The 115,343-nt window shown below is 55.4% G+C and carries 101 protein-coding genes, 1 tRNA gene and 2 pseudogenes (1 of these 104 running past the window's edge); 30 read left to right on the top strand and 74 right to left on the bottom strand.

Going from position 1 to position 115,343, the window contains the following annotated elements:
• The 3 genes from flgB to PG879_RS04475 all read right to left on the bottom strand — a co-directional run.
• Positions 1–266, bottom strand: partial view of a flagellar basal body rod protein FlgB gene (flgB, locus tag PG879_RS04485; protein ID WP_053288337.1) — the 5' portion only. It extends 136 nt beyond the left edge of the window; only the first 266 of its 402 coding nucleotides appear in the window; the start codon lies at positions 264–266; its stop codon lies off the left edge, out of view.
• 61 nt (positions 267–327) lie between these two features.
• Complete coding sequence (locus PG879_RS04480) at positions 328–1,152, bottom strand: CheR family methyltransferase (protein WP_052815061.1); 825 nt, start codon at positions 1,150–1,152, stop codon at positions 328–330.
• A gap of 17 nt (positions 1,153–1,169) precedes the next feature.
• Complete coding sequence (locus PG879_RS04475; protein ID WP_053288335.1) at positions 1,170–2,081, bottom strand: chemotaxis protein CheV; 912 nt, start codon at positions 2,079–2,081, stop codon at positions 1,170–1,172.
• Positions 2,082–2,318: 237 nt separating this feature from the next.
• Here PG879_RS04475 and flgA point away from each other — a divergent pair, with 237 nt between their 5' ends.
• The 3 genes from flgA (at position 2,319) to PG879_RS04460 (ending at position 3,752) form a co-directional block, all read left to right on the top strand.
• Positions 2,319–2,924 carry a flagellar basal body P-ring formation chaperone FlgA gene (gene flgA / locus PG879_RS04470; protein WP_069652580.1) on the top strand — a complete coding sequence of 202 codons (606 nt, stop codon included), beginning with the start codon at positions 2,319–2,321 and terminating at the stop codon, positions 2,922–2,924.
• A 94-nt stretch (positions 2,925–3,018) separates the two neighbouring features.
• The gene (gene flgM / locus PG879_RS04465) at positions 3,019–3,339 is read left to right on the top strand and encodes a flagellar biosynthesis anti-sigma factor FlgM (protein ID WP_069652526.1); all 321 of its coding nucleotides are present in this window, start codon (positions 3,019–3,021) and stop codon (positions 3,337–3,339) included.
• Entirely contained in the window at positions 3,336–3,752 is a 417-nt protein-coding gene (locus PG879_RS04460) for a flagella synthesis protein FlgN (RefSeq protein ID WP_052815062.1), read from the top strand. Before flgM ends, PG879_RS04460 begins: the two co-directional genes overlap by 4 nt.
• Before the next feature lie 43 nt (positions 3,753–3,795).
• Here the strand turns inward: PG879_RS04460 and yfcE are convergent, their stop codons facing one another.
• Both yfcE and PG879_RS04450 read right to left on the bottom strand, forming a co-directional pair.
• A complete protein-coding gene (yfcE, locus tag PG879_RS04455; RefSeq protein WP_069652525.1) occupies positions 3,796–4,338 on the bottom strand; it encodes a phosphodiesterase in 543 nt (180 codons plus the stop codon).
• A gap of 10 nt (positions 4,339–4,348) precedes the next feature.
• Positions 4,349–5,986, bottom strand: coding sequence for a peptide ABC transporter substrate-binding protein (locus PG879_RS04450; RefSeq protein WP_052814883.1), 1,638 nt, complete (start codon positions 5,984–5,986; stop codon positions 4,349–4,351).
• A 289-nt stretch (positions 5,987–6,275) separates the two neighbouring features.
• Here PG879_RS04450 and PG879_RS04445 point away from each other — a divergent pair, with 289 nt between their 5' ends.
• Positions 6,276–7,178 carry a DMT family transporter gene (locus PG879_RS04445; protein WP_010675302.1) on the top strand — a complete coding sequence of 301 codons (903 nt, stop codon included), beginning with the start codon at positions 6,276–6,278 and terminating at the stop codon, positions 7,176–7,178.
• A gap of 101 nt (positions 7,179–7,279) precedes the next feature.
• On the opposite strand, the gene rsuA is transcribed toward PG879_RS04445, so the two are convergent.
• Positions 7,280–7,972, bottom strand: coding sequence for a 16S rRNA pseudouridine(516) synthase RsuA (gene rsuA, locus PG879_RS04440; RefSeq protein WP_201985122.1), 693 nt, complete (start codon positions 7,970–7,972; stop codon positions 7,280–7,282).
• A gap of 214 nt (positions 7,973–8,186) precedes the next feature.
• Between rsuA and PG879_RS04435 the strand changes: the two genes are divergently transcribed.
• From PG879_RS04435 to PG879_RS04425, 3 genes are all read left to right on the top strand, one after another.
• Entirely contained in the window at positions 8,187–9,377 is a 1,191-nt protein-coding gene (locus PG879_RS04435) for an HD-GYP domain-containing protein (RefSeq protein WP_201985123.1), read from the top strand.
• Between the two features lie 221 nt (positions 9,378–9,598).
• Entirely contained in the window at positions 9,599–10,492 is an 894-nt protein-coding gene (locus PG879_RS04430; RefSeq protein ID WP_010675306.1) for an EamA family transporter, read from the top strand.
• Between the two features lie 135 nt (positions 10,493–10,627).
• On the top strand, positions 10,628–12,433 hold the full coding sequence (locus PG879_RS04425) for an extracellular solute-binding protein (protein WP_201985165.1): 1,806 nt from the start codon (positions 10,628–10,630) through the stop codon (positions 12,431–12,433).
• 89 nt (positions 12,434–12,522) lie between these two features.
• Here the strand turns inward: PG879_RS04425 and PG879_RS04420 are convergent, their stop codons facing one another.
• Together PG879_RS04420 and PG879_RS04415 are read right to left on the bottom strand one after the other, a co-directional pair.
• Entirely contained in the window at positions 12,523–12,915 is a 393-nt protein-coding gene (locus PG879_RS04420) for a DUF2750 domain-containing protein (protein WP_039040225.1), read from the bottom strand.
• A gap of 94 nt (positions 12,916–13,009) precedes the next feature.
• Entirely contained in the window at positions 13,010–13,558 is a 549-nt protein-coding gene (locus tag PG879_RS04415; RefSeq protein WP_045524136.1) for a hypothetical protein, read from the bottom strand.
• Between the two features lie 246 nt (positions 13,559–13,804).
• Here PG879_RS04415 and PG879_RS04410 point away from each other — a divergent pair, with 246 nt between their 5' ends.
• Complete coding sequence (locus tag PG879_RS04410; protein ID WP_010675310.1) at positions 13,805–14,053, top strand: TIGR02647 family protein; 249 nt, start codon at positions 13,805–13,807, stop codon at positions 14,051–14,053.
• Here PG879_RS04410 and PG879_RS04405 read toward each other — a convergent pair.
• The 7 genes from PG879_RS04405 to PG879_RS04375 form a co-directional block, all read right to left on the bottom strand.
• Positions 14,040–14,351 carry a hypothetical protein gene (locus PG879_RS04405; protein ID WP_201985125.1) on the bottom strand — a complete coding sequence of 104 codons (312 nt, stop codon included), beginning with the start codon at positions 14,349–14,351 and terminating at the stop codon, positions 14,040–14,042. The two genes, PG879_RS04410 and PG879_RS04405, sit on opposite strands and share 14 nt — an antisense overlap.
• Before the next feature lie 77 nt (positions 14,352–14,428).
• Positions 14,429–14,638 carry a cold-shock protein gene (locus PG879_RS04400; protein WP_005302803.1) on the bottom strand — a complete coding sequence of 70 codons (210 nt, stop codon included), beginning with the start codon at positions 14,636–14,638 and terminating at the stop codon, positions 14,429–14,431.
• Positions 14,639–14,844: 206 nt separating this feature from the next.
• Complete coding sequence (locus tag PG879_RS04395; protein ID WP_201985126.1) at positions 14,845–15,945, bottom strand: dihydrolipoamide acetyltransferase family protein; 1,101 nt, start codon at positions 15,943–15,945, stop codon at positions 14,845–14,847.
• A gap of 94 nt (positions 15,946–16,039) precedes the next feature.
• Entirely contained in the window at positions 16,040–17,026 is a 987-nt protein-coding gene (locus PG879_RS04390) for an alpha-ketoacid dehydrogenase subunit beta (protein ID WP_041213174.1), read from the bottom strand.
• Positions 17,023–18,111 (bottom strand): pyruvate dehydrogenase (acetyl-transferring) E1 component subunit alpha, encoded by a 1,089-nt coding sequence (gene pdhA / locus PG879_RS04385; protein WP_041213175.1) that lies wholly within the window; start codon positions 18,109–18,111, stop codon positions 17,023–17,025. The genes PG879_RS04390 and pdhA overlap by 4 nt, the downstream gene beginning before the upstream one ends.
• A 271-nt stretch (positions 18,112–18,382) precedes the next feature.
• Positions 18,383–19,402: a succinylglutamate desuccinylase gene (astE, locus tag PG879_RS04380; RefSeq protein ID WP_225159933.1), complete on the bottom strand. Its 1,020-nt coding sequence runs from the start codon at positions 19,400–19,402 to the stop codon at positions 18,383–18,385.
• A gap of 269 nt (positions 19,403–19,671) precedes the next feature.
• Positions 19,672–19,881: a DUF1127 domain-containing protein gene (locus tag PG879_RS04375; RefSeq protein WP_010675316.1), complete on the bottom strand. Its 210-nt coding sequence runs from the start codon at positions 19,879–19,881 to the stop codon at positions 19,672–19,674.
• A gap of 530 nt (positions 19,882–20,411) precedes the next feature.
• Between PG879_RS04375 and PG879_RS04370 the strand changes: the two genes are divergently transcribed.
• Positions 20,412–21,305: a DNA replication terminus site-binding protein gene (locus PG879_RS04370; protein ID WP_125117320.1), complete on the top strand. Its 894-nt coding sequence runs from the start codon at positions 20,412–20,414 to the stop codon at positions 21,303–21,305.
• 81 nt (positions 21,306–21,386) lie between these two features.
• Here PG879_RS04370 and PG879_RS04365 read toward each other — a convergent pair whose 3' ends face one another.
• From PG879_RS04365 to rfbB, 31 genes are all read right to left on the bottom strand, one after another.
• Complete coding sequence (locus PG879_RS04365) at positions 21,387–25,223, bottom strand: DEAD/DEAH box helicase (protein ID WP_270829836.1); 3,837 nt, start codon at positions 25,221–25,223, stop codon at positions 21,387–21,389.
• A 218-nt stretch (positions 25,224–25,441) separates the two neighbouring features.
• Positions 25,442–26,095 carry a YceH family protein gene (locus PG879_RS04360; protein WP_182957942.1) on the bottom strand — a complete coding sequence of 218 codons (654 nt, stop codon included), beginning with the start codon at positions 26,093–26,095 and terminating at the stop codon, positions 25,442–25,444.
• Positions 26,096–26,358: 263 nt separating this feature from the next.
• A complete protein-coding gene (locus PG879_RS04355; RefSeq protein WP_270829835.1) occupies positions 26,359–28,077 on the bottom strand; it encodes a PglL family O-oligosaccharyltransferase in 1,719 nt (572 codons plus the stop codon).
• Positions 28,078–28,163: 86 nt separating this feature from the next.
• Complete coding sequence (locus PG879_RS04350) at positions 28,164–30,248, bottom strand: YjbH domain-containing protein (RefSeq protein ID WP_270829834.1); 2,085 nt, start codon at positions 30,246–30,248, stop codon at positions 28,164–28,166.
• Positions 30,245–30,949: a capsule biosynthesis GfcC family protein gene (locus tag PG879_RS04345; protein WP_182975886.1), complete on the bottom strand. Its 705-nt coding sequence runs from the start codon at positions 30,947–30,949 to the stop codon at positions 30,245–30,247. Before PG879_RS04345 ends, PG879_RS04350 begins: the two co-directional genes overlap by 4 nt.
• 47 nt (positions 30,950–30,996) lie before the next feature.
• A complete protein-coding gene (locus tag PG879_RS04340) occupies positions 30,997–31,587 on the bottom strand; it encodes a YjbF family lipoprotein (RefSeq protein ID WP_162726176.1) in 591 nt (196 codons plus the stop codon).
• A 151-nt stretch (positions 31,588–31,738) separates the two neighbouring features.
• The gene (locus tag PG879_RS04335) at positions 31,739–32,017 is read right to left on the bottom strand and encodes a hypothetical protein (protein WP_162726175.1); all 279 of its coding nucleotides are present in this window, start codon (positions 32,015–32,017) and stop codon (positions 31,739–31,741) included.
• Positions 32,018–32,167: 150 nt separating this feature from the next.
• Entirely contained in the window at positions 32,168–34,345 is a 2,178-nt protein-coding gene (locus PG879_RS04330) for a polysaccharide biosynthesis tyrosine autokinase (protein WP_270829830.1), read from the bottom strand.
• Between the two features lie 54 nt (positions 34,346–34,399).
• Positions 34,400–34,828, bottom strand: a complete 429-nt coding sequence (locus tag PG879_RS04325; RefSeq protein WP_270829829.1) for an arsenate reductase/protein-tyrosine-phosphatase family protein — start codon at positions 34,826–34,828, stop codon at positions 34,400–34,402.
• 63 nt (positions 34,829–34,891) lie between these two features.
• Entirely contained in the window at positions 34,892–36,007 is a 1,116-nt protein-coding gene (locus PG879_RS04320) for a polysaccharide export protein (RefSeq protein ID WP_270829828.1), read from the bottom strand.
• A gap of 324 nt (positions 36,008–36,331) precedes the next feature.
• A complete protein-coding gene (locus PG879_RS04315) occupies positions 36,332–37,498 on the bottom strand; it encodes a nucleotide sugar dehydrogenase (RefSeq protein WP_270829827.1) in 1,167 nt (388 codons plus the stop codon).
• 185 nt (positions 37,499–37,683) lie between these two features.
• Positions 37,684–38,433, bottom strand: a complete 750-nt coding sequence (locus PG879_RS04310; protein ID WP_270829826.1) for a glycosyltransferase family 2 protein — start codon at positions 38,431–38,433, stop codon at positions 37,684–37,686.
• The gene (locus PG879_RS04305) at positions 38,423–39,823 is read right to left on the bottom strand and encodes a hypothetical protein (RefSeq protein WP_270829825.1); all 1,401 of its coding nucleotides are present in this window, start codon (positions 39,821–39,823) and stop codon (positions 38,423–38,425) included. The genes PG879_RS04310 and PG879_RS04305 overlap by 11 nt, the downstream gene beginning before the upstream one ends.
• Positions 39,790–40,806, bottom strand: a complete 1,017-nt coding sequence (locus PG879_RS04300; RefSeq protein ID WP_270829824.1) for a glycosyltransferase family 4 protein — start codon at positions 40,804–40,806, stop codon at positions 39,790–39,792. Before PG879_RS04300 ends, PG879_RS04305 begins: the two co-directional genes overlap by 34 nt.
• Positions 40,803–41,897, bottom strand: coding sequence for a glycosyltransferase family 4 protein (locus PG879_RS04295; RefSeq protein WP_270829822.1), 1,095 nt, complete (start codon positions 41,895–41,897; stop codon positions 40,803–40,805). The genes PG879_RS04300 and PG879_RS04295 overlap by 4 nt, the downstream gene beginning before the upstream one ends.
• The gene (locus PG879_RS04290; RefSeq protein ID WP_270829821.1) at positions 41,894–42,988 is read right to left on the bottom strand and encodes an EpsG family protein; all 1,095 of its coding nucleotides are present in this window, start codon (positions 42,986–42,988) and stop codon (positions 41,894–41,896) included. Before PG879_RS04290 ends, PG879_RS04295 begins: the two co-directional genes overlap by 4 nt.
• Before the next feature lie 14 nt (positions 42,989–43,002).
• Positions 43,003–44,211, bottom strand: coding sequence for a hypothetical protein (locus PG879_RS04285; RefSeq protein WP_270829820.1), 1,209 nt, complete (start codon positions 44,209–44,211; stop codon positions 43,003–43,005).
• Entirely contained in the window at positions 44,201–44,914 is a 714-nt protein-coding gene (locus tag PG879_RS04280; RefSeq protein ID WP_270829819.1) for a serine acetyltransferase, read from the bottom strand. Before PG879_RS04280 ends, PG879_RS04285 begins: the two co-directional genes overlap by 11 nt.
• Positions 44,915–45,638: 724 nt before the next feature.
• Positions 45,639–46,655, bottom strand: a complete 1,017-nt coding sequence (locus PG879_RS04275) for a sugar transferase (protein ID WP_270829818.1) — start codon at positions 46,653–46,655, stop codon at positions 45,639–45,641.
• Positions 46,656–47,273: 618 nt separating this feature from the next.
• On the bottom strand, positions 47,274–49,259 hold the full coding sequence (locus PG879_RS04270; RefSeq protein ID WP_270829816.1) for a polysaccharide biosynthesis protein: 1,986 nt from the start codon (positions 49,257–49,259) through the stop codon (positions 47,274–47,276).
• Entirely contained in the window at positions 49,256–50,137 is an 882-nt protein-coding gene (locus PG879_RS04265) for an MraY family glycosyltransferase (protein ID WP_270829815.1), read from the bottom strand. Before PG879_RS04265 ends, PG879_RS04270 begins: the two co-directional genes overlap by 4 nt.
• Before the next feature lie 153 nt (positions 50,138–50,290).
• Positions 50,291–51,241: a UDP-glucose 4-epimerase family protein gene (locus tag PG879_RS04260; RefSeq protein ID WP_080770108.1), complete on the bottom strand. Its 951-nt coding sequence runs from the start codon at positions 51,239–51,241 to the stop codon at positions 50,291–50,293.
• Positions 51,241–52,047: a glycosyltransferase family 2 protein gene (locus PG879_RS04255; RefSeq protein WP_270829814.1), complete on the bottom strand. Its 807-nt coding sequence runs from the start codon at positions 52,045–52,047 to the stop codon at positions 51,241–51,243. The genes PG879_RS04260 and PG879_RS04255 overlap by 1 nt, the downstream gene beginning before the upstream one ends.
• Position 52,048: 1 nt before the next feature.
• Entirely contained in the window at positions 52,049–53,110 is a 1,062-nt protein-coding gene (locus PG879_RS04250; RefSeq protein ID WP_270829813.1) for an acyltransferase family protein, read from the bottom strand.
• 4 nt (positions 53,111–53,114) lie between these two features.
• Positions 53,115–56,504 carry a GT99 family glycosyltransferase N-terminal domain-containing protein gene (locus PG879_RS04245; protein WP_270829812.1) on the bottom strand — a complete coding sequence of 1,130 codons (3,390 nt, stop codon included), beginning with the start codon at positions 56,502–56,504 and terminating at the stop codon, positions 53,115–53,117.
• 17 nt (positions 56,505–56,521) lie between these two features.
• Complete coding sequence (locus PG879_RS04240; protein ID WP_113725151.1) at positions 56,522–57,838, bottom strand: ABC transporter ATP-binding protein; 1,317 nt, start codon at positions 57,836–57,838, stop codon at positions 56,522–56,524.
• The gene (locus tag PG879_RS04235; protein ID WP_270829811.1) at positions 57,828–58,646 is read right to left on the bottom strand and encodes an ABC transporter permease; all 819 of its coding nucleotides are present in this window, start codon (positions 58,644–58,646) and stop codon (positions 57,828–57,830) included. Before PG879_RS04235 ends, PG879_RS04240 begins: the two co-directional genes overlap by 11 nt.
• Positions 58,647–58,736: 90 nt before the next feature.
• Positions 58,737–59,282: a dTDP-4-dehydrorhamnose 3,5-epimerase gene (gene rfbC / locus PG879_RS04230; protein ID WP_270829810.1), complete on the bottom strand. Its 546-nt coding sequence runs from the start codon at positions 59,280–59,282 to the stop codon at positions 58,737–58,739.
• Between the two features lie 61 nt (positions 59,283–59,343).
• Positions 59,344–60,222 carry a glucose-1-phosphate thymidylyltransferase RfbA gene (rfbA, locus tag PG879_RS04225; RefSeq protein WP_042877769.1) on the bottom strand — a complete coding sequence of 293 codons (879 nt, stop codon included), beginning with the start codon at positions 60,220–60,222 and terminating at the stop codon, positions 59,344–59,346.
• A 114-nt stretch (positions 60,223–60,336) separates the two neighbouring features.
• A complete protein-coding gene (rfbD, locus tag PG879_RS04220; protein WP_113725155.1) occupies positions 60,337–61,224 on the bottom strand; it encodes a dTDP-4-dehydrorhamnose reductase in 888 nt (295 codons plus the stop codon).
• Positions 61,224–62,309: a dTDP-glucose 4,6-dehydratase gene (gene rfbB / locus PG879_RS04215; protein ID WP_270829808.1), complete on the bottom strand. Its 1,086-nt coding sequence runs from the start codon at positions 62,307–62,309 to the stop codon at positions 61,224–61,226. The genes rfbD and rfbB overlap by 1 nt, the downstream gene beginning before the upstream one ends.
• 937 nt (positions 62,310–63,246) lie before the next feature.
• Here rfbB and PG879_RS04210 point away from each other — a divergent pair.
• The gene (locus PG879_RS04210; protein WP_041207018.1) at positions 63,247–63,921 is read left to right on the top strand and encodes a response regulator; all 675 of its coding nucleotides are present in this window, start codon (positions 63,247–63,249) and stop codon (positions 63,919–63,921) included.
• Positions 63,922–63,932: 11 nt separating this feature from the next.
• Positions 63,933–65,303, top strand: coding sequence for an ATP-binding protein (locus PG879_RS04205; RefSeq protein WP_214005469.1), 1,371 nt, complete (start codon positions 63,933–63,935; stop codon positions 65,301–65,303).
• 19 nt (positions 65,304–65,322) lie between these two features.
• Here PG879_RS04205 and PG879_RS04200 read toward each other — a convergent pair.
• A protein-coding gene (locus PG879_RS04200) for an IS3 family transposase (protein ID WP_111736006.1) occupies positions 65,323–66,473 on the bottom strand; the annotation gives its coding sequence in 2 pieces (ribosomal slippage) (positions 65,323–66,236 and positions 66,236–66,473; 1,152 coding nt in all).
• Between the two features lie 434 nt (positions 66,474–66,907).
• Positions 66,908–67,876 (bottom strand): glucokinase, encoded by a 969-nt coding sequence (gene glk / locus PG879_RS04195; RefSeq protein ID WP_039041241.1) that lies wholly within the window; start codon positions 67,874–67,876, stop codon positions 66,908–66,910.
• Positions 67,877–68,224: 348 nt separating this feature from the next.
• Between glk and PG879_RS04190 the strand changes: the two genes are divergently transcribed.
• A complete protein-coding gene (locus tag PG879_RS04190) occupies positions 68,225–69,079 on the top strand; it encodes a MurR/RpiR family transcriptional regulator (RefSeq protein WP_029314760.1) in 855 nt (284 codons plus the stop codon).
• A 160-nt stretch (positions 69,080–69,239) separates the two neighbouring features.
• On the top strand, positions 69,240–70,679 hold the full coding sequence (gene pyk, locus PG879_RS04185) for a pyruvate kinase (protein WP_041214849.1): 1,440 nt from the start codon (positions 69,240–69,242) through the stop codon (positions 70,677–70,679).
• A gap of 66 nt (positions 70,680–70,745) precedes the next feature.
• On the opposite strand, the gene PG879_RS04180 is transcribed toward pyk, so the two are convergent.
• From PG879_RS04180 to PG879_RS04165, 4 genes are all read right to left on the bottom strand, one after another.
• Positions 70,746–71,789, bottom strand: coding sequence for an efflux RND transporter periplasmic adaptor subunit (locus tag PG879_RS04180; protein ID WP_264818358.1), 1,044 nt, complete (start codon positions 71,787–71,789; stop codon positions 70,746–70,748).
• Positions 71,790–71,804: 15 nt separating this feature from the next.
• The gene (locus tag PG879_RS04175) at positions 71,805–74,867 is read right to left on the bottom strand and encodes an efflux RND transporter permease subunit (protein WP_109422032.1); all 3,063 of its coding nucleotides are present in this window, start codon (positions 74,865–74,867) and stop codon (positions 71,805–71,807) included.
• A 161-nt stretch (positions 74,868–75,028) separates the two neighbouring features.
• Positions 75,029–77,353 (bottom strand): acyl-CoA dehydrogenase, encoded by a 2,325-nt coding sequence (locus tag PG879_RS04170; protein ID WP_041213197.1) that lies wholly within the window; start codon positions 77,351–77,353, stop codon positions 75,029–75,031.
• Positions 77,354–77,400: 47 nt separating this feature from the next.
• Positions 77,401–78,054 (bottom strand): TetR/AcrR family transcriptional regulator, encoded by a 654-nt coding sequence (locus PG879_RS04165; protein ID WP_005324182.1) that lies wholly within the window; start codon positions 78,052–78,054, stop codon positions 77,401–77,403.
• 469 nt (positions 78,055–78,523) lie between these two features.
• Here PG879_RS04165 and PG879_RS04160 point away from each other — a divergent pair, with 469 nt between their 5' ends.
• Together PG879_RS04160 and PG879_RS04155 are read left to right on the top strand one after the other, a co-directional pair.
• Complete coding sequence (locus PG879_RS04160; RefSeq protein WP_005324180.1) at positions 78,524–79,264, top strand: phosphatase; 741 nt, start codon at positions 78,524–78,526, stop codon at positions 79,262–79,264.
• An 87-nt stretch (positions 79,265–79,351) separates the two neighbouring features.
• Positions 79,352–79,427, top strand: a tRNA-Thr gene (locus tag PG879_RS04155).
• Positions 79,428–79,450: 23 nt separating this feature from the next.
• Here the strand turns inward: PG879_RS04155 and PG879_RS04150 are convergent.
• From PG879_RS04150 to PG879_RS04140, 3 genes and pseudogenes are all read right to left on the bottom strand, one after another.
• Positions 79,451–79,756 (bottom strand): DUF4113 domain-containing protein, encoded by a 306-nt coding sequence (locus PG879_RS04150; protein WP_227656713.1) that lies wholly within the window; start codon positions 79,754–79,756, stop codon positions 79,451–79,453.
• 15 nt (positions 79,757–79,771) lie between these two features.
• Positions 79,772–80,005 (bottom strand): annotated as a pseudogene (locus tag PG879_RS04145) (DinB/UmuC family translesion DNA polymerase); the annotation flags it as partial.
• A gap of 976 nt (positions 80,006–80,981) precedes the next feature.
• Positions 80,982–81,329: a LysR substrate-binding domain-containing protein gene (locus PG879_RS04140; protein WP_270829804.1), complete on the bottom strand. Its 348-nt coding sequence runs from the start codon at positions 81,327–81,329 to the stop codon at positions 80,982–80,984.
• 82 nt (positions 81,330–81,411) lie between these two features.
• Between PG879_RS04140 and PG879_RS04135 the strand changes: the two genes are divergently transcribed.
• The 3 genes from PG879_RS04135 (at position 81,412) to PG879_RS04125 (ending at position 84,255) form a co-directional block, all read left to right on the top strand.
• Positions 81,412–82,580, top strand: a protein-coding gene (locus PG879_RS04135) for an IS3-like element ISAeme20 family transposase (RefSeq protein ID WP_085943968.1) whose coding sequence is annotated in 2 segments (ribosomal slippage) — positions 81,412–81,667 and positions 81,667–82,580 — 1,170 coding nt in all. Because the reading frame shifts where the segments join, the coding sequence is not laid out codon by codon here.
• A gap of 17 nt (positions 82,581–82,597) precedes the next feature.
• The gene (locus PG879_RS04130; RefSeq protein ID WP_270829802.1) at positions 82,598–83,197 is read left to right on the top strand and encodes a putative oxygenase MesX; all 600 of its coding nucleotides are present in this window, start codon (positions 82,598–82,600) and stop codon (positions 83,195–83,197) included.
• A gap of 32 nt (positions 83,198–83,229) precedes the next feature.
• Positions 83,230–84,255: a methionine synthase gene (locus PG879_RS04125; protein ID WP_182975915.1), complete on the top strand. Its 1,026-nt coding sequence runs from the start codon at positions 83,230–83,232 to the stop codon at positions 84,253–84,255.
• Between the two features lie 215 nt (positions 84,256–84,470).
• Here PG879_RS04125 and PG879_RS04120 read toward each other — a convergent pair whose 3' ends face one another.
• The 8 genes from PG879_RS04120 to PG879_RS04085 form a co-directional block, all read right to left on the bottom strand.
• Complete coding sequence (locus PG879_RS04120; RefSeq protein WP_053288302.1) at positions 84,471–85,013, bottom strand: hypothetical protein; 543 nt, start codon at positions 85,011–85,013, stop codon at positions 84,471–84,473.
• 467 nt (positions 85,014–85,480) lie between these two features.
• The gene (locus PG879_RS04115) at positions 85,481–85,843 is read right to left on the bottom strand and encodes a hypothetical protein (protein ID WP_053288301.1); all 363 of its coding nucleotides are present in this window, start codon (positions 85,841–85,843) and stop codon (positions 85,481–85,483) included.
• 58 nt (positions 85,844–85,901) lie between these two features.
• Positions 85,902–86,399 (bottom strand): RadC family protein, encoded by a 498-nt coding sequence (gene radC / locus PG879_RS04110; protein ID WP_010673722.1) that lies wholly within the window; start codon positions 86,397–86,399, stop codon positions 85,902–85,904.
• A gap of 315 nt (positions 86,400–86,714) precedes the next feature.
• Positions 86,715–87,125: a hypothetical protein gene (locus tag PG879_RS04105; protein ID WP_236758718.1), complete on the bottom strand. Its 411-nt coding sequence runs from the start codon at positions 87,123–87,125 to the stop codon at positions 86,715–86,717.
• A 10-nt stretch (positions 87,126–87,135) separates the two neighbouring features.
• The gene (locus PG879_RS04100) at positions 87,136–87,561 is read right to left on the bottom strand and encodes a DUF2787 family protein (protein ID WP_010673719.1); all 426 of its coding nucleotides are present in this window, start codon (positions 87,559–87,561) and stop codon (positions 87,136–87,138) included.
• A gap of 36 nt (positions 87,562–87,597) precedes the next feature.
• A complete protein-coding gene (locus PG879_RS04095; RefSeq protein WP_216987186.1) occupies positions 87,598–88,161 on the bottom strand; it encodes a lecithin retinol acyltransferase family protein in 564 nt (187 codons plus the stop codon).
• Positions 88,162–88,291: 130 nt separating this feature from the next.
• Positions 88,292–88,483 (bottom strand): hypothetical protein, encoded by a 192-nt coding sequence (locus PG879_RS04090; protein ID WP_010673717.1) that lies wholly within the window; start codon positions 88,481–88,483, stop codon positions 88,292–88,294.
• A gap of 59 nt (positions 88,484–88,542) precedes the next feature.
• The gene (locus PG879_RS04085) at positions 88,543–88,698 is read right to left on the bottom strand and encodes a hypothetical protein (protein WP_010673716.1); all 156 of its coding nucleotides are present in this window, start codon (positions 88,696–88,698) and stop codon (positions 88,543–88,545) included.
• A 271-nt stretch (positions 88,699–88,969) separates the two neighbouring features.
• Between PG879_RS04085 and PG879_RS04080 the strand changes: the two genes are divergently transcribed.
• Positions 88,970–89,314, top strand: a complete 345-nt coding sequence (locus PG879_RS04080) for a helix-turn-helix domain-containing protein (RefSeq protein ID WP_010673715.1) — start codon at positions 88,970–88,972, stop codon at positions 89,312–89,314.
• A gap of 126 nt (positions 89,315–89,440) precedes the next feature.
• On the opposite strand, the gene PG879_RS04075 is transcribed toward PG879_RS04080, so the two are convergent.
• The gene (locus tag PG879_RS04075; RefSeq protein ID WP_236758717.1) at positions 89,441–90,418 is read right to left on the bottom strand and encodes a YagK/YfjJ domain-containing protein; all 978 of its coding nucleotides are present in this window, start codon (positions 90,416–90,418) and stop codon (positions 89,441–89,443) included.
• Positions 90,419–91,140: 722 nt separating this feature from the next.
• Between PG879_RS04075 and PG879_RS04070 the strand changes: the two genes are divergently transcribed.
• On the top strand, positions 91,141–92,367 hold the full coding sequence (locus PG879_RS04070) for a hypothetical protein (protein WP_127904524.1): 1,227 nt from the start codon (positions 91,141–91,143) through the stop codon (positions 92,365–92,367).
• A gap of 140 nt (positions 92,368–92,507) precedes the next feature.
• Here the strand turns inward: PG879_RS04070 and PG879_RS04065 are convergent.
• The 4 genes and pseudogenes from PG879_RS04065 to PG879_RS04050 form a co-directional block, all read right to left on the bottom strand.
• A pseudogene (locus PG879_RS04065) lies at positions 92,508–93,504 on the bottom strand (IS481 family transposase).
• Between the two features lie 205 nt (positions 93,505–93,709).
• A complete protein-coding gene (locus PG879_RS04060; RefSeq protein ID WP_043155092.1) occupies positions 93,710–95,125 on the bottom strand; it encodes an efflux transporter outer membrane subunit in 1,416 nt (471 codons plus the stop codon).
• Positions 95,118–98,267: an efflux RND transporter permease subunit gene (locus PG879_RS04055; protein ID WP_143237809.1), complete on the bottom strand. Its 3,150-nt coding sequence runs from the start codon at positions 98,265–98,267 to the stop codon at positions 95,118–95,120. Before PG879_RS04055 ends, PG879_RS04060 begins: the two co-directional genes overlap by 8 nt.
• A 17-nt stretch (positions 98,268–98,284) precedes the next feature.
• Positions 98,285–99,466: an efflux RND transporter periplasmic adaptor subunit gene (locus PG879_RS04050; protein WP_010673710.1), complete on the bottom strand. Its 1,182-nt coding sequence runs from the start codon at positions 99,464–99,466 to the stop codon at positions 98,285–98,287.
• Between the two features lie 154 nt (positions 99,467–99,620).
• Between PG879_RS04050 and PG879_RS04045 the strand changes: the two genes are divergently transcribed.
• The 3 genes from PG879_RS04045 to PG879_RS04035 all read left to right on the top strand — a co-directional run bounded on the left by PG879_RS04045 (position 99,621) and on the right by PG879_RS04035 (position 102,256).
• Complete coding sequence (locus tag PG879_RS04045; RefSeq protein WP_180898796.1) at positions 99,621–100,256, top strand: TetR family transcriptional regulator; 636 nt, start codon at positions 99,621–99,623, stop codon at positions 100,254–100,256.
• 92 nt (positions 100,257–100,348) lie between these two features.
• Positions 100,349–100,912, top strand: a complete 564-nt coding sequence (locus tag PG879_RS04040) for a class I SAM-dependent methyltransferase (RefSeq protein WP_235672012.1) — start codon at positions 100,349–100,351, stop codon at positions 100,910–100,912.
• A 168-nt stretch (positions 100,913–101,080) separates the two neighbouring features.
• Entirely contained in the window at positions 101,081–102,256 is a 1,176-nt protein-coding gene (locus PG879_RS04035; protein WP_042014198.1) for a dicarboxylate/amino acid:cation symporter, read from the top strand.
• A gap of 63 nt (positions 102,257–102,319) precedes the next feature.
• Here PG879_RS04035 and tesB read toward each other — a convergent pair whose 3' ends face one another.
• The 6 genes from tesB to rnm all read right to left on the bottom strand — a co-directional run bounded on the left by tesB (position 102,320) and on the right by rnm (position 107,585).
• Positions 102,320–103,183: an acyl-CoA thioesterase II gene (gene tesB / locus PG879_RS04030; RefSeq protein WP_041214836.1), complete on the bottom strand. Its 864-nt coding sequence runs from the start codon at positions 103,181–103,183 to the stop codon at positions 102,320–102,322.
• Between the two features lie 249 nt (positions 103,184–103,432).
• On the bottom strand, positions 103,433–104,356 hold the full coding sequence (gene rluB, locus PG879_RS04025) for a 23S rRNA pseudouridine(2605) synthase RluB (RefSeq protein WP_039039190.1): 924 nt from the start codon (positions 104,354–104,356) through the stop codon (positions 103,433–103,435).
• The gene (gene scpB / locus PG879_RS04020; RefSeq protein WP_042014199.1) at positions 104,349–105,041 is read right to left on the bottom strand and encodes an SMC-Scp complex subunit ScpB; all 693 of its coding nucleotides are present in this window, start codon (positions 105,039–105,041) and stop codon (positions 104,349–104,351) included. Before scpB ends, rluB begins: the two co-directional genes overlap by 8 nt.
• Before the next feature lie 41 nt (positions 105,042–105,082).
• Positions 105,083–105,964, bottom strand: coding sequence for a segregation and condensation protein A (locus tag PG879_RS04015; RefSeq protein WP_010673703.1), 882 nt, complete (start codon positions 105,962–105,964; stop codon positions 105,083–105,085).
• On the bottom strand, positions 105,957–106,577 hold the full coding sequence (locus PG879_RS04010) for an L-threonylcarbamoyladenylate synthase (protein WP_010673702.1): 621 nt from the start codon (positions 106,575–106,577) through the stop codon (positions 105,957–105,959). Before PG879_RS04010 ends, PG879_RS04015 begins: the two co-directional genes overlap by 8 nt.
• A 126-nt stretch (positions 106,578–106,703) precedes the next feature.
• Positions 106,704–107,585, bottom strand: coding sequence for an RNase RNM (gene rnm, locus PG879_RS04005; protein WP_270829800.1), 882 nt, complete (start codon positions 107,583–107,585; stop codon positions 106,704–106,706).
• A gap of 424 nt (positions 107,586–108,009) precedes the next feature.
• On the opposite strand from rnm, the gene PG879_RS04000 reads away from it, so the two are divergent.
• From PG879_RS04000 to PG879_RS03970, 7 genes are all read left to right on the top strand, one after another.
• Complete coding sequence (locus tag PG879_RS04000) at positions 108,010–109,644, top strand: anthranilate synthase component 1 (protein WP_041213211.1); 1,635 nt, start codon at positions 108,010–108,012, stop codon at positions 109,642–109,644.
• On the top strand, positions 109,637–110,236 hold the full coding sequence (locus tag PG879_RS03995; RefSeq protein WP_039039194.1) for an aminodeoxychorismate/anthranilate synthase component II: 600 nt from the start codon (positions 109,637–109,639) through the stop codon (positions 110,234–110,236). Before PG879_RS04000 ends, PG879_RS03995 begins: the two co-directional genes overlap by 8 nt.
• 10 nt (positions 110,237–110,246) lie before the next feature.
• Positions 110,247–111,260 (top strand): anthranilate phosphoribosyltransferase, encoded by a 1,014-nt coding sequence (trpD, locus tag PG879_RS03990; RefSeq protein ID WP_128273735.1) that lies wholly within the window; start codon positions 110,247–110,249, stop codon positions 111,258–111,260.
• The gene (gene trpCF, locus PG879_RS03985) at positions 111,260–112,765 is read left to right on the top strand and encodes a bifunctional indole-3-glycerol-phosphate synthase TrpC/phosphoribosylanthranilate isomerase TrpF (RefSeq protein ID WP_225159816.1); all 1,506 of its coding nucleotides are present in this window, start codon (positions 111,260–111,262) and stop codon (positions 112,763–112,765) included. The genes trpD and trpCF overlap by 1 nt, the downstream gene beginning before the upstream one ends.
• Positions 112,766–112,830: 65 nt before the next feature.
• Positions 112,831–114,024 (top strand): tryptophan synthase subunit beta, encoded by a 1,194-nt coding sequence (gene trpB, locus PG879_RS03980; RefSeq protein ID WP_041213214.1) that lies wholly within the window; start codon positions 112,831–112,833, stop codon positions 114,022–114,024.
• Complete coding sequence (trpA, locus tag PG879_RS03975) at positions 114,021–114,827, top strand: tryptophan synthase subunit alpha (RefSeq protein WP_041213215.1); 807 nt, start codon at positions 114,021–114,023, stop codon at positions 114,825–114,827. The genes trpB and trpA overlap by 4 nt, the downstream gene beginning before the upstream one ends.
• A 290-nt stretch (positions 114,828–115,117) precedes the next feature.
• Positions 115,118–115,343: transposase (locus PG879_RS03970; RefSeq protein WP_148102785.1), on the top strand; the 226-nt coding region annotated here is incomplete at its 3' end.

Raw genomic sequence — 115,343 nt, 5'->3', positions numbered from 1 at the left:
CCGGTATCCGGTTGCAGGGGATTGCGGTACTGGGTCGTGCCCGGGGAATCCATCTGCAAGGCGAAGTGCTTCTCGCTGGTAGTGCTGAGCCCGAACCCTTGCTGGCCCTGGGCATCCTGCAACGCTTGTGAGAAGTTGATGTCACGGGCCTTGAAACCCGGCGTATCCGCATTGGCGATGTTGCTGGACAACACCTCGGCACGCTTGGCGCGCACGCTCAGCGTGTACTGATGAACACCAAATGCCTTGTCGAATGAAATTGCCATAGCACACCTCCTGCTTCATGGATATTTAGCAAGAGGTGTGCCAAGAGGGTATTGAGCGGGGTTATTTGACCTTGTAGACGATGCCGGGGTTGCAGCGGATCATCTCGAACTTATCGGTGAGGCCAGCCAGAGACTCGGAGGCCCCCAGCATCAGGTAGCCGCCAGGATTGAGGCTGCTGGCGAACTGGTTGAGGATCTTGGATTTCACTTCGGGCGCAAAGTAGATGAGCACGTTGCGACAGAAGATGATGTCAAACTTGCCGAGCAGGCTGTAGCTCTCCAGCAGGTTGAGGGGACGGAAGCTGGTCAATTTTCTGACACGTTCCACCACCCGCATCTTGTTGTCGCCATAGGGTTCGAAAAAGAGTCGCTTGCGCTCGGGGGAAAGCCCGCGAGCCAGTGCAAGGCTATCGTAGATCCCTTCCTTACACTGGTTCAGCATGGTGCTGGATATATCGGTCCCTACTATTTGCACCCCGCCCGGCATGCTACCCGGCCGTTTAACTTGCTGCTCCAGCGCCGTCATGGCGATGGAGTAGGGCTCCTGTCCGGACGAAGAGGCGGCAGACCATATCTTGATGGTGCGACCGCTCTTACCAAGCTCCGGGAAAATCTTGTCACTCAATAACTGGAACGGATAGGTATCGCGAAACCACAAAGTCTCGTTGGTGGTCATGGCATCGATCACTGCCATCTTGAGTTCCCGCTCGCGCACGCTCATCGCCCGGGTGACCAGATCAGACAGACTCTCGATACCAAACTGAGTCATCAAGGGCGACAGGCGGCTTTTAACCAGATACTGTTTGTTGTCACCCAGTACTATGCCGCTCTGTTGTGCCAGAAAATTGCTGAATTGCCTGTATAAGTCGTCCGAAAGTGTCTTCATGCAGTTGTTCTTCTTGATTAGAGAGCGCCTTGTACGGCCTTGGCCAATTCATCCGGCTGGAATTTGGCAATGAAATTGTTCGCTCCGACTTTCTGCACCATGGCCTGATTGAACACCCCACTGAGGGAAGTGTGCAGGATAACATGCAAATCCTTGAGGTTGGGATTGTTGCGGATCTCGGCGGTGAAGGTATAACCATCCATCTCCGGCATTTCAATATCTGAAATAACCAATGCAATCTGATCATGTATGGGGCCATTTTTGGACATCTCCAACAACATGTTGAGCGCTTCCCGTCCATCCTTGGCCAGCACGCACTGCACCCCGATAGCCTCCAGTGCACGTTGTACCTGCTTGCGCGCAACCGAAGAGTCGTCCGCAACCAGCACGGGACGCCCGTGAGGATTGCGCTCCACGCTTGCTTCCACCAACTCGGTGGACACCTCAGTGGAGACCGGCGAAATCTCGTTGAGAATGCGCTCCACGTCCAAGATCTCCACCAGCTCGCCATCTACCTCGGTCACTGCCGTCATGTAGTTGATGCGACCAGCCCCTTTGGGTGGCGGCAGAATGGACTCCCAGTTCATGTTGATGATGCGCTCGACCGAGTGGACCAGGAACCCCTGAATGGAGCGGTTGTACTCGGAGATGATGATGAAGCACTTGGAGAGATCCTGGATGGGGCGCTTGCCCATCGCCATGCTGAGATCGATCACCGAGATGGTCTGGCCACGGATATGTGCCACGCCGCGAATGCAGGAGTTGAGCTTGGGCATGACGGTCAGAGGGGGACACTGCAGCACCTCGCGTACCTTGAATACGTTGATGCCAAATCTTTGACGTCCATTGAGACGAAACAGCAGCAGCTCCAGCCTATTTTGTCCCACTAATTGGGTTCGCTGGTTAACCGAGTCCAGAACACTCGCCATAAACACTCCCTAAAAATGCTTGGCACTGATCGTGCATATCATTATGCATGCACATTGGCTTGCATCAGACCATCGTTGTTTCAACAACAGAATAATTCTGGAGCAAGCATAGTTAACTACGGTGGTATACGTGAATAACTTATCGACCGGTAAGCAAAAATGATTAGTAGACTTTTCCTTATCTTACTGCCGTTTTGCAGTCTGTCTCACGCCATGGCGTCCGAGGTCACCGACTATCTGCAAGAACAGGCACAGGCGTTCGTGCTCGACCAGCTCGATATTCCCCTCGATGCACAGGCCGACGTCAAGGCCGGCACCATTGACGAGCGCCTCCCCCTCACGCGCTGCGAAGATGCCCTCACCATTTCCCTCCCCGCCCGGATGGAGATCCGTCGCAACACCACCGTCTACCTCAAGTGCGAGGGAGATAAATCCTGGGATCTCTATCTCCCTGTCCGGGTCAGCATCCAGAAACCCTATGTCACCGTCGCCGTCCCGGTTGCCAAGGGAGACATCCTGAGCGAACCGATGCTGACCTTGGCATACCAGGACCAAACCCTGATCCGTGGCGACTACCTTACCGATCCGACCGCACTCATCGGGGTACGCAGCAAACGTGAGCTCAAACCGGGCCAGCCAATCAGACTGACCCAGGTCTGCGTGGTCTGCAAGGGGGACCAGGTCACCCTGAGTGCTGAAAACAGCAGCATGCAGATCAAAACCATGGCCCGCGCCTTGCAAGATGGCAGCTTCGGAGACATGATCCGGCTTGTCAACACGCGCTCGGGCAGAACGGTGCAAGGCCAGGTCAGTGCAGTGGGCTCCGTGATTGTGACATTCTGACACATGAATGCACTGCGCAATTTTTTTCTAAAGTTCTGACCGCCGTCACCGATACACAGGTAAGCGAACAGTAAAGCAGACGAAGGTAAACCTTATGGCTATCAACAATATCAACAACTTGGCTAACAACCGCCTGCAAAACAGCGGCAGCAGTCAAGGTGTAGCCACCAAGCCGGCGACCTCCAGCGAGGGCAGCCGTGCGACCACCGTCAAGAGCGACTCTGTCTCCTTGACCAGTGAGGCGCAGCAATTGCAGCAGATGCAGAAGACCCTCAACACCGCCTCCACCGGTAACGAGAGCCGCGTCGAGAGCCTGAAGAAGGCCGTGGCCAGTGGGGAGTACAAGGTCAACAGCGAAACCGTGGCCAGAAAGATGTTCAGCTTTGAAGCCGATCTGGATAAACGGTTGGGATGATGGACCTCCCTTCGCTGCTGCGCGCTCAGGACGACAACCTCTCCCAGATGCAAGGCTTGCTGGCAGAGGAGTTCGACCTCCTCAAGGCTCACCGGGCCCTTGCCTTGCCGGCACTCGCCGATCGCAAGCAGCAACTGCTGGTGGCCATCGAAACGCTGGACAAGACTCTGGCGGAGCTACCCGACCTGAAGCAACAGCTGAGCGCCTTCCCGACCCAATTGCAGGCCCTTCAAGCCAAGCTGGAAGCCTGCCAGGAGCAGAACAATCTCAACGGACGTCTGCTCGAACTCAGTATTGTCTCCAATCGCCGTCTCGCCAGCTTCCTCAGCAAGCTCAGAGACAGCAGCTCCCTGACCTATGACGCCAAAGGCAATACCCGCTCAGGCACCCGCTCTTTCGGGATCAAGGCCTGATCTCCTCTCCCCCTTCGGGCTTCCTCTCCTTTTGGGCCCCTAGTCAGAGCACCAGCTGCATCAGGGTTTCTCCATCCTTGCAGGCATGAATGCTCATGCGGCCCTCGTGATATCGCCCATAACTGGCCACCCACTCGCCCCTTGGAAAACAGATAGACCCCGGGTTCATCAGGATCATCTCTCCTTCCTGACATAGCACAGGCACATGGGTATGACCGCTGATGAACAGGCTCCCTGCAGGCAGGGGCACGTTGCTGGGCTCATAGAGATGACCGTGGCTGACAAACCAACGCCGCCCATCCACCAGTAGCTGGTTGTAGGGCGCCGTGATGGGGAAGTGGAGCAGCATCTGGTCCACCTCCGAATCGCAATTGCCACGCACCGCCATGATGCGGGGGGCCAGCTGGTTGAGCCTTGCAGCCACGGCAGCAGGATCATACCCCGCCGGCACCGGATTGCGCGGCCCGTGATTGAGCAGATCCCCGAGCAGCAGATAGTGATCAGGCTGCCAGGGAGCGAGTTGCGCCAGCACCTGCTCGAGGGCAGTCAGACTGCCGTGCAGATCCGAGATAATAGCAATCTTCATTCCACACTCCTCATGGCTGGCTGAAATAGAGATCCTTGGTGGCGATGGCGCCCTTGAGGTTGCGGCTCGGCAAGCCGCGCAGTGCCGGGTCCACCAGTCTCATCTGGTTGTAGTGATAGACGGGGATGACGGGCACCTCCTCCATCAGCAGTTGCTCGGCCTGATGATAGATCCCGGACCTAACGTTGGCATCCAGGGTCTCGGAGGCCTGCTGCAGCAGACCATCGAAGACGGGGTTGCAGTAGCCGCTCTCGTTCTGGGGATCCTGGCAGCGGAAACTGCCAAGCATGGACGACGGCTCGACATAATCACCAAACAAAAATGAACGAGCCAGCATGAAATCACCACTGTTCTTGGCCACCTGATAAGCATTCCACTCCATGTTGTTGAGGGAGACTTCTACCCCCAGCGGTTTCCACATGGCCGCCACCGCCAGAGCCAGCTTCTTGTGGTTCTCCGACGTGTTGTAGGTCAGTGTCAACCTGAGAGGATGGGCGCTGTTGTAGCCTGCCTGGGCCAACAGCGCGGCTGCGCGGGCCAACCGAGTTGACTGGTCTTCCCGGGAGAGGGGGATATCCAGTTCGTCATAACCTGGCATGGCGGGCAGCAATGACCAGGCAGGACGTTCTCCCTGGCCGCTCACCTTCTCGGTCAGCAGGTAGCGATCAATGGCCATGGAGAGCGCTTGGCGCACCCGCACATCCTGCAATTCAGGGAGATTGAGATTGAAGGTATAAAGATAGGTGCCAAGCAGCGGCAAACCCCAGATCCGCTCCGGTGCCTCCTGCATGGTCTTCTGGTAGTACTCCAGCGCCACCTTGTTGGTGAGCTGGATCTCCCCCGCTTCGTAACGCAGCCGCTCCCCATGCTGGGAAGCGAGCGGCAGGTAGGTCACCCGCTGGATCCGGGTATGGGCGTCATCCCAGTACTGGGGGTTGCGCTCGGCTTCGATGCGCTCGTTCACCACCCAGCTCGCCAGCTTGTAAGGGCCATTGCTCACCATCTTGCCTGGCTGGGTCCACTGCTTGCCAAACTGGGTGATGACCCGTTCGTTGACCGGCACGAAGGGACGCTGGCTGACCAGTTGCAGGAAATAGGGAACGGGACGCTCCAGGGTCACTTTCAGGATCTGGTCGCTTTCGGCCTCCACCCCCAGGGCATCGAGATCGAGCGCACCGGCATAAATGGACTGGGCATTGTTGATGCCGGTCGCCAGCAACAGGCCAGCGGAGGGGGAAGCCTGCGCCGGATTCAGCAGCCGCCGCCAGGCGTAGACGAAATCCCGGGCTGTGAGGGGCTCGCCGTTGGACCATTTGAGCTGGGGACGCAGAAAGAAACGCCACACCAGTCCATCCTCGCTGGTCTCCCAGCGCTGGGCCTGGGCGGGCACTATCATGCCCTGTCCATCCTCGCTCACCAGCCCCTCGAACAGGTCCACCAGCACCACCTCCCCTGGGAAGCCGGAGCGGATCAGGGCCGGATCGAGGGACTCGGGTTCGGCGCCATTGCCTTTGACCAGGGTTTGTCTATCTGAAATGTAAGTCTGCTCAACCACGCTACTAGCCAGTGACGGCGGCACCGCCATCAACCCAAGCAGTAAGGGAGATAGCCAGCGACGGGCTGGCCTGACGGCGAAACGGTAAAACATACATTAACCTCGTTCAATTCTTTTGACTGCAATAGGGAGAAGGCCGGCGGCGCGCCTGGAAACGAATGCATGATGCCGCGCTTGTTATCCCCGAAGACGGCCCGTATTGTATCGGGCCTGCCCGATAGAGGGAGTCTTCCGGGCTATTTTTTTCATGGTTTTATGACGACACGGCCGCCACGGGTGCGTGCGACAGCAAGAAGGCACGCTCCCCTGCCCCGTAAGCAATCGGCCCGGGGTGATATGTCGCCTGTAGGTCCGGTTGTCGTCTACCGTTTCAGGGGTCTTTATGGGTTACGAATGGTTGGCGCTGGCTGCCGCCAGTTTATGGGCGATCGCCGCCCTCATCTCCGTCAAACCGGCTCGCCATCTGGGGGCCTTTGCCTACAGCCGCTGGCGGATGTTCCTGGTCAGCCTGATGCTGGCCAGCGCAAGTCTGGTGACGGGAGGCTGGCAGACCCTCACCGAGAGCGCCCTTCCCCTGCTGGCCCTCTCCGGCCTCATCGGCATCTTCGTCGGCGATACTGCCCTCTTTGCCTGCATGAACCGGCTCGGTCCCAGGCGCAGTGGCCTGCTCTTCTCCTGCCACGCCCTCTTCTCCGCCCTGCTCGGGCTCTGGCTCTTTGGCGAGCGGCTCGATGGCTGGCGCCTGCCGGGCGCCTTGCTGGTCCTGGCCGGGGTCATGCTCGCCATCCTGTTTGGTCGTCGTGGCGACAACCAGCAGAACGAATGGGAGCAGGTGCGTGGCCGCCTCGTGGTCGGCATAGCCCTTGGCCTTACCGCAGCCCTCTGCCAGAGCCTCGGAGCGATCATCGCCAAGCCGGTGATGATGAGCGGCACCGTGGACGCAGTGAGCGCTTCTGGCGTGCGCATGGGCAGCGCCCTCTTGGCACACTGCGTCTTGCGGGCGCTGCGCCTGCCGCTCGCCATGCCGCACAACCCCATCAACCGGCAGGTGCTCGGCATGATAGGTATCAACGGATTTCTGGCGATGACGCTGGGAATGACCCTGATCCTGGTGGCCCTGCGTCAGGGAGATGTGGGCATGGTGGCCATCTTGTCTTCCACCACACCGGTCATTCTGCTGCCCTTGCTGTGGTGGCACTCGGGGATGCGTCCCTCGCTCCCCGCCTGGGCCGGAGCCCTGCTGGCCACCCTGGGCACGGCCCTGGTGCTGGGAATGGGGAACTGAGCCCCGTCTCTCCTGCAAGAAGGAAGGACCAACACGCCCATCGGCGGCTCTGAGCCGCCGATGCTCCCCCGCGCCGGACAGGGAGAGAGGCGATCGCGCCCCTAGAACAGAGCCACTTCCTCTTCGGTCAGCTCCCGGTATTCCCCCGGTGCCAGCTCATCGTCCAGAGTCAGATCGCCGATGCGTTCCCGATGCAACCCGACCACCTTGTTGCCGATGGCGGCGAACATCCGCTTCACCTGGTGATACTTGCCCTCGTGGATGGTCAGGCGTGCTTCTCGCTCGTCCAGGATCTCCAGCTCCGCAGGGCGGGTCTTGTCGTTCTCGTTGCGCAGATAGATACCGTCAGCAAAGAGCGAGATGGCCTCTTCACTCACGGGGTCAGCCAGCCAAACATGGTAGGTCTTGGCACACTCGTGACGGGGCGACGTGATGCGATGGGACCACTGGCCATCATCGGTGATCAGCACCAGCCCGGTGGTATCGAGATCGAGGCGCCCCACCACATGCAGTTTGCCCATGGCCGGCTCGTCGAGCAGGTGGAACACGGTGGCGTGATCCGGATCCTCGTTGGAGCAGACATATCCTTCCGGCTTGTGCAGCATGAAGTAGCGATTCTGCAGGTTCAGGGTCAAGGTCACACCGTCAAACTCGATCTGGTGTTGCTCATTGATGTGAAAGGCGGGCTGCTTGACCAGCACGCCGTCTACCAGCACTTCCCCCTGACGGATCAGCTTGCCCGCCTGGGAACGGGTCAAATCGGAGCAATCGCAAAGAAATTTGTCGAGCCGCATGCAAAAACCTCGGAATCCATCATGATTGGGGGCGACATTATATCGGTCAGACCCGACAACACCAGTACTAAGCGACAGGGACTCAAGATGGCGCCTGACGCCATGATGTGCCAGTGATAGACTGCCGTCAGCAGACCGACATCACACATAATAAAGTGATAGACTGCCGTCAGCAGACCGACATCACACATAATAATAAGCCCAGGATGTACCCATGAAGCCGACGAAGTCTCACCCCGTCATCCCCGTCAGCCAGTTGAAACCTGGCATGTATGTCATTGCCATTGCCAGCCAGACCGGCGCCATGGAAATTGCCCAGACGGGCATGGTGACCAACCCTCAACAGGTGGAGGCACTGAACCAGCGCGGCGTGCTGACGGTGCGGGTCGATCTTGCCCGCAGCAAGCTGCCGGGAGGTGGCATGGCAAGCCCGGCGGATGTGGTAACAAACGGGGCGGGCTCCTCTCGTCAGATCGGCAGTGGTGAAGGGCGCGAGCTCAAGATCCGTCGGCTCTATCAGGAAGCGCGCGAACTCCAGGGCAAGTTCATTCGCCATCTCAAGGCCGGTGAGCCCATCGACATCACGCCCCTTGCCGCCGTGGCCGAAGAGATGGTCGATACCATGTTCACCCACGGCGATGCCATGCTCTGTTTGGCGCGGATCCGTGCCAAGGATGCCTACCTGATGGAGCACTCCATGAATGTCGCCATCCTCCTGGCGAACTTCGGCCGCTATCTGGGGCTGGATCGCAGCGTGCTCAAGGAGCTGACCCTGGGTGGCCTGCTCCACGACGTGGGCAAGATCATGACCCCGGACGAGGTGCTCAACAAACCGGGCAAGCTCACCGATGAGGAGCTGGAGGTGATGCGCGAGCACGTCATCCACAGCCACGACATCCTGGCCGCCACCGCCGGCATCACCCCCATCATGCTGGAAGTCGCTTCCAATCATCACGAACGGATCGATGGCACCGGCTACCCGCGGCGCCTCAAGGGGGATCAGCTCTCCCTCTACACCCGCATGAGTGGCATCGTCGATGTCTACGATGCGGTGACGGCAGACAGGGTCTACAAACAAGGCATGCAGCCTACCCAGGCGTTTCGCATTTTGCTCAAGGGGGTTGATCTGCATTTTGATGCCGACCTGGTGACCAAATTCATCAAGTGCATGGGGGTCTATCCGGTGGGCACCCTGGTGCAGCTCTCCAACCAACGTTTGGCTGTCGTAATGCAACGCAATGAACAACAACCGCTCAAGCCCGTGGTCAAGGTGATCTATCACGCCGGTCGTCGACACTATCTCGATGTGCAGTGGCTGGATCTCGCTAAGAAAGGGGTTCAAGAGACCATAGAGAGCACGGTGGACCCCAAGGAGTTTGGCATCAACCTGGCCAACTTCGTCTAACCTGTCCGGCTTGTTGACGGCTGCTCGCGGCAATGGAATACCTCCGGTTAGCCATCGACGCCAACCCGTCAATCGGGGCGCTCACTTTTTAGCTTAGCCCGCCCGCGCTCGCCCGGTGTGCAGGTAGACACCTGCGCCCTTGACGGTGCCCACCCTGTAGCAGGTATGCTCGACCCCTTCGGCGCCCTGCCGTGCGGGCGCCGCTCAAACAAGGATGCCGCATGCAAACCAAGGACAAGTGTCTGGCCGCCCTGGTCATTCTCTGCTGGGGACTCAACTTCGTCGCCATCAAGTGGGGGCTGGAAGGCATCCCCCCACTGCTGCTGGGAGCACTGCGTTTCGTCGGAGTCGTCTTCCCGGCCATTCTGCTGGTCCCCAGGCCTGCCATGCCCTGGCGCTGGCTGCTGGCTTATGGCGGTGCGATCAGCCTGGGCCAGTTTGCCTTCCTGTTCTGCGCCATGAAATTCGGCATGCCCGCCGGCATGGCCTCCCTGGTGCTGCAATCCCAGGTGGTCTTCACCCTGCTGTTCGCCATGATCTGGCTCGGAGAGCGCTGGCAGCCCCACCACTGGGTGGCACTGCCGCTGGCGGGAGCAGGTCTTTATCTCATTGCCACCCATGGCGAGGGCAACCTCACCCTCATCGGGTTTGTGCTGACGCTGTGCGCAGCCGCCTGCTGGGGCCTTGGCAACGTCATCAATCGCCAGATAGGTCTGCGCTATCGCACCTCTCTGCCGAGCCTGGTCGCCTGGGGCGGGCTGGTGCCCATCCTGCCCTTCTTCGCGCTCTCCTGGCTGTTCGAGGGGCCCGAACTCATCGCAAGCAGCCTGCTCAACATCCGTTGGCAGGGCGTCTTGTGCGTGCTCTATCTCTCGTTTATCGCCACCTGGCTCGGTTATGGCCTGTGGGGGAGGCTGCTGATGCGCTATCCGGTGGCCCAGGTTGCCCCCCTCTCCCTGCTGGTGCCCTGTGTCGGCATGGTGGCCGCCGCCCTGCTGCTCGATGAACACCCCACTCCCCTGCAATGGCTGGGCTCGGGTCTGGTGCTGCTCGGCTTCGTGGTGCATCTGCTGGGGGGCAAGATGCGCTTCTTGAAGACCCAAACCGAGGATTGACCTCGCCCGGGAAACTTCCCATCATGGGTCAGGCCCTCTTGGGCCCACCCCGTTATTTCGGCAGGATGCCATCATCAGGAGAGCAAGGACATGCGTCATCCGTCACTTTCGATCATTCCCTCTTTACCAGGCATCATGCGGGTCACGGCCATGCTGCTCCCCTTCTGCTGGAGCCCGTTCGGCTGGAGTGCCACCCTGCCGGCAGATCTCAAATGGGAGAGCAACGACACCGACCCCGTCTATGCAGACCCCGAGGCCAAGCGAGGCGGCACCTTCCGGGATTTCATGTCGAGCTTTCCGCTCACCTTGCGCAAATACGGGCCGGATTCCAACGGCGGTTTTGCAGCCTACGTGCGCGAGACCAACCTGCCGCTCCTGAGCACCCATCCCGTGACGCGTAATCCCATCCCCATGCTGGCCAACCAGTGGGCTTTTGGCACGGATAACAAGACGCTCTATTTTCGCATCAACCCCAAGGCCCGCTGGTCGGACGGCCAGCCCGTCACTGCGGATGACTGGGTCTTCACCCTCAAGATGATGCGCAGCAAGGAGATCAACGACCCCTGGTACAACAACTACTACAGCACCCAGATAAGCGAAGTGACCAAGTTTGACGATCACACCCTCGCCATCACCAGCGGCACCGAGAAGAGCCGGGAAGATCTGCTCGAAGCTCTCCCCTTCACCCCGGAGCCCAGCCACGCCATCAAGCTGACCGCCAACTGGGTCAAGGAGTACAACTGGAAGGTGCTGCCGGTCACCGGCCCCTACCAGATTGGCGAGCTCAAGAAGGGCAAGTCGGTTACCTTCGACCGGGTCAAGGATTGGTGGGGGAACGACGAGCGCTACTTCCAGCACCGCTTCAATCCGGATCGCATCGAGATCAAGGTGCTCAGGGATCAGAACATCGCCTGGCAGCACTTCCTGCGCGGTGAGCTCGATACCTTCCCCCTCGTGATGCCCAACTGGTGGCACGACAAGAGCAAGACCGCCGAATTCGAGAAGGGCTATATCGAGCGGCTCTGGTTCTACAACCAGACGCCTCAGCCCCCCATGGGGCTCTATCTCAACACCGCCGATCCCTTGCTGAGCAATCTCGACGTCAGACTCGGCATCCAGCACGCCCTCGCCCTGGACAAGATGATCGCGACTTTGCTGCGGGGGGACTACCAGCGTCTCAACACCTATGGCTCGGGCCAGGGAGAGTTCACCAATACCGACCTCAAGGCGCGCCCCTTCGATCCCGCCCTTGCTCGCGAATTCTTTGCCAAGGCGGGCTTTACCAAGACCGGACCGGATGGCATCTTGCGAAACGACAAGGACCAGCCCCTCTCCCTCAGCATCACCTACACCACGGCGGAACATGCCCAGCGTCTCACCCTGCTGCGGGAAGAGGCGAAAAAGGCGGGGCTCAACCTCGAGCTCAATCTGATGGATGCGTCTGCCGGCTTCAAATCCATGCTGGAGAAAAAACACCAGAGTGCCTGGATGGCCTGGAGCGGTGGTCGTTATCCCGCCTATTGGGAACACTTCCACAGGGTCAATGCCAACAAGCCCCAGACCAACAACATCATGAACATCGATGACGACAGGATCTCGGCCCTGGTGGAGCAATACGACAAGGCGTTCGATTTCGGCAAGAAGGCCGACCTCTCCCGCCAGATCCAGGAGCGACTCTATGAGCTCGCCAGCTTCGTCCCCGCCTATCAGGTGCCCTATACCCGGGCCGGCGCCTGGCGCTGGATACGCCTGCCCAAGGTGCCGGCAACCCCCCAGAGCGACTTGCTCTACTGGCCCCTCGACGGCTCCAACTCGGGTTACAGCTTTGGCGGCCTGCTCTGGATTGACGAAGCGGCAAAGGCGCAGACCCGGGCCGCCATCAAAGGGGGGCAGACCTTCCCGCCAGTGACCATCACGGATACCACCTACCAGCAAAAATAGGGCAGCTGGCACCGTCAGCCCTAAAACAAAAGACCCCGCACATTGGCGGGGTCTTTGTTACAACCGGGATGGCACCAGGCAGAGGGCATTCAGCTGCGTTTGGCCTGCTTTTGCGCAATGGCGTCGGCGACGTCGGCCGGGTCCAGCACAATGCCTTCCTGATCCGGCGTCGGGAACACGGCCACGCAGAGATCATCCTGCTCCATGCCGTCCACCCAGCGATCCAGCCACACCTTGAGGGTGATGGACTGCGGCTTGCACTCGGCCCACTCCCCTTCGGCCCAGGCCTTGGCGTAGTCGGGATGCGGCCATACCGGGATGCAATCTTCCTCTTCGGTCGTCAGCATCATGACGCCGTGTTCGTCGGTCAGGACAAACAGCTCTTCGTGCTCAACCAGCTTGCTGATGAAGTGATCAAAGCGGTAATCGGCGTTCAGTTGCAGCGCGGCATTGCGCTCGGTGTCGCTAAGTTCATAGCTCATCGGTCAAGTCTCTCGTTCAATAAAGGGCGACATGTTCACATCTTGCCGACCCCTTGTCCAGCAGGAGTAATAGGTCATCCGTCTTTCCATCGCCTCACCCCAGCTCGGGGGTCAACAGCCGGAGTCCCGCGGTCTCACCCAGTCGCTCCCTCAGCCAATAGGCGGACTCCACCTCCACAAAGCAGAGCTGATCCCGCCCCGCAGCGACCCCCACCATGATCTGCTCAAGCCGTGCTTGCTGGGCGGCACTCCAGGCAGCAACCAGCTTGCCGCCATGGGCCTCGTCCACCACCTCGCGGCGCAGCTCGAACAGGTTATCGGTGATCGGGCTGTTTATCTTGCTCGGGTGGCGCCAGTACATCTGCAGGTTGTCCAGCATCTCCTCATCGTAACTTGCCAGCGCATCGAGCTCCGGCGTCTCTTTGCTCTGGGCCGCGAATTCACACCAGCCTGCCGACAAGGTAGCCAGACTCTGGGCATCCTTGCCATGCTGACGCAGGGTTGTCACGTCTTCCCCACGAATGGCCGGCAGCCAGAGATCTCCTTGATGTTGCGCTAGGAGAGGGAGCAGCAAGGAGGGAGCATAAACAGGAAAACGGGGACCCAGAGAGTGCAGCAGAGAGACCAGAGTGACAGTGATCATGAGACGCGCCTTGAACAAGATGACCTGGCATCACGCCTGGTCATGAGGGTGAACGAGGGTGCCATTCTAGCATGTTTGCCTTGCTGGGGGCGTTTGCGTCCAGCCGGACCGGTGATAGATAGCGTCCAAAAAAGCAGCGTTTGAACCAGAGCGGCCCCGATAAAGGCCAATTGTTTGAGCCAGCGCCCACTAAAGAGGCACCGGGGATGCTAGGTTGCATACATCTTTAGCGTAAGGAGTGCATCCATGAGTGGGATCAACCAGGTTTCTGACGATTTTGTGAATGAGCTGAAAATACTGGCGTGTTTTGATCCGGCCAACATGAGCCTGGGGATCAAGCTGCGCAGCGACATGTCGGAAGCGCTTTGCCAGGCGGCAGCGCGCCTGCACAGCCAGGGCCTGATCACCGCGGCAGATGGCGGCTATCTGACCCCTTTCGGCATGACCATGCTGGAGCATCTCCAACACCTGCTGGTCGCACTCAAGCCGAATTGAGCGGTTGTGGTGCCCAGAGCGAGAAGTTGAGCAACTCCCAGCGCTCTCCTTGTCGCAGCAGACAAGCAAACAGCAAAGGACCTTCGGGTCCTTTTATCTTGCCATCGACCAGCCACTCTCCCGCCCGTTTTGGCACCGGCTGTACCCTGATCTCATCGGGTTTCACTGCGTTTCCCAGGCGAACATGTACAAACTGTTGACACACGGACACGGCATCATTCACCGCAGGATCCGGCGCTGGCGGGCTGGCCTGACCGGTCAACGCCACGGTCAGCAAGAGGGATGCGAGCAGGGTCATGACGCGTATTGATGAAGCCATGAAAACAAAAAGCCGTGGCACCAGAGGTACCACGGCTTTCTTAAATTCTGCAAGAATTACAGAGCAGTTACGTTCTCAGCCTGCGGGCCTTTTTGACCTTGGGTCACAGAGAACTGTACGCGCTGACCTTCAGCCAGGGTACGGAAGCCGTTACCTTGGATGGCGCTGAAGTGAACGAAAACGTCCGGGCCGTTTTCTTGCTGGATGAAGCCAAAACCTTTGGTTTCGTTGAAAAACTTAACGGTACCGGTGATCATGTTAGACATATCTTTAAACCTGTATTCAAAATAATTACTTATGCTTTTCAGCGGGTAAAGCTCAAAAAACGGGATTACTTATGAACAACAGGAAAAGATGTAAAACATCATATTCATTGACATAACTATCGCCCTTTCAAGCTGGTTGAGATTATACGTGCCTTTGTCGATTACGCAAACAAATTTGTACCCCGCCAGCGGCGGGGTACAGCGGTTTAGACCTGTGTCGACTCCAGTGCCTGAACCAAGGCTTTGAGGAAGCGAGCCGCCTCTCCACCGGTGCAGGCTCTGTGGTCAAACGTCATCGACAGGGGAAGTGCACGCACCGGGCGCGCCTCGCCGTGGATGAACACCACCTTCTCGAACAACTTGCCCGCTCCTATGATGGCCACCTGGGGTGGTGTGACGATGGGGCTGGCGTAACGGCCAGCGATGGCGCCAAAGTTGGTGAGGGTGATGGTTGCCCCCTGCAGCATTTCCCGCGGCACGGCACGGGCCTTCACATCGGCGATCATCCGATCCAGTCCCTGCCGTATGTCAGCCGAGTCCCGTTCAGCCACGTTCTCCATCACGGGCACATAGAGCCCATGCTTGGAGTCAACCGCGATGGCCACATTGACCTCCCTGAACAGACGCCGCGACAGGGTCTCTCCGTCAAACCACGCATTCATGGAGGGTTCGGCCCGACACGCCACGCCGATCGCCTTGATAAGGCGCACAGTCACATCTTCATCCGGGCGCCAGTGGCGCAAGTCCACTTCGTCGGTGATGCTCACCGGCACCACAGTCCGGTGCGAGAGCTCCATCGCCTTCGCCATGGCCCGGCGCGAGCCTTTCAGGAATGCGTTGCCGCTCTCCTGCTGGGCCTCGAACGCCTGTTGCACATCCTGCTCGGTCACCATGCCAGCGCTGCCGGTTCCCTTGACCTTGTCGATGTCCAGCCCCAGTTTTTGCGCCAGCAGACGGACCGCTGGCATGGCTTGCACCAACGTACCGCCGGGCGCCATGGCCCCCACCACGAAATGATCCTCGATATGCTGCTGATGGGCGCTGACCTTGCCAACGACGGTGCCGTCATCCTCGCCCCCTTCAAACTCCACCAACGGTGCCCCGATGTGGAGGATGTCCCCCTCCTGCCCGCACAATCTGGCGATGACCCCGGCCACCGGCGAGGGCACATCTACCAACGCCTTAGCCGTCTCCACCGACAGCAGTACCTGATCTACCTGCACCGTATCACCGGCGCTCACCTTCCACTCGACGATCTCGGCCTCGGCCAGTCCTTCGCCCAGATCCGGCAATTTGAAAAATTTCATGACCTGCTCTCCCTCTGCTGGGACATCACCAAACATTGACAGACACCATGGAGCCCTGTGGCCCAGGCACTTGCGCATCCGTACCTGTCGCGCGTCATAGCCACTGGTTCTCCATCAGTTGCCGAGCTGCCTGCGCGATCTCCTGCTCGGTGATGAGGTAATACTCCTCGCTGCGATAGTAGGGGACGGCGGCATCCACGCCGGTGAGGCGTCTTGGCGGCGCCTTGAGGGCAGTCATCGCCTCTTCGGTCACCTGGGACACGATTTCGGCACCCACCCCGAAACTGCCACAGGCTTCGTGTACTACCAGCAACCTCCCGGTCTTGCGTACCGAGGTCAGGATGCTCTCCATGTCCAGGGGTTTGATGGTGGCAAGATCCAGCACCTCGCACTGGATGTCCTGCTCCGCCAGCAGGTTCGCCGCCCGCATGACTTCCTGGATGCAGGCTCCCCAGGCCACCACAGTGATGTCCCGGCCGGGACGCAGGGTAAAGCAGACATCCAGCGGCAGGCCGATGCCGTCATCCACCACATCCGACTTCATGGAGCGATAGATGCGATCCGGCTCGAAGAACATCACGGGATCCGGATCCCGAATAGCCGACAGCAGCAGGCCGTAAGCTCGCTTCGGGCTCGAAGGGATAACGACCCGCAGCCCGGGGATATGGGCAAACAGGGCCTCGACGCTCTCGCTGTGGTGCTCGGGCGAATGGATGCCGGCGCCGTAGGGGGAGCGGTAGACGATGGGACAGGTGACACGGCCACGGGTCCGGTTTCGCATCCGTGCCGCCTGGCAGATGATCTGCTCCATGCCCGGGAAGATGAAGCCCTGGAACTGGAACTCGGCCACGGGTTTGAGCCCCTGGGTCGCCATGCCCACCGCCACTCCGGCGATGAGCCCTTCGGCCAGCGGCGTATCGATGACCCGCTTGAACCCGAATTTATCGCGAAGCCCCACTGTGGCGCGAAACACACCGCCGTTGACCCCCACATCCTCCCCCAGTACCACCACATCAGGATCGCGTGCCATCTCGTGGTGCAACGCCAGATTGATCGCTTCGAGCAGCGTGATATCGCTCATAGTCCCTCCCCGCTCTGCTGCATGCCCTTGGCGATGATGCGTTGGCGCTGGGCAAGATAGGCCTTCGGCAGCTCGGCAAACTGGTAATCGAGCAGGGTCTCCGGCGCCTGGGGCGTGATGGCCTCGTAGGCGGCAACGGCGCGTTCCACTTCCCGGCCCGCCTCTGCCAGCAGTGCCTGTTCCTGCTGCTCATCCCACCAGTCCCGTTCAAACATGAACTGGCGCAGCCGCTTGACCGGTTCCCTGGCCCAGGCCGCTTCCACCTCGGCGCCGTCACGATAGCGAGTCGCATCATCGGCGGTGGTGTGATCCCCGAGCCGGTAGCTGACGGCTTCGATGAGCGTCGGCCCCTTGCCGCTGCGAGCCCGCTCGACGGCGGCGCGGGTCGCCTCATAGACCGCCACCACGTCATTGCCGTCCACCTGGAGGCTGCGCACCCCGGCCCCTATGCCCTTCTGGGCCAGGGTGGGCGCGCTCGACTGCAACTTGCGCGGCACCGAGATGGCCCACTGGTTGTTGTTGATGATCATCACCATGGGGAGATGCCAGACACCGGCACAGTTGAGCCCCTCGAGGAAGTCTCCCTTGGACGTGCCGCCATCGCCGATGGTCACCACGGCGACCCTGGGCTGGTTGCGCAGCTTGAAGGCGGCCGCGATGCCGGCAGCATGGGTGATCTGGGTGGCGATGGGAACGCAGATGGGCAAGTCTTCCGACAACTCGCCATCGGCCTTGTAGAAGACGCTGCCACGCTCGTCCCCGCCCCAATACTGCAGGTTCTGCTCCATGGGCACGCCCCTCACGTAGAGAGTGGGCATGTCCCGGTAGTAGGGTACATAGACATCCTCTGGCTGCATGGCGAGCCCGACCCCGATCCCCACCGCTTCCGCCCCGAGATGGGAGGGAAAGGTGCCGAGTTTGCCGGTTCGCTGCAGTGCTATCGCTTTCTTGTCGTAACTGCGCACCATCACCATGTTGCGGTAGAAGGTGTGCAGCATCGCCTTGTCCAGCCAAGTCGGCAGTGTCGCGACCGGGCGCCCCTCCTCATCGAGGTAACGAAGGAAGGGAATGTCGACATGGGTCATAACTGGCTCCTTGCCGTTGTCAGCGTCACCACCATGAGGTGACATTTAAAATGTAAACAACATGTTAACTAAAGGGCAACGAGATTCATCCAGGTAAGACCAGTAGAAACTTCTTTTATTTTCGAAGGTAATCGGAATTTTCGGCGAGCAGAAACAAAGAAGGGAGCCTGTTCAGGCTCCCTGTCATATCGAGTTCGGGATCACGTCCATCACCGTTATGCTGCTTGCCACCGCCCGTGGCGCAGGATCAGCATGACAAAAAGGCGTCAATTCACTCCCACAAACGGGTGGGTACCACCAGCAGCATGGTGCGCTGTCCGATGGCCACGTTGGCGTTGGGGAAGACCACCGCCTCCCGCGGTTTCTCTACCCTGTATTGCTGATCCCCATCTTCTGCCAGCACAAAACCCTGGGGAAATTCGGTGAAATTGTCCACATCGCTGGCAAACAGGAAGCGGAACTGCTCCGACTGCTTGTTGATCACCCGATCTATGGCAAAAAGGGTGAAGTCATCGGCTCGCCATGGCTCGAGGGCCACCTCATCCCGGGTCACCAGCTCCTGCAATGTCTGGCGCACCTCGATGAAGCGAGTCATGTCGTTTTCACCGAAAGGCCGCACCTTGCCCAGCTCCACCGTAAAGGCATGGGCGCCGTGCTGGTGCGAGCTGTAATAGCTGAAGGTGGTAGTCGGGCCGCTCGAGAGCAGTATGGTGCGCACGCCGCAGGCACCGAGGAAACGTACCTGCTCCTTGCAGTGGGGGCGTTCGTGGGGGAAGGGATAGACGGCAAACTTCTCGTGGCGCGAGCCGCGAATGGCGGTATGGAGATCGTAGTGGTAACGGGGCCTGGCCGAGTCGGCAAAGAAGCGGCTCACATACTGCTCCAGACGCATGGCGCGGATGCGCTCCCGGTTGCACAGCCCCTCCCCCTTGCTGTGGGCGCCCGAGAAGAGGCGGTTCATGTTCTCTTCCACCTCCCTCACCCCCTGGTTCATGGCGGCGGGGTTGCCAAAGAGGAAGAGCACCCGGTGACGAACCTTGAGCTCCTCTGCGAGCAACCGGGTCAGCAACTGGTTGCAGATCTCTATGGGGGCTGTCTCGTTGCCGTGGATGCCGCAGGAAAGGACGATGTCCTTGTGGCCGGGTTGCCCCGCCTCGGAAGCGGGTTCCAGGCAGATCACGCCGGTATCCCACACGCTCACCCGGGTACCGTCGGTCAGATTGAAGGCGAAAGGCTCGAGCTGCCACTCATGGCGGCGCGTCAGGGCCAAAAAGTCATGCTGGGGAATCATCCGTCTCACCCTTTAGTCTGGAATGCCATGGCCGGATTATACGCAAGGCAACCGGGCTTAAAATCAGTTTTTAAACAAATTCAAACAGTAAGGATACAAAAGTGGCGAGAATGAGTGACAACTCATGCAACAGGGTCAAGCGGGGGGAAACACGGGAGAGGGAAAGCGGTGAACGGGTATCGGCAGGTGAAGACAGCATGCCTTCGGCAGACGGGTGGGCAGCATGCCCCTGGGATCAGCAGAAAAACAAGGCATCCATGCCCGGCTGATCAACCACGCCAGAACGGCTTGGTGGTCTCTTGATAGCGGTCGGCTTCGTTCAGACCGATGTCCTTGAGCAGGTAGGCGGGCAGCTCGGAGAGCTGGCGACGGCTGCGGCTGCGTTCCAGCCAGGTCAGGACGGTCATCTTGACGCGAGCAACCAGATTCGATTCGCTGGAATGCTGGTAACCGGCTTCGGTATAAGTCATGTTGGCCATGATATGGCTCCTCTCTCTCGTTCTGCGCAAGGCTCGGATTTGATGCGCAAAGCTTAGTCAGGGCGGGGAGGTGCCTCAATTGACGAATTTTGATACATGACATTAGTAAAAGTAATGGTTGATATCGCCAGGGCAATAACCATAACCATATGATTTTAAAATGAAATAATGCTGAAATTTTCCCCCTGGCAGCATGACAGCATTTTCTCCTGCGCCACCCACTTCTAACTATGCACTTTCCCACGCTAGCTATGCACGGCACGACGGCGAGTCAGCAGGGTGCAAACTCTCGGCCACCAGGTTTTGTTAACAAATAGATCGCAACAAGATCGTTGTTTAACAAAAAGATACGAACAGGCAACCTGAACCGGATGCCCCCATGTCGCCCCCATCGTCAGGGTGGCACCGGACACTTGGCACCCTGCCATCATACTGGTATGGTTATTTATACAGTGGTTTATCATGCTGCCTCCCCACGTTGTCCCAATATCATGCTGAACAAGGGAGCGGCACACACACAGGATCTGCCGATGGACACCTTTACCCCCACCGCCGCCCTGCGTCAACAGATGGCCCTGCTGGAGGCGTCGCTGGCACGCCTTGCCCGGCAACTGGGCCAGCTCGACCTGCTGGAGGCTCATGTCTATCCCCTCCCGGCCGTGGCCCAGGGGGAAGAGCATGAGCCCATCGAGGCCATCGAGGTGGGCTATCTCTCGGGCGAGGCGGCCCTGGCCGCCACCCTCGCCGCCTTTCAGGACCACAGCGCCCGCCCAGGCTGCTCCACCAAGGCGACCCATCGTCTGCCCGGCTGGCTGCGCTTTCCTGCCGCCTGCGCCAGGGAGCTGGCCCCCGTCATCGAGGAGATCAACGCGCACAAGCTCGCCTTCAAGGCCATGGTGCAGGCGGCGGGCGGGCGGGACGAGAAGTTCGAGCTGGTGCACAGCGCCCTGCCCGGTGTCATCACCCTGCAGGTCTATCGCAAGCTGACCTGGCTTCAGGGGGATCTCCATTCGCTGGGCTTCACCTGGGCCGACAAGCAGAGCATCAGCCGCCTCAGCCGGGAGCAGGTACTGGAGATGCTGGAGCGAAGCCGCCGGTATGTACCGGCGCTCTTTGACAACGAAGAGTGGAGCAAGATGGTGGATCAGGAGGTATACGACATTCGCCGCCTGCCAGCGGATGCCGCCCTGCGGATCCGCAGGCCGGTCAAGACCCACCCCATGATCAACCTGCTCTGGCAGGACCGGGAGCCCCGCAAGCAGCAGATCAAGGCGAGCCTTCCCCTGCTGCTCTGCTCCGATACCCAGCCGGCCGTCACCCATCTGGGCCACTACCCGCCCAAGCTGCGCCAGGCACGCCGGGATCGCAAGATTGGCGGTGACCCCATTATAGAGCGGCTGCACCTCTACCTCTATCAGGGGTAGTGCAGGCTCGGCACCGCCACAAACGACAAGGGGAGCATCCGTGATGCTCCCCTTGTCACATCGGGCGACAGCCCATCGCCGTCAGCTCATCAGCAGTGCCCGCAGGCTCTCCACATCCAGCCCCTTCACCTCGGACTGGCCGCTCAGGAGGCCGTCGGCCAGTGCCCGCTTCTCGTCGTGCAGCGCCACTATCTTCTCCTCCACCGTCTGCTCGCACACCAGGCGATAGACGGTCACCGGCTGGGTCTGGCCCATGCGGTGCGCCCGATCGCTCGCCTGATCTTCCACCGCTGGGTTCCACCAGGGATCGAGGTGCAGCACGGTATCGGCCTGGGTCAGGTTGAGGCCCGTCCCCCCCGCCTTGAGGCTGATGAGGAAGAGTGGCACCGTTTCGTGGCGAAAACGCAGGATGGACTCCTGACGGGACTTGGCCGAGCAGCCCCCATCCAGATAGCAGTAGTCCCACTGCCGCTGTTCGATACGGCTGCGCAGCAGGCTCAGCAGATCGACAAACTGGCTGAACACCAGCACCCGGTGGCCACCATCGATGGCTTCGTCCAGCAGCGCCATCGCCTCGTCCAGCTTGCTGCTGGTCTGCGACCACTCCGGCATCACCAGCTGGGGGGAGCAGCAGAGTCGGCGCAGCCGGGTCAGGCCGCTCAGCACATGCATCAGGGCACGGCCATCGGCGCTTTGCACCTGCTGCACCACCTCGCGCCGGGTCGCCTCGTAGAGCTGACGCTCCTCGGGGGATAGGCTGATGTGATGGATGATCTCGGTCTTGTCCGGCAGCTCCGTCAGCACCTGCTGCTTGAGGCGGCGCAGGATGAAGGGGCTGATCACCGCCCGCAGCATCGCCATGTGCTGGGGATCCTTGACCGCCTTGCCAAAGCGGCGCTTGAACTCCCCGAGGCTCCCGAGCAGGCCGGGGTTGATGAAGCTGAACAGGCTCCACAGCTCCCCCAGATGGTTTTCGATGGGAGTGCCGGAGAGGGCGAGGCGAAAATCCCCGTCGAGCTGGAACAGCAGCTTGGCGCGCTGGGTACCGGCATTCTTGATCTGCTGTGCCTCGTCCAGCACCATGCTCGACCAGCGGCGGGACTTGAGCGCCTGGGAGAGACTGCCGAGCATGCCGTAGTTGACCAGGACGATCTGTCCGGCCCTGGCCCCCTGGATCAGGGTCTCCCGCTCGGCGGGATGGTCGAACACCACCACCTCGAGCTCGGGGGCAAAGCGGGCCACCTCCTCCTGCCAGTTGGTGACCACCGACTTGGGCACCACCACCAACGCCGGGCCCAGGTGCTGGCGCATGCGCAGCACGATGAGGGCCTGCAAGGTCTTGCCAAGGCCCATGTCATCGGCCAGACAGGCACCGAAGCCGTGATGAGCCAGGGTCGCCATCCAGCGTACCCCCTCCTTCTGATAGTCACGCAGCGCCGTCAGCAGCTCGGGGGGACAGCTCACCTCCTGCCGCCACTCCTGCTGAAGGTTCTGCCAGGCGGCATCCCCCTCGGTGGTGATGACGGAGAGCAGGCGGGCCAGCGGATAGGCCAGCTTGTTGTTGATACGCTGCTCGTCGTCCAGCATGGCGCCGAGCACGGTGAGGCGTTCCACCAGCTTGTCGCTCAACATCAGGCTGGTCTTATCGTCGAGCTGCACCGTGCGCTGGCCCGGGGTCAGCTGTCGCAGGATGAGGCGAAGATCGAGGATCTGATGCTCGTCCAGCGAGAGCTCTCCTTCCACCTGGAACCAGTCCTGACGCCGCTCGATACGCAGGCTCAGGGCCTCTTCATCGAGGCTCTTGAGGCGGGTGCTGTCCTGGTGCCAATGTACCACCACACCGGCGTCAACCAGCTCTGGCAGGGCGTTGACCAGGGTGAGTGCCTGCTCGCCGTCCAGCTTCCACTCGTTGCCGGGCAGGCCGATGGGCAACTGGTTGCGAAGGCGCTGGGCCTCGTCCTTCTCGGCAGCCAGATCCCGCTGCCAGTAGTGATACTCCAGGATACCCTGGCGCACAATGGCCTCCCCCTTGCCCAGAGGCAAGGGAGGCAGGTCCCCCTCCCGGGTCACCAGCTGGACCACGAGCTGCCCCTCCTGCCAGTCGAGCAGGACGGAGGGAACGCCGGGCCAGGGGGCCAGCTCGGCATTGCCCCTGAGGCCCGCCACCTGGCTGTGCCAGGGGAGATCGGGGATCGCATCCAGCGTGCGTTGCAGCTCCTCGAGCCCGGCCGGCGGCAATGCCGGAATGGCCTCCAGGGCCGGTAGTCTGTCCAGCAGCGCCTGCGGTGTCAGAATAAGCTGCCACAAATCCTGAGCAAGAGGGACGATGTGCGCACCACGGGCGGCGGGAGCAGGGTTTAGTCTGGCACTCATGCCCTTCCCGCTCTGTACCAGTTGCAGCAGAGGGGCACTGATGGCCAGTTGCAGCTTCTGCCCCTTGGCATTGAAGAGCCGAGGATGGTTTGCCAGGGGCACCCAGGCATCTCGGGGCAGCTTGTCCATGTTGCGCGGCAGGGTACGCACCAGTGCCCAGTCCGCCTCATCCAGCAGGCTGGCGTACTGGGTGGAAAGCAGGGCAGGATCGACCCTTCGCCCGGCGGTCCACTCCCCCTTGGTACTCTGCTTCTGGATCTTGCACTCAAGCTCTGGCCCCTCCGCGTGGAGCAGCCAGACCAGCCGCTCCCGAGGCTTGCGCACCCCACTCGAGCGTCCCAATCCCTGCAGCCAGTTGAGCCAGCTTGCCGAGGCGGGGGCCTTGCCTTCCCCCTCGGTGGTATCCTCTTCCTCTCCTTGAGCAGGACGCAACGCGCGCAGGGGCCAATGGGCGGCCTCCCGGCCCAGCAGGAGTCGCAGCAGATCCTGGCAGAAGGCCATCAGTCGATGCCGGGGCTCGGCGTCCAGCACGTGGGAGAGGTCCCACTTGTGCAAGATGGTCACCTGGGGGCTCTGCTCGCCGTGGCGCGCCAGGGCGCAGAGATCGAGCCAGAGGTAACCCCAGTGGAGCTCCTCCAGCGGCAGTTGCAGGGTATCGAACAGGCCGACCGCCTGGCCGTGGCGATCTCCGGCCCACTGCCCCAGCAGATCGGCCAGCAGGGGGGAGTGATGGCCCAGACTGCGCTGCCACTTCTTGCGCTGCTCGCTCCCCTGCACCGGATCTGCCTGTTGCAACCAGCCGAGCCAGAGCAGGGCGCTGAACATCCGGGGCCAGGGCGACGCCTCTTGCCCCTGCCACTGGCCAAGCGCGCCCAGCAGCCGCTCGGCCAAGGGTTGCTCATCCCCTTTCTGCGCCAGTTGTTGCAGCGCAGGCCAGTGAGTGGTTACCTCGCCGCCAAAGGGGCCGCAGAGCCACTCCCATTCTTGGGCGCGAGCCTGGATCAGGCCAGAGAGCGCCGGGGAGCAGGAAGCGACCAGCGTAGCCAGCGGCCAGCCCTCGTCAGGCTCTGCGTCAAGCAGGGCCTGCAGGGCGAAGTGCTCGAGCAGCAGGGCCTGCCAGGCGGGGCTGGAGCCTGCCAGCAGGCGGGGAGCATCGGGGAGATCCAGGAGGCTCAGGAGTTCGGCACTCTGGTAATAGGCCGGGATCTGCCCCGCCTCCCCCAGACAGAGCTCGCGCACCACCTCCTGTGCCCGCTCCAGGCCCGTGACCGAGGGGATGCGGGACCACTGCGGCATGGGGCACTCCCCCGCACGCACCGCCAGGATCAGGGTCAGGGTTCCCTCTGCCGTCAGACTCCACTGCTGCTCCGTTCGTTGACGGACAAGCCCCCACTGCTGCAACTGATCAAGGGTATCGAGCAGCGCACACCCGGGTGCGCCCGGGGCATAGAGGGTGTCTTGCAGGTAACGAGTGCTGGCGGCACGCTGCAATTGCAGCTCGCACAGCAGGGCATGGCAATCTGAAGAGAGGGTGAAGGCTGACATCAGAACTCACGGGCAAGTGCAAAGGCGGAATTTTAACGGGAAAGCGGCGGCGGCTCGACCCTTAAGCGCGAAATAGTGCAAAAAAGCTAGCTCCTTTGATGGGTACGCGAGCGACAGGGCTGACAGGGCACTCGCCCCTGCCACCGGGCAACGGGCCGCAGGAGGGGCGCGGTCATCAAAAAAGGCGCCGCAGCGCCTTCTGGAAACAGATTGTTGGCTCAGCCTTCCAGCCGGGCCAGACGGGCTTCCAGCCCCTGCAACTGCCCCTTGAGGTACTCGACCTCTTCTTCGAGCGCCGCCAGTCTGTCTGCCGCCGGTGACACAAGGTTGCCAGCGGGCGCCGCGTCGGCCAGCGCCTGCAGATCTACCTCGCCACTGAACAGGTGCGCGTAGCGGGATTCCCGCTTGCCCGGCTCACGGGGCAGCTTGACCACATAGGGCCCCCGTTCGATGAGGGTGGCCAGCACGGCATCCACTTCGGTCACATCGTCAAAGCTGCACAGCCGGTTGGTGCGCGAGCGCAGCTCACCCGGGGTCTGCGGGCCACGCAGCAAGAGTTCGCAGATAATGCCGAGCTCCTGGGCCGAGAACTTCAGCTCACCGAACTCAGTATTGCAGAAACGATGCTGATAACGGGGCACCCTGGCGTTGAAACCGGCGGTATTGACCACCAGACGGCGGCGGATCAGCTCGTCGATCACGGCGCGAATATCCAGCTCGGCGAGCTCCAGCACGGGTTCCCGGTTGCTCTTCTGGTTGCAGGCATTGACCAGTGCATTGAGCGAGAGAGGGTACTGATCCGGCGTGCAGATCTCTTTCTCAATCAGGCAGCCGATCACGCGGGCCTCTAATGGGCCTAGTACTATCTCCATGTCATACTCCCTTGCCAAACAAGACGTTAAGACGGTTATCTTAACCAAGGCGCTTGCGCCGTCCAGCAGATAACCCCATTTTTGCGAGCCGATGAAACCCTTGCTGCAACCTTGTACAGCAAAACGGCCGCGGTGCGCAGGCGAGGTGAAGGGATGGCCGGGAACCTCTTTGGCAACCAGCCCCCTCCCCCTTCAACGAGGCGGGCACAAAAACCATCACGGCCGCAAAGGCGGCCGTGATGGTAGACAGATTGAAACGGCCCTCACGAAGAGGGCTTGCGCTCCAGGGTCGCGGCCACCTTTCTTGCGGCCGACACGGTGAGCAAAGGCTCACCCGGATAGAGCATCAGGGCGCTTGCACGCAGGTTGTCCGCCTCCGCCGTGCGCCCCAGGGCATTGAGGGCGATCACCATGTTGGCGTAGATGTTGGCCCTCGGGGTATGGCGCACGAAGGCCTGCCCCCAGTCGAGGTAGGCTTCAAGCTCCGCCTTGTTGTTGGCCTGCAGACCGACCATGAGGCGCACCGCGTTCACGTCGAACTCCACCCGGGTCAGCCAGGCCATGGGGTTGACGATGTCGAGCAGGAGCGCAGGCTGCTTGTAACCGCCCCGCTCATACTTGGTCACCACCCAGGCGGTATGCAGGGCGGTCAGCATGAAGGGGATGACGATCAGGGGAATGGCGATGGCCATGAAGCGCAGCAACAACCAGGGACGGCACAGATGGTCGCGCCAGTTGCCGTGGCCTTGCTCCTCCACCTCCGCATCCATCGCATACAGGAGCAGCAGCAGCGCCCACCACAGGGCGATGGCGTGGTAGAAGGGGTACTCGGTCTGGGTGTGCAGCAAGATGGGGGTCACCAGCGCAAGCAAGGCGGCGCCCTTGACCCAGCCCGCCCGGCTCAGACGCCACAGCAGGGCCCCGCCCATCAGCACCATGCCCAGCATGGGGGCCAGACCCCCTTCCACCGCCCAGTAGAGAAACTCGTTGTGGGGGTGATCCAGGTTGTACTCGATCTGCACCATGGCCGGGTTCAGCGCCTTGTCGGCCATGTAGTGATGGAGAAACACCGACTCGAAGCTGCCATAGCCCCAACCGGTCCAGGGCATCTGGGCAATCAGCTTGGCGGCATAGGGCCAGTAGATGGAGCGCATGCCGCCTGATTGGTAGATCTCCAGCCCTCGTCTTGCTCCAGCCATCAGGTATTGCGAAGCCAGCCCGATCAAGATGCCCAGCGCTACCAGCGCGAGCATCCTGCCCAGCAGCCGCTCACGACCCAACTGGGCAGACAGCAACAAGAGAGCCATCATGCCGCCCAGTTGCCCGACCCGCGATTGCAAGATGACCAGCAGCAGGGAAGTGGTCAGGATCACCCCATAGCGCAGCCCCTTGAGCCAGGGGTTGGCATCACCGCGCAGCTCCAGCCAGATGGCCAGTGACAGGCCGGTCGCCATGAAGCTCGCCATCACGTTGGGTTGCTGGAAGATGCCATAGGGGCGGTTGGCCTGGGTGTCATACCCAATCCAGTTGCCCGGCACCAGCAGGTAATACTGCACCAGGCCGAGCAGCGCCTCAATGGCGACGGCCCCCAGCAGCATATAGAGCAGCCGGTCTCGCGCCTCGCGGCCGAATCGCCACTGATAGAGGCTTGCCAGAAACAGCAGACCGGCAAACAGCCCCAGCAGGCGGGGGATGGCATAGTCCTTGAGCTCGAAGCCCGGATAAGCCATGGGCAACAGCAGCAGCAAGGCCCCCAGCCACAGGACCGTCAGCAGCGGCGAAACCACCAGCCGCTGGTTGAGGGTGACCTGCCACAGTCCCAGCGCCATCACCAGGCTCGCGAAAATCCAGCCCCAGGCGTTGAAGGGCAGATAGAGCCCGGCACCGCCCGGGTTGTGCATGAAAAAGTGCATGCCCAGCAGCCAAAACAAGACCGATGCTCCCCAAAAAATCTTATGAACCAAACTGCACTCTCTTCCCATTTATGCCTCATCATGCATAAAAAAGCCGTGACAGTGAAAACACTATCACGGCTTATCAGACTAACGAATCAATACCGAGAAGAGCCTTACAGCGGCAGGCGTTCGGTCATGTGATACAAAGAGTTACTGCGGCTAAGCATTTGCCCCCCATCCCTTGTCAAAGGAACCCACCCAATCGTTCCCTTGGCAGTTGTGGGGCGGATCATCATAAGATCAAATGGAATCGTGATGTAAATGCCTTTGGTGAAACTGCCTTCCCCATACTCTTCGGCCGACACATCCGTCAAAGTTGCGTATGCTCCCATCACAATCCCGGAGTCAAAGCGCTTGGAGAAATCAAACGTGGCACCCAGGTCACCAGCCAGATAACGCCCTACTGCCACCTTGGCGGTGACATTGTCCATGAAAGGCAACTCCCAATAGCCAGTCAGGTGACCGGTTGCAACGTCGTAATCAGCCATCTTCAGGGTGTTGTTCCAATCACGCTGCTTGACCCAGTTGATATCCAGCCCCAGAGCCCATGGCTGACCAAAAGGACGATAAAGCATCTCTCCCCCAACACCGGCGTACATCATTTCCAGATATCCACCGTATGCCTGGCCATACCACTCCTGACCAAATTGCTCCATATGTGTTAACTGGAGATTGTTCAAAAGGATATCAGATGAGTCCACATACGATCTCACCCAGGTTCGCACTCTAGGCAACGCATCCGTATCGGCTGGTGGTGTTTTGTAATTAAATTTGTCGTAGTTATTCACAATATTGAAGAACAACGTCCCCTGCAACCAGTCCTTATCGGTAAGACGTAGCTCACTGTTGGCATTAATACCTAGCTGATACATATAAAATGATTCAGGGCCGCCAAAAGATTGAGTCAATACCGGGTCAAATGAATAAGAGAACCATTCAGGTTCAGATTGGTAACGGAGCGTTCCCTGAACAGGATCTGGTACTTTTTGATGATCTACTGCCACCGTCTCCTGCCCAAGGATTTGAGGCTGGTTAGCCTTTCGCACAGAGTCAAGATCAATCACGGTCTCTTGCAACTGTAAATCACGCTGAAGCTCAATGACTCTCAACTCGTCGACAGTCTCAGGCAGGTGATTAATCGCAACCAGCGCAGTACGATCAATGGCTTCTTGCTGATCTCTGTATTTTTGCTGTTGGCCCAACAGGGTTACCGTGGCCTTATCACTATAAAGCGATGCTTTATTCCAACCAGCATTGCTTTCAAACTGTCCCGCCATAACAGGCCAGTCAACTTGTGATGAATCTACCGGGGCCTTTCCAGCGGTATACACCGGATGGGGCTCATCTAAATGATTCTGACGTAAATCATTAAAGTTCGTGCGAAGAGTGACACCCCACATCAGAGTGTTTCCCCTCTGATAACTAAGATGAGTGTCCATGTAATCAAACAGACGATAAACAGCACCTACATTGATGGGTGACGAATGGTCTATTTTCCCGGCAACTTCATTACTATAATCATTGCCATCATATTCCAGTTTTAACCGGAGTGGCTGCCAAGGTGTTTGGTATTCAACCCCACCAAACAATGCAGCATTGCCATGAAACATATTCTTGGCTTCAAATCTGCCACCACCACTTGAATAACTACTATCGCGGGAACACCAATCATCCTTCCACTCGCAAAAAGGGTTAGTGATATTCCCGCTTTCTCCCATATTCCCCCAGCCCATGCCAAGGGTGAAGTCAAACGGGCCAACACGTTTGCTGCCGACAATGTACTCACTGTCAAACAACCCCGTTCCCATCAGGTCACGGAATCCCAGAGAAATATTCGGGATCCAGGTAGACTCTTCCAGCAACCTGACTTTGACATCCATGCCCTTGTCTTTGTAAGTCTGGTCGCCACTGAATTCGGAGTTGGCACTATAGAGGCGGGTTCTTACATCGGTATAACGCAAAGTGGCTTCAAGCCAGTTGAACGGCTGCACTGACATGGACCAGCGACGGTACTGATCATCATCAACATAATTGACACTGAATTCACCCGTCTTAGCCATTCTGGCAGTTGGCATTTGCAGCAAGCCAACGCCGCCAAAGTCACTTTGTGATGGCCCTAACGGCTCAAAAATGTCGGCATCGGCGTGGGTTGCAAAGGAGACCATCAGGGCAATCAGTGAGAGTCTTGGGTAGGTCATTTGGGTATCCGATTCGCTAACAACGTCAATATGCGTGTATTCAAGTCTTGATACTGCTCAGGCAGCACACTCGGCGCAAAACCGACAAACAGGGTCGCTCCTGGCATGGCTTCGACATGGCGCTCATTCCAGATAGCAACGGGGATCCACTCAGATTTTCCACTGGGTGAAATCAGATAAGCACCGGTGTCATCACTCCCGGACAAGAGATCCAGCTTCTTCCAGTACTCTCGCAGTCCTGCTGCAGGCAAAACAGGGCCTTCGCCGGGGTGACCAATCAACCCGGCCAGATATATTTGTGAGCGGCGAGGGGCAAGATACAGCTGATAATCCCCCTGCAATACGGGATTGATACCGGAAGGTGCCAGGCTGATATCCGGGTCCACCGGCATTTCGAAACGCCCCGTCAATTGCAACTGCTGTAGCTGTTGATGCAACTGTAAAGCGGCATGGGCGAGTTCAGCTTCATCATGCTGTTGCCAGTACGTTGCCAGCAAGGTGAGATCCTTCAATACGGCTTGCTGTTGATACTCAATGTCCTTTTGGCGCGCAGGGGTAGAAATATGCGCAACAGGCCAATAATTATCGTACTGGGAGACCGTCGAGTTTAACAACGCGTCACTCAACAGCATGGACTGGGGGTGGGTCAGTGTTGCTGTCGGTTGGCCTTGCCACCAAATAGACACGGACACATCTGCCATAACGGGGGCAGATCCCAATGTAGCAAGCAATAAGCTATATATTATTTTCATGATGAGTAGGGCTTAAGGAATGTCATTTCGATCATTGGCAACGAAGGGCCTAATTGCTGCTGGAATTTACGAACTTGACCTGTCTGCTCATCAATCCAGAAAAGATTCAGCCATCGCTCTTCATCCGGAGCGGTAACGACGTGCTCTTCTACAATCGTCGTTTTATAGGAGTGGTCCATAATATTCAGAACCTCATTGCCCGCCTGCGTGTAATGCATGCTTAAGGGATACCCACTGGTGTATTTTTTCGACCACTCAGCGACGCTATACCACACCATAGATGGCGTCTTGTCTACACGAGAGGTTTTCAATGGATCCTTATCCAAACTCCCCAGATAGCGCAAATCATTTGGTAACCCCACCGTTTTAATCAAGCGCCCATATTGGGTCACAAACATCACACCATCGGCACTCACCCATGACATGCGTGGGCCATCGACATAAGCCAAAATAACCAATGCCTGCGGCACATCTCCCACCTTGATATAGGCACTCGCATAGGGCAATGCTCTTAGCTCAGATGAGGTCAGTACAATATCATCAGGCTTGTTAAACACATAACCAAAGGTTTCAATTGTCTTCTGCATTGAGGTACTGCATCCCGCCAACAAAAGAGTGGCCGACAATGCCAATAATCGAGTGGGGAAATAAGATGAATACTGAGCCACGTGCAATAAACCATCCATGAGGGATAAGAAGAAAAACAAGGCTGCTTGAACCAAGCAGCCTTGCTGAATATTATCGGGTTGACGTGGTAGTGCTGGTGTTGTTGTTGTCGTCATTTGATGCGACAGCGACAGCTACTGCTACACCGACAGCGGCAGCAACACCAACGGCGACCAGAGCTGTCGTTCCAACAGCCGCACCAACACCAGCAGCCCCGGCAGCAGTACCAGCACCAGCACCGACACTGGTACTAGTACCCGTTGTGCCAGCAGCGGCTACCCCCTCTTCTGCAGCCATGGTATTAGTGGAAACAGCCAGCAGCGCGGCCAAAACAAACGCACTCTTCTTCATCTTATCTTCCTTTTTGTTGACACAGCTAAAACATAACACTGAGAGGATCCCCCCAGCCATATCTAGTATTACTCAAAGAAGGCATCGATTGAACCTTCAATTTCGCCTCCCTGAATATTACTAATCCCTTATCTATCATCTGCAGCCGGATCAGGCTTTGGTTTTATCACCATAGCTATATTGATAATACCCGTAATTACCGTAATAACTGCTGGCTTTCTTTTCTACCGCGTTGAGCAGAATACCCTTGATAGCCACACCATTTTGCTCGAAGCGACGAATCGCCACTTCCACCTCTTTCACAGCCGTCTTGGCAAAACGAGCCACCAACAAAGACGCCCCGACATGCTGGCCAACGATGGCCGCATCGGTGACCGCCAGGATCGGCGGGGAGTCGACGATGACAAAGTCGTAATGTTCTGCGGCCCAATCCAGCAGCGCTTTGAAGCGAGGGTGCATCAGCAATTCTGAGGGGTTAGGTGGCACTGCGCCACGACAGACAAAATCGAGCCCGTCAAAGCCAGTCTTGCTGATCACCTGCATCATCTCACTTTGACCCGCCAGATAGGCGCTCAAACCAGCCCCCATCTCTTGCCCCATGACTTTCTGCATATAGCCCTTGCGCAAGTCCGCATCGATGACCAGCACCTTCTTGCCACCCATGGCCAAGGTGGCAGCAAAGTTGGTCGACACGAAGGTTTTACCGAGGCCAGGGCCAGGACCCGAGATCATGACGATGTTGTTTTTGGCCTCCATCATGGCGAAATGCAGGCTTGTACGCAGACTGCGCAGCGACTCCATCGCCAGGTCGGCCGGATTACGGGCGGCCAGCAAGGCTTCATTGAGAGCCATCGCTTTTCGACCTTTCTTCTTCTGCTGCTGCTCTATCTTGGCCTGATCTTCGGAATAGGGAATAGTGGCGTAGACGGACAGCCCCATCTCTTCCAACTGTTCGGGGCTCTCGACACCCCGGTGGAATGCAGCGCGCACCAGGATAAGGCCCACTGACAACATGCCTCCAAGCAGCGTCGCCAGCACCACGATCAGCGGCTTCTTCGGCTTGACAGCACGGGTTTCGACTGCCGCATCATCGATGATACGCACATTACCGATGGTCCCCGCCTTCATGATATTGAGCTCTTGCTGCTTGTTGAGCAGCTGGACGAAGATCTCCTGGCCCACTTGCACATCACGGGTCAATCGCAAGATATCCTGCTGAGTTTTCGGCAGGCGCTTGATCGACTTGTTGATGTTGTTCTTGGTGTTGATCAGAGTCTGGCGCTTCTCCATCAAGGCGATATAGGCCGGATGCTGACGGGTATAGAGCTGTTGCAGCTCGGCTTCACGGAAGGTCAACTCATTGAGCTGTTTCTCAATCCCGACCATGGTGTCCAGTGCCGCTTTCGCTTCGAGCGACAGATCAACCGACTCGTTCTGTTGACGATACGTATTGAGCAGCTCTTCCGAACGGTTCAAGTCATCTTTGACCTGGGGAAGATGGGTCTGCAGGAAATCCAGGCTCTTCTGGGCTTCTTCAGTCTTGCGCAGCACGTTCTGCTGGAGATAGTTCTGGCTGATGTTATCGAGCACAGCACGAATGCGCCCCTTGTCTTCGCCTTCCAAGGCCAGGGAGATGATCCCGGTATTCTTGCCCTTCTCGCTGACCTGAAGATCCCGCTGCAGCTCGCCAATCACATCCAGCAACGGCTGCTTGACCAGGGTAAATTCCTGGCCATCTTGTGCGGCGACGTCTGCGACAAGCAGGGTCACATCCTCTTTTTCCAGCAGTTTGCCCACCTGTCCTTCGAGTACCCGGCCTTCCACCTCCAGGGTAAAACGGTTTTCTCCGGTCAAGGTCAAGGTGAAGGGAGTACCAATCAGCTCGGGTGCCACCTCAAAACGACTAATCGCCATCTTGGGATAGGGCTGACCCATCAGGCGAGACACACCACGGCCAACCAGCGGGAAGAAATCGGGGGTCACCACGGTATCAAGATGGAGCTCTTGCACTGTGCGGCCAAGCACCATGCGCGAGGTCAAGAGTTCTATCTCGGCGGCAGCATCAGCCTGTTCGCCACCCAGCACATCGGCCATGTCACCGAGAAGAGCGGTGCCGCTGGCCTTTTTTTCCACTTGCAGCAGGGCATTGGCCTTGAAGACTGGTGTCGCCAGCAAGGCGTAAGCAACACCCATCATCATAAAGAAGCCGGTGATACACACAATCCACCAACGGCCATCGATCAGGTAGCCCAGCAGGCGCCCCAGATCGATCTCATCGTTTTCCACCGCAGCACTATTTTGCCGGGACGAAACAGAAGAAGTCGTCATTACACAGAGTCCATTTTTATTGTCAGATAACCCGAACACAGGCACAGGCTGTGGTTACAGTTTTTTTACCCAGGCATCGGCCCCACGCACCAGCAGTTGGTAAACGTGCTCGTAGGCTTCCCGGCTGAGGCGATAGGGATCTGGCACCTCGCACTCACCCACCCAATGGCCAAAGAGCATGGTCTTGCCGCGGGCGCCAGGATCAATGGCGGTCACGGCGGAAATATGTCCTTTCTCCATGACAAGGATGAGATCGGCCTCCTGACACAACGCGCGGTTAAGCTGACGCGCAACATGCCCCTCCAGAGAAACCCCATGTTGCAGGGCTACTTCGCTAGCGACCTGATCGGCAGGCTTGTCGACCAGGGCGCTCACTCCGGCAGAACGGATATCACGGCCGGGCAAACGCTCCCGCAGCAGACGCTCACCTGTCGGGGAACGACATATATTGCCCACACACACGACGAGAATTTTCTCAAACATATTACTGTCACTCTTTCATCTTCAACCCGATGCCAAGGGCCCCGAGTCAATATCCATTGAGCGTTACCAGTTGCGAACCCGCAACATGCCTTCCGTCAACTCGTTAAAGCCAGTGATGGAGGGAACCAGTTGACTCAACACGCGGTTCCAGCGCGTCACAGGTGCGGTAGTCACATACACAACGTCATAGGGTTGCAACGCAAACTCCGTCCCCATCACCAGCGCAGTGGCGTCACTCAAATCAAGTTGATAGATGGCGGCTTTCTGCTGTGACTTGCCTGCCGGGCGCAATACGAAAATCCCTGAGGCATTGGCAGCATTCTGGTTCAAGCCCTCGGCACTGCTCAGGGCTTCCGTCAGGCTCATTCCTTCACGACCAATGGTCAAGGTTGAAGCCTTGTTGACTTCCCCCATGACAAACACTTTCTGGGCATCATTGCGCGGCACATAGAGCATGTCGCCATCGCGCATCAGCTGGTTGTGAGAGAGGTCGCCATACTGCAAAAGATCCTGCAGCGACAGCGGGTATTCCTTGCCCTGGCGAGTCAGGACCACATGATGCCAATCCGCCGTCGGGCTCAAGCCCCCGGCCAGATTGAAGGCATCGAGCAGCGTCATCGGCACATTGGTGATGGGCTGCGCGCCAGGTTTGGCGACTTCGCCTGAGATGTAGACCTTCTGGGAGCGGAAAGCGGCAATGCTGACATCGACCTGCGGGCTTTCAATAAACTGAGCCAACCGCTTGGCAATATCCACACGGATTTCAGATACCGTTTTTCCCACCACGGCGACCTTGCCGATATAGGGGTAGAAGATGGAGCCATCCGCATGTACCCAGTTACCCGCCTCGCTCGCGCTGCGGTAGGAGCCAGCAGGAATGGTCAACTCCGGGTGATCCCACACCGTCACATTGAGGATGTCGCCAACCCCGATACGGTACTCATAACTGCTGATCTGGCGATTGAGCTCAGGGTTGGCCTTGCCCACCACAGGCGCCTTGCGTAACTCGCTGACCAGTGCTGGCGTCACCGGGTAGACATCGGCCAGTTGATCAACATCAACCGTTCCGGTAGCCACCTCGGTCTTGCCGCTGGTTGAAAGATTGGTACCCGGCACCACAGTACATGCACTGAGCAGAGCCACGGCCGACAACAGAGGGATGAGCTGAATCCTTTTCACTTCCACACCTTATTTAGCTTGCCATCAAAAACTGACTGGAAAAAATCGCCATATGATAGCGGAGTTCAGGGAAAATCATGAGGAATATTTACCAAGAAAAACGGATAGATCGTCTGAAGACACAAGGCATCAAGCACGAAGTAACCACATGCATAACATGCCCATCAACAACCCCCAACCCAATCGCTTCCTATATCGGGGTCATGACCCTGCCTGGTCCAGTGGCAGGGTGCCATGATGAAAACATGATGGACGATCCGATATGAGCGACCTTGATAAACGCGCCATGACAGACTGCCCGCAAAGGGCAGCCTGTGTCAGGGATTAATCACTACCAAACAGATCACGGGTATATACCTTGTCCATGACATCACTCAGCTCGTCGACCATGCGGTTTGTCAGAATCACATCACAGCTTGCTTTAAATTCGGCTAGATCAGTCATTACCCGAGAATGGAAGAATTCGGATTCTGTCAGACTAGGCTCATAAACTACCATTTCAATACCTTTAGCCTTGATCCGCTTCATAACCCCTTGAATAGCGGACGCACGGAAATTATCGGACCCCGCTTTCATCACCAGTCGATAGACACCCACTCGTTTTGGATTCTTGCGGATCACCGAGTCGGCGACAAAATCCTTACGCGTGGTGTTGGAATCAACAATCGCCCGGATCAGGTTATTCGGTACCTGGTTGTAGTTGGCCAGCAGCTGCTTGGTATCTTTCGGCAAGCAGTAACCGCCATAACCAAATGAGGGATTGTTATAATGGCTGCCAATACGAGAGTCCAGGCAAATACCATCGATAACCTGACGGCTATCGAGGCCATGGTGCTGGGCATAGGTATCGAGCTCATTAAAAAAGGCAACTCGCATCGCCAGATAGGTATTAGCAAACAGCTTGATCGCCTCGGCCTCTGTGCTGTCGGTAAACAGCATGGGCACATCTTTCTTGATCGCTCCTTCCAATAGCAAATTGGCGAACACGTGAGCCCTCTCGGAACGCTCACCCACAACAATGCGAGACGGGTGCAGGTTGTCGTAAAGGGCGCGCCCTTCACGCAAAAACTCCGGCGAGAAAATAAGATTGTCACATCCCAACTCTTCACGCAGCCGAGCGGTAAAGCCGACCGGAATGGTGGATTTGATCACCATCACCGCATCGGGATTAATGGCCATCACATCCTTAACTACCGACTCTACCGTGCTGGTATTGAAGTAGTTGGTTTCAGGATCGTAATCGGTAGGCGTCGCAATAATAACGAAATCAGCCCCGTGATAAGCCTCTTCTTTATTAAGTGTGGCTCGCAGATTCAGATCACGGCTGTCCAGATAGCTTTCTATCTCTTTATCCACGATAGGAGAGCGGCCCTGATTGATCATCTCGACTTTGCTGGCAATCACATCAACTGCAACCACTTCATGGTGTTGTGACAGTAATACTGCGTTGGAAAGGCCGACATAGCCCGTGCCTACAATAGCAAGTTTCATTTAGAATAAGCCTTATCACCATTTAATAATCGAGTTTAATATCATTAAAACAAAACCATCTTTAAATATATGGACAGCTTAAATCGCAATAATATTTTTTATAAAAGCTTATTTACTCCAATCGATGAAATATCTCTATGCGAGTAGAATAAATTTCGAATTAAATTCATTACCAACTAATAATTTCACATTGATTTAAATTTATTGAATGCATTAACGAAAACATATAACAACGACGTTAAGAATGAAATATTTTGATGCTTGTAAAACAACTCAAAATTATATTTTAAAAGGTGAATTTTATTACTTGACACAGACTCTTTTCTTATTCTGTATACAGCTAGCACGCCTGGGCAACGATATGCTTTAGGGACTAACTTAAGAATATTTAACCAAAGACCATAGTCTTGTCTTTTTCTAATTAAAGGCATAAATACTTTCCCTATGGCATGTGTGTCATAGATAGCTGTAAGACACCCTATTTTATTTTCCCTTAATAACTCCTTGTAGTTTAATGTATTTGGTACCCGTCTAACTCTTTCTATAAGGACGTCATTTTCGTCAATAAAAGAATAATCTGAATATGAAAGAGGCACCTTATTTACCAACATAAAATTAATTTGAGTTTTTAATTTTTCAGGAGCCCAAAGGTCATCAGAATCAAGAAAAGCGATATACCTACCATTTGCTTTTTCTATAGAATTATTTCGACTAACTGCAGGACCAAAGTTATTTAGATTTCTAAAAACTTTCACTCGAGAGTCTTTACTTTCCAAATTTAAAAGATACTCATATGTGCCGTCAGTTGAAAGATCATCTGTAACAATCCATTCCCAATTTTTATAAGTTTGATTTGTAATCGAAAAATATGTACTTTCGATATATGAGATTGCGTTATAGGTTGGAGTTATAATCGATACTAAGTTAGCATTCATTATTGGCTAGCCTAATTTTTGATATTTCAGAGCAGATTATTTGTGGTTTACCAGATTTTGTAGACGGAATGGAATCAACCTCATAAAAATTAATTGAAAAGTCATCACGATTAATCAACGCTTTAAACTTTATGTTAAGATCTTTAATTGCATCACATATAGATATATTGTCGAATTTTTTATTTGTGATGTACTCAAAATCAATGGAGTTTATATTTTTTTGAATTATCCTGAATTGTGATATCTCTGCAATATATTCAACAATACCAGTAAAAGAGTGAACGGTTAACTTTGAATTATCAGGTAAAATAACAATATCAGTATCGCGCCCAATTATCTTTTCAATTAACTGATAATTTAGCTTTCTATTTTTGGGGTATTTATTCTTAGGTAACAACACCCCTAAATCACCTATTTTATAACGTATCATAGGCATGGCATATCTATCTAAAGATGTGATAACAACATGCCCCATCTCTCCATCTTTTACTGGATTATCATTATCATCCAATATCTCAACTATAATATTAGGAGACATAATATACATATAATCAAGGTCGAGCTGGGCAGCCATTTTTATTCCCTCTGCACAACCATAAGTCTCATTAATTGTAACTCCAAATTTTTGTTTAAATTGATGCTTATACTTTGAGAACAATTTATCTCCCCAAGATACGGATGCTTTTATGCTTAACTTCTGACTAATATCCTCATTTACTAATTCAGAAATATTATACAGAGATGAGGCATACCCGACTATATACTTGACATCCATATAGCTACTTAGGATATTATTTACATCGTCACTGTTCATGCTGAAAGCATGTATATATCTAGTTCTAAATACAATATCTTTTATCTTTTTAAATAAACTTCTTTTCGCATCCATCCCAGTTTGTAATATTGGATAACCAAATTTCACACCAGCCCACTGCCACCATAGAATCTGAATTGCCCTATCTTTAGCAATTTCACGCTTTGATAAAATACATTCACTTCTTAACCCTGAGGAACCACTACTAAAGCAGTAGATTACTTTTTTACCTTTAAATTTTGAAGATTTTAATGCCTCATTGAAATCATTAAGTTTGTATTTATCAATGATAGGAAACTGACGAAGTTTGTCATAAGGATCTTGGAATGGCTCGTGCAACCCTTTAATGCTCTTATAAAAATCAACTGTTGTTAGAGCATGCCTTAGTATTAAGGATAGTCTTTTTTTCTGAATGCCATATACATCCTGCTCACTTAGTCTTGATTCTAATTTAATCTGTTTTAAATACCAAAAAACAGAGTACCGTTTAAGTGAAAACAAGTTAAAAACTATTTTTTCAAGTAGTAGATGGTATATAAAACTCATTTCGCTACCGCCTCCAGTAACTCTAGCCATTGCTGCTCAACGCGCGCCCAAGAATAAGCCTTGGCTGAATCTATCGCGTTTTCTTTCATTTTACTCTGTAATTCATAGTTATTTATTATTTTAATAACAGAATCAGCCATTTCATTATCGTCATTTGGGTTGCACAGCATACCATTAATATTGTTGCTGATCATATATGGAATCCCCCCAACATTTGTAGATACGATAGGGAAACCTAAAGCCATAGCCTCGATAATGCTCACAGGCGTATTATCGAAGTTTGTTGTGTTAATGAATATGTTACATTTTGCTGACTGCCTAACCCATTCTTGTCTAGTTAGAATTCCATAAACTTCGATGTTATCTTGTAGGTTTTGTTTTTTTATATAATTAGAGAATTCTTTATAAGAATTATCTTTAATTGGTCCGACCATATAAAGTCTACTTCTTGAATCAAGCTCTACTAACTTTTTTAATACCCTTGCGGCCATCAAGGGGTTATATATTTCAGCAAACGCTCGAACATAAATAAGTCTCGGATAGTCATATGTCTTTTCTATAATTGGGTAGTCGTCTATATTAATACAATTAGGTATATGTTTAACCCTAAATCCTGATTTTGTAAACTCATCAAACAAAAAAAATGATGGTGCTACGTTGATATAAGCATTAGCAAATATCATATTTGACATTCTGCGGTTTTTTACTAGCTTAAGTGGCAAATTACCCCCATGAAGGATAGGAATATATTTGATATCTAGTAAACGACAAATCTGTGATATAGCAAAAGCATAGAAGAAATTCAATGAACTATATGTGTCTATAAGCACTAACTTTGCGCTATCATGATTTTTAATTAGGCCAAACAACATATCAAAAAAACGGTATATTTTATTTTTTTTGTCCGAAAACGTAAGTATATGGAATTTATCCGAGAGTTTTTGGGAAAGAGTTTCCACCGTTGTTGGGTTTACACCATGTTTAGATAATTTATTACCGAAATATAGAATCATAATTTATTTAGAATCCGAAGCCATTCATTTTTTATGTTAGACATTGAATAGTCGTAACTAGATATACGAGCTTGCTTACCAAATGAATCTCTAATATCCGTATTTGAGATTAGATTTTCAATACAAGAGCAAAACTTCTCTATATCTCCATTCTCAATTAAATAACCGTTTACACCTTGTGTTATAAACTCCCTTGGACCTGTTGGACAATCAAAAGAGCACACAGGCAAACCAAATTGCATCGCTTCACCCAATACCATTGGGAGACCCTCCCAATGCGATGTCATTACATATATTGAAGAATGTTTATACAACTCTGCGATATCACGTACATTGCCAAGAAAGAAAACATCGTTGTTTATTTTATAATCAAGAGCGATATCGATAAGAGATTCACGCTCTTCACCCTCTCCAGCTATATATAATTTCCATTCATCTGATAACCCTCGACTTTTTAATGTTTTATAAATAAGAAGCAACCGCTCATATCCTTTTTGCTTGGTTAGCCTCCCTACAGCTAATATAATTCTCTTCCTTTGATTTAAACTAGGAAGTTGTAACTCTGACACTTCTATTCCTAAAGGATTTTTCAAAACTTTTATTTTATTTTGTAGGAAGATAGGATAATTAGACTTATCCCTATCAGTAAGAACTGTTATGATTTTAGGCTGGATAGCATAAGCTAAAAGCCTTAGACATCGCCTAATATACCCTTTAAACGCAAAATAATTATTATGTTCACAAAAAACAAATTTCTGCTTCATCAACAAGCAAGATATAGCAACCCTTACATTGCAGTGAGCCATAAATGAGATGTAGATATTAGCTTTATTGTCACTAACAGCCTTTCTAAGCTTAATGAGCCGCATTATGTTTTCTACAACGACTCCAAACATATTTTTATTTTTATAAGCATAATTCAAATTTATTATTCTTACATTCTTATTTAATTCATAAAATGGCTCTTCATCCCCTTTGAATATTATAATATCACATTCAAAACCTTCATTTGAAAGAGCATTGACAACATTACACAACACTCTTTCAGCCCCACCCGAACCTAAGGATTCAGTTATGAATACTAACTTCATGATAACCAACTTTTATAATGATAGATACTATTTGATTGGACTATATAATAGTTAAAAAATACAAACAGCATTGCAATTAAAATACAATGTACGACTTTTTCATTGCGAATACCAAATATATCTCTAATAATCATTGCAATAAGCACTGGCTCTGTAATGTCGAATATTGAAGATATTCTAGAATAAAATATTTCTGTATTTATACAAAATAGAGAAACAATGAAACCTGTACAATATATTTTAAATACAAGTATGGTATTTTCATCAAGTTTTTTATTTAAAATATAGCAAGCACTAATTATCGCCATGTGCTTAACAGGACTTATCTGCAGCGGGCTTACTGGCTGTCCAAACATGGTGTTTTGGATTGTCCGTTCAAATAATGGTATTATGTCAGCATTGATATATGATAGTGGAGTTATTAGCGTTAATAGTAAATTTTGAAAATTCGAAATAAAACTAAGTAAATACAAAGCTGAAGTTATTGCATATAGCCAACTTAACCTACTCTTTTTTGATAAAAAAACAAACAATGAAATTATAGACACACTATGTATTAATGAGGCCAATAATATCATAAAAAGAGACTTAAGATTTTCCCCCCTTAAATAAAAGAGTGTAGAAAAACCAATAACCCCAATAGCTAGCCCCATCCTTATTTGAATGAAATCAAAGGAGAAATAATTAAATGTAAGGTACCAAAGGAGGCACATTGAAAAAGCAGAAGAAGAAAGTGAGTAGAACCTTTTAAAATAAAAAACCTTAATTAGAACAGATAATGTAGCAACAACTAAGAAAAATAATTCATAAGAAACATCAAATGATTTAAAAATAGATATAAAGAACTTAAATCCTATTTCACTATGTATGTCCGCGACATTAGACATTGTGAAGTCATCGAGTTTAGGCACTTGGTCATATATAATGACATAAGCGCCGTAGTCAGCATCAGCATAATATCTAAATCCGCTCAACAATATAAAAAAAATAATTGTCACGCATGAAAAAAATAAAACAACGCCTCGATTTCTGCTAACTAATGATAGTATCGATGTAATATGAAATAAAGATAATAAGTGATAGAAAATCATCTTATATATGCCTTTTAGAAATGCTGATAACGAATGACCCTCTTATATACCATAATTGTATATATCACTTCAAACAGTAGTAGATTGATAGAAAAAAGTATTATTGCATATGTAAAGCTTGGTTTGAATACAATAAACACCATGATTATCGTCAACGCTCTAAAAATGTTAAAGTACATTTCCAGTTTTGGTTGCTCTATGTAATGAACAAAAGCATTCACAATACCAAGCAATCCAAGTAGCATCATGGTTTGTAGCACTATATAAGCAACAATTAATATACCTTGGTATTTCCCCCCCACAATTAAATATATAGTTAAAGATAGAGATGCCGATAACAAAAAAGATACACTTACAGCTAACGGAATATTTCTGGCTATTTTTTTATACGTATCATTCGCGTGTTCTTTTTTGAAGGTGCACACCTTTCTCATCCAAAATGGTTTTAGTGTGCTAAATATAATATTAATTATACCATTAAACATGGATGCAGCACCAAAAAAAGCCGTTTCATATTTAAATCCGTATAACTTAAAGTAAATAACAGGCCAGTGTATACATAACATGTATGCTAAATTTGATAATGTCACACTATAGCCATACTTATATATTTCAAGTATTTTCAGCCAGTCTTCCGATAACTTAATACTTTTTATTGAGCGCAGTGAACTTTTATTAACAATTAGTATCAGGGAGGGCGCACCATAGAGGAAAAAAATCAACCATGGCACTGAGTTTATGTATAATCCAAACAATGAAAATACAAGCCTTAAAATTGCAAACTGCAAGTTTAACTTAGCGTATTGATTAAAGTTCCCTTCAATTTGCTCCTTAATTCTTTGAGTATTCCAGATTGAAAATAGCAAGGATGAAATTACTGCCAACAATATACCAACATCAAGGCTTACATTAACTAACATCAATAAAGAAGCTAACGCAACAAATAATATAATCAAAACTAAAAGCTTAAACCCTAAAATCTTTTCCCAGTTTGATATAATGCTTGATGACTTTATTTTCAGTATTGATGTTGTAGAACCAAAATCCCAAAGCACTTGGGTTATAATAAATACCGTCAGAAATGTAACGTAATTTGCAAAATCTATAGGTGTAGTATTTTTAGCCAGAAATACGCCCACAACTCCAACAACCAGATTGTTTATCGCTGTTGAAAGTATAGCTTTTAATGGCCCGATAGCTTTTAGAATTTTCTCACTCCACATTATATTTGTACTTCTGATATCTTGGATTATTTTGAAAGAATTGCTCAGCTATTTTTCTGTTGGCGGTAATGTTGGAAGCATCAGTCCCTATATCTTTAATTTTTTTTGCTGGGATCCCAGCAATAGTGATATCCGAAGGGATGCCCCTATTAACTACGCTGTTTGCACCGATTTGGACTCTATCTCCGATATTTATATTACCGAATATCTTTGCTCCTGGTCCAATCCATACGTTATCACCTATTACGGGTGCTTTCATTTGATCTTCTACTGAGTTATTCACACCAATATTAACGCCTTGGTGAATATCACACCACATTCCGACTCTGGTTGATGGGTGAATAACTATATACCCAAAGTGATTTATCCTCAACCCAGCGCCAAATACATTAATAGGTATATCAAACCCCAACTCATAGCTTAATTGGAATTTTTTATATTGATAAAATTTCTTAAGTATTTTTGAAAGAGGGGATGTAATATTGTTTGAATGATATTCAAGCTTCCTTAGACATATTTGAAACCTCCATATTTTATCATAAAACGCAGGTTTTTTATTCTTTCGCCCTAGAGCAAACCTATCAGCCTCCAAATAAAAGATAAGGTCACCTTTTGTTTTTATCAAAATAAAGCCCTCACTTGTGGTGAATGTTACATATTTTAAATAACTTCCTGAATAAATTTCACTACAAATATCTTGCATCTATAGATGCAAGATATTTTCTTATCTCAAGACTTCTTATAATATTTCAGGCTGAAATGAACGCTGATGTCCATCTAAAACCCTTAAATTGTGACTACAATACTAGTAGAAGCACGTCCAAGTTAGTTGGTCTGACCTCCATCTTGAGCGACATATCTACCTTTGAATTCTTATTGCTTCAAAATTTGGAGGCACTAACTGCAAAGTCAGGTTAATCGAAAAATATTTTCCGGCGTCATAAACATCATCCATTGGTCGCAATTCTTCCGGAGCACATTATATCGAGCCTTCACAATGTCAAATGGTTATTTGATGAGTTTGCACGGACGTTTTATCCAATCTCAGATATTGGATCAGAGCTTTTCAAATGCAATAACTAGCTTGCTTTTATGAGGATGAATTATGAATTTTTTTGAACTGTCAAAGCGTGTGGAATTAGCCCAGTAAGTCTTCACGTTAGCCAGTTCCTCAGTTTTTTCAACCCAGATAGCCTGCCCTCCGAGAAAACGAGCTATTCCTTACCATTGAGCATGGTTATCCACTTGATTAAGATTGTCTCTTTGTGCAACCTGCTCTTTAGGCTGTGACTCTATTCACTGTGGCATCTGAAATATGCATTTTACTTCATCATAAAATCACATGGTGCTAATAAACTCACACGAGGATTTTATTCGCCCCCTTCTTTTAACTCACAAAGTAATATAGGTGCTCTGAATATTAATAACTACCGCCCCATCCCAAACAGCACTGTCTTAACTGTCAGCAGCAAGATCTTGATATCCAACATCAGGCTTTGATGCTTGATATAGAAGATATCGTATTTATGCTTCCATACGGCATCTTCAATAGATGCCCCGTAGGGGTAGCTGACCTGGGCCAGGCCGGTAATGCCGGGCTTGACCGCATGACGGAAGCGATAGTACGGGATAACAGCTTCCAGCTCTTTGATAAATACTTCCCGCTCGGGTCTTGGGCCAACCAGAGACATTTCGCCTTTAAAGACGTTGATCAGTTGCGGCAGTTCATCAATACGGGTCTTGCGAATGAAACGGCCAACACGAGTGACTCGGGCGTCGTTCTTGCTTGCCCATTGAGCACCATTTTTTTCGGCATCGTTTCGCATAGAGCGAAACTTGATGACGTCGAATTCCTGGTTGAACAGACCAACCCGGGCTTGACGATAAAAGATGGGACCAGGTGATTCCAATTTGATGGCCAGCGCAGCAAGCAAGCCAATGGGAATGGCAACCAGACTGAGCGCAATGGCAGAGACCAGATCCAGCGCACGCTTGACAATGCGATTGGATGGACGGGAGAGGATGGAGAAAGATTTCATGTGCAGGAAGTAGCCGCTGTGCAACAACTCCACTTCAGTGCGGCCGAAACGACGGTCCAGATAACTGACCAACGGCTCAACGTAAGCACCATATTTGGTGGCCAACACCAGCATTGCGGCCAGTTCATCGGGAAGGTCACCACTCTTGTAATGCACAAGGGTTTTGCCTTTTAGCTGGGACATGTCCGTCACATTGAAATGCAACGTGAACGGATAATCGGCTAGCACTCGCTCAATAAGAGCCTTGTCACTATCACTACAATACACATAAAGCTCATCACTTTTTATGTGAACTCGCTTCAGCTCACGTATGAGATGACCAATATCTTGTGAGTGAATCTTCTCTGTCAATTTTTCATTCGCTGCGTTCCATAATGCAGCACTGCTGTTGATTTTATTATCCATTTCCCTTTACTCTCTAGTTTTAATATCCCGAAAGGCAAATATTTTAATTATTGTGTATGCCTACCAAGCAACCTCATGTGAGCAGTTATTTCGTTATTGCACGTGATCTAAGTATCTGAATGATAATAATGTATTGCAAAAACACATTTTTTGTGCCTTCATTCAAATATATGTATCAAACATGTGCCTAACCTAAAGCGGCTCTGACAATCTACTGCTCAAGTACCAGACTAGTCGGCTATAAAAACAATATTGTCATTAAATGATGACGCAGAGCATTGAATAAAGTAAGCTACCGCCCCTGAGTTACAGCTCCCAGTACGCTCGCAGTCGATATATTGTTTAGTTTGCCAAAGATTTATGACCGTTCTGATCCTGCACACCTTTGCAAACAAGACAGCGAGACGCTCGTTATGCTTACTTTATGGTTATAACCATGATCATGTTGAGCCTATTAAGCGCAAGAAGATACAAGATTAATTTTGAATCGGCGGGGTGATTTTACCTATGCTTTGCTCAAAAGGGTAGTCAATCTGGTCTAATCAGTTTTTGATCGCTCAAAAAACAACCAGAAATTGAATTGAAAAGATGTCTGATGAGGCGCGTAATAATAGAATATCATTGATTTTCCAGATAAAAATCGATGTTGTGTGTAGGAAGTGGAACCACATTGTCTGTTGGCAGATCACGTTGTTTAGCAAGCCAGACCAGGTCACAGATGCCGTCTGTTGGTTCGAACGCAGCAGGGGCGTGCATCAGAATGTCGCGTACTTTCTGTTGATCAAAGTGGTGACAGGCGTCATCCAGCGAGGCCAGCAAGGGACGCAGCCTTGACCAGGGGAGCCAGCATTCTTGCGCCACCATGATCCTGGGATGTTCTGTACCTCTAGCATCATCCCCAATCAACAATTCTTCATAGAGTTTTTCACCTGGCCGCAACCCCGTCACCTCAATAGCAATGTCGCCATCGGGCCGCAGTTCATCGCGAAGCGTCAGGCCGCTAAGACGGATCATACGTTTTGCAAGCTCCATAATCCGGACTGGCTGCCCCATATCGAGCACAAAAACATCGCCCCCCTCCCCCATCGCGCCCGCCTGGATAACCAACTGGGCAGCCTCCGGTATTGTCATGAAGTAGCGAATGATATCGGGATGAGTCAGAGTAATAGGCCCACCTTTGTCTATCTGTTGTCTGAACAATGGCACCACTGAGCCTGAAGATCCGAGCACATTACCAAAGCGCACCATACAAAAACGGGTTTTGTGCTTTTCACGGGTCAAGGCTTGCAGGATGAGCTCGGCCAAGCGCTTGCTGGCCCCCATGGTGTTGGTTGGGCGTACCGCTTTGTCAGTGGATATCAGTACAAAGGTTTCAACTTCCGCTTCAATGGCTGCTTGAGCAGCATAAAGAGTGCCAAATACATTATTGCGCACCCCTTCTATGATATTGAACTCGACCAAGGGCACATGCTTGTAAGCGGCAGTATGGTAGATAGTCTGGATCCGAAAGCTCTGCATCACCGTCTTGAAGCGGTGCTGGCGCTGCACCGAGCCCAGTAACGGAGCCAGCTCTGTTTCAATTCCCTCACGTTCGCACTGTTCACGCAGGTTTTTGTGCAAGACATAGAGGGCGTATTCAGACAGTTCGAACAGAACCAAGGTGGATGGCCGGCACCGCAAGATCTGGCGACAGAGCTCCGATCCAATAGAGCCCCCAGCCCCCGTCACCATGACCGCTTTGCCTGTGATGTTGGCTTCCATCAATGTCGTCACCGGCTCTACCGGGTCTCTACCCAACAGATCGTCGATGGAGACTTCATTAAGCTGATCAATACGGGCAGAGCCATTGACCAGATCGGCCATACCCGGGATAGACAGCACTTCACAAGAGAGAGGCTCAAGTGCATTGATCACTTCCTGGCGACGAGCCCTGGTGCTGCTTGGCATGGCCAACAGGATCTTCTTCACCCCATGGTGATCAATCAGGGTGGGGAGCTGAGCACTGTTGTATACGGTACATCCCTGAATAACGCATCCTTGTTTGGCAGGGTCATCATCCACAAAAGCAACTGGGTAAAACTCATTGCCTTGCAACAAAGCCACTTGCAACTGCCGCCCCGAGGAACCCGCACCGTAGATCAGCACCTGTGTACGCGCCAAACGAGTAGTATTCAACAGTGCCCGAAAGAACAACCGCACACCACCGACCATCAACACCAAAAATGAGAGATAGATGACCGATACGGTTCTGGGCAGGAAGATATCGAAGTAAAACGCAGAGATAACAAAAAAGCTCGTTGAAACAAATGCACCTAATGAGATTGTCCAGAGCACTCGAAAGCTAACATATCGCAAGATTGCACGATACAAACCCAGCCGAACAAAGACACTAATACTGAGGACAATAATTGCACACAAAAGGGCCCAATGATGGGGGCTTGCGATTGGCCAGCTATTTTCAAGTCTGATCCAATATGCCCCCCAATATGCCATGGTAATCAATAACGTATCTACTGAGACAGATATTGCTCGTTTGCTGGCTCGTGACAAGGAACCAAGGCAGGTAAGTAACCAGCTACCTCCCGGCCAAAAATCTGTGCTCATTCAGGTACTCCTGCCTTTAGGCAAAATGCGAGATAAGTTAGCGGTAAGTAGGCAATAATCAGACCCAACACGCCATCAAGCCACCCCACAACAATCATGGCAGCAATAGGTGCAAGCCAAAGCACATTTATGAAGAGGACCATCAGTGTCACGTTACGATGACTTTTCCAGTGCCTTGCAGCATATTGAAATGCGTGAGTTCGATGAGCTTCACTCAGGCGACATTTGAGACGATAGCGGTTCAGTAAAGTCCAGGTAGCATCAACGACAAAGACGCCGAGCATGACAAGCCACGCCCACAGGAATTGGGGGGCGAAACTTGCATCAAGCAACATCAGGGATGCGAGCATCATACCAAGGAAGCCACTGCCTCCATCTCCCATGAAGATCTTGGCCGGTGGAAAATTCCAGCACAAAAAGCCCGCAGCAGAAGCCCCCAGCAACAGGGTCAAACTCGCAAACGGCCACTCACTTCCTAAAAGGTAATGCAGTAACGCCATGACGATACAGACAGTCACGGCCTCACCGGCAGCCAGGCCATCGATGCCATCCATGAAGTTGTAAAGATTGATAAACCAGATCACACCTAACCATGCCAGCGCATAACCAAACCAGGCAAGATTTAGCTGCCACCCAAAGAAAGTCAGCTCTGGCAATCCATCAACAGCTAATACAACCAATGCAGCAGAAAGACTTTGGACAATTAAACGAGTTTTTGGCTCAAGAGACAGGTGATCATCGATAAAACCAACTAGTGCGATGCCCAGTGCTGCAATCCATATCAATAGCAAGCTTCCATAATGCACCCCATACGAATCCGGCTCCTGGCTCACGACGAGAAAAGGAGAAGCCAATAGAAATGTAGCGACAATCGCCATACCTCCACCTCTCGGCGTAGGGATATGATGTGAGCTGCGATGATTGGGTTGGTCAAGAAGACGGCTCTGACCGTAGCGCTTAAATAAGCCGGTCATGATAGTGGAGAAAAACAAACATAAAACTAGAAGTAACGGAAATGTCAGCATCACAAACTACTCATTTTTGGAAGATGCCATCAGGGATAAAGCCTGAGAAAACGTATAAGGAGCCGACCATTGTAGCTGCCTCTGAGCCTTGCCCGTATCCATTTCTAGAGAGCCATAGATCCGCTGCAATTTGGCATCAATCCCAAAGCAACGGCCAATCCCTCTTACCAGAATTGATGGAATATAAAACAGTCGAGAAGGGACACCTTCAGCATCAGCAATAGCTATCAGCATTTCAGATGTCGAAACAGGAACTGGATCTGCGACCAAAAAAATCTGATTCACGGTAGCAGGATGATCTATCGCACGAGCAATGAAATCGCATAAATTGGGTAATGCCAATAAACTCCGTGCATTTTTCAAACGGGCAAAGGGGAGTGGAAAACCGGTATGCACCATCTTTAACATGCTGGCAAAATTAGCCTTCACACCCTTACCATAAATAAGAGGAGGCCGGATAATGGTGACAGCCATACCACACTTCTTAGCAAGTGCCATCAGCCCTTGCTCTGCATCATATTTTGAGCGGCCATAAGGGTCTTGTGGTGGATTCTGGACATGTTCATCAAACGGCTTACCGGGCTCAGTCTGCTCACCATTTACTTTAATCGAGCTAATAAATATGAAGCGCTTAACACCAGCATCTGCGGCCTGGTTTGCGAGATTTAATGTGCCAATTGTATTTACCGCTCGAAACGCTGTTAGAGGATCTGCTTCCTTATCAGACATCACATGCACCCTGGCGGCACAGTGAATGACAACATCCACCTGTTGTAATTGGGTTGTCCAGTTTGCATCTGCTGTCAAAGAGGGAGCGTTGATGTGATACGAAGCAAGCGGGTGACTTCGCACCGCACCTTTCACATTCACACCCAGACTCAGCAGGTGTTCACAGACCGCCTTGCCAACAAATCCGTTGGCGCCTGTTACCAAGACTGTACTTTTGATATCTGACATTACCACCAACGCCAACCGTGAATATTGAAGAAAGTCACCATAGAGCGCCCAAACATCCAGATATGCCGCCAACCTTTGCGCGATGCATGACCACCATGATGAACAACCTTCACCTGAGGGACATAAGCAATCCGGCTGATCTTTCCAGCCCGCAAACTGATGTCAAAATCTTCAAAATAGAGAAAAAAGCGAGGGTCAAACCCTTCGAGCTGCTGCAATACATCTGTGCGAAACAGCATAAAACAACCACTGACAATGGGTGGGTCCCACAGCACATCATGATTGTTGAGCTGATCTGCCATCTCATATTTTGCCAAGCGCGTCTGGAATAACTTCTTTACAAATGCAGGAGCAAAACCACGCAGCAATAAATCCAACACGGTTGGATAGCGCTTGCAAAGCCGTTGTACCTCACCATATTCCCACGTAGCGAAAGGCGTCAGTAATCCACAATCCGGATGTTGCTCCATAAACTCTAGTGCGTTTTTCAGTGCATCTGGAGCAACTTCAAGATCAGGGTTCAGGATAAGATGATATTTAGCATCAGTCTGTAATGCACGGTTATGACCGGCCCCAAACCCAGGATTTGACTGTGCAAAAATCAAGTCATGATCACCTATAAAACTCTTGCTTACATCTTCATATTTAATAGCAAAATCACTCGATGGAGAGTGGTCTACAACTATCAAGGAACTTACTACCCCAGCATCGGTTACTGCTCTCTGTAATTTTTTGAAAGTTGTTGTTATTATTGACTTTTCAGTGCAATAAGCAACCACGGAAATAGATAAATGATATTGGCACATGCTATTTAATCCAGTGATCACGCCACAGTAAAATATTGCGTTCAAAAACGTTATAAATAACTGCCGAGACAATTAGCGTAGCAAATATAAAACCAAGCCAATATAAAATAGCCGTATCCTCAGTCACATTTGGAAAATAGAAACCCATAGCACTTAACACTAATAAATTTACGAGATACGCAGAATATGACCATCTGGCAATTGGCTTTACAAATCTATAAAATAAATTACCAACTCTTAATTCAAGACCACAAACAAGCAGACCAGCGGCAGCGATATTCGCTATTGGAAATAATAAAATTTTTAATAAAAAGCTGTCATCCATAACTTCATCTGGCTGCATCGAGATAATAATAACGGGTATTAGCAACAAAGCTAAGAAAGGTGCAGCCTTAATTGTTGCATCTCGCAATAGTTTACCATGGTAATAAAAATAAGAGGTTAAGACCCCAATCATAATTGAATCAAGACGTAATAATGCTGTTGATCTAACTTGATTAAATGACAAACCAGGCTCTAAACACACAAATATTATGCGCATCATCAAAGAAAACACTAACAATATTAAAAGAGTAACCAACAATGCCTGTACAGCAGAACTTCGCCAAGTAATGAGCATTATTAATGGAATAGATAAATAAAAAATCTCTTCAATTACCAAACTCCACGCTTCACCAAAAAAATCAGGATGGGGCGATAACAAGCTTTGCGTAAATGTCATATATCGCCATAATTCTGGCGCCGATTCAGGTCGCCATGTGTCAATAATCAGCCAATTTAAGAGTAAGAACAATAAATAGTTGGGATAGGTCCGTAAAAAACGACGCCCCCAAAATTTAGGAATCCAGTGCCAACGGCTATCACTTTTAGAACTCTTTTCTATAATAATTGAGCCTATTAAAAAACCAGATAACACAAAGAATATCTCAACCCCGAGAAAACCACCAAATTTAAAAAGCTGTGCATCTGGAAAAACAGGAAACAATAGACGACGACCATGTGAAAGCAACACTAAAAGGATAGCACTAGCTCGACAAATGTCGAGCCAGTGATTGCTTTTCATACTATCACGATTGTTTAGAGCTGAATTCATCTAACTTTAGCCCCAAAAGCCTTTCACTTTCCGCAATCATTTCACGGTATGTGCTGTTATTAAAGCCCCACAATGTGGAATCCAACTCTTCTTTATGTCCTACTAAAAATTTTGGTGTAGTAATTACATGTAGATCACTGCGACTTTCAATATAACGATCTATTGTATTAGTTTTTGCATCATGATTTCGATCATCCCAACCCAAGAGCTTTTCATAGAAATCTCTGGAATAGATATTCATTACCGTACTAGTCATTTTGTCAATCGTAACATATTTTTGGCCATTATAGTCCATACACGCCAAGATATTAGTATCTTGATGCAAGTTAGCTATCAGTCCCGAGAAAAGATCCCAATCTTTTCGTTCATTGAGATACTCATTTACACTTTTCAGACGAGATAAAAAATGCTCAGGAAATTCAATATCATCTTCGCAAATCATTATACGTTCAAGCCCTAGGTCTTTTGCGCGATGCAAGAGAAATTTATAACTCAAACCACAGCCAACCCATCCAAGACGATGCCTTAGACCAGGGAAATACTGAATCCCATAATGATTGTCATTATCAAAATCCGCACGTCGGGAGACTGTTTCAGGGAGTCCTAAACATACCATATCCGAATCAAAACTAATTGAATCTCCCACTGCAGTATAAAATTGTTCATACGTGATAAGATCGTGAGCTAAAAATGCTCTCAGAAAATAATATGAAAAAACATCAGGAGTCTCTACACATGCCTTTCTTAATTGAACGCTTCGCTTATTCCGTCTAACATCATCACTAACCCAGTAGCGAACTCGCTCTACCATTTCATCAATATTATTGATTGGCACAAAATCGACTAGGGGAAACAATGCTGAATGCTCATCCATATCTGCACTTTCTTCAGATACAATAATTTTATTTTGCGACAAACACTCGTATATTCTGGTTGTTTCCAGTAGCGCGCCTTCATAATAATGAATATTAACAATCACCTTTGCTTTTGCCATTTCAGCATACAACGCATCACCAAAAAGATCATTGATGATTTTCACTGAAAAATGCTTTTTAAGCTCCGCAACATAGGCTCTACGTCTATCATTATTAATGTCACCATAAAATAACACATCAACCGTCTCAGGAACCGAGTCGGCAAGCTCGCGCGGAAGAAAACCCACAGGCAGATGATAGAGCTGGCGATAGCTCAATCCTTTATCTTGCAAAAAGGCAATATTCTTTAAAGAGTAGTCGAAAATGGCCAGGGAATTTTCCAGACGAGCAAGGTAATCGTCAGTGAACCAACGAGAACTGACTGACTGCTCAAGTTGATAAGCGATATATTGCCCAGGTAAAACAGGGAACATCTGTGGACAGATGACGATATGCAAGACATCCAAGTAACCTTCTTCAGGCATTTGATATTGAACTACAGCCTGAATATTCACTTTCTTCAAACTTGCACACATCAATTCGGCAAGATAACCACAATGCGTAGTTGTTAGAATAACTAACTCAGCAGTATCTTTATCTCCCAGAGAAATAACCTCTGGCGTGGCATAGTGAGACTGATGACCCAATACATGGCTAATGCGATGTAACGTCTCTCTGATTCCATGATGTCGCAAATTGCGCCATCCTTTCATTAATAATGATGGGTCTCTGGCAAGAATAACCATAGGACGCACTAACGGGCGGATCATGCGCGCCAGTTTACCACGCCGGCCTCCTTCGCTGCATACTTGTCGCCAGCCATGTTGTAATGCAACAACATCACCACGCATCAACCGGCCCATCACTCTTAAAGGCATTGTTATCCGCCAGGACAAACTGGTTGTCACTTGTTGTTGCCAAGCTTGAAAGAGCGCATCCTGATGCTGAAGTTGATTTTCAAGAGCATTGACTTGGCGAGATGAAAACTCGGCTTGTTTAGAGATAGTTACCAATCGCTCAGAGAACATTTCCTTTTGTTTAGTGGCCTGCTGTTGTGCTTCATCAATACTTTGCTGCTGTCTCTCAATGATAGAAAGAGACTCCTGATATTGACGAGCAATCTCAGACTCATAATCAGATAGATGCTTGGTATGTAACTCTGCTTGTTCAGACAACGCAGTTGCCAATTCAGCATTACGCTCTTGCCACGCTCGAGCATCAGCCTGATGATCACGAGCAAGATTGGCAAACTGTATAGAAACTGCAGCTTGAACCGAAGAGGGTAGACCATCAAATAATTTTGGATCAAGGTGATCTTGTTGCATGTATTCACTCACATGGCAAAGAATTATATCGTGCTGTTCAGGTTCGCCCAATCGAAAGCGTAAATATGCAGGTTTTAACTGTAATGAATAGGGCACCAAATATCCAAATAGATAGAAACTGAGCCGTTTTATACGTTCAGCATCATCATGCGCTTCCAATATAAAATTGTAAGAATTATCACCCCATACCGTTAGTGACTTGTCAAGTAAAAGCGCCTCCAGTCCTACGCTGGAGTTGACAGTTAATATCTTTCGACACAAAGCAACAAAATATAGACTATTAGGTGAGTCATCGAGATTGATCTGCGCAGCTTTAAGCGCAAATGGACTTCCCGGATGGGCGCGAACAAGCAGATCATGTGCTGCCACTTTCTGACGTGCGGCAGCAAGCAGTGCGAGATTGCTCATTCCATTGCCATAAGCAACCAGATTAGAGTCGTCTTCAACTTGCAACACCGCCCCACATTCATAAGTGGTTTGAGCAGGCAAACTCTGGCAAGTTTCGGGATGAGTCAAGAAAAAATGCAATAGCTCTCGTGTTGTGAGTGACAATTGCCAATCATCACAGAGGGAATAACGTTGTGCTGACTCAGAGTTGCCATTGACACCGCGAAAATCGACATACCCGGTCTCACGATACAGGGGGCCACGCAGTGGACCCAATTCAATATGGATGACAGGAATACCACGGGCAGCACACACCGCCTCCAGTGAAGCGACATTACATATAGTGACGATGGCTTCAAGTTTAGCCGGAGCTGTATCCAGTAACCCCTCAAGCTCACGCTCAAAAGCCGCATCGCGCTCACACAAGAAACGCCGAAACGCCTCTATCGGATTACCATTGAGCTTATTCAGCCAATCATCAAATCTATTCTCATTCAGCCATGCATAATGATGTTGCTCAGGCATGGCATTAACTGGCAAGGAATATCCCAACCGAGATTGTACTGCATGATCACATTCCCAGCGACCGTCCCAATCACTAGGAGCCCGGACATAATCACGCCCGGTAATAAAGAAAGCAGATTCATCAGCCCACTCACAAAGTAAACGGTAATAGCACCAAAGATAAGGTGCAGCTTGGGCACGAAAAGGATAAGGAGGTAGAAAAGCAGCCAGCATGGATAACTCCGAATAATTCAGGCCAGAACGGTTATAGGTGCGTGTACGACGCCGCCCAGCTCTCTGGAAGACCAGAACTTTATTGCCTGCATCGGTCGACGTTGATCAAGTTCCTCACGCTCCCCTCCCTTGAGGGATGCCAGACCACAGTGCAACAAATAATCGCCACTATTAATTGGCAAGGTCACTTGATAAGTCACCAGTTGGCGACCGGGTTTCAAGGTTATGGGGTGACCAGCAGCAATATTGCTATCACCCCAAATGTCACCACCTTGGGCCCGGCTTAATGAGAGTCCCAATGCAACATCTTCAATGCTCTGGCTCGACCAGAGTTCAAAACGTAGCGTCAGTGTTTCACCTGATTTCACAAGGGGTTCTTCATGAAAAGGCGTACCATCCGCCTTGACAATGGTCAGGCTGGCGATAATCGCACGGGCAGAACCAAATCGCTTCTCACCCAGCGCCAGATTGGCCTCACTCTTTTGCTTTTCAAGTAAGACTGAATGCGATGGACAATCGCCATCACTTTCAATGTCTGGCAATGCCAAGGTATCGGCTTGCTCCTGCGACAGGATCATCCCTTTTTCATAAGCCATCACCGCAGCTAGCACATCAGTTGTATCACCAATCAGGCGTCCCCCTTCCATTACCAGACAACGATCGGCATACTCCAGAATACTGCCTGTTGAGTGGGTCACCATCAAAATGGTTACCCCCTTCGCTTTCAGGGCCTCCATACGCTTGAAACACTTGTATTGGAAACCGATATCGCCAACTGCCAGCGCTTCATCAACTATCAAAATTTCAGGGTCTATGCACGCCTGTACCGCAAACGCCAAACGCACGTACATGCCACTGGAATAGGTCTTGACGGGTTGCTCCATAAAATCGCCAATGTCGGCAAAACGAGCAATTTCATCAAACCTTGCATCAATATCCTCTTTACTCAATCCCAGGACACTGGCATTGAGATAGACATTATCACGCCCACTGAACTCCGGATTAAATCCAGCCCCCAGCTCAAGCAAGGCTGCAATACGGCCATTGACGTTAACTTCACCATGAGATGGATTAAGGGTGCCGCAAATCAGCTGGAGCAGCGTGGATTTCCCGGCCCCGTTATGGCCGATAATTCCAACGGTCTCGCCCTTTTTAATCGTGAAATCAATGTCCCGGAGCGCCCAAAACTCGCGAAAATATTGTCTGGCAGCACCACAAAACAAGCGGGATAAGCGAGGAATGACAAACTGTTTGAGTCGATCGACCGGTTGCTCATAAACCTGATAACACTTGCTCAAACCACGCACTTCAATCGCGACTTTGTCAGAGCACATCGGCAAACCCCTTACGCGTTTTCTGGAACAAGGCAAATCCGGCATACATTACCGCCATACCGGCAATCAATGTCATGCCGTATAACTCCCAAGAAGGCAATTTTCCCCAATAGAGCACATCCCGCACCTGTGCTATCACCGAGGTTAGTGGATTGATGTTCAACCAATGGCGATACTCTTCTGGCAACGCTTCAACAGGGTAGAATATCGGTGAGAGGAACATTAATATTGTACTGATTACGCCCACCAGTTGTGAAAGATCACGCAAGTAGACCCCCATCGCAGCAAGTGCCCATGAGACGCCCATGACTAACAAGGCAAGCGGTAAAATCACAACAGGGAAAAGCAACGCGGTAACAGGCGGAATACCAAAGGCAATAGTATAAAAAGCGATCCACACCAAAAAACTGATCAGTAGATTTATCATGGCACTACCCAATGCAACCCAAGGCAGGATATCAAGTGGAAATACAACTTTTTTGACGTAGTTGACATTCTCCAGAATCAAACGTGGCGCTCGATTAAAGCACTCTGAAAATAGATTAAATACCATTAAGCCTGCAAACAATACCAGAGCGAATTCGCTACGCGAATCACTACCACCACTCCAGCGAGCCTTAAATACCACACTAAAAATAAAAGTGTAAACAGCCAACATAAAAAGTGGTGTAAATAGAGCCCACAAATTCCCAAACAGTGAGCCTCGATATCTAGCAGCAACTTCTCGACGAACTAGAGTGATAATTAAATGACGATTATTATAAAAAGACAACATGCGAATTGGTGATATACTGCTATCTCGATTCATAAACAACCTTGGAAAAATAATGAAGCAATACCTTGCGAATACACATCAAAATATTATAACTCATCCGTTTTATAAAATGAAAATGGAAAACTAAAGGAAATATTCCGCATCAGAAAACATAACAGCCATCTCATCCTTTTTTGATAAGATCGTCTTATCTGATGGCCAATTAACACTTAAGTTCTCGTCATTCCACAATATGCTCCTGTCACTTTGCGGATGATAATAGCTTGTCGTTTTATATAAAAACTCAGCTGTCTCACTTATAGTGAAAAAACCATGAGCAAACCCTTCCGGGATCCACAACTGTCGCTTGTTTTCACCTGACAAGTGAACGCCAACCCACTGGCCGAAGGTCGGTGAGCTTTTGCGAATATCTACCGCCACATCAAACACTTCACCAGCAACACAACGCACCAGCTTGCCCTGGGCATGGGGAGGCAGTTGATAGTGCAAACCACGCAACACCCCTTTCGAGGATTTGGAATGATTATCCTGCACAAAGTCAACCGGATATCCTACCGCCTCTTCAAACAACTTGTGGTTGAAACTCTCAAAGAAAAAACCACGCTCATCACCAAATACTTTTGGCTCAAAAATAAGCACGTCAGGAATTGCTGTTTTGATTACGTTCATCTGTTTACCCACATTTGATCCAGTTTTTATGGGGGAACAACATTCCTCCCCCCATATCACATCAGGCGTTAGCAACCATTCTTAACAAATATTGGCCATATGCATTTTTCGCCAGCGGCGCTGCAAGCTCACGTATCTGGTCAGCACTGATAAACTTTTGGCGATAGGCGATCTCTTCAGGACACGCCACCTTCAATCCCTGGCGCGTCTCGATAGTCTGAATAAAGTTGCTCGCTTCTATCATGCTTTCATGGGTACCGGTATCCAGCCAGGCATAGCCACGCCCCATCATCGCCACCGACAGATTGCCTTGCTCCAGGTAGATACGGTTCACATCGGTGATTTCCAGCTCACCACGCGGTGACGGCTTCAGGCGCTTGGCAATCTCAACAACGCTGTTGTCGTAGAAATAGAGGCCGGTGACCGCATAGTTGCTCTTGGGCTCCAACGGCTTCTCTTCCAGCGAGATAGCTGTACCCTCTTTATCAAATTCCACCACCCCATAACGCTCGGGGTCATGCACATGGTAGGCAAAGACGGTAGCACCACTCTCTTTGGCCGCTGCCGCCGCCAACTGTTTCTGCAGGTCGTGGCCATAGAAGATGTTGTCCCCCAGCACCAGCGCACAGGGGTCTGACCCGATAAACTCTTCACCCAGAATAAAGGCTTGTGCCAACCCGTCCGGACTTGGCTGCACCTTGTACTGCAAATTCAGGCCCCACTGACTGCCGTCACCCAGCAATTGCTCAAAACGGGGGGTATCTTGCGGCGTGCTGATGATCAGAATATCGCGAATGCCCGCCAGCATCAGGGTGCTGAGCGGGTAGTAGATCATCGGCTTGTCATAGATAGGCAACAGTTGCTTGCTCACCGCCATGGTCACCGGATAGAGACGGGTGCCTGAGCCACCGGCCAGAATGATGCCTTTACGTTTGGTCATGATGCTTGTTTCTTATTTTTAAATTGCAAAAGAAAAAGGTGGCTTGCAGCTACACCTTTTACGTTTTATCTCTTGCCAGCCAGGGATGCACTCAACACATCCCTGACCAGGGATTTACTTGCTGAGGATCTCGGTCAACATCCGCTCCACGCCGACGGTCCAGTCCGGCAGTACCAGATCAAAGGTGCGCTGGAATTTGTCGGTATCAAGGCGGGAGTTATGGGGGCGTTTGGCAGGGGTCGGGAAGGCGCTGGTCGGCACTGCATTGAGTTGTGTGACCGCCAGATCAACGCCAGCCTCTCTGGCTTTGGCAAACACCAATTGGGCGTAGTCAAACCAGGTGGTGGTACCGGAGGCAATCAGATGGTACAGCCCGGCAACCTCAGGTCTGCTCTGCGCCACGCGGATCGCATGGGCGGTGCAATCGGCCAGTAACTCGGCACCGGTCGGGGCGCCGAACTGGTCATTGATGACCGACATCTCGCTACGCTCTTTGCCAAAGCGCAGCATTGTCTTGGCAAAGTTGGCTCCACGGGCGGCGTAGACCCAGCTGGTGCGGAAGATCAGGTGACGAGCGCAGAGAGCCGCCCCCTGTTCCCCTGCCAACTTGGTTTCACCGTAGACGTTGAGCGGTGCAGTTGCATCGGTTTCCACCCAGGGACGCTCACCGCTGCCATCGAACACATAGTCGGTGGAGTAATGCACCAGCCAGGCATCCAATGCTTCCGCTTCTTTGGCGATCGCCGCCACACTGGTCGCGTTGAGCAGCTCGGCAAATTCCCGCTCACTCTCCGCCTTGTCGACTGCGGTGTGGGCTGCGGCGTTGACAATCACGTCCGGCTTGACCAGACGTACCGTGTCGGCCACCCCTGCCGGGTTGCTGAAATCGCCACAATAATCGGTGGAGTCAAAATCAACGGCAGTGATGCGGCCCAGCGGTGCGAGTGCACGCTGCAGCTCCCAACCGACCTGACCGTTTTTGCCAAACAGCAGAATATGCATCAGGCACGCTCCCCGTAATTCTGCTCAATCCAGGATTGGTAGGCACCGCTCTTGACGTTGTTGACCCACTGTTCGTTATCCAGATACCACTGCACAGTTTTGCGAATGCCAGATTCGAAAGTTTCTTGCGGCTGCCATGCGAGCTCACTGCTCATCTTGCTGGCATCGATGGCATAACGGCGATCATGGCCAGGGCGATCCGCCACATAGGTGATTTGCTCACGATAAGAGCCCGCCTTCGGCACCATCTCGTCCAGCAGATCGCAGATGGTGTGTACCACCTCCAGATTCTGCTTCTCGTTATGACCGCCGATGTTGTAGGTCTCCCCGACCAAGCCCGTGGTCACCACCTTGTAGAGCGCGCGTGCGTGGTCTTCCACATAGAGCCAATCGCGAATTTGGTCGCCCTTGCCATAGACCGGCAGCGGCTTACCATCCAACGCATTGAGGATCACCAGCGGGATCAGTTTCTCGGGGAAGTGGTACGGGCCGTAGTTGTTGGAGCAGTTGGTGACGATGGTGGGCATGCCGTAGGTACGGCGCCAGGCGCGCACCAGATGGTCACTGGAAGCCTTGGAGGCAGAATAGGGGCTGCTGGGGGCGTAGGGCGTCGTTTCAGTGAAGAGTGGCAAGGGTTCACCAGCAGACGCTTCATCCGGATGTGGCAGATCGCCATACACCTCGTCGGTGGAAATATGGTGGAAGCGGAAGGCCGTCTTGCGCGCCTCGTCCAGACCGTTCCAATAGGCGCGGACCGCTTCCAGCATCATATAGGTGCCGACGATATTGGTCTCGATGAAGTCGGCGGGGCCTGTGATAGAGCGATCAACGTGACTCTCGGCGGCCAAGTGCATCACGGCATCCGGTTGATGGGTAGCAAACACCCGATCCAGTTCGACGCGGCTGCAGATGTCGACCTGCTCGAACGCGTAACGATCGCTGCCCGAGACCTCAGCCAGGGATTCCAGGTTGCCTGCATAGGTCAGCTTGTCGAGGTTGACAACTGAGTCTTGGGTATGCCGGATGATATGGCGAACAACGGCTGAACCGATAAAGCCGGCACCACCAGTCACAAGGATCTTCATTGAAAGGTTCCCGATTTCAAGATAACGAAATGACAAGACATTGTTTGACGCTTGCGAAGAAGATCTTCACGGTAGGTTTGCGAAGCGCCTACACTGATGACTAAATCGTCTAGCACACAGATATATCACTGAAACTAAGCTTGGTTAATTTTTCTGCATAATTTCTAGCAATACGACTTGTAAATAATTCTTATTTGATAAACTTGGTGGGGAGGGTAATTATAAAAAAGATGACATAGTCAACAAAGTGAAACGCTACCGCCCTTGAGTTACAGCTCCCAATATGCTGATTTTAACCTTCTTGTCCGTGCTGTTGGCCATCAGATCCTCCAGCTTCTTGTTTTGATTGATGTTTAACAATTCTTAAGCATTCCATTACCTTACTAGGCTGTCCGGAACCTACATTGCTCACATCTTGGGCTTTTTGCGCCCTAAACCCGATCGCGGGTCAGATTCTATCTTGTTTAACCCAAGGGTGAATAGTCAAAAGGTGCAAAAGGCCCTCAATAGGGTAAGGATTCAACAGCATTCCCATTAACCTACTGACTTCAATGCCACCAGTGTTTTTACTGATAATCCTCTAGTGACACCTTTCGATGAAGAATAGAAAAAATATGTCTGTCAGTGTGCTCATATCACCTCATTCGTGGGCATCAGATTGTTAGGATAGCGCCAAGAGATCAAGAGTGTGCTCTTCTGTTGATCCATTTACGTACCTTACTACCCCTCCACTGCGATCATAACGGTCGCATACTGCTGTCACCGTATGTAAATCGCTTCGTGTCACAGAGTTTTGGCATCTTATTAAACACTCTATTGAGGAGTTCAGTCTGGGATGATTCAGTCCCGATACAGCGGGGTCAGGTAGGATCCGGATTGACTCTCCCTCTTGTTGACCCTCTAATTGACAGCCTGGACCCTCATCATCATGCATCTTATGAAAATCCTACTGGTTGAAGACGACAAGCTGCTCAATCACCACCTCTCCACCCTGTTGACCGAGGCCCAGAACCAGGTTTACAGCACGGACAATGCCCAGGTTGCGCTGCACTACGCGGCCGACTACCCCATCGATGTCGCCATCATCGATCTGGGCCTGCCTGACATGGATGGCCTTCAGCTCATCACCCGCCTGCGCGAGCAGCAGATCCCCTTTCCCATCATTGTGCTGACGGCCAGAGGCAACTGGCAGGACAAGGTGGAAGGACTGGAGGCCGGGGCGGACGACTACCTGGTCAAACCCTTCCAGAAGGACGAACTGCTGGCCCGTCTCAATGCGCTGGTACGCCGCAGCGCCGGCTTCATCTCCCCCAGAGTGAAGGCGGGTGACTACGAGCTGGATCTCTCCCGCAAGGAGCTGACCATCGCCGGCGAGGTCACCGTGCTGACCAGTTTCGAATATCTGATCCTGGAATACCTGATGCGAAATGCCCGTCAGGTGGTCTCCAAACAGCAGTTGCTGGATCAGCTCTATGGGGATGGTGAAGGGGATCCCAACACCATCGAGGTGATGGTGAGCCGGCTTCGCAAAAAACTGGATCCGGAAGGGAGCATCCAGCCCATCTCCACCATCCGCCGCCAGGGCTACATCTTCAACCTCGCCTGCAGCTGATGCGCCTTGCCATGTTGCATCCCCTGACCCTGATCCGCCGCTCCCTGCACCTCAAGCTGATGCTGAGTGCCATGCTGGTCATCGCGCTCATCATGGCCTTCTCCGTCTACATCCTCTACCTCGGCCATGCCGAGGAGCAGGCCCAGAAAGCCAGTGTCCGCATGCAGGAGAACCTCTCCAAGCTGTTCTCGTCCAAGCAGCCGGAGCCCCACGCCATGACGGATCTAGGCAAGCTCACCCCGGATGCCATCGATCCCAATCTCGATACCCTGATCTGCCGCGCCGACGGAGTGCTGAGCTGGTCCAGCCTGCACATGCCGGAGGTGGTCTCCATCAAGGAGACCATCTGCCGGGATCTGATGAGATACTTGGGGGGACTGGATCAGGACTATTTCTTCAAGCTGCATACCATCAAGAACGGCGAGAGCTACTTCATCTACAGCCTGCGTTTCCTGCGCAATCATGGCGCCGGCCCCACCACCTACTACGTGGTGATGGTCGATTCCGCCCGGCGCTATCAGGCCCAAACCCGCGATTACCTCTACCGCTGCATTCGCCAGGCGCTGCTCGCCTACTGTCTGCTGGGCGCTCTGTTGCTGCTCACCAGTTTCTGGAGCCTCTCTTCCCTGCGCACCATGGCGCGCCAGATTGACGAGATCCGCGCCGGTACGCGAGAGGCGCTGTCAAACGACTACGAGCGCGAACTGACCCCCCTGACAAGCTCGGTCAACCAGTTGCTGGAGAACGAACGCCAGCAGACCCAGCGCTACCAGCACGCCCTAAACGATCTCGCCCACAGCCTGAAAACCCGGCTGGCGCTCATCCAAATCACCGCCCAGGAGCTCAAGCTCGGCCACGACATCCATGACAACATCAATGAACAGATCACCACCATGGATCAGATCATCCAGTACCAGTTGCGCCGCGCCGTCACCGGGCGAAAGCGCCTCGCGAGCAAGGGCACCGAACCGGTTCCCCTCATCGAGAAGCTGCTGGCCAGCCTCGCCAAGGTCTATCGCCACAAGAAGCTGCAGACCGGCTTCCAGTTTGACGACGATGTCTTCTTTCACGGCGAGCAGGGCGATCTGATGGAGCTGATGGGCAACCTGCTGGACAACGCCTGCAAGTTCGCCATCAGCGAGATCCGGGTTCATGTCCGCCACCGGGAGCGCGGCCTGCTCATCGTGGTGGAAGACGACGGCCCCGGCATTGACCCCGGCAAATCGCAACAGATCTTCCAGCGCGGCGTGCGGGCTGACAGCTCCCCCGGCCAGGGGATTGGCCTCGCCGTGGTGACCGAAATCGTGCACAGCTACGGCGGCGAGATCCGGGTGGATGACTCCCCGCTCGGCGGCGCGAGATTCCACATCACCCTCCCCTGACTGAAGCGCCCCTGGTTTTCTAGACACTTTGTTGCTGAAAAATAAACTGCCTTTCAAACTCTACCGGCGACAGCCCATCATTGGAACCATGACGCCTGATTGGGTTGTAAAACATCTCGATATAATCAAACACATCGCTGCGGGCTTCGTCTCTTGTCGCGTAAATCCTGCGCTTGATCCGCTCCCGTTTGAGCAACTGAAAGAAGCTCTCGGCGACCGCGTTGTCGTGACAGTTACCCCGTCGGCTCATGCTGCAACTCAGGTTGTGGGCCTTCAGAAAGTCTTGCCATTCACCACCGGTAAACTGGCTGCCCTGATCCGAATGCACCAGTACCGGCTGCTTGGGTTTGCGCCGCCAGACGGCCATCAATAACGCATCAACCGCCAAGTCTGCCGTCATGCGTGACTTCATCGCCCAGCCGACGATCTGGCGAGAGAACAGGTCGAGCACCACCGCCAGGTACAGCCACCCTTCTTGAGTGCGAATGTAGGTAATGTCAGTCACCCAGGTGATGTTGGGGGCTGGCACCTTAAACTGACGTGCCAGCGTGTTTGGGGCAGCTTGCGTGCTCTTGCCTCCATAATGCCCCTTGCGGCGTTGATAGCCCGTTTGCGAACGCAGTCCCTCCCGCTTCATTAATTTGGCCACACGGTGCTTGCCGCAGGCTTCCCCTGCGTCACGAAGGTCGCGATGGATCTTGCGATAACCGTAGACAGCACCACTTTCCAGCCAGGATTGCTTGACCAATCCGGTCAGTCGTTCGTCCTCCTGCTGTCGTGGCGATGTGGGCTGTTTCAACCACGCGTAGAAGCCACTTCGGTGAACCCCCAGGGTCTGGCACAGGGTAACGACACTGTACCGGTCGAGTCGGGAGGTTATGAACGCGTACCTTTCCTTGACTCGCTGGCAAAGTACGCGGCGGCCTCCTTTAGAATATTGCGCTCCTCGGTGACCTGGCGCAGTTCAGTTTTCAGGCGGCGGATCTCGGCTTGCAAGGCAGACTCTTCTATCTGCTGGTCAGCAGGCTTACCGTACTGCTTGAGCCATGCATACAGGCTGTGGCTGGATACCCCGATGGCACGTGCAACGTCAGCCACCGGCCGCCCGCGCTCGGTGATTTGTTTAACGGCTTCGATTTTGAATGTTTCTGGATAACGCTGACGGGTCATAACACCTCCAATAGTTGCCTCATTTTAAGGCTGTGAGGTGTCTAGGGAACTGGGGGCGATTCAGACAGCGCAGGAGCCAGTACCTGGCTCCTGCCGCATTCGGGCGTTGCCATCCCGGTGCTTTCCATGTCTCACGCCTCACTCCTTATGCCTCGACCAGGCCAAGCACATGGCAGCGAGGCTGACGAGCTTGCACCCCCATCAGACGCTCACCTGCCGCTCCCCTCAGCCCCATGCTCGCGCAGAAACGGCAGGCATAAAAAAACCGGCCGCGAGGGCCGGTAAAACAGTTCAGGCTTGTCAGGTGACAATGCGCACCCAGCGGATGAAGACCGGTTTCAATTCCCTATGAAGCCCCGTCCTCTTGAGTACGTAGGTTCACTTTACGCCCCGGTCACTGAATCGGGACTGAACCATGTTCACCCTGGCAAGGCTCAGAGACGGATCCCGAGCGACTGGCGCAGATAAGCCCCTGCCCCGAGCAGCCCCGGCCCTTCATGGGTGATGAGGAAGACCGGAATGTCTTTGAGATAAGGCTTGAAGCGCCCCTTGTCCTCGAAGGCGACCCGAAAGCCCGATCCGATGAAGAACTCCTGGAAGCGCGGCACTATGCCACCGGCGATGTAGACACCGCCGAAGGTGCCCATGTTGAGGGCCAGGTTGCCGGCAAAGCGGCCCATGAGCACGCAGAACAGGCTCAAGGTGCGGCGGCAATCGAGGCAATCCCCCGCCAGCGCGCGCTCGGTGATGTCCTTGGGGGCAAAAGGTTCGGGCTCGCGGCCATCGGATTTGACCAGGCCGCGATAGAGATTGACGAGCCCGGGGCCCGAGAGGAAACGCTCCGCCGACACATGGCCCAGCTCGCCGCGCATCACCTGCAGCACCGCATCTTCCTCTTCCGTGTTGGCGGCGAAGTCCACGTGACCGCCCTCACCCGGCAAGCTCAGCCACTGCTCACCAGCCTGCACCAGGTGGGCAACGCCAAGGCCGGTCCCTGCGCCATAGATGGCGATGGGCTTGCCGGCGACTGGGGCCGCGCCCCCGAGCTGGATGCGATCGCTCTCGCCGAGCACGGGCACCGCCATGGAGACGGCAGTGAAATCGTTGATCACCTGCAGGCGTGCCAGGCCGAGGTTGGCCTGCATCTCGCGGATGGAGAACTCCCAGCTGTGGTTGGTCATGGCGACCCAGTCACCATTGATGGGACAGGCGATGGCGATGCACGCCTCGCCCACGGTGGCATCGTGCTCTTCGAGATAGAGGCGCACCACGGCCTCCAGGCTGGGATGGGCCAGCCCCGAATAGGTTTTTGCCTGGGAAATGGCGCCCGTCGCCAGTTCGCAGAGGGCCAGCCGGGCATTGGTACCGCCAACGTCGCCCACCAGCGCATGGGTATGCTGCATAACAAACTCCTTCGTTACCGACTCGGGGCGGCCCTTACCGTCCCGACATTATTATTTGGCTGCAATACTACTCGAGCCCGCAGCCGGGCTGCGCGATTTATGCAGACAAGTGTGCGCCCGCTCACAGTGTTGTTGCTTTGCAACATTTGTAAGCGTTTTCAAGACGAAAATGGAAGTTTGCAACTAAAAACACGAAATAATTAGATATGAGTCATACTTTGCAGGGCCGAGATTAGTTCCGATAAGCGCTTGTCTTGTATAGTCATCGCGGAGACAGGAAACCTGCTTGAGCTGTGAATTTAGTGCACAGACACTGAAGTTAAATTACAAAAATGCCTGGTGGTAATGATGAATACCCTCGATAAAATTACGAACAATCTGGAAAGTTTCAGTAAATCAGAGCGTAAGGTGGCTGAAGTGATTCTGGCCTCACCCCAGACCGCCATTCACTCCAGCATTGCTACCCTGGCCAAGCTGGCCGATGTGAGCGAACCGACCGTCAACCGTTTCTGCCGTCGCCTCGATACCAAGGGTTTTCCCGATTTCAAGCTGCACCTGGCCCAGAGCCTGGCCAACGGCACCCCTTATGTGAACCGCCACGTGGAAGCGGAAGACGGCCCGGACACCTATACCGCCAAGATCTTCGAATCCACCATGGCCTGCCTCGATGCCGCCAAGAACAGCCTGGACATCTCGGCCATCAACCGCTGCGTCGATATTCTGACCCAGTCCAAGAAGATCAGCTTCTTTGGTCTGGGCGCCTCCTCCGCCGTCGCCCGGGATGCCCAGAACAAGTTCTTCCGCTTCAATATCCCCGTGGTGAGCTTCGATGACATCGTCATGATGCGCATGAGCTGCATCAACAGCAGCGAAGGGGACGTGGTGGTCCTCATCTCCCACACCGGCCGCACCAAGGCCCTGGTGGAAATTGCCGCGCTGGCCCGGGAAAACGATGCCACCGTCATCGGCATGACCGCCAAGGACTCTCCCCTGGCCCGCGAATGCAACCTGGTGCTCTCCATGGACGTGCCGGAAGACACCGACGTCTACATGCCCATGGCCTCGCGCATCGCCCAGCTCGCCCTGGTGGACGTGCTGGCCACCGGTTTCACCCTGCGCCGTGGCATGAAATTTCGCGAAAACCTGAAGAAAGTCAAAGAAGGTTTGCGCGAATCCCGCTTTGATACCCCGCACTCCTCCTGATCATTCGGGGGTCCGCCCCCGACTGTCTATGCCAACGGGCTTGGTGTAGTATCGAAATTCAATCAAACAAGGCCACCCAGATGGCCTGCCAGTTGGCGCCATGCCACATGCTTGACGGGGCAGTATTTCAAGTCATATCAACTTCACATTGGAGTCTTTCATGCCAAGACGTACAAAGATTGTTACCACACTCGGTCCGGCGACCGATCGCGACGGCATTCTCGAGGGGATCATTCGCGCCGGTGCCGACATGGTGCGGATGAACTTCTCCCACGGCACTCCTGAAGATCATATCCAGCGCGCCAACCAGGTGCGTGACATCGCCGCCAAGCTGGGCCGCCACGTGGCCATCATGGGCGATCTGCAAGGCCCCAAGATCCGCGTCTCCACCTTCAAGGATGGCAAGATCTACCTCGCCATCGGTGACAAGTTCATTCTCGACGCCGCCCTCGGCAAGGGCGAAGGCTGCCAGGAGCAGGTTGGCATCGACTACAAGAGCCTGCCGCAGGACGTGGTATCCGGTGACATCCTGCTGCTGGACGATGGCCGCGTGCAACTGAAGGTCGAGCAGGTCGAAGGCACCCGCATCCACACCACGGTGACCGTGGCCGGCCCTCTCTCCAACAACAAGGGCATCAACAAGAAAGGTGGCGGCCTCTCCGCCCCGGCCCTGACCGAGAAGGACAAGGAAGACATCAAGACCGCCGCCCGCATGAACGTGGACTACCTGGCGGTCTCCTTCCCCCGCAGCGGCGATGATCTGCGCTACGCCCGCGAACTGGCCCGCGAAGCCGGCTCCAACGCCAAGATCGTGGCCAAGGTCGAGCGCGCCGAGACCGTCGCCAGCGACGAGGCGATGGAAGACATCATCCTCGGCTCCGATGCCGTCATGGTGGCCCGTGGCGATCTCGGCGTCGAAATCGGCGACCCCGAACTGGTGGGTGTGCAGAAGAAGCTCATTCGCCACTCCCGTCGCCTGAATCGCGTGGTCATCACTGCGACCCAGATGATGGAGTCCATGATCAACGCACCGCTCCCGACCCGTGCCGAAGTCATGGACGTGGCCAACGCCGTGCTGGACGGTACCGATGCGGTGATGCTCTCCGCCGAGACCGCCGCCGGCCAGTTCCCCATCGAGACCGTGACCTCCATGGCCAGCGTCTGTGTGGGCGCCGAGAAGCACCCGAGCCTGAACGTCTCCAACCACCGCATGAGCTACACCTTCACCTCGGTGGAAGAGGCGGTGGCCATGTCCACCATGTATGCGGCAAACCACCTGGAAGGGGTCAAGGCGATCGTGGCGCTGACCGAGTCGGGCACCACCCCGCTGCTGATGTCCCGCATCAGCTCCGGCCTGCCCATCTTCGCCATGTCTCCTCACAACAAGACCCTGGCCTGGGCCAACCTCTACCGCGGCGTCACCCCCGTGCTGTTTGATGGCGACGAGACCAAGCCGGTCTACGAGGTGTGCCGCGACGCGCTGGACGTGCTCAAGGCCAAGGGACTGCTGCAAAGCGGCGACATGGTATTGCTCACCCACGGCGACAAGATGGAGACCGTCGGCAGCACCAACACCTGCAAGGTGATGATGGTCGAGTAATCGCCCCTCCTCCCTGCAACAAAAACGGCTCCCACGGGAGCCGTTTTTTATGGGATCTGCCCAGGTTCAACTGCGAAACAGCTCCACCTTGTCTCCATCCTGCAGGCTGCCGGCGCCGCGCACCACCACCTTGTCTCCCTGCTTGAGAGCGCCGCTCACCGCCACTTCCCGGCTGTCCCCAAAGAGCACGGTGACCGGCACCCGGTTCACCGTGAGCGCCTCGCCGCGCTGCTCCACCTGATAGACCACGCTTCCCTCGGTGCCGAGCACCAGGGCATCCCGTGGCAGCAGCATGGTGTGCTGCTCTCCCATCGGCAGCGCCACCCGCACTGGCGAGCCAATGATGAAGGTGCCCGCTTCCGGCTTGAGGCGCAGCTCGATGAGCCGGGACTTGGGATCGGCGCTCGCCGCCCGCTGGTAATAAATGGCGTGGCTGCTGAGCTGCTCCCCTTCCACCCGCAACCGGGTCTGGGTGGCCAGTTGCCGGGCCCAGGCAATAGGTGCACGCAACCGGATATCCGGCTGGTCCGGATTGACCAGCTCAAGCGCCTGTTCGCCCGCATCCACATGCTCCCCCGGCTGGATGAAGTGTTCATTCACCACTCCGTCAAACGGGGCAAAGATGCGGCTTCTGCGCAGCTGCTCCTCAATCTGGCGCACCTGCACCCGCGCCAGCTGATCGGCCAGCTCAGCCTGCTCCACGTCATAGCGCGCCTTGTCATACTGGCTCTGGGAGGCACTCTTTTGCTGGTGCAAACGATCCAGGCGCTGGAACTCGGCGCGAGCGTAACGCAGGTTGCTCCCCTCTCTGGCTTGTTCCGCCCTCGCCTGCTCCAGCGAGAGGCGCAGAGTCGCGCTGTCCAGGCGCAGCAACTCGTCCCCCGCCTTCACCCGGCTGCCAAACTCGGCTATCCACTCCACCCGACCGCTCACTTCGGCGCTGAGCGCCGCCTGCTGGCGGCTCGCCACCGTGCCGCTGACCCAGATGCTGGCCCCCCCCTCTCCCTGGGCCACCTCCGCCAGCGTCACCATCTTGCTTTGTGCAAGCGCAGGCAGCCCGCCAGCCAGCAGCAGGGCCCCCACCACCATCCTTGTGAAACCTTGTGTCATCGATGAGCTCCTTGCTCAGGCACGCTGCCGAAGGGCGTGCGGTATGTCGGTCTGCTCCCCCAACCGCAGGAAGGCGGGCAACAGGATCAGGGTGAAGAGGGTGCTGCAACTCATGCCGCCGACGATGACGGTGGCCAGCCCCCGGTAGATTTCGCTCCCCTCGCTCGGACTCAGCATCAGGGGCAGCATGCCGAAGATGCTGGTGAGGCTGGTCATGGCGATGGGACGCATCCGGCTTTGCAGGGCATCGGTGACTGCCGACTGTCGGCTCATCCCCTCCCGCTCGGCCATCCTGGTCTGGTGCACCAGCAAAATGGCGTTGTTGACCACCAACCCGAGCAGGATGACGAAGCCGATGATGGTGAGCAAGTCCATCGGCAGCGGCGCCACCAGACCGCTCAGGTGCAGCGCCAGCACGCCGCCTACGGTGGCGAGTGGCAAGGTGAGCAGCACCAGCACGGCATCCTTGAGGGAGGCGAAGACCCCCCACAGCAGAATGAGCAGTATCATCACGGCGAACAGGAAGATGCTGCCGAGGTTGCCCAGCGCCTGCTGCAGGCTGTCGGCATTGCCGGCGACCCGCAGCTCCCCCCCGGCCGGCAGCAACGGCCGGATGGCGGCAAAGCTCTTGTGCTGCAGGGTGTCGAGCACCTGCTCCATGCTCATCCCCGCAGGGGGCGAAATCTGCAGGCTGATGCTGCGCCGCCCATCGGATCGGAAGATGCTCTCAGGCCCGAGTTGCGGCTCCACCCGCAGCAGTTCCCCAAGGGGAACGATGCGCCCGGACGGGGTAGCAAGCGGCACCGCCTTGAGCTCGTCCGGGTTGGCGGAGGCCTGCCCCATCAGCAGGATGTCAAGCCGCTCATCCCCGTCGAAATATTCGCCGACCCGCAGGCCATCACCAAAGGTCTGGATGATGGCGGGCATGGGGGAGCGATCCCAGCCCACCTCGGCCAGGCGCCTGTCCTGGGGCACCAGCCGAAGCTCGGGAGCGGTGAAATCGAGTCCGGGTTCTGGCCTGACCTGGGCGCCGGGCAAGTCCCGCTGCACTATGGTCATGCTCTCCCGGGCCGCCTGATAGAGTTCGGGCAGCCCACCCCCCTGGATCAGCAGGGAGATGCTGTTTTCACTGTCAAAACCGCCAAACAGGGACCCCTGACCGCCAAACACCCGGGTGTCGGGAATGCCCACCAGCAACTGCTTCATCAAGAGCTGCTCCAGTACCTTGATCTGGCTCTCCTCCTTTGGCCGCACCCCGATCTGGGCACCGCCCGGGTAGCGCAGGATGTAGTAGTTCTTGAGGACAGGATCCTTCTCCCCTTTCATATAGGGGTCGAGGCGAGCAATCAGGGTATCGATCACCTCTTCCCGCTGGGCCTTGAGATTGACCCCCGGGGTGAAACTCATCCAGACATCGATGGCGTCCCGCTTCACATCTGGCAGGTAGTTCATCTTGGGCAGCAGCAGCCAGCTCGCCAGCACAGGCCCCGTCATCATCAGGACGATGATGGCCCAGCGCCTGGGGGCGGTGGCAGTCCAGCGGATCACATGGCGAGTGGCGCGGCACCACAGGCGCTCAAAGGGATCAATCAGCCGCTCGTGCCCCATCCAGCGCGCCGCCACCGCAGGCAACACCGTGACCGCCACCACCATGGAGACGGTCACCGCGCAGGCGATGGTGAGCGCAAGATCGGCAAACAACTGCCCTTCCACATCGTTGAGCAGGAGCACCGGCAGGAAGATGGCGACCGTGGTCAGGGTGGACGCCACCAGAGCGGTCCACACCCGGCGGGTGCCCTCCAGCGCCGCCTCTCCCTTGCTGATGTCACCCCGCTCATGGCGCCGGTAGATGCTCTCCAGCACCACGATGGCGGCGTCGAGCACCATGCCGACCGCAAACGCAATGCCCGCCAGAGAGATGATATTGAGGGTCCGCCCCATCACCTTGAGCAGGCAGAAGGTGAGCATGATGCTGATAGGGATGGCGATCGCGATCATCAGGGTCGCCTTGAGCTGGCGAAGAAAGACCCAGAGGATGGCGCAAGAGAGCAGCACCCCGAGCCCCAGGTTGGCGGTCACCATACTCACCGCCCGGTTGATGTAGAGAGAAGCGTCAAACGACTGCTCCATGTGCAGGCCAACCGGCTCCAGCACCTCCCGGTTGAGCTCCCCGACCTTGGCCTTGATCCCCTCGAGCGCCGCCAGGGCATTGGCACCGCTCTCCTTGAAGATCTGCGCCGCGATGGCGGTGTTGCCGTTCTGGATGCGCAACACCGGGTTCTCCTCCCGGGCCACTCTGATCTCGGCAACGTCCCGCAGATAGATGGGCAGGCCGTCACGCCAGTCCACCACCTTGTCCCCCAGGGCCGCCACGTCATAGCGACCGGCAAAGCGCAGCTTGTACTCCCAGCGTCCGATGTCGAGGGTGCCGGCCGACACATCCCAGCCCGTCGTTGCCCGGCTGGCAAGCACCGGGATCTCCACCCCCAGCTCGGCAGCGCGGTAAGGGTCGAAACGGATCTGGATCTGGCGCTCGTTGATCCCCTCGATGTCGACCGTGGACACCCCGGGGATCCGCTCCAGCTCGGGCTTGACCCTCGCCTCGATCAGCGCCTGGTGATCGTCTATCTCCCCCTTGGCGCCGGGCAGTTGCTGGATGAAGAAGAAGGTCAGGGTGTCGTTGCTGCTGTAGTTGTTGACGTAAGGACCGCCGATGTTGTCCGGCAGCCCCGAGACCCGGTTCAGGCGGGAGATGACGTCAAGCTGGGCCCGCTGCATGTCAGTGCCGAGGGCAAACTCCATGTCGATTTCGGTGAAGCCGGGGTAGCTGTTGCTGCTGAGGCTCTTGAGCCCCTGTACCCCCTGCATCTCCTGCTCGATGGGATCGGTTATCTCCGACTCCATCTCCTGGGGCGAGGCCGAACGCCAGTCCACCGTGATGTTGAGGTGAGGACGGTCTATGTCGGGAAACAGCTGGACGGGCAGTCCCCGGATGCTGAGCAGGCCCAGCAAAAAAATCAGCACGACCGAGACCGCCACCCAGATGGGGCGTTCGATCGCCGTTTTGGCGAGGTTCATTCACTCTTCCTGAGTTGTTGTTATCGGCCATTCCGATGGCCTTGCTTCCTGCCCCAAGGGTGGGGGCCATTGCATTAAACTGGAATTAATCGACCTTGTAAATGCCTGGTTAAACAACAAAAAACCGGCCACTAGGGCCGGTTGTCGGTTTACGCTCGGGGTCAGGCTGCATGCTCGACCGGGTTCGGTTGAGACAATCCTTCCAGCTCGCCAGGAGCGAAGTTGTCCACCTGGATCGCCTCGTAGCGCAAGGCATCGGCGGCCAGCAGCTTGTCCGCCTCCTCCTTGCCGAGGATGGACTGGGACAGGGCCGCAGCCACCAGCTCAGGCAGCGCCAGCTTGCGGGGCAGTCTGCCCTCTTTCTGGGCCTGCACCAGCTTCTTCTCGATGGGCTGCACCGAGACCATGGCCTGGAAGGCACGCTCCATCAGCCCCACCGGATCCGCCTCGTCCTTGCCTACATAACAGAGCGCGGTCAGACGATCCCGGAACTCGCCCGGCGTCATCATGGCCAGACAGATGGCATGGCAGCGATCGTCCGCCGGCATCTTGTAACCGACGCCGAACGGGAACACCACCCGCTTGAGTACGGCACCCACCACCTTGTTCGGGAAGTTCTGGAAGAAGCCCTCGAACGCCTTGCCAATCAGGTAGAGGTTGCGCTCCACCGCGTACTGCACGAACGGCAGGTCAGAGACCATGCGGCCCTGATCCTCGTAATGCTTGAGGGTGGCGGAGGCCAGGTAGAGGTGACTCAGCACGTCACCCAGACGGGCGGAGATCATCTCCTTGCGCTTGAGATCCCCGCCCAGCATCAGCATGGAGACGTCGGCGCACAGGGCCAGCCCTTTACTCATGCGGGAGAGTTGCTTGTAGTAGCGGGCGGTTTCGCCAGCCACCGGGGCGCTGTTGAACTGGCCCAGGGTCAGCCCCTGGAACAGGGCACCGAAGAAGTTGCCGGTACCGAAGGCGATGTGTTTCATCAACAGGGCGTCAAACTTCTCGAGACCGCGCTCCACATCGGTGTCGGCCGCCGCTTCCAGCTCGGCAAACACATACGGATGGCAGCGGGTGGCCCCTTGCCCGAAGATCATCAGGTTGCGGGTCAGGATGTTGGCCCCTTCCACCGTGATGGCCACCGGAATGCCCATGTAGGCGTAGCCGGTGTAGTTTTTCGGGCCCAGCTGGATGGCGCGACCGGCGTGGATGTCCATGGAGTCATCCATCACCTGGCGGGCCATCTCGGTCATGTGGTACTTGGAAATCGCGGTGACGATGGCCGGTGCCTGACCCAAATCCAGGGAACCTGCGGTCATGCGACGAGCGCCTTCGAGCTGATAGGTGAGGCCGCCAATGCGGGCCAGCGCTTCCTGCACCCCTTCAAACTTGCCGATGGACATGCCGAACTGTTTGCGCACGTAGGAGTAGGCGCCCACGGTGCGGCTCGCCATGTGACCACAGGCGGTACCCAGAGCAGGAAGCGAGATGCCGCGACCGGCGGAGAGGCACTCCACCAGCATGCGCCAGCCACGGCCGGCGTAATCTGGGCCACCGATGATCCAGTCGAGCGGAATGAACACATCCTTGCCGAAGGTCGGGCCGTTCAGGAACGCCAACCCCATGGGGTAGTGGCGATCGCCGACGCGCACGCCTGGGTGACTGGTCGGGATCAGCGCACAGGTGATGCCGATCTCTTCCTTGTCACCCAGCAGTTTTTCCGGGTCATAGAGCTTGAACGCCAGCCCCAGCACGGTGGCACGCGGCGCCAGGGTGATGTAGCGCTTGTTCCAGTTGAGGCGAATGCCCAGCACCTCTTCACCCTTGTGCATCCCCTTGCAGACGATCCCCTTGTCCGGGATGGCGCCCGCATCGGAGCCCGCTTCCGGCCCGGTCAGGGCGAAGCAGGGTACCTCCTTGCCGTTGGCCAGCCCCGGCAGCCAGAAATCTTTCTGGGCCTGGGTGCCGTAATGCATCAGCAACTCGCCCGGGCCGAGGGAGTTGGGCACCATGACGGTGACCGCGACGCTCAGGCTCTTGGTGGCGATACGGGTGACGATGGTGGAGTTGGCAATCGCCGAGAACTCGCGGCCGCCGTAGGATTTCGGGATGATCAGGGAGAAGAAGCCTTCTTTCTTCAGATAGTCCCACACCGGCTCCGGCAGGTCCTTGGTCTCGTTGACGATCTTGAAGTCGTCCACCATGGCGAGCAGGGTTTCGACCTGGTTGTCGATAAAAGCCTGCTCTTCTGCGCTCAGCTCGGCCTTGCCGTAGCCGTGCAGTTTCTTCCAGTCCGGGTTGCCGCGAAACAGCTCCCCGTCCCACCAGACGGAGCCGGCCTCCATGGCCTCCCGCTCGGTGGCCGACAGGGGCGGCAGTATCTTCTTGAAGATGCCGAACACGGGGCGGGTCACCACCTTTTTACGGATGGCGGGGACACCGAGCACCACGGCTATCGCCAGCACCAGCAGGACAAGCAATGTGATCATACCGAAGTTCCTTCTATTTCACTGTTTCCGTTGATTATTGTTAGGTGTTACACGGCCAGGGAGAGCCTGGTCGACTCCACGGGCGCCCCGACACCGGACGCCAGATAAGGAATGACGTTGCGCACCAGCCCTTCCACATCGAGCTGCTGGCCAAAATCGGCCTGGGCGATGTCACGCAGGGCATCCGCAGAGGCCATGGTGAAGACGACGGTGCCCAGGGTGAAGTGCAGGCGCCAGAAGAGATCCGCTGGCGACAAATCCGGATTGGCCTTGGAGATGGCCTGGGTGATCCCGTGCAGGGTCGCCCCATAATGGGTGGTAATAAAGCGGCGCAGGTGGCCCTGACTGTCGATATAGCCGCGCCCCAGCAACTGCATGAAGAGCGCCGGACCATTCGCCCTGACGGCCGACAGTTTCATCAGAGGTTCGACAAAGCTCTCGAACACCTGCAACAGGGTCAGCTGATCCTGCGCCATCAACGTCTGCAACCGCCCGTCCAGTGCCGGCATGAAGAGGCTCAGATAACGGTCGAGCACCGCCTGGATAAGCTCCTTCTTGGAGCCGAAGTGATAATTGACCGAAGCCAGGTTCACATCGGCCTCGCTGGTGATCAGACGCAACGAGGTATCGGCGAACCCCCGCTCGGCAAACAGCACCTCGGCGGCGTCGAGAATACGGTTCTTGGTATCGATTTTACTCACTGGACACCTCACTTAAACGAATGTTTAAAAAGTACGTTTCACGCCCACCCATGTCAAGAGAATGTGAACAAGTGTTGGCTAAATGTTTTTAATCAAAAAAGATGGAAGATGGCGGGAACTTCGCGGCGAGACGGCACTCTATATCTATGCCACTGCAATTAAACATTAAGTCTCGCCCAACCTGCGCCATGCTAGTTGGGCATTTTTTTGCCCTGCCGTCACCCGATGCGCTGAAAGAGAACCAAAAAAAAACCGTCGCAGGTGCGACGGCGGGGAAAACGGGTCTGACTATCCAGTGTCGACCCATCGATGGGTGTTCAGGCTTGCATCGATGTCGCCATCCTCGCAGTGAAACGTCATCAGACTTTGTCAGCACAGACCCAAATTGTGACAAAGTATGGCAACCAGCCACATGGCCCGGCTTCGCCAATCTTGCTATGCTGTCGCCTCATGCCAGAGGGGAGAGAAGATGAAGTATACGGTCGATACCCACACGCACACCGTCGCTAGCACCCACGCCTACAGCACCATTCACGATTACCTGCCCATCGCCAAAGCCAAGGGGATCAAGCTGTTCGCCACCACGGACCATGGCCCGGACATGGCAGATGCCCCGCATTACTGGCATTTCGTCAATCTGCACGTGTTGCCCAGGGTCGTGGACGGGGTCGGCATCCTGCGCGGCATAGAAGCCAACATCAAGAACATCGATGGTGAAATAGACTTCCCCGAGCGCTACGAGTCCCGGCTCGACATGATCATGGCGGGCTTTCACGAACCGGTGTTTCCCCCCTGCGATCAGGCGACCCACACCCAGGCCATGATCAACGCCATTCGAAGTGGTCGGGTCGACATGATAAGCCACCCCGGCAACCCCGCCTTCCCCATCGATATCCAGGCGGTGGTCAAGGCAGCGGCAGAGTATCGAGTGGCGCTGGAGGTCAACAACTCCTCGTTCAGTCACTCCCGTGCAGGCAGTGAAAGCAACTGCCGCGCCATCGTCGAGGCAGCGCGCGATCTGGGTGCCTACCTCACTTTCGGCTCCGACTCCCACGTGGCATTCAGCCTCGGCGACTTTGATCACTGCCATCGGCTGGTCACCGAAGCCAACTTCCCACATGAGCGGATCCTGGCCCGCTCCCCCCGCGCACTGCTCGATTTTCTCGAGAGCCGCGGCCGTGCCCACATCCCGGAGTTCGTTGACCTCTGATATGCCTTAACATCATGAGCCAACTCATAAAATCGAGTTGGCTCAATTGACTTGTCCGGCTTTTTTCACGACTCTGAACATCAAGCCGCCGGTATAGCTCAGTTGGTAGAGCAGCGCATTCGTAATGCGAAGGTCGTAGGTTCGACTCCTATTACCGGCACCAAATAAAACAAAAAGTTAGCTTCATTACGAGGCTACCCCTTTGTGCTTTTGGGCTTGGGGTACCACATCTAGCAAACAGCAGGAACATAACTGTATCCACTTACCTAGCCACTGGCAGAGGTCCTCCCAGCGGGAGTTGTAACAGGGGCTCAGGTGCTCTTGGCGCATCATCCAATCGGCGGACCCCGTGCCTTGACTGGCCAAGCCTACGCGTCCCAATCCCTTGGCTTTGATCTGGTCCATCACAGCCATCAGCGCATCAGATTGAGCGGAGGACGGAGCAAACAGATCGGCCTGTTGCTGCCCCTTGGGAGTGAACTCACTCAGCATGACCCCTCCTTTCTGATAACGGTAACCGTCGCGCCAAATCTGCGGTAGCAACACGCCCACTTGTTGCAGCAACAACGGGGTGTCATCGCTAGGGCTGACTAGCCGAACGCCGGCCTGCTCACTGTAGTAAGGCGCTCGTTCGTCAAACGGGCTGGTTCGCACTAACAGGTGCACCCGCTGGCAACACATCCCCTCGGCACGCAGCTTATCGGCTGCGCGAGCCATAAATTCTGACAACGCTTGAACCATTTCCCTGCGGTCAGTCACGCGTTTCCCAAAGGAACGGATCGAGAGGATCTACTGCTTCGCCACCGGTTCAACGGTCAGCTCTGCGCAAGGCAAACCACGCAGCTCCTGTACGATCTGCTCGATCATCACGCAGTATTGGGCGCGTAACCCCTTGGCATCGTTAGCCACAAAGTCAGCCACGTTGTTAATGTCTTGTGCCACCACTTGGCCCCCAAGCGCAGCGCGTCACACAAGTCAACGACGCCGCCAGTTGCAGGCGACTTCTTGGCTGCATAGTTGGCTAGCCTGGAAGGGTTGGCCCTTTATGCTGTTTGTGGATGAGCGAGACGGTGGGGCGTCAACGAGCGCAGTCAGCTGTCTCATTGATAACCGGCTTGCAATTGAGACGGTCCAACTGGTGCAGCGAGCCGTATTGGGCCACCAGTCGGTCTATGGCCATCTGGGCGCAGGCTGTTCTGCTGGGCTTATTTTCAGGTATTGCATAACGAGCGGTGAGCCGGCCGCCGAGCAGTGCTATCCGGTAGCAACTTGGGATGTGCGTGAGCGACGTCCCTATATCCCTACCGTGAATGAGGAAAGGCACGCTTTGCCCAGTGATGGCCATTTCACACCACCGATTTACTTTCAAAATGGTGGGTCACAGCGCCCGCCTCCGGGTTGATGCTGATAAACGCCGGGGCCTGCGGGTTGGGTTCGTGGGTTTGCAGGCTCGAAGTAGTGTGCCTCCAGCGTGCACCGGCGATAAAGGTCGATCAGCTTGCCTTTGGCAACTGCATCAGGTGGCGACGACACTCCTCCGCCGACGGAATATGCGCTTTCCTGATGAGCTGAAGGTAAATATCTTGCGCCAGATCTGCGGCATCGCAGGTATTGCCCAGCCTGTGCCTTAGCAGCGAGCAGAGCCCGTTATGCCTGAGTGTGTCTATTGATTCAAACCGCCTAGTAGGGGAAGCGGCTTGCGTTCGATTAGGAGGGGTCATTCTTGATCTTTTTGAGGATGAGCAATGAAAGTGGCGTCGGCCATGGCCCGGGCTGGCTGGTGTGCCAGTTCGATGAAGGCGCGCACATAGTCGATATTGGTATCAGCCTCGCGAGTGCCTAAGAAGATCTGTTTGGCTATGCCGTGCGGCCCCAGCCGTAGGGGCACCACCCCCATCCTAACGGCGTACTCGTCGACCAACCAGCGTGGCAAGGCTGCCACGCCACGGCCGCTGGCCACCATCTGCACCATGATGTCGGTGGTTTCTATGGTTTTGTGGCGCTTGGGCGTAACACCCGCCGGTAGCAGGAACTGGTTGTAGATATCTAGGCGCTCGATGTCCACAGGGTAGCTGATCAGTACTTTGAGGTATCCTGATTTTCACAGACAGTCCCGATTGTTACGATGAGACAATCGGGGGTATTGAATGAAATCGAGAGAACACTATTCACCAGAGTTTCGGGCAGAGGCGGTTCGACTGGTGTTGGAGCAAGGCCTTGGCCAAGCTGAAGCCGCCAGAAGGTTGGGTATTGCCAAAGGCACACTGAGCAACTGGGTGGTCGCAGCCAAAGGAGGAAAGGATACATCGGCCATTCCCGGAGCGCGTTCTGTCGCCGAGCTGGAGGCTGAAGTGGCCCGGCTACGCAAAGCTCTCGCACAAGCCAACATGGAGCGCGACATCATAAAAAAGGCCGCCGCGTACTTTGCTCAGGAGTCACTGCCAAGTACGCGTGGATAGCCAACCAACAGGACATCTATCCCATTTCCGTTATCTGTCGTGTGCTGGAGGTCTCTCGTGCGGGCTTCTACCACTGGCGCCAGCGTCCACCGTCACAGCGCCAACAAGAAGATGAACGACTCAAGGTCGCCATTCGGGCTGCTCACAGCAAGACGCGCCAGACCTATGGCGCATCGCGTTTACAAGCTGAGTTGGCCGCCGAAGGATTTTACGCTGGGCGGGACCGGATTGGGCGATTGCGCCGTGAAATGGGGTTGTCTTGCAAACAAAAGCGCAAATTCAAGGCGACAACCCATTCTGCTCATTCCCTGCCCGTGGCGGAGAATCTCCTTGGTCAGGTCTTTGCGCCGACGAAGCCCAACGAAGTCTGGACCGGTGATATCACCTATATTGCCACCGACGAAGGCTGGCTTTATCTGGCTGGTCTCAAGGATGTGTTTACCTGTGAGATAGTGGGTTATGCGATGGGAGAGCGAATGACCACCGGGTTGGTCAGTCAGGCGCTGTTTCGGGCTGTGCAGCAGAAGAGGCCACCCGTTGGGCTTATTCATCACACAGACCGGGGCAGTCAGTACTGTGCCAAGGCTTACCGGGCTCTCCAGGTACAATTTGGCATGCAGACCTCCATGTCACGCAAGGGGAACTGCTTCGACAATGCCCCGATAGAAAGCTTCTGGGGGTCTCTTAAAAATGAACTGGTTCACCACCATAGATTCGAGACGAGAGCGGAGGCCAAGGCAGCGATTCAGGAATACATAGAGATTTTTTACAACCGCCAGCGTCGGCATTCACGACTTGGCAATGTCAGCCCGGCGGAGTTTAACAAGAGGTATTGGAGAACTGCTCAGGCTGCTTGATCCGGGACTGTCCGATCTTGTCAGGACACCTCAATGCTGCACGGGCGGAGTTCAGCATCCCCGACGATTTCGGCGTGCTGCATGGCAAGCTGTTCAAGCTTTTCGTCAACTCCGGCACCTATCAAGAACGATTTAGCAAGCTTCCAGTCATTTGCCTGAGTGCAGCGACCAGCAAAACTTACCAGCGCACGACCAATCATCACCCAATCCTCGGCGTTGAGTACCAGCAAAACGAGCTGTCATCGACCGACCTGTACTTTGCAAAAATGGGGATGCAGGTTCGCTTTTTCATGCCGCCCAAGAGCGTGGCTCCATTGGCTTTCTACTTCTTTGGCGACCTGCTGAGCGACTACACCGATCTCGAACTGATCGGTACCATCAGCACGATGGAAACGTTCCAGAGGATCTACCGCCCCGAGATCTATAACGCCAACTCGGTGGCAGGACAGCTCTATCAACCAAGTCTGAAGTCCGAGGACTACTCGCTGACGCAAATCGTCTATGACCGAGAGGAACGAAGCCAGTTGGCTGTCAAACAGGGCAAGTTCACTGAAGAGTACTTCATCAAACCGTACCAAGACGTCCTTGAACAATGGGTCGCCGAATCCACGTACTGATCTGACCGGCATTTGCCTTGAAGGAACACATTATGTTTGAAACTTCCATCACTGGTAGCCTGCCCAAACCGGCCTGGCTAGCTGAAACCAACAAGCTCTGGCCCCAATGGGCGGCTAAGGGTGATGCACTCCTGCAGGCCAAAGCCGACGCAACTCTGCTATGGATCAAGGCCCAGGAAGACGCTGGGCTGGATATCGTGTGCGATGGAGAGCAATCGCGTCAGCACTTCGTGCATGGCTTTCTGGAACAGGTCGAGGGCATCGACTTCGAGCACAAAGTGAAGATGGGCATCCGTGACAACCGTTACGATGCAATGGTGCCGCAGGTGGTTTCCGACTTGCGCCTGAAGGGCCGCGTACATGCCTTCGAGGCCCAACTGGCTCGAGCGCACACCAAGAAGAAGCTGAAGTTTACCCTGCCTGGCCCGATGACCATCGTCGACACGGTGGCAGACCGCTTCTACGGAGACAAGGCCAAGATGGCCTTTGCCTTCGCCGAATTACTTAACCAGGAGGCCCTGGCACTGCAGGCCGACGGTGTGGACATTATCCAGTTCGACGAGCCAGCCTTCAATGTCTACATGAAGGACGTAGCCGATTGGGGCGTTCGGGCGCTCGAGCGTGCGGCGCAGGGTCTGCACTGTAAGACAGTGGTACACATCTGCTATGGCTACGGTATCCAGGCCAATACTGACTGGAAGAATACCCTGGGCGATGAATGGCGCCAGTACGAGACGGTGTTTCCTGCGCTGGCCAAAAGCAGCATCGACCAGGTGAGTTTGGAATGCATGCACTCGCACGTGCCCCTCGAACTGCTGAAATTACTGGAGGGCAAGGATGTGCTGGTTGGCGTGATCGATGTGGCCACAGACGTAGTCGAAACGCCCGAAGAAGTGGCTGATGCTATCGGCCAAGCCCTGCAATTCGTGCCAAAGGAGCGGTTATTCCCCTGCACGAACTGCGGCATGGCGCCCATGCCGCGTGACGTGGCTCAGCGCAAGCTACAGGCCTTGGCTGAGGGCACGAAGTTGGCCAAGGAGCGCTTGGCCGCCAAGTAAGCACCGGTTCTGTCCAATAGGGCCCGTGGATGTGAAAGGTCGCGCCTGCACTGCAGGCGCGACCTTTATACTATTGATGACATTACGTGGTGAGTTCGAGAGGGACGAGTCCTATGGGATTACAGTTTGGGCTGGAGGATGTAATTGCCAATTCGCAAGGAAACTGTCTGGCGATTAGAAACACAAGGTGTCTAAAGAAGCCAGGGCGATTCATTTCACACCTCCGGCTTGCGTTCAAAGTGGCGGGTTACAACGCCCGCTTGCGGGTCGATGCTGATAAACGCCGGTGCCTGAGGGTGGTACAGGTAGAGCCGCGCCAATTCAGCGCTAAACGCCTCGACGTTCGGTGCAATCACATGACTGGTATCCCCCTCCGCGTAGGTAAACGTCTCCAGCTTTTCCGTGTGAATCCAGATACCGAAGTACCAAGCGTCTTCATCGGTGTCGTATTGCTGCCAGCCCTGGGCCAACAGCGTCCGGTCGTAGTAGTAACGGTCAGCCTGATGGCTCCCCCGGTCGATGTGGCAACCCGTTCCGGTGAGCTCAAGCGAGATACGCCCTACCTTCAGAGCCTTCTTGACCCGGCGCAAGAGTGTGAGGGCCTTGGCTCGGCTGCGGCCATTACCAAGCGGGAGTGGCTGCTTAGCCCGTAATGCCAGGTGGCTCATTATCTTCGGCGCGGTGTTGTGGTTGAGCTGGCCGATGGCAGTGGTGATCTGTCGGGCGGACAGGGTGTGGTAATCACTCATGTCATGCATGGTTGGGCTTCCTTCAAATGCAAACAGCCCCTCGATGTGAGGGGCTGAATGGGGTTGTGGTTGGTTGTATTAGGGGCGGTGACAGAAGTGAACACAAGGGCTCTTGGGGGGTGACATCAATTATCGAGGGAAGACTCTTGTCATCCTCTCAAGACCAGTCGAATGTGGACTGACGGCCTACAACCATTGCTTGAGGCGGTTGACGTCTCACTGATAGCAGCGTTGGTGGCTGTGCCAAATCACCCGCTCGGCGGCAGCTTCCTGTAGCGCAGTGGTCACGATGCGGGGAAGAACCAGATTTGTTCCATCCCAGTTATCCAGGGCCAGCACGCCGGAACGCACCTGTCCTGCCAACTACGTGTCGATCTTTTGGGTCAGCTCCAGCGCGATGCGCTCATCGATATGGGCTCAGAGCATGGTAATAGTGAGCTCTGGCGCCATTAGTGGTGCTGTGGACGTTGTCATGCTCATGTGTGACTACTCCAATCTGGCGCATCATTGCTGCCATGGTTGACGTAGGCCCCGACAATCACCCGTTGCCACTCGCCGACCGGTTGGCCCGCTGCATTACAGGGGCAACGAAAGCGGGCAAAGCTAATCTCTCGTGGCAGGTGCTCACGCATGTCACGTGGACTGACAAAGAGCATGGTCTTGTACAGCACCGGGTTGGGCGCGACCAACAGATTACCGATACGCCGCCCTTCGATATCGTGGGCATAGGCGAAACCTGGCAGCATCAACTGCTGGGCGATGAGCTTTGCCAGCCCAGGATGTACACACATAGCTTCCGCCACGGCGGCCTGACTAAAGCTGTCGATGAACTCAATCATACTGAGCTCCTTTTATGTTTGATGTAAACCCAGAAGGGATGAATCGGGGGAACATGGATTACAGCATTCCACGCTCAGCCATGGAGACGACCCCTTCGGCGCCAATCACCAGGTGGTCAAGTAGGCGGACATCCACTAGCGCAAGGGCATTGCGCAGGACGTCCGTGATTTGCTTATCCGAAAGGCTGGGCTCCGGGTAACCAGAGGGATGATTGTGGGAGCAGAGGATAGCTGCACTGTTAAGCGCCAAGGCTCTCTTGACCACTTCTCTTGGATGCACACTGGCAGCAGTCAAGGTCCCGTGAAACAACTCCTCCAGGGCGATAACGCGATGTTGATTATCAAGAAACAGCACGGCAAAGGTCTCCCGCTCTCGTCCTTGAAGCAGGGTTTGCAATCGTTGAGCTGCCATCTGGTGAGAGGTGATTGCAGAACCTTTGGCAAGTCGCTTGCGGGCAACCTGGTTGGCCATATGCAGCAGGTCTTGCTCGGTCACCGGTTCGGTGACGACATAGGTGCCAGGGAATTCCCCAGCCTTGAGTTTGTGGTAACGCATTATGGGTTTCTCCAAATAAACAAAAACCCCGACACGCAGATAGCATGTCGGGGTTAAAGAGAGGTAATTGGGGCACACCTAGGGGAGATCAGGTGGCTTTGGGAATAGCTCCGGCTCTCGACGCTGGCGTACTCTTCGCCGGCATCAGCGACTCTGGGGCCAACACGTTCAGCAGGGTAGTAGCCAGAGCAAGGCAGCAGGCTTCCACGACCCACAGATAAACGCTGTAGCACTGAATGGTTAGTGCCACTATCACGTACAACCTGCGTCTCTCCCTCCCGATTGATGACCTCAGGATCAATGGCTATCGGTTTTTTAGGCATCATCGACCTCCACTTGAGGTAAGGGGTCACTCTCCACGCAATAGCCGTGATGGATACAGGTGCGCTGCAGGTTGCTCAGAAAGTCTCCCAGTACACGGGGCTGATCAGAGAACGGGACGGGCCCTGCCTGGCTACGCCAGAAACAGCGGCGCGTGGGATCCACACATATTTCATCTATCGGCTGGCTCATGGTGCGCCAGTCCTCAGCATTGGTGAGGGAGAGAAGTTGCCACTGCATGCCAGACCAACGTAGATGCAGGGTGACGGTGCGGGCGTTCGGGCTACCAGGAGTCAGATGCAGCAACCAGCGCTCGCATCGGCGAGTCGGCTGCAGTTTGGCTTTTGCTGCGACCAGTCCCAACCACTGGCGCGAGTAGTGGGTCAGCGGCAGTTCGTTAGTCATCACACACCTCCTAATCCCCACTCACGATGACGGTGAAATACCCCAACTGGCCGTAGCCAATGAAATTGCTCTGCCACAGAGCGAACAGTTCGCGTGCTTCCACGCCGTCCAGTGGTCCCCAGCCCCGCAGATAGTGCTCGTTACAGGAGAAGTTGAAGTCAAGCTCCTTGCAGAGCTCCGCATCCTGGCCGAGCCCCTGATAGCTAAAGTCGGTGATGTAATCGAAGACCCAGCCGTGCAATCCCCGAATAAGCCGTAGCTCGACAGGGTGGACACCACCGGTTTCGGCACTGTAATCGGGACTGCGAAAGTTGAAGGTTAGGGTCGAGAGGTTGTTGAGGTCGAGCCGTTGCTCTCGCACAACGCTGCGCAGTAAACCAGGTAGCTTAGGAGAAATCGGCAGAGACATTCCTGCCAAGTGAAATGGCATAATCATAATGATGTGTCCTTCTTGTATCGAATGTGAGAAGCGTTAATCCCTGAACCAACGCCAGGCGCGGTAGAGGCCATAGGTGGCTGCAAGGGGGCCCGCCAGCGAAGAAGCCGTTGTACCCAGTAACGCACCGACTGCAGCGGTCACAGCGGTAGTCGCTGACAGGGTCGGTACCGTGCTGCTGGCCATGCCAGACAGGGCGACCTGAGGGCGCTTCTGGGTCACTGTGCGAAGTGCCTGATGTGCGATACACCCCGTGGAAATGAGCTGGTTAATCTGCTTGCTGTAGTGAAAGCCCTCGATGCACCAAAGCACGAAGTGTTCGCAGTTGTTAAGGAGCGTGCTGTAGTGGGCCTCTCCAAGGCGGGAGTAAGCACGGTCGATGCTCTCTTCCCGATTGAAAACACGCGAACGATGGTGCTGGATACGGTAACCCCGCCCCTGGCCAAACTCGGCAAGCGTGGTGATGGCTATCTGACCGGAATGTATTCCGGCACTTACCCCCTGGTAGTGGATGACCTGATAATCCCCCAGGTAGAGGCCATGGTGCTGGTAACCGGCACGGGGTGAAACGAGGTGGTCCCCCGGTTGTGGTAATGGCATGGTTAATCCTTGTCTTTGTAAGAAAAGCGGCATAAACAAAAAGGACACCATCATGGTGTCCTTTAGGGGAGATGTTCTGTTGATCAGGAAAGAGGGACTCTTACTAATCCATCGGTGAAAACCAGAGATGTTACAGTTTGAGCGAGCGCTTCATCCCCTCTTTGGTTGCTAACTGTTTAATGAATTCAGGGGCCCACTTTTTGCCTGTCACCACATCAGCAATCATCTTGTCGCTCATATGCGGCACGTTATAAATGAGCTTGATGATAAGGCCTCCTAGGCTGCTGCCATTAATCGTTGTTAGTGTTTTCCAAATTCCCATATCGCAAACCTTTATGATGTAAATTTGACCACCTATGAGTGCACCTCAATGGAGCGCTGTCAGCGATCTCTACAGACCAACCAGTAGAGTAATCCCGCCAAAATCGGGTCGATGATCAGCCCGAGAATGAACCACCCCCAAAATGAGCGACCGTTGCTCGAGGCAACAATGCCTAGCAGCAAGGCAAGTCCGAACCATAGCAGTGGAATGATCATGTTTATTTCTCCTGTTACAGGATGTTGGCAATAGGGGGCCATCCGACGAGATCCCAAGTCGGTTGGTAGAGTGTGGCTAGCATGCTGCCAGTGGATGCACTGGTAGATGACAAAGGCCACCGTGGAAGATTAGGTATTAGATTGTGATGTGAGCTCCATTCATTTTAGGTCTAGAAATTTCAAAAATAGATCTAATTAGTTGATATTCAACCTTTTGAGTCCTTAATGTCAATGGGTCCATGGTCAACCATAAGGGTTGACTGGAGGACTTATGACTGACATCAACTTTGAAGAGCTTGCCAAGAGCGTTGGTAAAGCGATTGGACGCCAACGCCACCAGGCAGGGCTGACTCAAGATCAAGTGGCTGAGCACCTAAAAATAGGTATGGAAGCCGTCTCCCGAATGGAGAGAGGTCTCGTGGTGCCGACAGTCGTGCGGCTCGCTGAGCTGGCTCAGCTGTTTGGCTGTGATCTCGCAGACTTCCTGTGTGAGACCAGCAATCGTCCCACCGAACAAGGCATGGTGATTAGCCAACAGTTAGCCAAACTCGACACAACAGACAGGGAGCTTGTCCTGGAGGTGGTTGGTAAGCTGGCGGCAAGACTGGCACGTTAATGGCTTGCTGTTCGCATAGATGACTGACGGATGCTGATAAACTCAGGAGGATACAATGGCCCTTCCATGCGGATTTACAGCAATCTGTGCTTGGTGTCCCCTGATGATATCTATCTGAGTTTCTTTTCAATCGAACCGACAAAGTACTAACCGAGGTCTGCCAAGGCGAGGTTGGCGCGATGGTGTCTCCATACGCCCGAAGGTCCGGCGACCAGCTGGCAATACCGCCAGTATTTGCGTATCCAGCTTGGTCAGATAACTCAGTGCATTAATCAGGTTTATACGCTTGGCTGTATCGCTGTAGTGGACCATCCCAATCCCATCAGTACCCCATTCCTGATATTCCCCCCGCCTGATCTGACAATTGAAATAGCTCCCGTTATTGTCGGTTATATCCTCCCACAGCTCCCCCAGTGTTCTACTCAGCGAGATATCTCGTTGGTGAACAGCCCCATTAAAAATGAACGTAATGTGGGTATGAAAATGTCTATCAACACCAAACTCTAGTTTCCATATATAGCCGACCAATGCAGGATATTTGTTCTGTACTCGACGAAGGTAACAACGCAGGTCATCCGTCACGAGGTCTAACGTTAACTGATCGTAGTAGTATTCTTGATAGCCGATATCCAATCGGATGACTAATAGCTTGGCATGCTGGTCGAATAGGCTAGTAACATACGTCTCTATACTGAGCTGATTGCGGTATTCAACGCGTTTGAGGTTCTTTAGGCGCTTACGGTGGACCTTACTCTTGAACTCTCTTAGAAAAGCATACAGCGCGTTATTGATATCCCTGGCCAATTCGTCACCGACATCACTATCGAGATCTTTCTCATGGATGAGGTGCAATCCATAGACCTCTCGCATATGCGTTAGGAATAGCTCTATCGTTGGATGTGATGACGATATTTCCTCATGACAATAAAAATAATCACACACGGTATCCAACGCATTAAAGAGTTTGGTTGATAGCCTACGACCTATGCAAGTGATGCGTGACTTATCTGGTGCTGAATAAACGGCTCTGACAATAGGAAGCGTTATATTTTGGAGCAGGTCTGGTATGGATAGGATATCTAAAAGTCTGACTGGGTTAAACATGATAACCTCGTTTAGGCAGGAGTAACCCTACACTGTGTGATAAACACACGCGTACATAGGGCGATTAGTGGAGTGGTATTGGTTATATATGAGAGGCTGTATAGATAACTAGTGTTGAACTAAATAATAAATAAACCTAATGTTCGATACATTCATTTTCCCATCTAAATATCCGAACGAAAACATAAGAGGGAAACCCCATTTTATTTAATTGACAACTATTCAACACATGCGAGTTGAGGCTGTAAGTTATGGAGCTCACTAAGTGTGATAAGTGCACTCCAGACTGACTTCGACGCTATAGCTATAGACAATGTACTCACGACAACCAATTGAGTACTGAATTGTCTCGGATGGTTTGGGGTATAAGTAGTCATAGCAAGCTAACATTTCCATACCGAACTGATTGATAAGGTGGTTGATGAGCAGATTTTTGTCTTGGCTGATCATGGTTATGTCGTGATTTTTGTCATCAGAAGGGTGTGTCAGTAAAAAAAACATTAAGAAAATATGTATAGAATACAGATGGATATCTTAGATAAACAGTTTATCGGTCTACCTGTCGCCTTCACGATCGCGGATAGATGGTATAGGATAGCCAGAACACATAATCGTAAGCCATTGTTTTTTATGCACTAAAAAAGAATATTAACTTTAATGGGGGGGGGATCGTGGAATCAATTAGGTGTAAATATTCCTACCTTTCGGCTATAAATGAAGAGATGAGGCTTGCTTTCTTAAATTTTAATGAGTGTAGCCACTCTATTTACTATCGCATAGATAAGAGTGGCTCAATTTTGATTAATGCATCATCAAAACAACCTTCTGTGATTTTTTTAGGTTCATTTTATAGCGCACTCACTAGTTTTACTTCATGCATTATTAAATTAAACTCAGTTAAAGAATCGCTCCCTCCCCCAAAGAAAACAAAAGAAATAATAAGACCTGAAGCTAAAAGCGTTAACGTTTTGGATGTTGCCTATGAGCTACGAGATGAAATTGAAAAATTAAAAACTCATAAAATAAATCCATTGCTATACTTTTTTATAGAATTCTGTAAGTGCCATCGCATCAATATTTATGATATGCATCCACTTGATATACGTAAAAACTTCATGACGTTTATTTATCATAAACCATATTACACAAGTGTAGCTAACCCTATAAAGGACATGAGTAAAGAGAGCGTTAATGACAATGAAACTCGCAAAACAAAAGTTATTAACAAGAAACAGATTAAAGAGTTCTATTTTTCTGCAGAGAAAAATATTGCTTCTTGTATAAATTACATTGATGATCTAGTTAAGATTCATGGTGGGTTACGTGTAGTTACGATGCGACTTGGGATAATACCAAATAAAGACATATTTGATGACCCTTTTAAACGTGCAACATCCTTTTTAGATTGCGAGAGTGATTTAATCAGCATGCTGCATCTGAAAGACCGTCTATTAAGGAACTTAGTTAGAGACGCAACATTAAAAAACATGGTTGGTTATATAATGAAAGTGGATCACTCACCATATATAGGGTTCCATATCCACTTCATCTCTATATTTACCTCTGACATTGAAAGTGATTTACCACTATTAATATATGAATTCTGGAACAATAGGATAACCGAGAAAACTGGGTACACATGGGGTTATCGTTTTGAGTCCCCTGCCTCAAGAAATGCATATGGTGATGAGTACACTCTTAGCATTGATGATTCCAAGGATAAGCTTGATTTAAAATTATTTATTAGGCAAATGCTGCTGCGAGACAAATTAATCAAGATCGATATTCCTAAGAGGCGTACTTTAGAACGAGGCATAATCCGCGACACCATTGAAAACAGAATACTATTAAGTAGTGAAAAAAGGGATATTTTACGTGATATATTTAGAAAAGCAAAAGATGACAATGTATCTATTAAGTCTCTAGTGGAGTTTTTCTCACAGGTTTAGCTAACACTTGTTTTTGTAAAATCACTACTATTGAAAATATCTCAAAAATCAATTTGTGATTATTTAATGCAGTGTTGTTGATTATAATAACTGTACCGATATGGTTATCACCTGACACCGGCCTCAAACCGGTGTTTTGGTTACGCTGATTTAGAGCGCAGTTCCTTCGGTGTCAACTTTTGCCCCTTCTTGAACATACGATAGGAGGTATGTACCTCCAACATCCTACCCAGATGTGACAGCTGGGTGTTGCAGCGCTCCAGATAGCGATGTAAGTCTGTCTGAATCTGCCCCACTGACTCATTCCGGGACCTTACGGCTTGGTCGTCCGCCTCTTGATAAGGAAGTGTTCATCCAGCATGGTACGATGCAGTCGTTCGATAAAGTCATTGCTCTGTGGCCTGCGTACCGTGTTAGCCCAGAGTTCAATCCCCCAGTTGCAAGAACAGCTCGTTGGGATGATGGTCAGGGCGTCCGCAGAACGCGCGCCAGTTATCTGACAGGAGATGGGATAGACACACGGTTCATGTGCTTCAAAGAACGGCAGGACCGTTTCATTGAGCACATGAACCGAAGTCACCGGCAACTTGCCGGTATAGTGCCGTCCCCAGGCATGACGGTTTTAGCCGTCCAGCACGATTCCCAGATACACCTTGTCCCCCTTGAGTACACCGACGATGAAGGTATCGCACGCCACCAGTTCCCCAATGTAGTTAACTTCGATCTGGCGTTCGCGAAACTCAGGACTGAAGCGCTAGAGCAGGCGAACTTATTCATCATTGAGCTCCATCGTCTACTCCCGATGGGTTTTCTCGAGGCACAACAAGCGGCCGAGCTTGGAAAGCAGGTCGTGACGTTGTCATACGCCACTCAGATCGCCCGCACTGACGTTGATGCTTTGCAGACACGTCTTTGTGCAGACCACAGCGGGTACTGGGTTGGATTGGTGAGAGAGTTATCGAGGATGGCCTGTTCAATCTCGGGAGCGACCCGGTTGGGATGTGCCCTTTACAGCCGGGCAGTTTGTCGAGCAAGCCCTCGGCCGATCAGCTTGCAGGCTTTGCTTACGTTATTGAGATCTTTGGCGAGCTTTAACAAGCGGAGTTTACAGCGTACTATTTTCTCGTTGCAGGTCAACGGTGACTCCAGATAACACGGTAGGGATACCGTTTTGTTATCCGGTTTGAAGCCATATGACCACTCCCTTGTGGACAACAGTCAGGTGAATAGCACTTTCATACCTTTGTCACCTGCCTCGATTTGGCTTCTCGACATGACAGATAAAAAAACGGGGCGAACCTAGTGGTTCGCCCCTGATGCTTTTTACGTCAACCCCGAGGGGTCAACCCTGTTTGTCTGATGCCGGCTCTGCGTCCTTCGGCGCCTGCCAGCCGCCACCGACGGCCTTGTAGAGGGCGACCTGGTTACTCAGCTGGGCGAGCCGGGTGCTGATGAGCCCCTGCTTGGCGCTGAACAGGGAGCGCTGGGCATCGAGGCGGGTCAGGTAGCTGTCCACCCCTTGCTCGTAACGCACCTCCGCCAGCCTGAAGTAGGTCTGATTGGCATCCACCAGCGCCTGTTGCGCCTGCAGCTGCTGCGCGTAGTCAGCCTGGGCACCGAGGGTATCCGCGACCTCCTTGAAGGCGGTCTGGATGCTCTTCTCGTAGCTCGCCACCGCCTGCCTGGTCCCCACCTCGGCCACGTCCAGATCCGCAACGCGCTTGCCGCCATCGAAGATGGGCAGATTGATCTGGGGCATGAAGGTCCAGGTGCCGGTGCCGCCGTCAAACAGACCGCTCAGCTGGTTGCTGGCGGTGCCCGCCGTCGCGGTGAGCGAGATGGTCGGGAAGAAGGCGGCACGGGCCGCCCCTATGTTGGCGTTGGCCGCCTTCAGGTTGTGCTCCGCCGCCAGGATGTCCGGGCGTTGCTGCAACAGGCTGGAGGGCGCCCCCACCGGGATCGGCGCCAGTTTCACCTCGGCCAGGGTGGCCGGTTGTGCCGCCAGCACCGGGATATCGGTGCCAAGCAGCAGGGCCAGACCGTTTCTGTCCTGCTTCACCAGACGCTGGTATTGCGCCTGGCTGACCTTGGCGTTTTCCAGTGCCGTGCGCCCCTGGGCCAGCTCCATCTCGGAGGCGGCGCCCAGGCGGTATTTGTGCTCGGTCAGGGCATAGCTCTCCTGCTCGGTGGCGAGGGTCGCCTGGCTCAGGGCCAGCAACTCCTGATCCGCCAGCAGGGTGAAGTAGGCATTCGCCACCGAGGCCACCAGCGCAATCTGGGTGCTGCGCTGGGTCTCGATTTGCGCCAGATAGGTCTCAAGGGCCTGATCTTTCAGGCTCTGGATCCGGCCAAACAGATCCAGCTCATAGGCGGTGATGCCGATGTTGGCGCCGTACTGGCTGCTGATGGTGCCCTGCCCCGTACTACTGAGATCGTCGGATCCCTGCTGGCGGGTGCCGCTGCCACTGGCGGCCAGGGTCGGCAACTGGGCCGCCCGCTGGATACGGTATTTCGCCTCGTAGGCCTCGACGTTGAGGGCTGCCAGGCGCAGATCCCGGTTGCTCTCAAGGGCGGTGCCGATCAGCGTCTGAAGGGCCGGGTCCTGGAACTGCTGGCGCCAGGGGGCAAGTTCCCCCTTGGCGGCCAGGTCAGCTTGCCAGGAGGCGCCTTGGGGCAGCTCGGGGCGCTGGTAGTCGGGGGCCATGGAGCAGCCCCCCATCATCAGGGTCACGCCCAGGGCGATCAGGGTCTTAGTCATGGTTGATCTCCTTGGTGTGGACACTCTCTTCCCCGGCATGCTTGCGTTCGGTGAAATAGCGCATCACCAGCACAAAGAACAGCGGCACGAAGAAGATGGCGAGCACGGTGGCACTGATCATCCCCCCCATAACGCCGGTCCCGATGGCGTTTCGGCTGCTGGCGCCCGCCCCGGTGCTGATCACCAGGGGCAGTACCCCCAGGATGAAGGCGAGCGAGGTCATCAGGATGGGGCGCAGGCGCTGACGCGAGGCCTCCACCACCGCATCCCCGAGCCTCATCCCCTTGTCGTGCAGCTCCTTGGCGAACTCGACGATGAGGATGGCGTTCTTGGCCGACAGCCCGATCGTGGTGAGCAGGCCTACCTGGAAGTAGACGTCATTCTCAAGCCCGCGCAGGGTCGCGGCCAAAATGGCCCCCAGCACCCCGAGCGGCACCACCAGCATGACCGAGAACGGAATGCTCCAGCTCTCGTAGAGGGCCGCCAGACAGAGGAAGACCACCAGGAGCGAGATGGCGTACAGGGCCGGCGCCTGGGAGCCTGCCTGACGCTCCTGGAAGGAGAGGCCGGTCCACTCGATGCCGATCCCTTCCGGCAACTGCTTGACCATCTCCTCGATGGCCGCCATGGCATCACCCGTACTCTTGCCCGGGGCCGCCTCACCGACGATCTCCATGGCGGAGACACCGTTGTAGCGCTCAAGACGGGGCGAGCCGAAGCTCCACTCCGTGCTGGCAAAGGCGGAGAAGGGCACCATCTGGCCCGCGCTGTTGCGCACGTACCACAGCTTCAGATCTTCCGGGTTCATCCGGAAAGGGGCATCCGCCTGCAGATAGACCTTCTTGACCCGGCCTCTGTCGACAAAGTCGTTCACATAAGAGGAGCCCCAGGCCGCCGACAGGGTGTTGTTGATGTCGGTGATGGAGAGCCCCTGGGCCAGCGCCTTCTCGTAATCGATCTTGATGTCGAGCTGGGGCGTGTCTTCCATCCCGTTCGGGCGTACCCGCACCAGGTTGGGATCCTGCGCCGCCATGCCGAGCAACTGGTTGCGCGCCTGCATCAGCTTCTCGTGACCCAGACCGCCGCGGTCTTGCAGGAAGAAGTCGAAGCCGGTGGCCGTGCCGAGTTCCGGAATGGGGGGCAGGTTGAAGGCGAAGACCTGGGCTTCCTTGATGCTGAACAGGAACCCCATGGCGCGGCCGATGATGGCATTGGCGCTGCGCTCTTCCCCCTTGCGCTCGCTCCAGTCCTTGAGCTTGATGAAGGCCATGCCGCTGTTCTGACCGCTACCGGCGAAGCTGAAGCCCGCCACCGTCAGCACGGAGTCCACGTTCTCCTTCTCGTTCTCGAGGAAGTAGTCGCGCATCTCCCCGAGCACCACCTCGGTCCGCTCCTTGGTTGCCCCCACCGGGAGCTGCACCATGGACATGATGACCCCCTGATCCTCTTCCGGCAGGAAGGAGGTGGGCATGCGCATGAAGAGCACCGCCAGCACCGCCAGCATGGCCAGATAGATGATGCCGTAGCGGGTGCCCTGCTTGATCACCTTGCGCACGCCGTTCTGGTAACGGTTGGCGTTGGTGTCGAAGAAGCGGTTGAACCAGCCGAAGAAACCGCGCTGGGCGCCGAATTCACCGTGCTTCATGGGTTTGAGCAGGGTGGCGCACAGGGCCGGGGTCAGGATCAAGGCCACCAGCACCGAGAGCACCATGGCCGAGACGATGGTGAGGGAGAACTGGCGATAGATGGCACCGGTAGAGCCTCCGAAGAAGGCCATGGGCACGAACACCGCCGACAGCACCAGGGCGATGCCCACCAGGGCGCCGGTGATCTGGGTCATGGACTTGCGGGTCGCCTCGAGGGGGGAGAGATCCTCCTCGCTCATCAGACGTTCCACGTTCTCCACCACCACGATGGCATCATCCACCAAGAGGCCGATGGCGAGCACCAGACCGAACATGGTCAGGGTGTTGATGGAGAAGCCGAAGGCCGCCATCACCCCGAAGGTGCCGAGCAGGACCACGGGCACCGCGATGGTCGGAATGAGGGTCGCCCGGAAGTTCTGCAAGAACAGATACATGACGCAGAACACCAGGAAGATCGCCTCGATCAGGGTCTGCACCACCTCCTCGATGGAGATCTTCACGAACGGCGTGGTGTCGTAGGGATAGACGATTTCCATGTTGGCCGGGAAGTACTCGGAGAGTTCACCCAGCTTGGTCCGCACGTGCTCGGCAGTGTCCAGGGCGTTGGCACCGGTCGCCAGCTTGATGGCGACGGCGGCGGTGGCCTGGCCGTTGTAGAGCGCGGTCGCGTCGTAGTCTTCACCGGCAAGTTCGACCCGGGCCACGTCCTTGAGCTGGACCTTGGATCCGTCCTGGTTCACCCGCAGTAGGATGTTGTTGAACTCCTCCACGGTGGAGAGCCGGGTCTGGCCCATGATGGTGGCGGTAAATTGCTGATCGCTCACCGCAGGGGTCCCCCCCAGCTTGCCGAAGGCAACCTGGGCGTTCTGGGCCTTGATGGCGGCCTGAATGTCGGCCGGGGTCATCTGCACCCGGTTGAGCTTGTGGGGATCGAGCCAGACGCGCATGGAGTACTGGCTGCCGAACAAGGTGATGTCACCGACCCCGTCCAGACGGCTCAGGGGCTCCTTGATGTTGGCTACCACATAGTCCGCCAGGTCATCGTTGGTCATGGCGCCATCGGTGGAGATGAAGGCGGCCACCATCAGGAAGCTGCTGGAGGTCTTCTGGACCTGCACGCCCTGTTGCTGCACCTCTTGGGGCAGGAGCGACATGGCCTGTTGCAGCTTGTTTTGCACCTGCACCTGGGCGATGTCGGGATCCGTGCCCGGCTTGAAGGTGAGGGTCACGCTGACGTTCCCTGACGAGTCGGATTGCGCCGACATGTAGAGCAGGTGATCCAGCCCGGTCATGTTCTGCTCGATGATCTGGGTCACCGAGTCTTCCACCGTCTTGGCGGAGGCCCCCGGGTAGCTGGCGGAGATGCCAACCGCCGGCGGGGCGATGGTCGGGTACTGGGCCACCGGCAGGCCGATGATGGCCATGGCCCCGGCCAGCATGATCACCAGGGCGATCACCCAGGCGAAAATGGGTCTATCTATGAAAAAACGTGCCATGAGGCGACTACTCCATCCTACTGCTTGGTTGCCGGGGTCTGTTGTGCGCTGTTGCCGGCACGTTCAGTGGGCGCCACCACGACCCCGGGTTTGACTTTCTGCAGACCGGCGACGATCACCTTCTCGCCAGCCTTGAGACCGGACTCCACCACCCAGCTGTCGCCGGACATGCGGCCGACCTGCACTTCACGCAGTTCCACCTTGTTGTCCGCCGTCACCACCATGACGGTGGCACCGCCCTTGGGGGTACGGGTCACGGCAGTCTGGGGCACCAGCAGGCCTTGCGGGCGCTCGCCCTCCTGCAAGGTGGCGCGCATGAACATGCCGGGCAGCAGCAGTTGATCCGGGTTGGGCACGATCACCCGCAGGGTCACCATGCCGGTCGCCTCGTCCACGGTCACGTCGGAGAACTGGAGGGCTCCTTTCTCGCCATACTGGCTGCCATCTTCCAGCTGGAAGCTGACACCGGCCCCGTCCTTCTCCCCCTGGGTCAGCTTGCCCTCGGCCACCAGGCGCTTGAGGCGCAGCAGGTCGGCGGTGGACTGGCGCACGTCCACGTACATGGGATCGAGCTGGGAGATGGAGGTGAGGCTGTCCGCCTGCTGGGCGGTCACCAGGGCTCCCTCGGTCACCGCCGATTTGCCGATGCGGCCGCTGATGGGGGCCGTGATGCGGGTGTAAGCCAGGTTGATGTTGGCGGTCTGCAATGCGGCCTTGGCGGCCCCGATCTCGGCCAGCTGCTGTTTCCAGGCCGCGTCGGCGTCGTCATACTCCTGGCTGCTGATGGCTTTCACCTTCACCAGCTCGGCGTAGCGCTGGGCCTTGAGGCGGGCGCTGCGCTCGTTGGCCTCGGCCTTGGCGAGGTTGGCCTTGGCGGAAGCCACTTCGGCCTGATAGACGGCGGGATCAATCTGATAGAGCAGCTGACCGGCCTTGACGTCGCTCCCCTCGGTGAACAGGCGCTTGAGGATGATGCCGTTCACCTGGGGACGCACCTCGGCCACCCGCAGGGGGGCGGTGCGGCCGGTGAGCTCGGACAACAGTTGCAGGGGGGCCGTATGGAGGGTGACCACGTCCACGGCGGCGGGAGGCATCTCCCCCATGGCCTGCTGGGCCCCGTCCTTGTCACCACAGCCAGCCAGCAGGCCGCTTGCCAGCAAGGCAAGGCCGACCGAACGTGCGAGAATATGTTTATGCATCAAGTCTCTGAACCTCAGTTTCAATCAAAAAGAAGCGACAAAACCACAGGGTTTATAAGGCCCCTGTTGGTAAAACGGCGAAGATGAGGCAATATACATACATTCATGAATGTATGTAAGAAACTTTTTTCACTTTTAAACAGGACCGGAGTCAATGGCCAGACGCACCAAAGAAGAGGCGCAGCAAACCCGCTGCAACATCATGAGCACGGCCCTGGATCTCTTCTGCCAACAGGGGCTGGCACGCACCAGCCTGACCGATATCGCCAAGGCGACGGACCTCACCCGGGGCGCCATCTACTGGTACTTCAAGAATAAAGAAGAGCTGTTCGTCACCCTGTGGGAGGAGCTGTGTGCCCCCCTCTCCCACCAGCTCGATGCCTGCGTCGACGAGGCGGAGCCGGATCCCCTGGGCAAGCTGCGCAGCTTTCTCAAGGAGGTGATGCTCAAGATCAGCACCGAGCCCGCCCACCAGCAGATGTTCACCATCATGTTCAATCTGGAATCCATGGAGGGAGAGGCCGCCGTCATGCGCGAGCACATGCACCTGCAATCCATGAATTTCTTCCGGGATCTGGAGATCACCCTGGCCAATGCCGTGCACCGCGGCCAACTGCCCGAGGGGCTGGATCTGCGCCGCGCCGCCACCCTGCTCCACTGCACTCTGGACGGCTACATCATCAATTGGCTGCACTTCCCGGATCGCATCGATCTGATTGAGGAGTCGGACTTCCTCCTCGATACCCTGTTCACCCTCATCGCGAGCCCCACCCTTCGCCGCCACCCCTGAGTCAGCAAGACGCGCCGCCCCCGCCAATGCTCAACAGCCGGGGGCAAACCTGCTAGAGTAACGCCCCCCCCACCACGATGAGCCCGACACCCTTGCCACACGCCCCCGCGCCGGCGCACGACGCTGCCCCTCGCCCCGCCCTCGTGGCAGGCGCCCATGCCCCCTTCCTGGCCCTGCTGGGCAACGGCCGTCATCTGCTGGAGGCCGGTTGCGGGGCAGGAGAGGATCTGCGCCTCTTTCGCCAGCAGGGCCTCACCGTGACCGCCTTCGATGCGAGCCGGGCGCAGGCCGCTGCCGCCTCGCGCCTGTGCGGTCAGCCGGTGCGAGTCTGCCGCGTCGAGCAGATGCAAAGCGTCGTTCCCTATGACGGTATCTGGGCCAGCGGCTCCCTCCCCTGTCTGCCCGAGCACGAGATAGCCCCGGCGCTCGGTCATCTGGCCACCCTGCTCAAGGCCGGGGGCCCCCTCTACGCCTCCTTCCCCCACGGGAAGGGTGAACCGCTGCCACGGTCGGGGGAATATCCCCTGCAGACCCGGCTCGACGAGGCGGGGCTGCGACGCCTGATCGCTCCCCTCCCCTTCACCCTGCACCATAACTGGGTGGGGGAAGATGAGGTGAACGGCCCCTGGCTGCACGCCTTGCTGGTGCGGCGCTGATCCGCGAAAGCCCCCGGGGACAGTGACACCTCACGGCATTCAGCCCGTTAACAATATTTAACCCTGAGTTAACCACCATAAAGCAGACAAGATGCGGTGTTTGTGTTAAAAAGCGGCATTAAAATCAAAATTAAATAACAAATCAGACACCAACACCTGGATTCCCCCATGAAACTCGTTCTCAATCTGGTTGCCGGTATCCTCGCCGGCCTGCTGCTCGGTCTCTATGCCCCCGAATGGGTCGCCCGCGTGCTGTTCACCGCCAAGACGGTGATAGGCCAGCTCATCACCTTCACCATCCCGCTCATCATCCTCTTCTTCATCATGAGCGGCATCGCCAGCCTGCCGAAGAACTCCGGCAAGCTGCTGGGCAAGACGGTGGGACTCTCCTACTGCTCCACCATACTGGCGGGCCTGTTCGCCTTCACCGTGGCGAGCCACCTGATCCCGCACCTGACCACGGCCGCCGAGCCTACCGCCGAGGCTGCCACCAAGCTCGCTTCCTACATCAACCTCGAGATCCCGCCCCTGTTCGGGGTGATGTCGGCCCTGGCCGCCGCCTTCGTGTTCGGCATCGGCATCAGCGCCACCCAGGCCACCGACCTGCGCCGGGTCGCCGATCAGGGCCGTGACATCATCGACCGCCTGCTGGCACGCGTGATCATTCCCCTGCTCCCCTTCTACATCGCCGGCGTCTTCGTCGAGATGACGGTGGAAGGCACCGTCTTCGCCACCCTCAAGACCTTCGGAGTGGTGCTGGTGATGGCCATCGTCATGCACTGGATCTGGCTCTGCGTCCTGTTCGTCGGCACCGGCCTCGCTCAGGGGCGCTCCCCCGTCATGCTCATCAAGAACATGCTGCCCGCCTACTTCACCGCCCTTGGCACCATGTCCAGCGCCGCCACCATTCCGGTGGCCCTGCAAGCCAGCAAGCGCAACGGCGTGAGCGACGGCATCGCCAACTTCACCGTGCCCCTGTGCGCCACCATCCACCTGTGCGGCTCCACCATCACCCTGGTAACCTGCGCCACGGCGGTGATGTTCCTCTCCGAACACCTGGCCATTCCGGGCTACGGCACCATGGTGCCCTTCATCATGATGCTGGGCGTCATCATGATTGCCGCGCCGGGCGCACCGGGTGGCGGTGTCATGTCCGCGCTCGGCCTGCTCACTTCCATGCTCGGCTTCGGTGAGGCCTCCATCGCCCTGATGATCGCCCTCTACCTGGCCCAGGACAGCTTCGGCACCGCCTGCAACGTCACCGGTGATGGCGTCATCGCCCTGTGGGCCGACCGCTTCGCCCGGGGCGAGCCAGCACTCAGCACCGAGCAGGACGCAGCCTGATAGCGCAGGCAATAAAAAACGGGAGCCATCGGCTCCCGTTTTTCGTTGGCGCAAGGGGGCGTCTCAGCCCCGGCGGCGGATCACCCCTTCCTGCATGGTGCTCGCCACCAATACCCCATCCCGGGTGAAAAACTGGCCGCGCACCAGACCCCGACCGCCGCTGGCGCTCGGGCTGTCCACCACGTAGAGCAGCCAGTCGTCCAGCCGGAACTCCCGGTGGAACCACATGGAGTGATCGATGGTGGCCACCTGCATGTCCGGCTCCCAGTAGGAGACCCCGTGGGGCTGCAGGGCGGCGAACAGGAAGTGGAAGTCGGAGGCATAGGCCAGCAGGTAGTTGTGGACCCGCTGATCGTCCGGCACCGGGCCATTGGCCTTGAACCAGGTGTAGCGAAGGGGCTCGTGGACATCCGGGCGAATGGGGTCCACCAGGGTCACGGGGCGAATTTCGATGGGCTTCTCGCACAGGATCTTGTCCCGCAGGGCCGCCGGGATCATCTGCTCGTAGGGACGCACCAGCTCCAGCTCGCTCTTGAGCTGCTCCGGGGGCGTGATGCCGCCCGGCATCTTCGCCTGGTGCTCGAAGCCCTCGGCTTCCACCTGGAAGGAGGCGTTGAGGTAGAAGATGGGCTTGCCATTCTGGATGGCCTTGACCCGGCGGGTGGAGACGGTCTGGCCGTCGCGGATGTTCTCCACGTCGTAGACGATGGGCTTGTTGGCATCCCCGGGGCGCAGGAAGTAGGAGTGGAAACTGTGGACCTGGCGGTCGCTTGCCACCGTCTGCTTGGCGGCTGACAAGGCCTGCCCCATCACCTGTCCGCCAAACACGGATCGCAACCCGAGATCCTGGCTCTGGCCCCGAAACAGGCCCTCCTCGATCTTTTCGAGCGCCAGCAACGCCAGCAGCTCATCCAGTACCTTGCTCATTGGTTTCTCCTGTCTTTGTGCGCGAAAGGCTAACAAGCCCGTCCCGGCAGGGCAACAGCTCCCTCGGCAGGGTCGAAAAAAGAAAGAGAAATTGATGAAAACAAAAATGCATTAGCAAAAGGAATGAAAAAGCCCCCTGCGCCGCCCTCTTTGTCGTACCAGGCCGGGAACATGTCCGGAACACAAAAAAGCCCGCACCTTGGAGTGCGGGCTTGTGCGTATCCGGGGCGAGCGGCCCGTGGCGGCGGCTTACTTGCTGCCGGTGCCGGAATTGCGGGTGGAGGAGGTCGGCTTGCGACGGGCGGTGGTGGCACGGGCGCGCGGCTCCTTGCCCTGCATCTCCTTGTGGCGCTTCACGGCGCGACGGATCTGGGCGGCCTGCTTGTGGCGGGTGCTCTTGCCATCCTGCTGCAGATCGACCTTGGATTCGGTCTCGTTGGGCAGGTTGACCAGGCCGCGCAGGTAGTTCACCTCGGGGAGTTTCAGCTCCTGCCAGCCGCCGCGGGGGATGCCGCGATCCAGCTTGACGTCGCCGTAGCGGATACGCATCAGGCGGCTCACCTGCACTTCCTGGGATTCCCACAGGCGGCGCACTTCCCGGTTGCGGCCCTCGGTCAGGGTGACGTTGAACCACTGGTTCAGACCCTCGCCACCGGCGGGCTTGATCTTGTTGAACTTGGCCATGCCGTCTTCCAGCTGCACGCCCTTGCGCAGGCGCTGCAACATGGCTTCGGTGATCTCGCCAAAGACCCGCACCGCGTATTCCCGCTCCACTTCGTGGCTCGGGTGCATCAGGCGGTTCGCCAGCTCGCCGTCGGTGGTGAACAGCAAGAGACCGGAGGTGTTGACGTCGAGGCGGCCGACCGCTATCCAGCGGGCGCCATCCATCTTGGGCAGACGATCAAACACGGTGGGACGTCCTTCCGGATCGTGGCGGGTACACATCTCCCCTTCGGGCTTGTGGTAGGCCAGCACGCGGCAGATCACTTCCTCTGCGGCGCGGGTCTTGACCTGGTGGCCATCCACCCGGATCACGGCGTTCACTTCGACGCGATCCCCCAGCGTGGCGACCTTGCCATCCACGCTGACCCGACCTGCGGTGATCAGGGCCTCCATCTCACGACGGGAGCCTTGACCCGCGCGGGCCAATACTTTTTGCAGTTTTTCACTCATCGGGTTTACCTGATTGTTGATCGCTGCCCGCCGACATCGCGGACAACCTTGGCTCTTGTGGGAAGGCCCCGTTGGCCTCCCCACCATGTTCATGCTCAGCACGGCCTGCCAGAGGCTGACCGTCACCGCCCTCGCCCGGCATGAGCGACAAGGGGGCCTGCAGCTCGGGATCCAGCTCGGGGAGCTGCTCCAGACTCTGCAGGTTGAAATAGTCCAGAAATTCACGGGTGGTGGCGAGCAGCTCGGGGCGACCCGCCACCTCCTTGTGGCCGATGCTGCGCACCCAGCCACGCTCCTTGAGGGTGTTGACGATCTGGCTCGACACCGCCACCCCGCGGATGGCTTCTATCTCCGCCCGGGTGATGGGCTGACGATAGGCAATCAGCGTCAGCGTCTCCATCACGGCGCGGGAATAACGGGGAGCCCGCTCGCTCCACAGGCGCGACAGCTCCTCGGCGTACTCCTGGCGGGCCTGGAAACGCCAGCCGGAGGCCACCTCTTTGAGCTCGACCCCCCGCTCGCTGTAATCCTGTCTGAGCTCTGCCAGCAGCAGCTGGACATAGCGGCCGGTGACCGGGTAGTCCGAGAGCACGCTGCCCTTGATTTCGCTCACCGTGAGGGGACGCCCCGCCACGAAGATCGCCGCCTCGATCAGGGTCTTCAATCGTTCAGCAGGCAGCGCCACGGTGGACCTCCCGGGTCCGCGCCCCTGGCGCCGCCCCTCGCTCAGTGTAGATGCTCATGCTCCTCCCCTTTCCCCTGACTGGCCAGGGCAAAATGGATGGGGCCCAGGGGCTCCGCCTGCAAGATCCAGATCAATTGCTCCTTGCACAGCTCCAGCAGGGCCAGGAAGGTCACCAGCACCCCCATGCGCCCCTCCTCGGCCCGCAGCACCTGCTCCAGGCGCAGGGTCTGGCCCAGGGAGAGCATGGCGAGGATCTCCGCCATCCGTACCCGGGTCGGGATCTGCTCGCGGCGGATCTGGTGATGTTCAAAATGAGTCGCGCGTTTTACCACACTTTGCATGTAAAGGGCGAGTTCAACCAGAGAAACATCGGGCGCCAATGGCTTCAAGGCACCAAAATCCGGCGCCATGGCGGCGGCGACGAAGATCTCCCGCTCCACCCTCGGCAGGGCATTGACCCGCTCCGCCCCCAGCTTGTAGCGCTCGTACTCCTGCAGGCGACGAATGAGGGTGACGCGAGGGTCTTCCCCCTCCTCCTCGTCTTCCAGCTCCGGGGCCTTGGGCAGCAGCAGGCGGGACTTTATCTCCGCGAGCCAGGCCGCCATCAGCAGGTATTCCGCCGCCAGCTCGAGGTTGAGCCCCTGCATCAGATCCACGTACTCCATGTACTGGGCGGTGATCTGCAGGATGGGCAGGTTGAGGATGTCGAGCTGCTGGCGCCGGATGAGGTAGAGCAAGAGATCCAGCGGCCCCTCGAAGGTGTCGAGAAACACCTCCAGCGCATCGGGGGGGATGAACAAGTCCTGGGGCAGCTCATGGTAGGGCTGCCCCAGCACGGTGGCGATGGGCGGGGGAAGGGAAGCCTCCCCCGTCGTGCCCGCGGGGGTTGTCAGCGCGGGCACGGGGTCGGCAAGATCACTCAAACGGCGTCGGATCCCCGGCACCGCGGCGACGCAGCACGGGCTCGTCGTCGGAGAAGTCCACCACAGTGGTGGGCTGCTCGCCCAGATACCCGCCGTTGACCACCAGATCCAGCTGCTTGCCGAGCTTGTCGGCAATCTCCTCGGGGTCGAACTCCGCCATCTCGGAGCCCGGCAGGATCAGGGTGGTAGAGAGCAGCGGCTCACCGAGGGCCTCGAGCAAGGCCAGCGCGATGTTGTTGGCCGGGACCCGGATGCCGATGGTCTTCTTCTTCTCGTTCATGAGGCGACGCGGCACCTCCTTGGTGGCCTTGAAGATGAAGGTGTAGGGTCCGGGGGTGTTGTTCTTGACCAGCCGGAAGGCGGTGTTGTCCACCTTGGCATAGGTGGAGATCTCCGAGAGATCACGGCACACCAGGGTGAAGTCGTGGTTCGGCTCGATGCGACGGATGCGGCAGATGCGCTCCAAAGCATCCTTGTTGCCCATCTGGCAGCCCAGGGCGTAGCCGGAGTCGGTGGGATAGACGATGACGCCGCCGTTTTGCAGGATCTGCACCGCCTGGCTGATGAGGCGAACCTGGGGATTGTCGGGATGTACGTAAAAATGCTGACTCATATGCTCTTCTCGCGATAGGGGGCACGCTCGTTGCCCGCTTCATGGTCAAGGGCCCCTTGGCCCATGACACTACCTTAACCTGTTTGACGCAGACTCGCCTGCATCAAAGATGCCGGCCCGGGGGGGTCAGCGGCTGGCCAGCAGGCCCGCATGCTCCTCGGGGGTGAGCCCGAAATGACCGGGGTGACCCAGCCACAGCGGCATCCCCTCCTTGGGGAGCCAGAGGTGGCGGCCAAGCTCGGTCCAGTTGGAGGGGAAGTGAAAATCGGACCCCACCGAAATATAGAGATCGTGCTCCCTGGCCCACTGGCCGAGATTCGCCCGCTCCTGTGGGCTCTGCTGGGGCAGGGAGACCTCCATGGCATCTCCCCCGACGGCCTTGAAGGCCACCAGCAGCCGCTTGATCCACTTGGCGGTGAGATTGTAGCGGCTCGGGTGGGCCAGCACCGCCAGCCCGCCTGCGGCGTGGATGGCCTCGATGGCCTCCCCCATCCCGGGCCACTCGGCGGGCACATAGCCCTTGTTGCCCCGGCTCAGGTACTTCTTGAACACCTTCTGCATATTGTCGGCCACCCCGCGCGCCACCAGCACCCGGGCAAAGTGGGCCCGGGTCACGGCGGCGTCACCGGCAAGCTGCTTGGCCTCTTCATAGGTGCCCGGGATGAGGCACTTCTCCAGACGACGCCCGATCTCCTCGGCGCGCGCCTCCCGGCGGGCCCGCTGCCCTGCCAGAAAGGCGAGCAACTGGGGATTTTTCTCATCCACCCCGAGGGCCACGATGTGGATCTCGTGATGCTCCCACCCGGTGGAGATCTCCACCCCGTTCACCAGGCGCAGTGGCAACTGGTCAACCGAGATGGTCTGGCGCACCTCCTCAAGCCCGTCGAGGGTATCGTGGTCAGTGACCGCTAACACCTCCACCCCTTTTTCGGCGGCGCGGCGCACCAGGTCGGCGGGGCTCAGCACCCCGTCCGAGGCGGTGGTGTGGCAATGCAGATCGAATCTCATCGGCGTGTTTCGCTCTTGTTTGGGACCTGCCTGGAAAAGGCCGGCAAAAAAGCGACTTGACTTGGCCGCGGCTTTATCGTTTTCTGTAGGCACTTCATTGCAAACATCTTTTTACAGGACTCAATCTCATGCAAGCGACTTCCATCCTGACCATCTGGTGGTGGCACACTCCCTGACATGCGGGCGTGTGGTCGTTGCTGTACCTGTAATCTGACAGCAAGTTAAGAACCCAAAGAAAAAGCCCGCTGACCCCAGCGGGCTTTTTTATTATCCGGCAAATGGACCTGTGATGAAACCGACAATTCAGAGAAGCACACTGACATGGCGATGGCGAACTCGCTGACGTGACCCGAACCCGACCCATTTTCAAGAGAGACAGCGCCATGACCATCGGTGACACACAACACATGCAAGGGAAGGCATTATGACAGGCAACAAGACCCGTTTGCCCCTGGGCGAATTCGATACCATCCGGCTCAATGCCCCCTATGTGACAGACCCCCTGGCACTCTATACCCGACTCTGCCAGGACAGACCCAACAACCTGCTGCTCGAATCGGTGGAGATCGACTCCAAGGCCGGCACCCAGAGCCTGCTGCTGGTGGACGCCTGCCTGCGCATCGAGTGCCGCGGCCGCGCCGTGCAGGTGCGCCCCCTCGGCGACAACGGCGCCGCCCTGCTGCGTCTGCTGGAGCAGCGCCTGCCCGCCGTCATCACCCAGACCCGGGTGGCGGACGAGTTGCACCTCGACTTCCCGGCGTCCGATCGGGAACTTGACGAAGACAGCCGCCTCAAGGGCAGCAGCGTGTTGGACGTGCTGCGTACCCTGCAGCGGGAGCTGCAATGCCAGCAGGGCAAAGAGGCCCTCTTCATGGCGGGCAGCTTCGCCTACGACCTCATCGCCTCCTTTGAAGACTTGCCCGAGGTGCCAGAGGGGAGCAACGACTGCCCTGACTACTGCTTCTATGTGGCCGAGACCCTGATCACCATCGACCACATCAAGCAGAGCACCCAGTTGCTGGCCTGCCTGTTCGGCGGCGAAGAGGACGAGCAGCTGGACGCGCGCTACGCCCGCCTGACCGCTCGCCTCGAGTCTTTCAAACAGGCCTGTCAGCAGCCGCTGCCTGCGCCGCAGGGCACGGCGCCGCTGACCGGCGCCCTGGCCGTCGACAAGGGGGACAAGCAGTTCTGCGCCGAGGTCGAGAAGCTCAAGGGCTTCATCCGCCGTGGTGACATCTTCCAGGTGGTGCCGTCCCGCAGCTTCTCCCTCCCCTGCCCGGATCCCGTCGCCGCCTATCGCCGCCTCAAGCAGACCAACCCCAGCCCCTACATGTTCTACGTGCAGGACGAGGGCTTCACCCTGTTTGGCGCCTCCCCCGAGAGCGCGGTCAAGTTCTGCGCCAACAGCCGCCAGGTGGAGATGTACCCCATCGCCGGTACCCGCCGCCGTGGGCTCAACCCGGACGGCAGCATCAACCTGGATCTGGACGGCCGCATCGAGCTGGAGCTGCGCCAGGACGAGAAAGAGGTGGCCGAGCACCTGATGCTGGTGGATCTGGGCCGCAACGACATCGCCCGCATCTCCGCCCCCGGTACCCGCTACGTCAAGGATCTGCTGAAAGTGGATCGCTACAGCCACGTCATGCACCTGGTCTCCCGGGTGGTGGGCACCCTTCGCGCCGACCTTGACGCCCTGCACGCCTACCAGGCCTGCATGAACATGGGCACCCTGACCGGTGCCCCCAAGCTGCGCGCCAGCGAGCTTATCCGAATGGTGGAAGGCAAGCGTCGCGGCAGCTACGGCGGCGCCGTGGGTTACCTGAACGGCGCAGGGGAGATGGACACCTGCATCGTCATCCGCTCCGCCTTCGTGAAAGAGGGGGTCGCCCATGTCCAGGCCGGCGCCGGGGTGGTCTATGACTCCAAACCCCAGGCCGAGGCGGACGAGACCCGCGCCAAGGCGGCGGCCGTGCTGGCCGCCATCGCTGCCAGCCATGGCACCTCCCTGCAGGCCCTCAGCGCCCAGCAGGAACAACACAAGGACGTGAGCCATGACTAACATCTTCCTGCTCGACAACTTCGACTCGTTTACCTACAACCTCGTCGACCAGTTCCGCACCCTGGGCTACCCGGTGCGCATCTACCGCAACAGCCTGCCTGCGAGCCGCATCATGCAGGAGATCGACGCCTGCGAAGGGGACGCCGTGCTGGTGCTCTCCCCGGGGCCGGGCGCCCCCCATGAGGCGGGCTGCCTCATCGATCTCATCAAGCTGGCCCGGGGCCGGGTGCCCATCCTCGGCATCTGCCTCGGTCATCAGGCCCTGTGCGAAGCCTACGGCGGCACCGTCGGGGCGGCGGGGGAAATCGTCCACGGCAAGCGCTCCCTCATCGAGCACAACGGCCATGGCGCCTTCGCGGGGCTGCCGAGCCCCTTGCCGGTGGCCCGCTACCACTCCCTGGTGGCCACCTATGTGCCACAAGAGTTGCAGGTGATTGCCCACTATCAGGGCATGCCCATGGCCATCGAGCAGCGTGACGAGCGGGTGCTGGGCTTCCAGTTCCACCCGGAATCCATCATGACCAGCGAAGGGGCCCGCCTGCTCACCCAGGCCCTCGCCCATGTCACCCGTCCAGAAAGCCACGTGCGGTAAGGAAGAGACCATGCATCAACATCTCAACACCCTCTATCAGGGTCAGTCTCTCACCCGCGACGCCGCCCGCGACGCCTTCGGCCAGGTGGTTCGTGGTGAAGTGGATCCCATCGTGCTCGCAAGCCTTTTGACCGCCCTCAAGATCAAGGGAGAGACCCCGGAGGAGATCGCCGGCGCCGCCGAGGCGCTCTTGGCCGAAGCCCGCGACTTCCCGCGCCCGGACTATGTCTTCTGCGACATCGTCGGCACCGGGGGAGACGGCCTCAACACCATCAACGTCTCCACCACCTCGGCCCTGGTGGCCGCCGCCTGCGGCCTGAAAGTGGCCAAGCACGGCAACCGCTCGGTCTCGAGCAAGTCGGGGTCGAGCGATCTGCTCGATAAAATGGGCATCAAGCTCGACATGAGCCCGGCCCAGGCCCGCCGCTGCCTGGACGAGCTCGGGGTCTGCTTCCTGTTCGCCCCCCAGTACCACGCCGGGGTGCGCCATGCCATGCCGGTGCGCCAGGCCCTCAAGACCCGCACCCTGTTCAACGTGCTGGGGCCGCTCATCAACCCCGCTCGTCCCAGCTTCCAGCTGATGGGGGTCTATGCCCCCGAGCTGGTGCGCCCCATCGCCGAAACCCTGCTGGCACTCGGCCTGAAAACCGGTATGGTGGTGCACGGCGCCGGTCTCGACGAGATTGCCATCCACGGCCCGACCCAGGTGGCGGAAATCCGTGACGGCGAAATTCGCGAGTACTTGCTCACCCCGGCGGACTTTGGCCTCGACACCTACCCGGTCAGCGCCATCCAGGGCGGTGAGCCCGAGGAGAACCGCGCCATCACCGCCGCCATCCTGGAAGGACGCGGCAGCCCGGCCCACAACGCCGCCATCGCCGCCAACGTGGCGCCGCTCCTGGTCATGGCGGGCGAGGCCCCGGACTTTCGGCAGGCCGCCGCCCGGGTGCTGGCGGTGCTGGCAAGCGGCCAGGCCGCCCTCCTCGCCCGGGATCTCGCTACCCTGAGCCATCAGGAGGCATGATGTCAGCCACCACCACCGCGTGCCCCAGGGGCACTCACCCAGAACGCCCGACGGGCAACAGCCAGCTTCGCAAGGATAACGAGATGTCAGATGTCATTGCTCCCCACGCCTTTCTGAACATGGCCTCCATCAGCCAGACCATTCTCGGCAAGATCGTGGCGGCCAAGCAGGAGTGGGTCACCGCCCGCAAGGAAAGCCAGCCCCTGGCGAGCTTCCAGGACGCGCTGACCCCGAGCGATCGGGATTTCGAGGGGGATCTGCGCAAAGGCTCCACCCGCTTCATTCTGGAGTGCAAGAAGGCCTCCCCCTCCAAGGGCTTGATCCGGAATGACTTCAGCCCGGAGGCCATCGCCGACATCTATGGCCACTACGCCACCGCCATCTCGGTGCTGACGGACGAGAAGTTCTTCCAGGGGGATTTCGCCTTCCTGCCCCGGGTACGCGGCCGCGTCCAGCAGCCGGTGCTCTGCAAGGACTTCATGATTGACCCTTATCAGGTCTATCTGGCCCGCCACTATCAGGCGGACGCCATCCTCTTGATGCTCTCCGTGCTCACCGACGAGGGGTATCGCGCCCTGTTCAAAGTGGCGAAAGAATTGGGCCTCGGGGTGCTCACCGAGGTGAGCAACGAGGAGGAGCTGACCCGCGCCATCGACCTCGGCGCCCCGGTGATTGGCATCAACAACCGGGATCTGCGGGATTTGAGCGTCGATCTCGCCCGCACTCGGCAGCTGGCGGCCAGGATCCCGGGGGATCGGGTGGTGATCAGCGAATCCGGCATCAACCACCGAGCCCAGGTGGCGGCCCTGCGCCACCACGCCAAGGGCTTCCTGGTGGGCTCTTCCCTCATGGCGGAGCCGGATCTGGAGGCCGCGGTGCGCAAGCTCGTGCTCGGCCAGAACAAGGTGTGCGGCCTGACTCGTCCCGAGGACGCCGCCGCCGCCCATCAGGCGGGCGCCGTGTTCGGCGGCCTTATCTTTGTGGCGAAAAGCCCGCGCTACGTGGACATTCCCGCCGCCCGCGCCGTGATGGCGGGTGCGCCGCTCTCTTACGTCGGGGTGTTTCGCAATGCCCAGCCCGCCACCATCGCCAAGACGGTGGATGCGCTGGGGCTCGCCGCCGTGCAACTGCACGGGGATGAAGATGCCGCCTATGTCGAGCCCCTGCGCGCGCTGCTGCCGGCAGGCTGCCAGATCTGGAAAGCGGTTGGAGTCACAAGTGGCGAGCCCCTGCCCGCCCTCGACTACCCGGCGGATCGCCTGCTGCTGGATACGAAAGTCGGCAGCCAGAGCGGCGGCACCGGTCAGGCGTTCGACTGGACTCTGCTGGCCGGGCTCGACAAGAGCAAACTGATGCTGGCAGGGGGGCTCAACCCCGACAACGCCCTCGAGGCCGCCCGGGTGGGCTGTGTGGGCCTTGATTTCAACTCCGGGGTGGAGAGTGCCCCGGGCAGGAAGGATGCCCACAAGCTGGCGGCCGCCTTTGGTGCCCTGCGCCAACTGTGAGCGCCCCCGTGACTCATTCAACGAATTAATGAACTGCGTTTGCCCATAAGCACAAGGAATAATGTATGACCCTGCTCAATCCGTTTTTCGGTGAATTTGGTGGTATGTATGTGCCCCAGATCCTCATCCCCGCCCTGCTCCAGCTGGAGAAGGCCTTCGTCGATGCCAAGGATGATCCGGCTTTCGTCGCCGAGTTTCAGGCGCTCCTGACCGAGTACGCCGGTCGCCCGACACCGCTCACCCTCACCCGCAATTTGACCAAGGGCACCAAGACCCGCCTCTACCTCAAGCGTGAAGATCTGCTGCACGGCGGCGCCCACAAGACCAACCAGGTGCTGGGTCAGGCCCTGCTTGCCAAGCGCATGGGCAAGCACGAGATCATCGCCGAGACCGGCGCCGGTCAGCACGGCGTCGCCACAGCCCTGGCTTGTGCCCTGCTCGGCCTCAAGTGCCGGGTCTATATGGGCGCCAAGGATTGCGAGCGCCAGAAGCCCAACGTATTTCGCATGAAGCTGATGGGCGCCACCGTCATCCCGGTGCACTCCGGCTCCAGCACCCTCAAAGATGCCTGCAACGAGGCACTGCGCGACTGGGCTGCCAACTATGAAACCGCCCACTACCTGCTCGGTACCGCCGCCGGCCCCCACCCCTTCCCCACTATCGTGCGGGAGTTCCAGAAGATGATCGGGGAAGAGGCCAAGGCCCAGTGCTTCGAGAAGGAGGAGCGCCTGCCGGATGCGGTGATCGCCTGCGTCGGCGGCGGCTCGAATGCCATCGGCATGTTTGCGGACTTTATCGACAACCCTGAAGTGCGCCTTATCGGGGTCGAACCCGGTGGTCACGGCATCGAGAGCGGCGAGCACGGCGCGCCGCTGGGTCACGGCAGCAAGGGGGTCTTCTTTGGCATGCACTCCTTCCTGATGCAGGACAACCAGGGCCAGATCCAGGAGTCCTACTCCGTCTCGGCGGGGCTGGACTTCCCCTCCGTCGGCCCCCAGCACGCCCACCTGGCCGCCATCGGCCGCGCCGAGTACCCCTCGGTGACCGACAAGGAGGCACTGGACGCCTTCCAGGAGCTGGCCAAATCCGAAGGGATCATCCCGGCGCTGGAGTCCTCTCACGCCCTGGCTCATGCCCTCAAGATGGCCCGCAGTGAACCGGAAAAAGAGCAGGTGCTCATCGTCAACCTCTCCGGCCGTGGCGACAAAGACATCTTCACCGTTGCCGACATCTTTGAAAAAGAAGGAACCTTGTCATGAACCGTTACGCTCAACTCTTCTCCCGTCTGGACAAGGCCAATCAGGGCGCCTTCGTGCCCTTCGTGATGCTGGGTGACCCCACCCCCGAACTGTCCCTGGCCATCGTCGATGCCCTGGTCCAAGGGGGCGCCGACGCCCTCGAGCTCGGTATTCCCTTCTCCGATCCGGTGGCGGACGGCCCCACCATTCAGGGTGCCGCCCTGCGTGCCTTTGCCAGCCACACCACCCCGGACGACTGCTTCGGCCTGCTCGCCCGCATCCGCGCCAAGTACCCGCAGCTCCCCATTGGCCTCCTGGTCTACGCGAACCTGGTCTATGTGCGCCACATCGACGGCTTCTACGAGAAGTGCCAGCAGGCGGGGGTGGATTCGGTGCTGGTGGCCGACGTGCCGGTGCAGATGTGCGCCCCCTACAAGGCGGCGGCCGACAAGTTCGGCATCGACAGCATCTTTATCGCCCCGCCCAATGGCGACGCCGAAACCCTGAAGCAGGTGGCGGAGCTGGGTAACGGTTACACCTATCTGGTGAGCCGTGCTGGCGTGACCGGTGCCGAGACCAAGGCCGGCATGCCGGTGGAGGGCCTCATCAACTCCCTGCGCGAGTTCAACGCCCCCCCCGCCTTGCTCGGCTTTGGCATCAGCGAACCGGCCCAGGTACGCGATGCCATCAAGGCTGGCGCCGCCGGCGCCATCTCGGGTTCGGCAGTGGTGAAGATCATCGAGACCCACCACCAGAACCCGGAGCATATGCTCACCCGTCTGAAGGAGTTTGTGGAAGGGATGAAGGCCGCGACCAATCGATAAGGGGCGCACTGGCCACATGCCCTTGGCCGTGAATGGTCCGGCTGCGTATCCGCCTCAGCCATAATGATATCAGCGTACCAAAGGGAGCCTAACCGGCTCCCTTTCTATTTCGTATTTGTTATGATCATTAACATCGTTGTACCGTTTCTTGGGAAGGCAATAGGAGAAGAACACTTGAGAACTAAACAATCAGATAATCCAACACTAAGCTTAAAGTGTTAGGGAAGGTGCGAACAAGTCCCTGATATGAGATCATGTTTGTCATCTGGAGCCATGAAAAAGGGTTCATCATGAGTCATCAGCTCACCTTCGCCGACAGTGAATTCAGCAGTAAGCGCCGTCAGACTAGAAAAGAGATTTTCTTGTCCCGCATGGAGCAGATTCTGCCATGGCAAAACATGGTGGAAGTCATCGAGCCGTTTTATCCCAAGGCTGGTAATGGCCGGCGACCTTATCCGCTGGAAACCATGCTACGCATTCACTGCATGCAGCATTGGTACAACCTGAGCGATGGCG

Source organism: Aeromonas sp. QDB63 (genome assembly GCF_027707425.1).
In the GTDB taxonomy this organism is placed as follows: domain Bacteria; phylum Pseudomonadota; class Gammaproteobacteria; order Enterobacterales; family Aeromonadaceae; genus Aeromonas; species Aeromonas caviae.
Note: the sequence above shows the minus strand (reverse complement) of the source record. Positions and strands in the feature narration are given on the sequence as shown.

Coding starts and splice junctions, on each gene's coding strand:
- PG879_RS04480 (WP_052815061.1), bottom strand. CDS start 1,152: ATGAAGACACTTTCGGACGACTTATACAGGCAATTCAGCAATTTTCTG.
- PG879_RS04475 (WP_053288335.1), bottom strand. CDS start 2,081: ATGGCGAGTGTTCTGGACTCGGTTAACCAGCGAACCCAATTAGTGGGA.
- flgM (WP_069652526.1), top strand. CDS start 3,019: ATGGCTATCAACAATATCAACAACTTGGCTAACAACCGCCTGCAAAAC.
- PG879_RS04460 (WP_052815062.1), top strand. CDS start 3,336: ATGATGGACCTCCCTTCGCTGCTGCGCGCTCAGGACGACAACCTCTCC.
- yfcE (WP_069652525.1), bottom strand. CDS start 4,338: ATGAAGATTGCTATTATCTCGGATCTGCACGGCAGTCTGACTGCCCTC.
- PG879_RS04450 (WP_052814883.1), bottom strand. CDS start 5,986: ATGTTTTACCGTTTCGCCGTCAGGCCAGCCCGTCGCTGGCTATCTCCC.
- PG879_RS04445 (WP_010675302.1), top strand. CDS start 6,276: ATGGGTTACGAATGGTTGGCGCTGGCTGCCGCCAGTTTATGGGCGATC.
- rsuA (WP_201985122.1), bottom strand. CDS start 7,972: ATGCGGCTCGACAAATTTCTTTGCGATTGCTCCGATTTGACCCGTTCC.
- PG879_RS04435 (WP_201985123.1), top strand. CDS start 8,187: ATGAAGCCGACGAAGTCTCACCCCGTCATCCCCGTCAGCCAGTTGAAA.
- PG879_RS04430 (WP_010675306.1), top strand. CDS start 9,599: ATGCAAACCAAGGACAAGTGTCTGGCCGCCCTGGTCATTCTCTGCTGG.
- PG879_RS04425 (WP_201985165.1), top strand. CDS start 10,628: ATGCGGGTCACGGCCATGCTGCTCCCCTTCTGCTGGAGCCCGTTCGGC.
- PG879_RS04420 (WP_039040225.1), bottom strand. CDS start 12,915: ATGAGCTATGAACTTAGCGACACCGAGCGCAATGCCGCGCTGCAACTG.
- PG879_RS04415 (WP_045524136.1), bottom strand. CDS start 13,558: ATGATCACTGTCACTCTGGTCTCTCTGCTGCACTCTCTGGGTCCCCGT.
- PG879_RS04410 (WP_010675310.1), top strand. CDS start 13,805: ATGAGTGGGATCAACCAGGTTTCTGACGATTTTGTGAATGAGCTGAAA.
- PG879_RS04405 (WP_201985125.1), bottom strand. CDS start 14,351: ATGACCCTGCTCGCATCCCTCTTGCTGACCGTGGCGTTGACCGGTCAG.
- PG879_RS04400 (WP_005302803.1), bottom strand. CDS start 14,638: ATGTCTAACATGATCACCGGTACCGTTAAGTTTTTCAACGAAACCAAA.
- PG879_RS04395 (WP_201985126.1), bottom strand. CDS start 15,945: ATGAAATTTTTCAAATTGCCGGATCTGGGCGAAGGACTGGCCGAGGCC.
- PG879_RS04390 (WP_041213174.1), bottom strand. CDS start 17,026: ATGAGCGATATCACGCTGCTCGAAGCGATCAATCTGGCGTTGCACCAC.
- pdhA (WP_041213175.1), bottom strand. CDS start 18,111: ATGACCCATGTCGACATTCCCTTCCTTCGTTACCTCGATGAGGAGGGG.
- astE (WP_225159933.1), bottom strand. CDS start 19,402: ATGATTCCCCAGCATGACTTTTTGGCCCTGACGCGCCGCCATGAGTGG.
- PG879_RS04375 (WP_010675316.1), bottom strand. CDS start 19,881: ATGGCCAACATGACTTATACCGAAGCCGGTTACCAGCATTCCAGCGAA.
- PG879_RS04370 (WP_125117320.1), top strand. CDS start 20,412: ATGGACACCTTTACCCCCACCGCCGCCCTGCGTCAACAGATGGCCCTG.
- PG879_RS04365 (WP_270829836.1), bottom strand. CDS start 25,223: ATGTCAGCCTTCACCCTCTCTTCAGATTGCCATGCCCTGCTGTGCGAG.
- PG879_RS04360 (WP_182957942.1), bottom strand. CDS start 26,095: ATGGAGATAGTACTAGGCCCATTAGAGGCCCGCGTGATCGGCTGCCTG.
- PG879_RS04355 (WP_270829835.1), bottom strand. CDS start 28,077: ATGGGAAGAGAGTGCAGTTTGGTTCATAAGATTTTTTGGGGAGCATCG.
- PG879_RS04350 (WP_270829834.1), bottom strand. CDS start 30,248: ATGACCTACCCAAGACTCTCACTGATTGCCCTGATGGTCTCCTTTGCA.
- PG879_RS04345 (WP_182975886.1), bottom strand. CDS start 30,949: ATGGCAGATGTGTCCGTGTCTATTTGGTGGCAAGGCCAACCGACAGCA.
- PG879_RS04340 (WP_162726176.1), bottom strand. CDS start 31,587: ATGCAGAAGACAATTGAAACCTTTGGTTATGTGTTTAACAAGCCTGAT.
- PG879_RS04335 (WP_162726175.1), bottom strand. CDS start 32,017: ATGAAGAAGAGTGCGTTTGTTTTGGCCGCGCTGCTGGCTGTTTCCACT.
- PG879_RS04330 (WP_270829830.1), bottom strand. CDS start 34,345: ATGACGACTTCTTCTGTTTCGTCCCGGCAAAATAGTGCTGCGGTGGAA.
- PG879_RS04325 (WP_270829829.1), bottom strand. CDS start 34,828: ATGTTTGAGAAAATTCTCGTCGTGTGTGTGGGCAATATATGTCGTTCC.
- PG879_RS04315 (WP_270829827.1), bottom strand. CDS start 37,498: ATGAAACTTGCTATTGTAGGCACGGGCTATGTCGGCCTTTCCAACGCA.
- PG879_RS04310 (WP_270829826.1), bottom strand. CDS start 38,433: ATGAATGCTAACTTAGTATCGATTATAACTCCAACCTATAACGCAATC.
- PG879_RS04305 (WP_270829825.1), bottom strand. CDS start 39,823: ATGGCTAGAGTTACTGGAGGCGGTAGCGAAATGAGTTTTATATACCAT.
- PG879_RS04300 (WP_270829824.1), bottom strand. CDS start 40,806: ATGATTCTATATTTCGGTAATAAATTATCTAAACATGGTGTAAACCCA.
- PG879_RS04295 (WP_270829822.1), bottom strand. CDS start 41,897: ATGAAGTTAGTATTCATAACTGAATCCTTAGGTTCGGGTGGGGCTGAA.
- PG879_RS04290 (WP_270829821.1), bottom strand. CDS start 42,988: ATGATTTTCTATCACTTATTATCTTTATTTCATATTACATCGATACTA.
- PG879_RS04285 (WP_270829820.1), bottom strand. CDS start 44,211: ATGTGGAGTGAGAAAATTCTAAAAGCTATCGGGCCATTAAAAGCTATA.
- PG879_RS04280 (WP_270829819.1), bottom strand. CDS start 44,914: ATGCAAGATATTTGTAGTGAAATTTATTCAGGAAGTTATTTAAAATAT.
- PG879_RS04275 (WP_270829818.1), bottom strand. CDS start 46,655: ATGGATAATAAAATCAACAGCAGTGCTGCATTATGGAACGCAGCGAAT.
- PG879_RS04270 (WP_270829816.1), bottom strand. CDS start 49,259: ATGAGCACAGATTTTTGGCCGGGAGGTAGCTGGTTACTTACCTGCCTT.
- PG879_RS04265 (WP_270829815.1), bottom strand. CDS start 50,137: ATGGCGATTGTCGCTACATTTCTATTGGCTTCTCCTTTTCTCGTCGTG.
- PG879_RS04260 (WP_080770108.1), bottom strand. CDS start 51,241: ATGTCAGATATCAAAAGTACAGTCTTGGTAACAGGCGCCAACGGATTT.
- PG879_RS04255 (WP_270829814.1), bottom strand. CDS start 52,047: ATGTGCCAATATCATTTATCTATTTCCGTGGTTGCTTATTGCACTGAA.
- PG879_RS04250 (WP_270829813.1), bottom strand. CDS start 53,110: ATGAAAAGCAATCACTGGCTCGACATTTGTCGAGCTAGTGCTATCCTT.
- PG879_RS04245 (WP_270829812.1), bottom strand. CDS start 56,504: ATGCTGGCTGCTTTTCTACCTCCTTATCCTTTTCGTGCCCAAGCTGCA.
- PG879_RS04240 (WP_113725151.1), bottom strand. CDS start 57,838: ATGTGCTCTGACAAAGTCGCGATTGAAGTGCGTGGTTTGAGCAAGTGT.
- PG879_RS04235 (WP_270829811.1), bottom strand. CDS start 58,646: ATGAATCGAGATAGCAGTATATCACCAATTCGCATGTTGTCTTTTTAT.
- rfbC (WP_270829810.1), bottom strand. CDS start 59,282: ATGAACGTAATCAAAACAGCAATTCCTGACGTGCTTATTTTTGAGCCA.
- rfbA (WP_042877769.1), bottom strand. CDS start 60,222: ATGACCAAACGTAAAGGCATCATTCTGGCCGGTGGCTCAGGCACCCGT.
- rfbD (WP_113725155.1), bottom strand. CDS start 61,224: ATGCATATTCTGCTGTTTGGCAAAAACGGTCAGGTCGGTTGGGAGCTG.
- rfbB (WP_270829808.1), bottom strand. CDS start 62,309: ATGAAGATCCTTGTGACTGGTGGTGCCGGCTTTATCGGTTCAGCCGTT.
- PG879_RS04210 (WP_041207018.1), top strand. CDS start 63,247: ATGAAAATCCTACTGGTTGAAGACGACAAGCTGCTCAATCACCACCTC.
- PG879_RS04205 (WP_214005469.1), top strand. CDS start 63,933: ATGTTGCATCCCCTGACCCTGATCCGCCGCTCCCTGCACCTCAAGCTG.
- glk (WP_039041241.1), bottom strand. CDS start 67,876: ATGCAGCATACCCATGCGCTGGTGGGCGACGTTGGCGGTACCAATGCC.
- PG879_RS04190 (WP_029314760.1), top strand. CDS start 68,225: ATGAATACCCTCGATAAAATTACGAACAATCTGGAAAGTTTCAGTAAA.
- pyk (WP_041214849.1), top strand. CDS start 69,240: ATGCCAAGACGTACAAAGATTGTTACCACACTCGGTCCGGCGACCGAT.
- PG879_RS04180 (WP_264818358.1), bottom strand. CDS start 71,789: ATGACACAAGGTTTCACAAGGATGGTGGTGGGGGCCCTGCTGCTGGCT.
- PG879_RS04175 (WP_109422032.1), bottom strand. CDS start 74,867: ATGAACCTCGCCAAAACGGCGATCGAACGCCCCATCTGGGTGGCGGTC.
- PG879_RS04170 (WP_041213197.1), bottom strand. CDS start 77,353: ATGATCACATTGCTTGTCCTGCTGGTGCTGGCGATAGCCGTGGTGCTC.
- PG879_RS04160 (WP_005324180.1), top strand. CDS start 78,524: ATGAAGTATACGGTCGATACCCACACGCACACCGTCGCTAGCACCCAC.
- PG879_RS04150 (WP_227656713.1), bottom strand. CDS start 79,756: ATGCTGAGTGAGTTCACTCCCAAGGGGCAGCAACAGGCCGATCTGTTT.
- PG879_RS04125 (WP_182975915.1), top strand. CDS start 83,230: ATGTTTGAAACTTCCATCACTGGTAGCCTGCCCAAACCGGCCTGGCTA.
- PG879_RS04120 (WP_053288302.1), bottom strand. CDS start 85,013: ATGCATGACATGAGTGATTACCACACCCTGTCCGCCCGACAGATCACC.
- PG879_RS04115 (WP_053288301.1), bottom strand. CDS start 85,843: ATGATTGAGTTCATCGACAGCTTTAGTCAGGCCGCCGTGGCGGAAGCT.
- radC (WP_010673722.1), bottom strand. CDS start 86,399: ATGCGTTACCACAAACTCAAGGCTGGGGAATTCCCTGGCACCTATGTC.
- PG879_RS04105 (WP_236758718.1), bottom strand. CDS start 87,125: ATGACTAACGAACTGCCGCTGACCCACTACTCGCGCCAGTGGTTGGGA.
- PG879_RS04100 (WP_010673719.1), bottom strand. CDS start 87,561: ATGATTATGCCATTTCACTTGGCAGGAATGTCTCTGCCGATTTCTCCT.
- PG879_RS04095 (WP_216987186.1), bottom strand. CDS start 88,161: ATGCCATTACCACAACCGGGGGACCACCTCGTTTCACCCCGTGCCGGT.
- PG879_RS04090 (WP_010673717.1), bottom strand. CDS start 88,483: ATGGGAATTTGGAAAACACTAACAACGATTAATGGCAGCAGCCTAGGA.
- PG879_RS04085 (WP_010673716.1), bottom strand. CDS start 88,698: ATGATCATTCCACTGCTATGGTTCGGACTTGCCTTGCTGCTAGGCATT.
- PG879_RS04080 (WP_010673715.1), top strand. CDS start 88,970: ATGACTGACATCAACTTTGAAGAGCTTGCCAAGAGCGTTGGTAAAGCG.
- PG879_RS04075 (WP_236758717.1), bottom strand. CDS start 90,418: ATGTTTAACCCAGTCAGACTTTTAGATATCCTATCCATACCAGACCTG.
- PG879_RS04070 (WP_127904524.1), top strand. CDS start 91,141: ATGAGGCTTGCTTTCTTAAATTTTAATGAGTGTAGCCACTCTATTTAC.
- PG879_RS04060 (WP_043155092.1), bottom strand. CDS start 95,125: ATGACTAAGACCCTGATCGCCCTGGGCGTGACCCTGATGATGGGGGGC.
- PG879_RS04055 (WP_143237809.1), bottom strand. CDS start 98,267: ATGGCACGTTTTTTCATAGATAGACCCATTTTCGCCTGGGTGATCGCC.
- PG879_RS04050 (WP_010673710.1), bottom strand. CDS start 99,466: ATGCATAAACATATTCTCGCACGTTCGGTCGGCCTTGCCTTGCTGGCA.
- PG879_RS04045 (WP_180898796.1), top strand. CDS start 99,621: ATGGCCAGACGCACCAAAGAAGAGGCGCAGCAAACCCGCTGCAACATC.
- PG879_RS04035 (WP_042014198.1), top strand. CDS start 101,081: ATGAAACTCGTTCTCAATCTGGTTGCCGGTATCCTCGCCGGCCTGCTG.
- tesB (WP_041214836.1), bottom strand. CDS start 103,183: ATGAGCAAGGTACTGGATGAGCTGCTGGCGTTGCTGGCGCTCGAAAAG.
- rluB (WP_039039190.1), bottom strand. CDS start 104,356: ATGAGTGAAAAACTGCAAAAAGTATTGGCCCGCGCGGGTCAAGGCTCC.
- PG879_RS04010 (WP_010673702.1), bottom strand. CDS start 106,577: ATGAGTCAGCATTTTTACGTACATCCCGACAATCCCCAGGTTCGCCTC.
- rnm (WP_270829800.1), bottom strand. CDS start 107,585: ATGAGATTCGATCTGCATTGCCACACCACCGCCTCGGACGGGGTGCTG.
- PG879_RS04000 (WP_041213211.1), top strand. CDS start 108,010: ATGACAGGCAACAAGACCCGTTTGCCCCTGGGCGAATTCGATACCATC.
- PG879_RS03995 (WP_039039194.1), top strand. CDS start 109,637: ATGACTAACATCTTCCTGCTCGACAACTTCGACTCGTTTACCTACAAC.
- trpD (WP_128273735.1), top strand. CDS start 110,247: ATGCATCAACATCTCAACACCCTCTATCAGGGTCAGTCTCTCACCCGC.
- trpCF (WP_225159816.1), top strand. CDS start 111,260: ATGTCAGCCACCACCACCGCGTGCCCCAGGGGCACTCACCCAGAACGC.
- trpB (WP_041213214.1), top strand. CDS start 112,831: ATGACCCTGCTCAATCCGTTTTTCGGTGAATTTGGTGGTATGTATGTG.
- trpA (WP_041213215.1), top strand. CDS start 114,021: ATGAACCGTTACGCTCAACTCTTCTCCCGTCTGGACAAGGCCAATCAG.